The 115,343-nt window shown below is 67.6% G+C and carries 97 protein-coding genes, 1 tRNA gene and 1 pseudogene (2 of these 99 cut by a window edge); 39 read left to right on the forward strand and 60 right to left on the reverse strand.

Annotated features, from left to right (window positions below; all coding sequences use genetic code 11):
• The 5 genes in view from WS96_RS29660 to WS96_RS29680 are tightly spaced (at most 37 nt apart) and all read right to left on the reverse strand, a layout consistent with a single transcriptional unit that may run on beyond the window.
• Positions 1–127: the 5' portion of a response regulator gene (locus WS96_RS29660; protein ID WP_006486240.1), read on the reverse strand. 239 nt of this gene lie to the left of the window's left edge; the window shows 127 of its 366 coding nt (coding positions 1–127); the start codon lies at positions 125–127; the stop codon falls past the left edge of the window.
• A gap of 37 nt (positions 128–164) precedes the next feature.
• Positions 165–1,124 carry a chemotaxis protein CheX gene (locus WS96_RS29665; protein WP_059837420.1) on the reverse strand — a complete coding sequence of 320 codons (960 nt, stop codon included), beginning with the start codon at positions 1,122–1,124 and terminating at the stop codon, positions 165–167.
• Positions 1,125–1,146: 22 nt separating this feature from the next.
• On the reverse strand, positions 1,147–1,725 hold the full coding sequence (locus tag WS96_RS29670; protein ID WP_059837423.1) for a hypothetical protein: 579 nt from the start codon (positions 1,723–1,725) through the stop codon (positions 1,147–1,149).
• Positions 1,722–2,450, reverse strand: coding sequence for a methyl-accepting chemotaxis protein (locus tag WS96_RS29675; protein ID WP_059837838.1), 729 nt, complete (start codon positions 2,448–2,450; stop codon positions 1,722–1,724). Before WS96_RS29675 ends, WS96_RS29670 begins: the two co-directional genes overlap by 4 nt.
• 22 nt (positions 2,451–2,472) lie before the next feature.
• Complete coding sequence (locus WS96_RS29680; protein WP_059837425.1) at positions 2,473–4,860, reverse strand: MCP four helix bundle domain-containing protein; 2,388 nt, start codon at positions 4,858–4,860, stop codon at positions 2,473–2,475.
• A 96-nt stretch (positions 4,861–4,956) separates the two neighbouring features.
• Between WS96_RS29680 and WS96_RS33305 the strand changes: the two genes are divergently transcribed.
• Positions 4,957–5,145 carry a hypothetical protein gene (locus WS96_RS33305; protein ID WP_257128078.1) on the forward strand — a complete coding sequence of 63 codons (189 nt, stop codon included), beginning with the start codon at positions 4,957–4,959 and terminating at the stop codon, positions 5,143–5,145.
• Between the two features lie 116 nt (positions 5,146–5,261).
• On the opposite strand, the gene WS96_RS29685 is transcribed toward WS96_RS33305, so the two are convergent.
• Entirely contained in the window at positions 5,262–5,669 is a 408-nt protein-coding gene (locus WS96_RS29685; protein ID WP_059837427.1) for a type II toxin-antitoxin system VapC family toxin, read from the reverse strand.
• Positions 5,666–5,908, reverse strand: coding sequence for an antitoxin (locus WS96_RS29690; protein WP_027782744.1), 243 nt, complete (start codon positions 5,906–5,908; stop codon positions 5,666–5,668). The genes WS96_RS29685 and WS96_RS29690 overlap by 4 nt, the downstream gene beginning before the upstream one ends.
• Before the next feature lie 257 nt (positions 5,909–6,165).
• On the opposite strand from WS96_RS29690, the gene WS96_RS29695 reads away from it, so the two are divergent.
• Positions 6,166–6,855: an alpha/beta hydrolase gene (locus WS96_RS29695; protein WP_059837429.1), complete on the forward strand. Its 690-nt coding sequence runs from the start codon at positions 6,166–6,168 to the stop codon at positions 6,853–6,855.
• A gap of 57 nt (positions 6,856–6,912) precedes the next feature.
• Here the strand turns inward: WS96_RS29695 and WS96_RS29700 are convergent, their stop codons facing one another.
• Together WS96_RS29700 and WS96_RS29705 are read right to left on the reverse strand one after the other, a co-directional pair.
• Positions 6,913–8,418 (reverse strand): amino acid permease, encoded by a 1,506-nt coding sequence (locus WS96_RS29700; RefSeq protein ID WP_059837430.1) that lies wholly within the window; start codon positions 8,416–8,418, stop codon positions 6,913–6,915.
• Positions 8,419–8,521: 103 nt separating this feature from the next.
• Entirely contained in the window at positions 8,522–9,928 is a 1,407-nt protein-coding gene (locus WS96_RS29705; protein WP_059837432.1) for an aspartate ammonia-lyase, read from the reverse strand.
• Between the two features lie 141 nt (positions 9,929–10,069).
• Here WS96_RS29705 and WS96_RS29710 point away from each other — a divergent pair, with 141 nt between their 5' ends.
• Positions 10,070–11,044: a LysR family transcriptional regulator gene (locus WS96_RS29710; RefSeq protein WP_034205095.1), complete on the forward strand. Its 975-nt coding sequence runs from the start codon at positions 10,070–10,072 to the stop codon at positions 11,042–11,044.
• A gap of 57 nt (positions 11,045–11,101) precedes the next feature.
• Here the strand turns inward: WS96_RS29710 and WS96_RS29715 are convergent, their stop codons facing one another.
• The 6 genes from WS96_RS29715 to WS96_RS29740 form a co-directional block, all read right to left on the reverse strand.
• A complete protein-coding gene (locus WS96_RS29715; protein ID WP_034205096.1) occupies positions 11,102–12,163 on the reverse strand; it encodes an asparaginase in 1,062 nt (353 codons plus the stop codon).
• 309 nt (positions 12,164–12,472) lie between these two features.
• Positions 12,473–12,910 (reverse strand): DUF4279 domain-containing protein, encoded by a 438-nt coding sequence (locus WS96_RS29720; RefSeq protein ID WP_059837434.1) that lies wholly within the window; start codon positions 12,908–12,910, stop codon positions 12,473–12,475.
• A complete protein-coding gene (locus tag WS96_RS29725) occupies positions 12,900–13,646 on the reverse strand; it encodes a hypothetical protein (RefSeq protein ID WP_059837435.1) in 747 nt (248 codons plus the stop codon). Before WS96_RS29725 ends, WS96_RS29720 begins: the two co-directional genes overlap by 11 nt.
• 803 nt (positions 13,647–14,449) lie before the next feature.
• Positions 14,450–15,472 carry a DUF2891 domain-containing protein gene (locus WS96_RS29730; RefSeq protein WP_059837840.1) on the reverse strand — a complete coding sequence of 341 codons (1,023 nt, stop codon included), beginning with the start codon at positions 15,470–15,472 and terminating at the stop codon, positions 14,450–14,452.
• 19 nt (positions 15,473–15,491) lie between these two features.
• Complete coding sequence (locus tag WS96_RS29735) at positions 15,492–16,442, reverse strand: DUF979 domain-containing protein (protein WP_034205097.1); 951 nt, start codon at positions 16,440–16,442, stop codon at positions 15,492–15,494.
• Positions 16,439–17,128 (reverse strand): DUF969 domain-containing protein, encoded by a 690-nt coding sequence (locus tag WS96_RS29740; protein ID WP_059783884.1) that lies wholly within the window; start codon positions 17,126–17,128, stop codon positions 16,439–16,441. The genes WS96_RS29735 and WS96_RS29740 overlap by 4 nt, the downstream gene beginning before the upstream one ends.
• A gap of 271 nt (positions 17,129–17,399) precedes the next feature.
• Between WS96_RS29740 and WS96_RS29745 the strand changes: the two genes are divergently transcribed.
• The 3 genes from WS96_RS29745 (at position 17,400) to WS96_RS29755 (ending at position 20,469) form a co-directional block, all read left to right on the forward strand.
• Entirely contained in the window at positions 17,400–17,624 is a 225-nt protein-coding gene (locus WS96_RS29745; RefSeq protein WP_011548005.1) for a hypothetical protein, read from the forward strand.
• Between the two features lie 714 nt (positions 17,625–18,338).
• Positions 18,339–19,340, forward strand: a complete 1,002-nt coding sequence (locus WS96_RS29750) for a chemotaxis response regulator protein-glutamate methylesterase (RefSeq protein WP_059837436.1) — start codon at positions 18,339–18,341, stop codon at positions 19,338–19,340.
• Positions 19,341–19,416: 76 nt separating this feature from the next.
• Positions 19,417–20,469 (forward strand): response regulator, encoded by a 1,053-nt coding sequence (locus WS96_RS29755; protein ID WP_059837437.1) that lies wholly within the window; start codon positions 19,417–19,419, stop codon positions 20,467–20,469.
• A 23-nt stretch (positions 20,470–20,492) separates the two neighbouring features.
• Here WS96_RS29755 and WS96_RS29760 read toward each other — a convergent pair whose 3' ends face one another.
• Entirely contained in the window at positions 20,493–22,742 is a 2,250-nt protein-coding gene (locus tag WS96_RS29760) for a putative bifunctional diguanylate cyclase/phosphodiesterase (protein ID WP_059837438.1), read from the reverse strand.
• A gap of 480 nt (positions 22,743–23,222) precedes the next feature.
• Here WS96_RS29760 and WS96_RS29765 point away from each other — a divergent pair, with 480 nt between their 5' ends.
• A complete protein-coding gene (locus WS96_RS29765; protein ID WP_059837439.1) occupies positions 23,223–23,945 on the forward strand; it encodes a haloacid dehalogenase type II in 723 nt (240 codons plus the stop codon).
• A gap of 67 nt (positions 23,946–24,012) precedes the next feature.
• On the opposite strand, the gene WS96_RS29770 is transcribed toward WS96_RS29765, so the two are convergent.
• Both WS96_RS29770 and WS96_RS29775 read right to left on the reverse strand, forming a co-directional pair.
• The gene (locus tag WS96_RS29770; RefSeq protein WP_059837440.1) at positions 24,013–24,804 is read right to left on the reverse strand and encodes a hypothetical protein; all 792 of its coding nucleotides are present in this window, start codon (positions 24,802–24,804) and stop codon (positions 24,013–24,015) included.
• Between the two features lie 93 nt (positions 24,805–24,897).
• Positions 24,898–25,857: a LysR family transcriptional regulator gene (locus WS96_RS29775; protein WP_059783892.1), complete on the reverse strand. Its 960-nt coding sequence runs from the start codon at positions 25,855–25,857 to the stop codon at positions 24,898–24,900.
• Between the two features lie 154 nt (positions 25,858–26,011).
• Here WS96_RS29775 and WS96_RS29780 point away from each other — a divergent pair, with 154 nt between their 5' ends.
• The 3 genes from WS96_RS29780 to mmsB all read left to right on the forward strand — a co-directional run bounded on the left by WS96_RS29780 (position 26,012) and on the right by mmsB (position 29,884).
• Positions 26,012–27,331, forward strand: coding sequence for an MFS transporter (locus tag WS96_RS29780; protein WP_059837441.1), 1,320 nt, complete (start codon positions 26,012–26,014; stop codon positions 27,329–27,331).
• 112 nt (positions 27,332–27,443) lie between these two features.
• Entirely contained in the window at positions 27,444–28,970 is a 1,527-nt protein-coding gene (locus WS96_RS29785; RefSeq protein ID WP_059837442.1) for a CoA-acylating methylmalonate-semialdehyde dehydrogenase, read from the forward strand.
• 23 nt (positions 28,971–28,993) lie between these two features.
• Positions 28,994–29,884 (forward strand): 3-hydroxyisobutyrate dehydrogenase, encoded by an 891-nt coding sequence (mmsB, locus tag WS96_RS29790; protein WP_059837842.1) that lies wholly within the window; start codon positions 28,994–28,996, stop codon positions 29,882–29,884.
• A 133-nt stretch (positions 29,885–30,017) separates the two neighbouring features.
• On the opposite strand, the gene WS96_RS29795 is transcribed toward mmsB, so the two are convergent.
• From WS96_RS29795 to WS96_RS29810, 4 genes are all read right to left on the reverse strand, one after another.
• Entirely contained in the window at positions 30,018–30,350 is a 333-nt protein-coding gene (locus WS96_RS29795) for a hypothetical protein (RefSeq protein WP_059837443.1), read from the reverse strand.
• A gap of 224 nt (positions 30,351–30,574) precedes the next feature.
• Positions 30,575–32,977: a c-type cytochrome gene (locus tag WS96_RS29800; protein ID WP_059837444.1), complete on the reverse strand. Its 2,403-nt coding sequence runs from the start codon at positions 32,975–32,977 to the stop codon at positions 30,575–30,577.
• Positions 32,967–33,470, reverse strand: a complete 504-nt coding sequence (locus WS96_RS29805) for a (2Fe-2S)-binding protein (protein WP_059783902.1) — start codon at positions 33,468–33,470, stop codon at positions 32,967–32,969. Before WS96_RS29805 ends, WS96_RS29800 begins: the two co-directional genes overlap by 11 nt.
• A gap of 175 nt (positions 33,471–33,645) precedes the next feature.
• Positions 33,646–34,803, reverse strand: coding sequence for an FAD-dependent monooxygenase (locus WS96_RS29810; RefSeq protein WP_059837445.1), 1,158 nt, complete (start codon positions 34,801–34,803; stop codon positions 33,646–33,648).
• Between the two features lie 298 nt (positions 34,804–35,101).
• Here WS96_RS29810 and WS96_RS29815 point away from each other — a divergent pair, with 298 nt between their 5' ends.
• From WS96_RS29815 to WS96_RS29835, 5 genes are all read left to right on the forward strand, one after another.
• Positions 35,102–35,854 (forward strand): maleate cis-trans isomerase family protein, encoded by a 753-nt coding sequence (locus WS96_RS29815; RefSeq protein ID WP_059792080.1) that lies wholly within the window; start codon positions 35,102–35,104, stop codon positions 35,852–35,854.
• Positions 35,855–35,880: 26 nt separating this feature from the next.
• Positions 35,881–36,711, forward strand: coding sequence for an alpha/beta fold hydrolase (locus WS96_RS29820; RefSeq protein ID WP_059837446.1), 831 nt, complete (start codon positions 35,881–35,883; stop codon positions 36,709–36,711).
• A 47-nt stretch (positions 36,712–36,758) separates the two neighbouring features.
• On the forward strand, positions 36,759–37,799 hold the full coding sequence (locus tag WS96_RS29825) for a hypothetical protein (protein ID WP_059837447.1): 1,041 nt from the start codon (positions 36,759–36,761) through the stop codon (positions 37,797–37,799).
• Positions 37,800–37,818: 19 nt separating this feature from the next.
• Positions 37,819–38,472 carry an isochorismatase family protein gene (locus WS96_RS29830; protein WP_059837448.1) on the forward strand — a complete coding sequence of 218 codons (654 nt, stop codon included), beginning with the start codon at positions 37,819–37,821 and terminating at the stop codon, positions 38,470–38,472.
• A gap of 164 nt (positions 38,473–38,636) precedes the next feature.
• A complete protein-coding gene (locus WS96_RS29835) occupies positions 38,637–40,922 on the forward strand; it encodes a xanthine dehydrogenase family protein molybdopterin-binding subunit (RefSeq protein ID WP_059837449.1) in 2,286 nt (761 codons plus the stop codon).
• A gap of 18 nt (positions 40,923–40,940) precedes the next feature.
• On the opposite strand, the gene WS96_RS29840 is transcribed toward WS96_RS29835, so the two are convergent.
• A complete protein-coding gene (locus WS96_RS29840) occupies positions 40,941–41,387 on the reverse strand; it encodes a MarR family winged helix-turn-helix transcriptional regulator (protein ID WP_034205115.1) in 447 nt (148 codons plus the stop codon).
• Positions 41,388–41,923: 536 nt separating this feature from the next.
• Here WS96_RS29840 and WS96_RS29845 point away from each other — a divergent pair.
• Positions 41,924–43,231, forward strand: coding sequence for an MFS transporter (locus WS96_RS29845; protein WP_059837450.1), 1,308 nt, complete (start codon positions 41,924–41,926; stop codon positions 43,229–43,231).
• Between the two features lie 295 nt (positions 43,232–43,526).
• On the forward strand, positions 43,527–44,288 hold the full coding sequence (locus tag WS96_RS29850) for a DUF4397 domain-containing protein (protein ID WP_059837451.1): 762 nt from the start codon (positions 43,527–43,529) through the stop codon (positions 44,286–44,288).
• A gap of 67 nt (positions 44,289–44,355) precedes the next feature.
• On the opposite strand, the gene WS96_RS29855 is transcribed toward WS96_RS29850, so the two are convergent.
• On the reverse strand, positions 44,356–44,907 hold the full coding sequence (locus tag WS96_RS29855; RefSeq protein WP_059837452.1) for a DUF3005 domain-containing protein: 552 nt from the start codon (positions 44,905–44,907) through the stop codon (positions 44,356–44,358).
• Between the two features lie 181 nt (positions 44,908–45,088).
• Here WS96_RS29855 and WS96_RS29860 point away from each other — a divergent pair, with 181 nt between their 5' ends.
• The 6 genes from WS96_RS29860 (at position 45,089) to WS96_RS29885 (ending at position 50,846) form a co-directional block, all read left to right on the forward strand.
• Positions 45,089–45,340 (forward strand): hypothetical protein, encoded by a 252-nt coding sequence (locus tag WS96_RS29860; protein WP_230624801.1) that lies wholly within the window; start codon positions 45,089–45,091, stop codon positions 45,338–45,340.
• A 253-nt stretch (positions 45,341–45,593) separates the two neighbouring features.
• Positions 45,594–47,144: an NCS1 family nucleobase:cation symporter-1 gene (locus WS96_RS29865; RefSeq protein ID WP_059837453.1), complete on the forward strand. Its 1,551-nt coding sequence runs from the start codon at positions 45,594–45,596 to the stop codon at positions 47,142–47,144.
• 22 nt (positions 47,145–47,166) lie between these two features.
• The gene (locus WS96_RS29870) at positions 47,167–47,895 is read left to right on the forward strand and encodes an aspartate/glutamate racemase family protein (RefSeq protein ID WP_059837454.1); all 729 of its coding nucleotides are present in this window, start codon (positions 47,167–47,169) and stop codon (positions 47,893–47,895) included.
• A gap of 61 nt (positions 47,896–47,956) precedes the next feature.
• Entirely contained in the window at positions 47,957–49,132 is a 1,176-nt protein-coding gene (locus tag WS96_RS29875; RefSeq protein ID WP_059837845.1) for a LysR family transcriptional regulator, read from the forward strand.
• Between the two features lie 164 nt (positions 49,133–49,296).
• Positions 49,297–49,728: a DUF1090 family protein gene (locus tag WS96_RS29880; RefSeq protein WP_059837455.1), complete on the forward strand. Its 432-nt coding sequence runs from the start codon at positions 49,297–49,299 to the stop codon at positions 49,726–49,728.
• Positions 49,729–49,859: 131 nt separating this feature from the next.
• Positions 49,860–50,846, forward strand: a complete 987-nt coding sequence (locus WS96_RS29885; protein WP_059837456.1) for an ABC transporter substrate-binding protein — start codon at positions 49,860–49,862, stop codon at positions 50,844–50,846.
• A 118-nt stretch (positions 50,847–50,964) separates the two neighbouring features.
• On the opposite strand, the gene WS96_RS29890 is transcribed toward WS96_RS29885, so the two are convergent.
• Positions 50,965–52,626, reverse strand: coding sequence for an ABC transporter substrate-binding protein (locus tag WS96_RS29890; protein WP_059837457.1), 1,662 nt, complete (start codon positions 52,624–52,626; stop codon positions 50,965–50,967).
• Positions 52,627–52,998: 372 nt separating this feature from the next.
• Between WS96_RS29890 and WS96_RS29895 the strand changes: the two genes are divergently transcribed.
• Both WS96_RS29895 and WS96_RS29900 read left to right on the forward strand, forming a co-directional pair.
• Positions 52,999–53,406: a DUF427 domain-containing protein gene (locus tag WS96_RS29895; RefSeq protein ID WP_034205125.1), complete on the forward strand. Its 408-nt coding sequence runs from the start codon at positions 52,999–53,001 to the stop codon at positions 53,404–53,406.
• 207 nt (positions 53,407–53,613) lie between these two features.
• Positions 53,614–54,606, forward strand: coding sequence for a sulfonate ABC transporter substrate-binding protein (locus tag WS96_RS29900; RefSeq protein ID WP_059837458.1), 993 nt, complete (start codon positions 53,614–53,616; stop codon positions 54,604–54,606).
• Positions 54,607–54,645: 39 nt separating this feature from the next.
• Here WS96_RS29900 and WS96_RS29905 read toward each other — a convergent pair whose 3' ends face one another.
• Complete coding sequence (locus WS96_RS29905) at positions 54,646–55,230, reverse strand: putative glycolipid-binding domain-containing protein (RefSeq protein ID WP_059837459.1); 585 nt, start codon at positions 55,228–55,230, stop codon at positions 54,646–54,648.
• A 196-nt stretch (positions 55,231–55,426) separates the two neighbouring features.
• Between WS96_RS29905 and WS96_RS29910 the strand changes: the two genes are divergently transcribed.
• Positions 55,427–56,335 (forward strand): LysR family transcriptional regulator, encoded by a 909-nt coding sequence (locus tag WS96_RS29910; RefSeq protein WP_059837460.1) that lies wholly within the window; start codon positions 55,427–55,429, stop codon positions 56,333–56,335.
• A 3-nt stretch (positions 56,336–56,338) separates the two neighbouring features.
• Here the strand turns inward: WS96_RS29910 and potE are convergent, their stop codons facing one another.
• Positions 56,339–57,724 carry a putrescine-ornithine antiporter gene (gene potE / locus WS96_RS29915; RefSeq protein WP_059837461.1) on the reverse strand — a complete coding sequence of 462 codons (1,386 nt, stop codon included), beginning with the start codon at positions 57,722–57,724 and terminating at the stop codon, positions 56,339–56,341.
• A gap of 61 nt (positions 57,725–57,785) precedes the next feature.
• Complete coding sequence (locus tag WS96_RS29920) at positions 57,786–60,086, reverse strand: Orn/Lys/Arg decarboxylase N-terminal domain-containing protein (protein WP_059837462.1); 2,301 nt, start codon at positions 60,084–60,086, stop codon at positions 57,786–57,788.
• 507 nt (positions 60,087–60,593) lie between these two features.
• Between WS96_RS29920 and WS96_RS29925 the strand changes: the two genes are divergently transcribed.
• Positions 60,594–62,774 (forward strand): ornithine decarboxylase, encoded by a 2,181-nt coding sequence (locus WS96_RS29925; RefSeq protein WP_059837463.1) that lies wholly within the window; start codon positions 60,594–60,596, stop codon positions 62,772–62,774.
• A 121-nt stretch (positions 62,775–62,895) separates the two neighbouring features.
• On the opposite strand, the gene WS96_RS29930 is transcribed toward WS96_RS29925, so the two are convergent.
• From WS96_RS29930 to WS96_RS29940, 3 genes are all read right to left on the reverse strand, one after another.
• Positions 62,896–64,053 (reverse strand): iron-containing alcohol dehydrogenase, encoded by a 1,158-nt coding sequence (locus WS96_RS29930; protein WP_059837464.1) that lies wholly within the window; start codon positions 64,051–64,053, stop codon positions 62,896–62,898.
• Entirely contained in the window at positions 64,050–64,385 is a 336-nt protein-coding gene (locus tag WS96_RS29935) for a putative quinol monooxygenase (RefSeq protein ID WP_034205133.1), read from the reverse strand. Before WS96_RS29935 ends, WS96_RS29930 begins: the two co-directional genes overlap by 4 nt.
• A 242-nt stretch (positions 64,386–64,627) precedes the next feature.
• On the reverse strand, positions 64,628–65,347 hold the full coding sequence (locus WS96_RS29940; RefSeq protein ID WP_034205134.1) for an SDR family oxidoreductase: 720 nt from the start codon (positions 65,345–65,347) through the stop codon (positions 64,628–64,630).
• Between the two features lie 134 nt (positions 65,348–65,481).
• On the opposite strand from WS96_RS29940, the gene WS96_RS29945 reads away from it, so the two are divergent.
• The 3 genes from WS96_RS29945 to WS96_RS29955 all read left to right on the forward strand — a co-directional run bounded on the left by WS96_RS29945 (position 65,482) and on the right by WS96_RS29955 (position 68,738).
• Complete coding sequence (locus WS96_RS29945) at positions 65,482–66,459, forward strand: LysR family transcriptional regulator (RefSeq protein ID WP_059837465.1); 978 nt, start codon at positions 65,482–65,484, stop codon at positions 66,457–66,459.
• Positions 66,460–66,691: 232 nt separating this feature from the next.
• A complete protein-coding gene (locus WS96_RS29950; protein ID WP_059837466.1) occupies positions 66,692–68,080 on the forward strand; it encodes a nucleobase:cation symporter-2 family protein in 1,389 nt (462 codons plus the stop codon).
• Between the two features lie 232 nt (positions 68,081–68,312).
• Positions 68,313–68,738: an NUDIX hydrolase gene (locus WS96_RS29955; protein WP_059837467.1), complete on the forward strand. Its 426-nt coding sequence runs from the start codon at positions 68,313–68,315 to the stop codon at positions 68,736–68,738.
• 74 nt (positions 68,739–68,812) lie between these two features.
• On the opposite strand, the gene WS96_RS33330 is transcribed toward WS96_RS29955, so the two are convergent.
• The 9 genes from WS96_RS33330 to fdnG all read right to left on the reverse strand — a co-directional run bounded on the left by WS96_RS33330 (position 68,813) and on the right by fdnG (position 79,992).
• Positions 68,813–69,025, reverse strand: a complete 213-nt coding sequence (locus WS96_RS33330) for a hypothetical protein (RefSeq protein ID WP_082720393.1) — start codon at positions 69,023–69,025, stop codon at positions 68,813–68,815.
• 343 nt (positions 69,026–69,368) lie between these two features.
• Positions 69,369–70,490 (reverse strand): DUF2827 domain-containing protein, encoded by a 1,122-nt coding sequence (locus WS96_RS29960; RefSeq protein ID WP_059837468.1) that lies wholly within the window; start codon positions 70,488–70,490, stop codon positions 69,369–69,371.
• Positions 70,491–70,765: 275 nt separating this feature from the next.
• Positions 70,766–70,861, reverse strand: a tRNA-Sec gene (locus WS96_RS29965).
• Between the two features lie 32 nt (positions 70,862–70,893).
• On the reverse strand, positions 70,894–72,819 hold the full coding sequence (selB, locus tag WS96_RS29970) for a selenocysteine-specific translation elongation factor (protein WP_059837847.1): 1,926 nt from the start codon (positions 72,817–72,819) through the stop codon (positions 70,894–70,896).
• Positions 72,816–74,255, reverse strand: coding sequence for an L-seryl-tRNA(Sec) selenium transferase (gene selA, locus WS96_RS29975; RefSeq protein ID WP_059837469.1), 1,440 nt, complete (start codon positions 74,253–74,255; stop codon positions 72,816–72,818). Before selA ends, selB begins: the two co-directional genes overlap by 4 nt.
• 74 nt (positions 74,256–74,329) lie before the next feature.
• Positions 74,330–75,265 (reverse strand): formate dehydrogenase accessory protein FdhE, encoded by a 936-nt coding sequence (fdhE, locus tag WS96_RS29980; RefSeq protein ID WP_179949044.1) that lies wholly within the window; start codon positions 75,263–75,265, stop codon positions 74,330–74,332.
• Positions 75,266–75,373: 108 nt separating this feature from the next.
• On the reverse strand, positions 75,374–76,000 hold the full coding sequence (locus WS96_RS29985) for a formate dehydrogenase subunit gamma (RefSeq protein ID WP_034205142.1): 627 nt from the start codon (positions 75,998–76,000) through the stop codon (positions 75,374–75,376).
• The gene (gene fdxH, locus WS96_RS29990) at positions 75,997–76,911 is read right to left on the reverse strand and encodes a formate dehydrogenase subunit beta (protein WP_034205143.1); all 915 of its coding nucleotides are present in this window, start codon (positions 76,909–76,911) and stop codon (positions 75,997–75,999) included. The genes WS96_RS29985 and fdxH overlap by 4 nt, the downstream gene beginning before the upstream one ends.
• 9 nt (positions 76,912–76,920) lie before the next feature.
• Positions 76,921–79,992, reverse strand: coding sequence for a formate dehydrogenase-N subunit alpha (gene fdnG, locus WS96_RS29995; protein WP_082720394.1), 3,072 nt, complete (start codon positions 79,990–79,992; stop codon positions 76,921–76,923).
• 142 nt (positions 79,993–80,134) lie between these two features.
• On the opposite strand from fdnG, the gene WS96_RS30005 reads away from it, so the two are divergent.
• The 3 genes from WS96_RS30005 to WS96_RS30015 all read left to right on the forward strand — a co-directional run bounded on the left by WS96_RS30005 (position 80,135) and on the right by WS96_RS30015 (position 83,512).
• On the forward strand, positions 80,135–81,070 hold the full coding sequence (locus tag WS96_RS30005) for a YihY/virulence factor BrkB family protein (protein WP_059837471.1): 936 nt from the start codon (positions 80,135–80,137) through the stop codon (positions 81,068–81,070).
• A gap of 420 nt (positions 81,071–81,490) precedes the next feature.
• The gene (locus WS96_RS30010; protein ID WP_034205147.1) at positions 81,491–82,648 is read left to right on the forward strand and encodes a porin; all 1,158 of its coding nucleotides are present in this window, start codon (positions 81,491–81,493) and stop codon (positions 82,646–82,648) included.
• 390 nt (positions 82,649–83,038) lie between these two features.
• Positions 83,039–83,512, forward strand: coding sequence for a VOC family protein (locus WS96_RS30015; protein WP_059837472.1), 474 nt, complete (start codon positions 83,039–83,041; stop codon positions 83,510–83,512).
• A 115-nt stretch (positions 83,513–83,627) separates the two neighbouring features.
• Here WS96_RS30015 and WS96_RS30020 read toward each other — a convergent pair whose 3' ends face one another.
• The 3 genes and pseudogenes from WS96_RS30020 to WS96_RS30025 form a co-directional block, all read right to left on the reverse strand.
• On the reverse strand, positions 83,628–84,254 hold the full coding sequence (locus WS96_RS30020) for an aminoglycoside adenylyltransferase family protein (protein WP_257128080.1): 627 nt from the start codon (positions 84,252–84,254) through the stop codon (positions 83,628–83,630).
• Positions 84,255–84,322: 68 nt separating this feature from the next.
• Positions 84,323–84,373: pseudogene (locus WS96_RS34675) on the reverse strand (hypothetical protein); the annotation flags it as partial.
• Between the two features lie 512 nt (positions 84,374–84,885).
• Positions 84,886–85,335, reverse strand: coding sequence for an HU family DNA-binding protein (locus WS96_RS30025; RefSeq protein WP_011548077.1), 450 nt, complete (start codon positions 85,333–85,335; stop codon positions 84,886–84,888).
• Positions 85,336–85,636: 301 nt separating this feature from the next.
• Here WS96_RS30025 and WS96_RS30030 point away from each other — a divergent pair, with 301 nt between their 5' ends.
• Positions 85,637–86,755 carry an acyltransferase family protein gene (locus WS96_RS30030; RefSeq protein WP_059837473.1) on the forward strand — a complete coding sequence of 373 codons (1,119 nt, stop codon included), beginning with the start codon at positions 85,637–85,639 and terminating at the stop codon, positions 86,753–86,755.
• Positions 86,756–87,128: 373 nt separating this feature from the next.
• Here WS96_RS30030 and galU read toward each other — a convergent pair whose 3' ends face one another.
• Both galU and WS96_RS34185 read right to left on the reverse strand, forming a co-directional pair.
• Positions 87,129–88,016 carry a UTP--glucose-1-phosphate uridylyltransferase GalU gene (galU, locus tag WS96_RS30035; RefSeq protein ID WP_034205150.1) on the reverse strand — a complete coding sequence of 296 codons (888 nt, stop codon included), beginning with the start codon at positions 88,014–88,016 and terminating at the stop codon, positions 87,129–87,131.
• A 230-nt stretch (positions 88,017–88,246) separates the two neighbouring features.
• Positions 88,247–88,390 carry a hypothetical protein gene (locus tag WS96_RS34185; protein ID WP_006479318.1) on the reverse strand — a complete coding sequence of 48 codons (144 nt, stop codon included), beginning with the start codon at positions 88,388–88,390 and terminating at the stop codon, positions 88,247–88,249.
• A 217-nt stretch (positions 88,391–88,607) separates the two neighbouring features.
• Between WS96_RS34185 and WS96_RS30040 the strand changes: the two genes are divergently transcribed.
• A complete protein-coding gene (locus WS96_RS30040) occupies positions 88,608–89,783 on the forward strand; it encodes an acyltransferase family protein (protein ID WP_059837474.1) in 1,176 nt (391 codons plus the stop codon).
• A gap of 378 nt (positions 89,784–90,161) precedes the next feature.
• Here the strand turns inward: WS96_RS30040 and WS96_RS30045 are convergent, their stop codons facing one another.
• The 3 genes from WS96_RS30045 to WS96_RS30055 are packed head-to-tail and all read right to left on the reverse strand — an operon-like array spanning position 90,162 to position 96,335.
• A complete protein-coding gene (locus WS96_RS30045; RefSeq protein WP_059837475.1) occupies positions 90,162–92,630 on the reverse strand; it encodes a glycosyltransferase family 4 protein in 2,469 nt (822 codons plus the stop codon).
• On the reverse strand, positions 92,627–94,093 hold the full coding sequence (locus tag WS96_RS30050) for a flippase (protein WP_034205153.1): 1,467 nt from the start codon (positions 94,091–94,093) through the stop codon (positions 92,627–92,629). The genes WS96_RS30045 and WS96_RS30050 overlap by 4 nt, the downstream gene beginning before the upstream one ends.
• A gap of 49 nt (positions 94,094–94,142) precedes the next feature.
• Entirely contained in the window at positions 94,143–96,335 is a 2,193-nt protein-coding gene (locus WS96_RS30055) for a hypothetical protein (protein WP_059837476.1), read from the reverse strand.
• Between the two features lie 469 nt (positions 96,336–96,804).
• Between WS96_RS30055 and WS96_RS30060 the strand changes: the two genes are divergently transcribed.
• The 3 genes from WS96_RS30060 to WS96_RS30070 are packed head-to-tail and all read left to right on the forward strand — an operon-like array spanning position 96,805 to position 99,906.
• A complete protein-coding gene (locus tag WS96_RS30060; RefSeq protein WP_034205155.1) occupies positions 96,805–97,869 on the forward strand; it encodes an acyltransferase family protein in 1,065 nt (354 codons plus the stop codon).
• A 35-nt stretch (positions 97,870–97,904) separates the two neighbouring features.
• Positions 97,905–98,951: a GDP-mannose 4,6-dehydratase gene (gene gmd, locus WS96_RS30065; RefSeq protein WP_059837477.1), complete on the forward strand. Its 1,047-nt coding sequence runs from the start codon at positions 97,905–97,907 to the stop codon at positions 98,949–98,951.
• The gene (locus WS96_RS30070; protein ID WP_059837478.1) at positions 98,938–99,906 is read left to right on the forward strand and encodes an NAD-dependent epimerase/dehydratase family protein; all 969 of its coding nucleotides are present in this window, start codon (positions 98,938–98,940) and stop codon (positions 99,904–99,906) included. Before gmd ends, WS96_RS30070 begins: the two co-directional genes overlap by 14 nt.
• Before the next feature lie 100 nt (positions 99,907–100,006).
• Here the strand turns inward: WS96_RS30070 and WS96_RS30075 are convergent, their stop codons facing one another.
• The 12 genes from WS96_RS30075 to WS96_RS30130 all read right to left on the reverse strand — a co-directional run bounded on the left by WS96_RS30075 (position 100,007) and on the right by WS96_RS30130 (position 113,394).
• Complete coding sequence (locus WS96_RS30075) at positions 100,007–101,197, reverse strand: O-succinylhomoserine sulfhydrylase (protein ID WP_059783969.1); 1,191 nt, start codon at positions 101,195–101,197, stop codon at positions 100,007–100,009.
• Between the two features lie 259 nt (positions 101,198–101,456).
• Complete coding sequence (gene purF, locus WS96_RS30080) at positions 101,457–102,989, reverse strand: amidophosphoribosyltransferase (RefSeq protein WP_034205159.1); 1,533 nt, start codon at positions 102,987–102,989, stop codon at positions 101,457–101,459.
• 51 nt (positions 102,990–103,040) lie between these two features.
• Positions 103,041–103,535 carry a CvpA family protein gene (locus WS96_RS30085; RefSeq protein ID WP_034205160.1) on the reverse strand — a complete coding sequence of 165 codons (495 nt, stop codon included), beginning with the start codon at positions 103,533–103,535 and terminating at the stop codon, positions 103,041–103,043.
• Positions 103,536–103,542: 7 nt separating this feature from the next.
• A complete protein-coding gene (locus WS96_RS30090; protein ID WP_059837479.1) occupies positions 103,543–104,379 on the reverse strand; it encodes an SPOR domain-containing protein in 837 nt (278 codons plus the stop codon).
• Between the two features lie 29 nt (positions 104,380–104,408).
• Positions 104,409–105,719 (reverse strand): bifunctional tetrahydrofolate synthase/dihydrofolate synthase, encoded by a 1,311-nt coding sequence (folC, locus tag WS96_RS30095; RefSeq protein WP_059837480.1) that lies wholly within the window; start codon positions 105,717–105,719, stop codon positions 104,409–104,411.
• 99 nt (positions 105,720–105,818) lie between these two features.
• Positions 105,819–106,691: an acetyl-CoA carboxylase, carboxyltransferase subunit beta gene (accD, locus tag WS96_RS30100; protein WP_009691548.1), complete on the reverse strand. Its 873-nt coding sequence runs from the start codon at positions 106,689–106,691 to the stop codon at positions 105,819–105,821.
• 64 nt (positions 106,692–106,755) lie between these two features.
• Positions 106,756–107,571, reverse strand: coding sequence for a tryptophan synthase subunit alpha (trpA, locus tag WS96_RS30105; RefSeq protein WP_034205163.1), 816 nt, complete (start codon positions 107,569–107,571; stop codon positions 106,756–106,758).
• Positions 107,572–107,612: 41 nt separating this feature from the next.
• On the reverse strand, positions 107,613–108,464 hold the full coding sequence (locus tag WS96_RS30110) for a DNA-methyltransferase (RefSeq protein ID WP_059837481.1): 852 nt from the start codon (positions 108,462–108,464) through the stop codon (positions 107,613–107,615).
• 9 nt (positions 108,465–108,473) lie between these two features.
• Positions 108,474–109,667: a tryptophan synthase subunit beta gene (gene trpB / locus WS96_RS30115; protein ID WP_059837482.1), complete on the reverse strand. Its 1,194-nt coding sequence runs from the start codon at positions 109,665–109,667 to the stop codon at positions 108,474–108,476.
• Positions 109,668–109,721: 54 nt separating this feature from the next.
• Positions 109,722–110,423 (reverse strand): phosphoribosylanthranilate isomerase, encoded by a 702-nt coding sequence (locus tag WS96_RS30120; protein ID WP_059837483.1) that lies wholly within the window; start codon positions 110,421–110,423, stop codon positions 109,722–109,724.
• Positions 110,420–111,232, reverse strand: coding sequence for a tRNA pseudouridine(38-40) synthase TruA (gene truA / locus WS96_RS30125; RefSeq protein WP_059837484.1), 813 nt, complete (start codon positions 111,230–111,232; stop codon positions 110,420–110,422). The genes WS96_RS30120 and truA overlap by 4 nt, the downstream gene beginning before the upstream one ends.
• Positions 111,232–113,394: a FimV/HubP family polar landmark protein gene (locus tag WS96_RS30130; RefSeq protein WP_059837485.1), complete on the reverse strand. Its 2,163-nt coding sequence runs from the start codon at positions 113,392–113,394 to the stop codon at positions 111,232–111,234. The genes truA and WS96_RS30130 overlap by 1 nt, the downstream gene beginning before the upstream one ends.
• Positions 113,395–114,225: 831 nt before the next feature.
• On the opposite strand from WS96_RS30130, the gene flgE reads away from it, so the two are divergent.
• Positions 114,226–115,343: the 5' portion of a flagellar hook protein FlgE gene (flgE, locus tag WS96_RS30135; RefSeq protein WP_059837486.1), read on the forward strand. It continues 127 nt past the right edge of the window; the window shows 1,118 of its 1,245 coding nt (coding positions 1–1,118); its start codon is at positions 114,226–114,228; the stop codon falls past the right edge of the window.

Genomic DNA, 115,343 nt, shown 5'->3' on the forward strand with positions numbered 1-115,343 from the left:
CCTTGAGCTTCGCGAGCCCGTCCTTGCCGTCGACGGCCGTCGCGACGTCGAGCCCGTGATTGCGCAGAAAACCCGCCACTTCGTCGCGCACCGTGCCCGAATCGTCGACCACCAGAATCTTTGCCATGTAGTATTCCCCTTTTCGTCGTTGCCGACTTCAACATTCAAAACAGTTCGAGTTCGCCCGATTCGACCATCGGCCCGACGTCCTGCACCGATTCGCGGAAATCCTCCGGCGACCAGCTCAGGCTGAACACGAAACGCTGGTCGAGACGGACCGAGCGCCCCGATGCCGGATCGGTCATCCGGTACTTGAAACAAAGCTGCGGACAATCGCCGCCGAACGAGATGAACTTCTGCTTGTGATTGACGACGAGCGGCACCTGCACCGGATGGCGCGCCAGCGCCTCGGCGTCGCCGAGATAGCGGTTCTTGAACGCGCCCCACACGAGATTGGTCAGCTCGCCGAGCACGCTGTTCACGTCGCGGAAATCCGGCGCGCGGCCGCCGTCGCGCGTGCCGCCGAGCATGTCGAGCAGCGGCTGCTCGCTCGTCTGCAGGAGCATGTAGCCGCGGCACCACGCGCTTTCGAGCGCGATCAGGCTGAACACCTCGCCGAAGATGATCTGGTCGCGCACGATGCACGGCGTGTCGTGCTCGATCGTCATGCCCGGGAACAGGCTGTCGAGGCGCGCCTCGGTGATCTCCGAGATGCCGCGCACGAGCGCGTTCGGGTAGTCGCGGCCGAACAGGTATTCGTCGATCGCGCGCGCGAGCGGCGTCATGTCGTCGGCGACGTAGGCCGCGCACGCGACACGGGCGAGCGCATCGGGCAGCCCGTCGCGCGACGCGAGCGATTCGCGGCGCAGGATGATCGGCAGCTCGGGCCGCAGCGCGTCGATCTGCGTCGCGATGATCGCGCTCTCGGCCGGCGAGCCGCCGTAATCCTCGGCCAGCAGGATCGCGCCGAGATCGATGTTCGAGCGCAGCACCTTCAGCAGCCGGCTGCGCCGCACGGTCAGGCCGACCAGGTTGTGCTCGTCGCAGAAACGCTTGATCGCGTCGGCATGCACGCGGCTGTCGTCGAGCACGAGCACCTTGCTGACGGGTTGGTCTTCGGTCATCTGATGGATTCCTGATGGTCGGTCAGAACAGTTCGAGCTCGCCGCCGGTTTCCACCGTGGCCGATTCCGGCACATGGAAATCGACCGGCGCGTTCGCGCACACGCACAGCGTCGCGCCGACCCGCACGTCGTCGAGCGTCAGGTCGTACGCGGCCACGTAATCGGGAGATAGCGCGTGCATGTAGTCGATGCTCGCGCCGCTCAGCAGGTAAGGCGTCGACATCCCGAGATCGGGAAACGGCACGGTCAGCGCCTGGTTGATCGCGCCGCAACACAGGTTCGCCGCTTCCATGAACGCGTCGGTCAGCGGCCGCTGGTTGCCCGCGCCTGCCGCCGCGCCGACGAAATGGCGGCGCGTCGCGTCGTCGTCGCTGAAGCGCAGCGCGAGCAGCAGGCGAAAGTGCAGCGCCGAGATCGTCAGCACGACCACATACTCGGGCGCCTTCGGTTTCGATCGCGACGTCGCCTGCACGCGATCGGGCGCGTCATGTTCGTGGCCGGTGACCGGCCGGATGTCGCACGCGCCGCCGGATGCGAGCCGCGTGCGCGCGGCGTCGAAAAAGATCCGCTCGAAACCGGCTCTCGCCTGCGCGCTGATCACGCGGCCTCTCCTTCGATCCGCGCGTGCAGTTGCCCGGCCAGCGTCTCGACGGTCGCGAGCGCGGCCGTGATCATCTTGCCGCCGGCCTGGATGTCCTGGAACGTCGCGGCCGTCACGAGATCGTTGCGGTTCAGGCTGTCGCGATAGCTGTTCGACAATTGCTGCGAGCGCGCGGCCAGCCCGCGCACCTCGCTCGCGACGATCGAGAAGCCGCGCCCGGCCGTGCCCGCGCGCGCGGCCTCGATCGACGCATTCAGCGACACGATCGACACGTGCGCGACGATCGCCGACAGCTCCTGGTTCTTCGTCCGCATGTCCTGGTTCTGCGTGGTCAGCGAGATCATCTGCTCGTGCCAGCGCTCGAACGTGCCGGCAAGCCCGCGCAGGCGCGCGGCTTCGTCCGCGATCTTCGTCGCGTGCTGCGCGAGCGCCGCGCGATCGGCCGATAGCGCCTGCAACGCGTCGCGCTGCGCGCCGTGCGCGGATGCCTCGCGTGTCAGCGCCTCCTCGAGCTGCGCCTCACGCCGCGCCCATGCGTCGGCCGCTTCCGCATGCGCCGACGCCGCTTCCTCGGCGCGTGCGCGGGCGGCGTCGAGCGCGTCGCGCAACGCATCGGCCTCGCGCGCCAGCGCCGCGGCGTGCCGCCCGCGCATCACGCGAAACACGATCGCCGCCGCCGCGGCGACGACCGCGCCGCCCGCCAGCGCGGCGGCCATCTGAATCATCCACGCCTGCACGATCACGCCGTCACTCCGCTGCGCCGATATCCGCGATGCGCGCCCGCTGGGCCGGCCCCGCGCCCTGCGCGGCGCCGTCCGCCGCGAAGCGCGCCGGCAGCGACACGATCGTCTCGAACGCGCGATACGGCGCGCCGACGCGATCGTCGGTGAAGCGCAGCGCGATATTGCCGCCGTCGCGCTTCAGGAAATTGCGCACCGCGTCCATGCCGACGCCGCGTCCGGATACTTCGGTCACCGTCTGCGCGGTCGAAAAACCCGGCCGGAAGATCAGCTCGGCGACCTCCTCGTCGGACAGTGCCGCCGCGTCGTCGGCATCGATCCAGCCGCGCTCGCGCGCGATGCCGCGAATCCGCTCGAGCGCGAGGCCGCGGCCGTCGTCGGCGAGCACGAACCACAGCTCGCCGCCGCCCACGCCGACCGCGATGTCGATCGTGCCGGACGCCGCCTTGCCGGCCGCGCGCCGCACGTCGGACGATTCGATCCCGTGGTCGATCGAATTGCGCAGCAGGTGCATGAATACGTTCTTCAGCGTCGCGACGATCTCGCTGCGCACACGCTGGCCGTGGCTGTCGATATGCACGACGGGCGCCGGCTTGCCGAGCTCGGCCGCGAGCGACGGCAGCGACTCGATCACGCTGCCGAGCGCCTCGCCGATACCCTGGGTGCCGAGCTGGCTCAGCATGCGTCGCACGGCATCGCGCGCCGCGTGCCAGTCGGACGCATTCGCGGGATCGGCGCCGTCGAGCACGCGCAGGCTTTCGCTGATGCGCGCGCGCTCGACCATCAGGAAATCGGCGCCGCTTTGCGCCGGCTCGCTGCTACGGCCGAGCGTGACCGCGTTGATCGTCGCGTAGTGGTCGACGGCTTCGCGCACGCGCGCCAGGTCGTCCATCAGCGCGTCGCGGTTCCACTCGGGGCCGCTGTCCGCGCGCCGCAGCGATTCGTACGCCTGCTCCGCTTCGTGGACGATGTTCGTCAGATGCTGGAGGCTGTAGGTGCGCGCATTGCCCTTGATCGTGTGCATGTTGCGGAACAGCGCCGCGACGATCGAGTGATCGGCGCGCTCGTGCTGGCGGATCATCCGCTCGTTCTCGCTGAGGAAGCCCTTCGCGCTGTGCACGAAGTCGTGGAACTTGTCCTGGCTGATCGACAGGATCTCGCCGATCATCTCGAGGCGCCGCTGCTGCTCGCCGGCCTGCGCGGTCAGCTCGCGGATCTCGGTCACGTCGCGCACGCACAGCATCAGGCGCACCACCGTGTCGGTCTCGTCGGTGATCGCCGACCAGCTCAGATCGAGCCATTTCTCGCGGCCGTCCGGCATCCGCTTCGCGACTTCGTTGACGAGCAGGTGCTCGTTGAACCCGAAGTTCATGCTGTCTTCGCCCAGGCACGCGTGCACGGCCGCATCGACCTGCGAACGCGCGTCGGCGCCGATCGCCGAATCGTCGAACACGAGCGCCATCAGGTCGCGGCCGGCGATGTCGTTCGTTTCGAAGATGGTTTCGAGGTACGCCGAATACTCCGCATGCACGACGCCGCCTTCGACGACGGTCAGGATGCCCTGCTGCATGTTCTGCAGCATCGCCTGGATGTCGGCCGTCTTCTGCTTCAGTTGCGCGGCGTTCTCCTGGATCTTCTCGATCATCCCGTTGAACGCGACGATCGAATGGCCGATTTCGTCCATCCGGCCCACCGGCACGCGGCGCGTGAAATCCTGGCTCCTCGCGATCTCGCTCATCGCCGTCTGCATCCCGATCAACGGGCGCGTGATCTGGCGATACAGCACGAGGCCGAGCGCGGTCAGCAGCACGATCACCGTGCCGGCGACGGCCGCGATCGCGGTTGCCGTGGTCGCGAGCATGCCGTTCAGCGCGCCGATCGCGTCGTCCTTCTGGCGGTTCTTCTCGACGCGCAGCGTGTCGACGATGCTTTCGAGTTCGTCGCGATACTGCGCGACGTTCGCGAACAGGTAGGCCTGCGCCATCTCGGCCTTGCCGTCCGCCTTCATCTTCACGGTGTCGTCGATCGCCGCGAAATAGTTGGCGGCGCTGTCCTTCGCCTGCGCGACGAGCCCTTCCTGCGCGCGGCCGACCGCCGATTTTGCCTGCGCGTCGAGCGCGGCGCGCAGTGCGGCCTGCTTCGCCTTCAGTTCGTCGCGGGCCTGCGCGGCGGTGTTCGCGTCGGGCGCGTAGACGAGCGTCATCGTCGCGATCTGGATGTTCTTCACGTCGGCGACGAGATCCGCCGATGCGAGCGCGCTCGGCACGATTCCCTGGGTGACCTGACGCACCTCGGACGCGCTCTTGCGCGTCTGGTACACGGCATAGATGCCGATCGCGGACAGCGCGAAGAACGTCAGGACGACTAGCAGCGTAATGCGATGACGGATGGTCATGAGTACAGCTCCCCGCAGCGATCCGGCTTCGATCGCCCTTTGGTCTATTGAAAGAATGTGAGCGCCGAATTATCGGGGATGGTGTATGACCGTCCGATGACTGAAAATCAATCGGCCGTTGAGGAAATCGCAATGATTAATTGCGCGGGGGAAAGCCTAAAGTTTTTTGCGGATTTGCCGTTAACTGCTGGCCGCCATACACGGCGCGGCTTCGGCGCTCGATGCATCGCCGCAATAGCGGATATTCATTGTTTTATTCATGCCCCGCAAAATCCGTTTTATTGAATGCCGGCAAAACGTTTGCGCATTATCGGCGAGCCGATTTGTTTTGGTTTCTTTTTATGAGCGATGCGGCGTTCGCGTCGCAGGTTCGTTGATGTCGCCCTTGCACGATCCGCCGCTCAGCCTTCGTTCGGTTCGGCGAGCCAGTCCTCGAATTGCAACCGCGGAACCCGCCCGAATTCGCGGACGTTGTGCGTGACGAGCACGAGATGCCGGGCGCGCGCCTGCCCTGCGATCAACGCGTCGTAAGGACCGATCGGCGTGCCGGCCCCGATCAGATGCGCACGAATTTCGCCCGCATGCTGCGCATCCTCAGTGTCGAACGGTACGACCTCAAACTGAAGCGCGTCGACACGCGCAACGTTCGCTGCCGTTCGCCGGCTCTTGTACGCGCCGTAATAAAGCTCATGCGCGACGATCGCCGGGATCCCGAAATCGGCCGGCTGCCACGCATGCAGACGGGCCAGCATTGCCGGCTCGCCCTTGAGAATGGCGATCACCGCGTTGGTGTCCAGCAGGAACTTCATTCGAACACATCCAGACCCGAACGCTCCTGAGCGGACGGCTGCGTGGTCGCGGCAGCCTCGAAATCGGCGTCGACCGGGCCAATCAGCGGTGTCAGCCATGCCCAGTCTTGCGGCACCGGTTCAAGAATGACGGACGCCCCATGGCGGCGGATGCGCACCTCGGCCGTATCGAAGCGGAAATCCTTCGGCAGTCGGACGGCCTGCGAGCCGCCATGCTTGAAGATCTTTGCCGTATCCATCTTCGCGCCCTCACGTATCTACAAAATGTATCTATTTTATCAACCGCACGTGAGAATGGCGAGTCGTCCGATCGGACTATCGTCGAAGGGTTGCCGGGCCGTTGGTCCATACCTGGCGGCGTGACGTCGCGATTCGTCCCCGCAACGCACCGTGGCCCCATTCATTCCTGCCAGGAAACAATCAATCCCGCCCCAGCGATTCCCCTCCCGATCCGCCCGCTCTAGACTGTCGCATCGTTCCCTTTCGGACCCACGCAATGACCGACGTCCTGCCGCTGACCACCGATCCCGAATCCGGCCTCCACTATCGGCTACGCCCGGCCGCCGGCCGCCCCGCCGCCCGCCTGTTGCTGCTGCACGGCGTCGGCGGCAACGAAACCAACCTGCTGAACGTGGCCGACGCGATCGATCCGCGCATCGAAATCGCGTTCGTGCGCGGCCCGCTCACGTTCGGGCCGAATCAGCATGCATGGTTTCCGGTGCGTTTCGGCCCGAACGGCCCTGAAATCGATGCGGCGCGTGCCGACGAGAGCCGCGTGCAACTGATCGCGCTGCTGCACGCGCTCCGCGCGCGGGATGGCGCAGCCCCCGCGTCGTCGACCGTGATCGCCGGCTTCAGCCAGGGCGGCATCATGAGCGCGAGCGTCGGCCTCACGTCGCCGGGCGACGTGAGCGCGTTCGCCGTGCTGTGCGGGCGCATCCTGCCGGAAATCGATCCGCTGATCGCGCCGCGCGATGCGCTTCGCCCGCTGCACGCGTTGATCGTGCATGGCCGCTTCGACGACAAGCTGCCCGTCGCGTGGGCGGACAAGGCCGATGCGAAACTCGCCGCGCTCGGTGTCGCGCACGACACGCGGCTGTATGCGGCCGGACACGAGCTGACCGCGGAGATGGCCGGCGATTTCGGCCGATGGGTCGGCGAGCGCGCCGGCTTGAACCGGACTTGAACCGGACGCACCGCAGGCGCCGGCCCGCAACCGGACCGGCGTCTGCGGTACATGGCATTACGCGTTCTGCGCAGGCTCGGCAACGGCGTGCGGCGATGCGGGCATCGCCGCCGCCTGCTCGCGCACGGCGCCGCGCTTCGCCAGCTTCCAGCCGACCACCAGCGCGAGCACGACGACCGGAATCATCGCGACGGTCCACGTGCCGCCCGGATAATCGAACGCCATCAGCACCAGCACGCTGACCAGGAACCCGAGCGTGAGCCACGACGTGAAAGGCGCGCCGGGCATCCGGAACGACACCGGGCTCAGCTCGCCACGATTGACAGCACGACGGAACAGGATCTGGCACATCACGATGAAGCCCCAGGTCGTGATGATCCCGAGCGACGCCATGTTCAGCACGATCTCGAACGCCTGCGCCGGCACGATGTAGTTCAGCGGCACGCCGATCGCATTGACCGCGACCGTGACGAGGATGCCGCCATAGGGCACGCCGCGCGCGTTCATCCGCGACACGAAGCGCGGCGCGGAGCCGCCCATCGCGAGCGAGCGCAGCACGCGCCCGGTCGAATAGAGGCCGGAATTCAGGCTCGACAGCGCGGCGGTCAGCACCACGACGTTCATCACCGTGCCGACGTACGGCACGCCGAGCTTGCCGAAGAACGTCACGAACGGGCTTTCGTGCGCGCTGTACGCGGTCCACGGCAGCAGCATCGTCAGCAGCACGACCGAGCCGACGTAGAACAGCGCGATACGCCACATCACGCTGTTGATCGCCTTCGGCAACACCTTGCGCGCATCGGCGGTCTCGCCCGCCGCGACGCCGACGAGCTCGATGCTCGCGTAGGCGAACACCACGCCCTGCACGATCAGCACGGCCGGCAGGATGCCGTGCGGGAAGATCCCGCCGTGATCCGCGACGAGATGCAGCCCCGGCATCTGGCCGGCGACCGGGTGCCCGCTCGCGAGAAACACGGCGCCGACCGCGAGGAACAGCGCGAGCGTGCCCACCTTGACGATCGAGAACCAGAACTCCATCTCGCCGAACACCTTCACGCCGATCATGTTCATCACCGACACGATCCCGAGCGCGCCGAGCGCGAACACCCATTGCGGCACGTCGGTGAACACGGCCCAGTACTTCATGTAGATCGCGACCGCGGTGATGTCGACGATGCCGGTCGTCGCCCAGTTCAGGTAGTACATCCAGCCCGCGACGAACGACGCGCGCTCGCCCATGAACTCCCGTGCGTACGACACGAAGCTGCCGCTGGTCGGCCGGTGCATCACGAGCTCGCCGAGCGCGCGCATGATCAGGAACGCGAACACGCCGCACACGAGATACACGAGCGCCAACGCGGGTCCCGCACTCTGCAGGCGGCCGCCCGCGCCGAGGAACAGGCCGGTGCCGATCGCGCCGCCCATCGCGATCATCTGCACGTGGCGCGGCTTCAACTTCTGTTCGTAGCCGGCTTCGTGCGACGCGAACATCGCATCGCGGTCGGCATGACGGGGATCGGCGCCGCCGGCCGTGTCGGCCGGGCGCTCGCTGGCGTGCTTCATGGTATGTCTCCGTTTCTTGATGTATCGCGCCCGTCGACGGGCGCTGCGGGGAACGGCCACGCGCGGGCCGCCGGCGGCATCGGCCGGCGCCGCGCGGGCAAAATCAGTAGGCGCGCGGCCGGATCAGCGCTTCGGGCTGCAGCGCCTCGTCCAGTTGCGCGTGGGTCATCAACCCGTGAGCCAGCACGACTTCGCGGATCGACTTGCCGCTCTCGTGCGCTTCGGCGGCCACGGCGGTCGCGCGCTTGTAGCCGATGTACGGGTTCAGCGCGGTGGCGAGCGCGACCGAGCGCTCCATCGTCTCGCGCAGCCGCTCGGGATTCGCGGTGATGCCGCTCACGCATCGCTGCGCGAGCGTCGTGCACGCGGCCGTCAGGTGGCTGAAGCTGCGGAACAGCGCGCTGGCGATCACCGGTTCGAACGCGTTGAGCTGAAGCTGGCCGGCCTCGGCCGCGAAGGTGATGGTCACGTCGTTGCCGAATACCTCGAACGCGACCTGGTTGACGACTTCCGGGATCACCGGATTCACCTTGCCGGGCATGATCGACGAGCCGGCCTGCACCGGCGGCAGGTTGATCTCGCCGAAGCCCGCGCGCGGGCCGCTCGACAGCAGCCGCAGGTCGTTGCAGATCTTCGACAGCTTGACGGCGATCCGTTTGAGCACGCCCGACACCTGGACGAACGCGCCGCAATCCTGCGTCGCCTCGATCAGGTTCGGCGCGGTGCTCAGGTCGAGCCCGGTGATCCGGCGCAGCGCGGCCAGCGCCTTCTCCGCGTACTGCGGGTGCGCGGTGATGCCCGTGCCGATCGCGGTCGCGCCGAGGTTGATCTCGCGAATCAGCCAGCCGGCCTCCTGCAGCCGCGCGATGTCTTCCGTCAGCATGACCGCGTAGGTCGAGAATTCCTGGCCGAGCGTCATCGGCACCGCGTCCTGCAACTGGGTGCGGCCGAGCTTCAGCAAACCGGCGAACGCGTCGGCCCGCTCCGCGAACGCATCGCGCAGCCGCGCCATCGCTTCGAGCAGATGTTCGACCGCGAAGCACGTCGCGATCCGGATCGCGGTCGGATACACGTCGTTGGTGCTCTGCGCGAGATTGACGTGCTCGTTCGGGTGCAGGTATTCGTACTGCCCGCGCGCGTGCCCCATGATTTCGAGCGCGCGGTTGCAGATCACCTCGTTCGCGTTCATGTTGGTCGACGTGCCGGCGCCGCCCTGGATGACGTCGACGACGAACTGGTCGTGCAGCCGCCCTTCGCGGATCTCGACGCACGCGGCGGCGATCGCATCGCGGTACGGCCGCGGCAGCAGGCCCAGTTCGCAGTTGGCGTCGGCCGCCGCTTCCTTCACGGCCGCGAGCGCCATCACGAGGTACGGCAGCGACGCAATGGTGCGGCCCGAAATGTCGAAATTCTCTTTCGCGCGCAGCGTGTGGACGCCGTAATAGGCGGCATCCGGAATACTTCGTTTGCCTAAAAGATCCGCTTCGACGCGGAAGCCGTTTTCGGTCATCGTGCCCTCCAGGATGTCTCGTGCCGCTCGTCGTTCGCCGCTTGCCGACGCGACGGGTTCGCATTCTATGCCTTTGCAAAAACAAGCTCCCTTCTGTATTATCGAAAGCGGTTTTGCGTGTGACGCAACAGCGAGAATCGAATGAAAAAAGGCGCGAGAGAAACCGGCATCGATCACCTCGGCGCGATGCGCGCATTCGTGCGCGTGGTCGAAACGGGGAGTTTTTCGGCGGTCGCGAAGGAGATGCACGTGTCGACGTCGACGGTCGCGCGCAAGGTGACGGCGATCGAGGAGGCGCTCGGGGTCGCGCTGCTGCACCGCTCGACGCACAGCGTGACGCTCACCGAAGCCGGCCATATCTATCTGGAGCGCGCGGTCACGCTGATCGCCGATCTCGACGACACGCTGCGCGTCGTCGCCGAGCTGAACGCGCAGCCGAGCGGCCCGCTGAAGCTCACCGCGCCGGTCGCGTTCGGCCGCCGCCATCTCGCGCCACTGATCGCGCCGTTTCTGGCGCGCTATCCGACGATCCAGCTCGACGTTCGGCTCACCGACAACCACAACGATCTCGTGGCCGGCGGCTTCGATCTCGACATCCACGAAGGCGAGAACTACCTGGACAACCTGGTCGTCCACCGGCTGTCGCGCAACGACAGCATCCTCTGCGCGACGCCCGGCTACCTCGACCGCTGCGGGCGCCCGGCGACGCCGGACGACCTGAAGCACCACAACTGCCTGCGCTACGTGCATCCGGAAGGCGATCCGCGCTGGGCGCTCGTGCGCGGCGACACGCAGCACAGCGTGCTGCCGGCCGGCAATCTCGTCACCGACCATTCGGAGCTGTTGCTGGAAGCGACCTGCGCGGGGCTCGGCATCGCGGAATTCGAGATCTGGCTGGTGCGCGACCTGCTCGCGAGCGGCCAACTCGAAGCCGTGCTGCCGCGCTATCGGCTGCAGAACCGGCTGACCGGCGAATTCATCTACATCGCGTATCTGGCGAACCGGCGCAGCTCGGCGAAGCTGCGCGTGCTGAAGGATTTTCTCGCGGAACACCTCGCGCACATCGGCGAGCTGTCGGAGCGGGAGCTGGCGAAGATTCGCGACGCACGCGCGTAGCGCACGCCGATGCGCGGCCCGGATCGTGGGCCGGCGGCATCGGCGCGGCGGCCGCGTTCAGGCCGCCTGCAATTCGAACGGGAACGTCGCGTGCCCGAACTCGACGCCCTGCGTGTTGAGCATCGGCGGCCGGTGGAAACCGGCCAGTTGCGCGCGCTGCTCGGCCGTGCCGATCTGCAGCCGCTCGAGGATTTCGCTGACGACCATATAGAGCACGTCGAGATTGCCGTCCTCGATCTTCACCGAGATGCCGAGTGCGCCGTCCGCGCCGAGTTGCCGCGTGCGTTCGGACGCACGCACGCCGATCCCGTAGCACGCATCCGCGCCGAGCTTGCCGACCACCTGCCCGCCGAACGCGTTCATCAGCACCGTGCAATAGCGCCCGTCGCCTGCGACCAGTTCCGGATAGGCGGTCATCGCGCGGTGAATGCGCGCCAGTGCACGCACGCGATCGGTGAGCGCGCCGCCCGCTTCCACCGCGTCCGCGCCGTCGGCCAGCGATGCGTACAGGCGCGCCAGCCGATCCAGCGAGAACGCCGGCGTCGGCAGGTTGCAGCCGTCGATGCCCCAGTCGACTTCGTCGTCGCGCAGGCCGCACGCGTCGGCCACCGCGTGCTTCACGCGCACCTGCATCGGATGGTCGGGCAGATGGTAATCGGCGATCGCGGCGCCGATCGCGCGCGCACCCGCCAGCATCCCGACATGCTTGCCCGAACAGTTGCTGCAGACGCCGGTCGGCGTGTAATCGCGCTTGATCCACGACCGGTAGACCGCGTCGGACAACGGCGGATGGCCGCCGCAGCGCAAATCCGATTCGTGCGCGTCGACCTTCTCGAGCATCGCGCGCGTGCGTTCGATGTGACGGTCCTCGCTGCTGTGCGACGCGCACATCAGCGCGATGTCCGCGTCGTCGAAGCCGAAACGTTCCGGCGCGCCCGTCTCGATCACCGACAGCGCCTGGGCCGGCTTGGCAGCCGAGCGCGCGAGCGTCATCCGGAACGGATCGCCGAACCGGGCCAGCAGCCGGCCGCGTGCATCGACGATCGCCACGTGGGCGACGTGCGTGTTCTCGATCGCATTGCCGCGGTACGTGACGACCGCTGCGCGTGGGGTGTCCATCCTCTTCTGTCTCCTTGCTCGGGGGCCTGATGCCGGGGCCCGTCCAACCGGTACGGCAGTGTAGCGAGTCGTCGCCGCCGCGCGTCGGTCGTGTCGTGGAAAGCGGTGTTGCGCACGACGCAAAGGCAGCTACTCTCACGAAAAGCTGCCCGAATCAGCACAAAAACCATTCAATCGGTAACCTATTTGCCGCTCGGCGGCGCGCTCCAGCCGGAACTGCGCGCAAAGCGCGCGTCTGCGCTTCGGCTGAGGTGGATCGAGGTACACGCGTCGCATCAGGCGTCACGGAGACGCCTGCAGCGGTAGGCACTATCGATATTCATCGATCTCGATCACTGCCCCGACTGATTCAATGAGCTGGCGGGTAGCGTCCGACATGTGGGGCACGCGCCTACCATTTTCGTTGTCCCAATAGCAGAAGAACCGCATACGCGCCCCCGCCTGTTCGATACGCTCGAGGAGACCTTCACGCGGCAACGAGAGTCGTTCGATCAGGTAACGCAAGTGCGGCTCCAGTCGATCGCTTTGAACCGCGGCTTTGCTTTCCAGCGCCCACAGATTGAGCTTTCCGGGCCGGGAACTCAACCGCCCGGACGGCAACAGATAAGGCTTTCCTTTCGTGATCGTTCGACTCGGAAAGATGCCGAAGAAGGCGGTCCACGTGTCCGGGTGCGCGCCCTCCGATGAGATGATGAACGTCGCGTGCGCGAGTGCGCTATCGGTAGGCGGAGGGGACTCAGCGTGCATAGTCATGGATATTATCAATAATTACGCCTTTGAACTCGACGTCGCCGCTGTCGTGGAAGATAACGTTGTCCGCAGGCCCCAAGCCGTTGGCGGGCTTCAGGATATGCAGCATCTGCCCGAACGTCTTGCGATCGTAGCCGAGCATCTTTGCCGCAAAGTTCGGATTGTTGGTCGCGGCGGCAAGGGATTCGACGCTGTCGCCAATCGTGCCGGCGGCGTAATCGAACGGCTGCGCATCTTCAAGCAATGACGAGGCGACACCCGTAAAACCAGCTGTGCCGCCCGCGCCACACCCGCCGATAATGCTTTCCAAGTAGCCCAACAGCGCGTCGCCGGACACGTCGCTGGGCGTCGCCCAACTCGGTAGAGGTTTGTCGGTCGGCAGCGAAGTCATTCCCGGCACACTGGCAAGCCTGCTGGCTCGCGGGAAGGGTGGGATTGACGGCTGGCTACCACCGCCACCGCCGCATAGCCCGCGGTCGATCTCGACCGCCACGCGACCGATTTCTATGGCGGATTTGAGCGCGTCAAGCGGCGTGCCCTGGAGCACATCCAGGCCGAGTCGCCGTATGTACGTCAATGCATTCGCCGTGAGGCCCGCATATTTCGGCCAGTGCAGCATCAATTCCGAAACGGCGCTGCGTTGTCCCATCGACTGGCTTGCACCGATAGAGCTTGTGGCGCGAGTCAACGTCGCGCGTTTTCCCGAACCTAAATCGAGCATTACTGAGGTCATGCTGCGTGCTCCGCTTTTTTAGACTAATCTGCATTGCAAAGCGGGATAACACAATAGAACTGTTGACCGTCCTCCCCGACACCCGATGACTTCGCGGCATTCACCTGCGGCAATCCGTTGTGCGCCTGGACACATGGCCGACCAACGGGTGGCATGCCGCCGGCGAAGCAGCCGCGATCGGCGAGCGCGCGCCCACCCAGGCGCTTGCCGTTTCATCGAGCGCCATTACAACTTCACGAAACCGGAATACACCACGCAGCAGGCCTTTTTATTCATCGTTCCATTCTGGCAATTTATGTCGATGAATCCCGGCAAATTTATTGCCATAGGATCCCGAGTAAAATTCAAACAATTGTTAAATATAGGTAATATAGAAAATGTTTAGAACTTATCCGGTGGATTTCTCAAAAGCAATTTGATCCCCCTCCCCCGAGCTCAACCGGCATGACGCCCACGCACCACACGTCGTCGCCGTCCTGCATTCGGCGCACGGCAGGTCGGACGGTGCCCGGCCCCTGCCCGGCCGGGGCGGCGCACGATCGCGCCGTGGTCGACACGGTATTCGGTTTCGTCGTGCGCGATCGCGACGTCGTCGGTCCAGCCATCGCGCGATGTCGCGTGCGACGCGATCGACACGGAGCCGGCGAGCCCATGGCTCGCGGCGGCGCAGAAAACGAGTTCGTCCGTGGCGAAGCGGCGAACGGCAGATGGCGGGCTTCGCGCCGCGCATGCTGGACGGAGCGGCCCGCGCGGCGACTATCGGCCGCGCGCCGAGGCCCTTCCCGCCGGCGCGATTTCGCGCGCTACGCGTCCAGCGCGAGCAACGCGAACGTCGCGAGCCAGTGTTCGCCCATGTAGTCGCCGGCCACGTGCGCGAGTGCGCTCGCGAGATGCCGGTCGGCCGCGTCGAGCAGCTTCGCACGCCGTGCATCGTCTGCCGGCAGCGCGCCGGCCAGCGAACGCTGGCACCACGCGCGGCTCAGGTTCAGCCCGTCGAGGTGCGCGATCTTGCCGTCGCTGCGGTCGCTGACGGTCGCCGGTTCGAACAGCGTCGCGGGCTCGCCGCGCGCAAGGTCGGGCAGGAAGCGCGCGAACCAGCCGTCGAATTCGGCGGCCGGCAGCACGCGCCGCATCAGTTCGGCCTCCATCAGCGCGGGCGACAGGAATTCGTCCCCCGACGGCTCCCACGCCTGGCAGGCGACGTCGTTCAGGTGCCAGCGCTTCGCGGTATCGACGATCAGCGCGGCAAGCCCGTCGCGCTGCGTGTCGCGTGCGAAATCGAGCGCGAGCGCCAGCGCGAACGCGGTGTTGAAGTGCGTGCCGACACGCAGCGGATAGGTCGCCTTCGGCAGGAAAGTCTCGAAGCGCGACACGAACAGGTCGGCCAGCGGCGCCATCGTCTTCGCCCAGCGCGCGGCCTGCGGCAGCACGCCCTTCAGCGCGAGCCGCTCGAGCTGCGCGGCGAGCGCGAGCAGCCACGCCCAGCCGTACGGCCGCTCGAAGCCGGCGTTGTGCGGCCGCGCGAGATACGCGCGCTCGCCGGCGACGTTCGCGTCGGTGAAATGCGCGTCGACGGTCGCGACGATGCGTTCGGCTTCCGGCAATGCCGGGTAGCGTTCGAGCACGCGCAGCACGAGCCAGTAGCCGTGCACGCACGAGTGCCAGTCGTAGCTGCCGTAGAAGATCGGGTGCAATGCGCGCGGCCCCTGCACGTCGTGCGGACCTTCGAGCGCATGCGTGAGCTTGTTCGGATATTCGCGGGTCAGATGCGCGAGCGCGAGCGACGCGAATTTCGACGCGAGTTCGGGAGTGAGTCGGTCGGTCATGAGGATCTCGTCCATCGAGTCAGAAGCGGAATACGAACGCGTACATCAGCAGCGTGTTCACGGCCAGCAGCAGCACGGCCGTCGGCCACTGCACCTTGATCACGCCGTTCTTGTCCTTCAGTTCGAGCAGCGCCGCGGGCACGATGTTGAAGTTCGCGGCCATCGGCGTCATCAGCGTACCGCAGAAGCCGCTCAGCATCCCGATCGCGCCCATGATCGCCGGGTTGCCGTGGAACTGATGGACGATCAGCGGCAGGCCGATGCCCGCCGTCATCACCGGGAACGCGGCGAAGCCGTTGCCCATGATCATCGTGAACAGCGCCATGCCGACCGTGTAGGCCGCGACCACCGCGAACGGCGAATCGATCGGCACCCATTCCTTCACGAGCCCCGACACCACCCCGCCGACGCCCGCGATCGCGAACAGCGCGCCGAGCGCCGCGAGCATTTGCGGCAGGATCGCGGCCCAGCCGACCGCATCCATCGTATGGCGCGCTTCCTTCAGCGCATGCACGGGCGAATCGCGCAGCATCGCGAGCGCGACGACGAACGCGACGATCGTGCCCAGCACGAGCGAGATCAGCGTCACGCTCTTCGGGTCGACGAACGGCACGAGTTTCAGCGCGAACGTGCCGATCAGCGTGACGACCGGAATCAGCAGCGCCGGCAGGAACAACCGGTTGCCGAAACGCTGCGCGAGCGTCTCGCGCCGCACGGCCGCCGCTTCGCCGGCCTCGTCCGACCGGCCGCGGCCGAGCTTGCCCGAACCGGCGATCAGCGCGAGCGCGATCGCGAGGCAGCCCGTGACGAAATGCGGCAGCAGCGCGCCGAACAGGAACGTGACCGCGTAGATGGCCCAGAACGCGAAATTGACGACGCGCCGCGGGTTCGTGCGGTCCGTCAGGTTGAAGTACGCGAACGCGGCGAACATCAGCCCCGCGAGCGTGTACAGCGATTCGAGGCCGATCATCGCGCGCCCTCCTGCTTCACCAGGCCGAAGCCGCGCGCGAGCCGGCGGTCGAGCAGCGCGAGGCGCGTGCAGTGAATCAGCAGCGCGGCGATCGCGGTCGGGATCGCCCACACCGACAGGTGCAGCGGCTCGATGGCGATGCCGTTCTGTTCGAGAAAGCCCTTGATCAGCAGGATCGACTGGATCGCGATGAAGATGTCCTCGCCGAAGAACACGGCGACGTTGTCGGCGCCCGACGCATGCGCGCGGATCTGCTGGCGCACCGACTCGGGCAGCTCGCCGTGCCGGCTGACCGCGGCGGCCTCGGCCATCGGCGCGATCAGCGGCCGCACCATCTGCGCGTGGCCGCCGAGCGACGTGAGGCCGAGTGCGGCCGTCGCCTGGCGCAGCACGAAATACAGCATCAGCACGCGGCCCGTGGTGGCCGCCTGCACGCGCGAGATCATCCGCTTCGCCTGCTCCTTGAGCCCGTTGCGCTCGAGCAGCGCGATCACCGGCAGCGTGAGCCAGATCAGCCCCATGTAGCGGTTCTCGGCGAACGCCTTGCCGAACGCGCCGACGATGTCGACGAGATTCAGCCCGCCCGCCAGCCCCGTCGCGAGCCCCGCGATCGTGACCACCAGCAGCGCATTGAAGCGCAGCGCGAAGCCGATCACGACGATCGGCACCCCAATCAGCACCAGCATTTCTCCTCCGTGTGTCTGGACGCGCGGCACGTCGGCAACGCGTTTGCGGCCCGGTTTGCATCGGGCTCGGACGGCGAAATCTAACACGAGACTTTATCGATAAAAAGTCGACGATTTGCCGATTCGGGTAAACGTTGAAGCTGCCGGATACCGTGCGCGCGCCGTGTGTCGAGCGCATTTCATCGGACGAATAGGGTCGGCCCGCGCGCGTGGCGCGGCCCCGGGACGGCGACTACACTGAAAGGCATCGGCAACGTACGGGAGAGCCGCCATGATTGACGTATTCCAGACCATCGGCAGCCGCGCGTTCTCCGCTCATCTGGCGAAGGACGGGATGGTGACGCTGATGGAGCAACGCCATGAAGTCGACCGCGTGACGCTCGCGACCGCTTATGCGGCGCTCGTCGAGGAAGCCGAGCAGGAAGCCGACCTGCGCGACGCGACGGTCGAAGGGATGATGCGCGCGCTGATCCAGGGCTACGCGCGTAGCCATTGACGGTACGGCCGCGCGTGCGCGCCGCGGCCCGATGCCCTCGACGGCCCGGTACGGCTCGATACGGCCCGCTACGCGGCCGGCGCGACCGCGCCGGTGCCGAACCACCGGCCCTCGCGCGGTTGCCGGTCGTCAGCCTGCGCGAGGCGCCTCGGCAAGTTGGCCGCCGCACCTTGCCGGCGCGATCGGTTTCCGTCATGAAGGCTTCGGCCTCGTCGCGGGCGGCACACGGGATCGTGTTGACATGCCGCCCGCGCCGCGCATCGCGTTCGACCGGGCAAGCGCGGTCGATCGACGCATACGCGCTCTCGATGTAGATCCTCTACGGCAAACGGCCGTCGCGCCCGATCGCGACCGGCGCGAACGACGCGCGGCTGGCGAGCAGGGTTTCGGGCGCGCTCCTCGGGATCCCGTTTTCTTTTTTGTCGATGCCGGCACGGTAACATGCGGACTTTTGCGGCCTGTCCGGACAGGATCACTGGCCCGCTTGCAGGCAATGCGGCACAGTCATAGAGGAAACGCACTGAAACGGCATCATGCGTTCATTTTTCGATTGCCGCCGCCCGCGCTGCATGACAGCATTCGGGCGTCGTCAACCGAAAAGAATGCCGCGCCGTCCGGCCGCCGATGCCGCCCGGCAGCGAGCGCCGAACAGGCTGCCCCCTCCATGAACCCGGCCCACCTCCAACACTACGAACCGACCGGAGAATTCCGCTTGTGAACATCGGCATCGTCAACGACCTCCCGCTTGCCGTCGAGGCGATGCGCCGCGCGATCGCGCGACGGCCCGAGCACCGCGTGCTGTGGGTCGCGACCGACGGCGCGCAGGCCGTCGAACTGTGCGCCGCGCAGCCGCCCGACATCGTGCTGATGGATCTGATCATGCCGAAATTCGACGGGATCGAAGCGACGCGTCGGATCATGCGTTCCGAACGACCGTGCGCGATCCTGATCGTGACGAGCTGCATCGGCGCGAACGCATGGCGCGTGTTCGAGGCGATGGGCGCCGGGGCGCTCGACGCGGTCGACACGCCGCGGCTCGGCGACGGCGCCGCCGGCGACACGACGAAACTGCTGCTCGCGAAGATCGACCAGATCGGCCGCCTGCTCGACGCGCCGGGCGGCACGCGCGTCGCCGGCGCGACCGCGCGCGGCGGCGGCCCGCTGGTCGCGATCGGCGCATCGGCCGGCGGCCCCGGCGCGCTCGCGTCGATCCTCGGCAGCCTGCCGGCCGATTTCAATGCGCCGATCGTGATCGTGCAGCACGTCGATCGCGCGTTCGCCGAAGGCATGGCGCAATGGCTCGACGGTCAGACCCGGCTCGCCGTGCGCGTCGCGCGCGAAGGCGATCGCCCGCAGCCGGGCGTCGCGCTGCTCGCCGCGACCGACGACCACCTGCGCATCACGCGCGCCGGCACGCTCGAATACACGCGGGAACCGGCCGCCACGCCGTATCGGCCGTCGGTCGACGTGTTCTTCAACAGCCTGACCGAGCACTGGCCCGGCCGCGTGATCGGCGTACTGCTCACGGGGATGGGACGCGACGGCGCGATCGGCCTGAAGGCGCTGCGGATGAAGGGCTACCATACGATCGCGCAGGACGAGGCGACGAGCGCGGTGTACGGCATGCCGAAGGCGGCCGCGACGCTCGGCGCGGCGCGTGCGATCCTGCCGCTCGGGCGCATCGCGGGCGAGCTGGCGGCGCTCGCGCGGCTCTGAACCCGACGATGACCGTGCGCAACACCCATGCCTGCCCCTGCAACGACCGCGACAACCGCAACGACCCGCATCGATCATGACGATTGACCTGACTCGCCCGCCGGGCGGCCCGACCGCGTCGCCCGCCGACGCGCCGGCGATGGTGTTGCTGGTCGACGACCAGACGATCGTCGCGGAGGCCGTGCGGCGCGCGCTCGTCGACGAGGAAGGCATCGACTTCCACTACTGCCCGCGCTCGGACGACGCGATGGCCACCGCGATCGAGACGCGCCCGACCGTGATCCTGCAGGACCTCGTGATGCCGGGCATCGACGGGCTGAGCCTCGTGCGGGCGTACCGCGCAAATCCGGCGACGCGCGACGTGCCGATCATCGTGCTGTCGACGCAGGAAGAGCCGGTGATCAAGAGCGCCGCGTTCGCGGCCGGCGCGAACGACTATCTGGTCAAGCTGCCCGATCGCATCGAACTCGTCGCGCGCATCCGCTACCACTCGCGCTCGTACATCAACCTGCTGCAGCGCGACGAAGCCTATCGCGCGTTGCGGCAGTCGCAACAGCAACTGCTCGAGGCCAACCTCGAACTGCGGCGCCTCACGCACTCCGACGGCCTGACCGGGCTGTCGAACCGGCGCTATCTCGACGAATACCTGGCCGCCGAGTGGCGGCGCGGCGCGCGCGAACGCAGCGAGCTGTCGCTGCTGATGATCGACGTCGACAACTTCAAGCTGTACAACGACACGTACGGGCACGTGTCGGGCGACAACGTGCTCAAGCAGATCGCATCGACGATCGAGCGGTGCCTCGGGCAGTCGGGCGATCTCGCCGCACGCTTCGGCGGCGAGGAATTCGCGGTCGTGATGCCGGCCACGTCGCCGGGCGCCGCACGGCTGCTCGGCGAGAAGATCCGGCTCGCGGTCGAAGCGCTGCGCCTGCGGCATGCACACTCGTCGACGGGCAACCACACGGTGACGATCAGCATCGGCGGCGCGAGCATCGTGCCCACGCCCGGCCTGCCGACGACACTCCTGATCGAGGCGGCCGACCGCGCGCTCTATCGCGCGAAGCACGAAGGCAAGAACCGGGTCGAGATCGATCCGCCGCCGGGCGCCGGCGGGTTCGGCGCGCATTAGCGCTAGCAGGACACCCGGCGCGCTCAGGCGGCGCCGAGCCGGCGCGCGTAGTCGCTCGCGTCCAGCGGGCGGCTGAACAGATAGCCTTGCTGCATGTCGCAGCCGATCTGCTGCAGGAACCACGACTGCGCCTGCGTCTCGACGCCTTCGGCCGTGACCTTCATCCCGAGCGAATGGGCCATCGCGACCACCGCCTGCGTGATCGCGACCGAGTCGTGATGATCGGGCACGCCCGACACGAACGAGCGGTCGACCTTCAGGTTGTGCAGCGGAAAACGCTTCAGGTACGCGAGGGACGAATAACCGGTGCCGAAATCGTCGACCGAGATCCGCACGTTCATGTCCGTGAGCGCTTCGAGCATCGGCAGCACGGTGTCCGTGTCGTTCATCAGCACGCCTTCGGTGATCTCGAGTTCGAGCGCGGACGGGTCGAGCCGCGTATGCGCGAGACAGCGGGCGACCGACTCGACGAGCCCTTCGTGAAACTGCCGCGGCGACAGGTTGACGGCCAGCATCAGGTCCGGCGCGATCGTGCGACGCCACTCGGCCGCCTGCCGGCACGCGGTTTCGAGCACCCACTGGCCGATCGCGACGATCAGCCCCGTGTCTTCCGCGACCGGAATGAATTCCGCCGGCGACATCGGCCCGAGCTCGGGGCTCGTCCAGCGCAGCAGCGCCTCGGCGCCGACCGTGCGGCCGCTGCGCGCATCGACGACGGGCTGATACGCGAGCCGCAGCATGTCCGACGCGAGCGCGCGCCGCAGCGACTGCTCGATCGCGAAGCGGCGCTGCAGCCGCAGGTTGAGCTGGGCGGTGAAGAACGTGAAGTGGTTGCGGCCGCGTTGCTTCGCGTCGTACATCGCCGAATCGGCGTTGCGCATCAGCGTCACGGCGTCGTCGCCGTCGCGCGGCGCGACGCTGATCCCGATCGATACGCCGAGCCAGTATTCGTTGTTCGCGATCGCGAACGGCTTCGCGATCGCGTCGATGACCTCGCGCGCGAGCACCGCGAGATGCTCGGGATCGTCGCAGTCGTCGACGAGGATCACGAACTCGTCGCCGCCGACGCGCGTGAGCGCGTAGCGGCCGTCCGCGCAGGCCGCGAGCCGCGCCGCGACGCTGCGCAGCAGCGCGTCGCCCGCGTCGTGACCGGCCGTGTCGTTGACCTTCTTGAAGCCGACCAGATCGATGAACAGGATCGCGACGCGCGCGGGCCCGGCCGCCGCGTCGTGCACGCCGAACAGTTCGCGCATGCGGTCGCCGAGCCAGCGGCGGTTGTAGAGGCCCGTCAGCGCGTCGCGGGTCGCCATGTAGCGCAACTGCTGCTGCGCTTCGCGCACGGGGCCGATGTCGTTGAACGACACGAGCACCGAGTCGGCCTGCGTCTCGCCCGGCCTCACGATCGGCACCGCGTTGCCGCGCACCCAGATGATGTCGCCGTCCGCGAGGCCGAAGCCGACCGTGTAGCCGAGCTGAGGCGTGCCCGTTACGAGCGCGATCCGACTCGGCCAGTCGTCCGGCGCGATCGGCGTGCCGTCTTCGCGCAGCTTGCGCAGGATCACCGTCGACAGCCGGCGCCCGACGAGTTCGCCCTTCACGCGCATCATCCGGTTCGCGCTCGGGTTGCTCGCGACCACGACGCCGTCGCGCGACACGACGAGTATCCCTTCGTTCAGGCTGTTGACGACGAGCCGGTGATGTTCCTCGCTGCGCGCAAGCTGCCGCGCGATCCGGTCCTGGTGCACCGCGAGGCCGACGCTGTTGCCGATATCGCGCAACAGCGCGGTCTCCTCGTCGCTCGGCAGGCACGGCCGGTGGTGATAGATGGCAAACGCGCCGAGCACGACGCCGGCCTCGTCGAGGAACGGCACCGACCAGCACGCGCGCAAGCCCAGCGGCAATGCAATGGCGCGATAGTCGGCCCACCGCGGATCGGTTTCGATGTCCTCGACGGCGACCATCCGGCGCTCGTACATCGCGGTGCCGCACGAGCCGGCCGCCGGCCCGATCGCCGCGCCGTCGATCGCCGCACTGTACTGCGCGGGCAGCGACGGCGCCGCGCCGACGCGCACGTGCACGCCGTCCGTATCGAGCAGCAGGATCGTGCACGACGCGCCGTCGCCGAGCAAAACCTCGGCACGCCGGCAAACTTCGGACAGCAGTTCCGGCAGCGGCGTGTTGCGCGTGATCAGTCTCAGCACGCTCTGCTCGGACGCGAGCACTTCCGCGGCGAGCCCGAAGCTGTAGCGAGAACTTTGCGGTTCGGTATTCAAGATGAATCCTGCCGTCTGTCCGACCGGGTCTGATGCGCCCGATTCGTTATCGATATTTCGTGCCCTGTCCCGCCTCGGGTTTACGCCGATGCACGGTGCGCCCCGTTTGCGCGCCGTGCCAGGGCGCGCCGAAATGTATTTAACACCAATCCGTGACGATCGGCATACCCCGTTCCATCAGGGGATACGCGCGGTTGCCGCGCGGCTCGCGGGCGGCGGCCAGTGCGACGACAGGGTTGCTGCGCTGCACGAAGGCGCAGGCGCGCCGCCCGTCGATCCTTCCGGATGCGCTCGGCCAGACAATCGATCTGCAGGCGCGCCCGCGGCAGCGACCCGCGCCGCGACGGAAACACCGAGCCACGCATCGCGGCCTCCCGGGCCGCGTTTTCGTATCCGTGATTCAATGTCGATCGAACCGGCGCCACGCCATCCGGCGGCACGGCGACGTGAACCCGATCGAACGACCTCCACTGGATCACCATGACGAACCCTGCCGAAATCAAGGCGCTCGTTTTCGATGTCTTCGGAACGATCGTCGACTGGAGAAGCGGTGTCGCACGCGGTGCCGCCGCATTCCTGGACCGCCACGCGCCGACGCTCGACCCGTTCGCGTTCGCCGATGCGTGGCGCGCCGAGTATTCGCCGTCGATGGAAGAAATCCGCAGCGGGCGCCGCCGCTACGTGCGGCTCGACGTGCTGCATCGCGAGAACCTCGTGCGCACGCTCGACCGCTTCGGCATCGACGACGTGCCCGATGCCGACATCGACGCACTCAATCTCGCGTGGCATCGGCTCGATCCATGGCCCGATGCCGTCGCCGGCCTGCAGCGGCTGAAGCAGCGCTACATCGTCGCGCCGCTGTCGAACGGCAATATCCGGCTGATGGTCGACGTCGCGAAACACGGCGGGCTGCCGTGGGACGCGATTCTCGGCGCCGAGGTGGCGCGCGCGTACAAGCCGTCGCCGGCCGTCTATACCGAAGCGGTCGAGATTCTCGGTCTCGCGCCGGCCGAGCTGTGCCTGGTGGCCGCGCACAACGGCGATCTCGCGGCCGCGCGCCGGCTCGGGCTGTCGACCGCGTTCGTGCTGCGGCCGACCGAACACGGGCCCGGCCAGACGACCGACCTGCAAGCCGACGAGGCGTGGGATTTCGACGTCAAAGATCTGAACGAGCTCGCGGATCGGCTGGGCTGCACGGGTTGAGCGCCGGCGACGCGACCTGCCCCCGCGCCGCGCTCGCGAGGCGCGGTACAGGCATGCCGCGCCTCCGCTACTTCACCACCGCCCGCCACGCGGTTCGCGCGTAGATGAGCAGCAACGGCAGCAGCGCCAGCGCGAACAGCAGGCACAGCGCGAGCACCCACACCGGCCATTGCTGCGGATTCCCGTGCGCCCAGTAACGGTACGGCACGCTCAGCAAGGCGAGTTCCATCAGCAGCGCACCGAGCGGCACGAGCCCGTTCAGCACCGCCGCCACGCCACAGCGTGCCGCGCCGTCGATCTTCTTCCCGGCCCCGTACGCCGCGATCAGGTACACGAAATACCCGATGATCGCGACCATCACCGTGCCGCCGGCCAGCAGCCCGATACTCCGCACGCTGCGTTCGTGCCACTGATGAGCCCCTTGCGGCAACACGACATCGATCTTCTCGCCGATTTCGGGCACGGCCCCCGAACGGATGTTGCCCGGCAGCACGATGCGTTCGCCATCCGGCATCACGGCTTCCAGGATCGACGTGTACTTGATGCACCGGTACGACGAGGTTCGCCCCGAACTGTCGCGGCGCTCGCAGGTATCCCACTCGGACTGGTAGGACACGACGGTCGCTTCGTATTTCGGCGATACCGTCAGTGCGTAGAGCTCGTCGCCGATCCAGTACACGAACGGGAACAACAGCGACACCAGACAAAAACATACGAGCCACCAGAACGCGACCGCGCCGCCGGAGCCGCGCTTGCCGCCCGTCTGTCGGCGCACCATGCGCGACGCGAGCCAGTAGGCGGTCACGCCGAATACCACCACGCACACCACGAAAACCTTGCCCGCATGCGTCAAAGCCATTTGCCTTCTCCCCGCTAGCCGGTCGAATCGCCGCCGGCCGTGTTGTCATCCAGATCGATCGCCGCGTCGCCGTCGCGCCCCGCCCTTCGACCGCTATTCCGGCTCGCCGACGAAGCGCAGCATCCCCGACTCCCCCGACAGCAACGCGCGATTCGCGTCCGCCGCCGCGCGCAGGTAATCCCACAGCGCGGTCACGCGCCGCAGCTTGCGCAGATCCTCGCGGCACGTCAGCCAGAAACACCGCGTGACGACTACATCATTCGGCAGCACGGGCGCGAGCGCCGGCTGGGCGGCCGCCATGAAACACGGCAGGATCGCGAGGCCGCCGCCCTGCAGCGCAGCGAAATACTGCGCGATCACGCTGGTCGTGCGCAAGCCGGCCGTCGCGCCGGGCACCGCGCGGTCCAGGTACAGCAGCTCGTTGCTGAACGCGAGATCGTCGACGTAGCTGATGAACGCGTGCTGCGCGAGATCGTCCGTACACGTGATCGGCGCGTGGTTCGCCAGATAGTCGCGCGTCGCATAGAGCCGCAACTGGTAGTCGCACAGCTTCGTGACCACGTAAGGCCCGCGTTCGGGCCGCTCGAGCGTGATCGCGAGATCGGCCTCGCGCTTGGGCAGGTTGACGAAATGCGGCACCGGCAGCAGGTCGACCGTCACGTGCGGATGCGCGGCGCGGAACCGCGCGAGCTGCGGCGCGAGGAAAAAGCAGCCGAACCCTTCGGTCGACCCGATCCGCACGTGGCCCGACAGCGCCTCGCCGGTATTCGCGATCTGGTCGCACGCGGACTGCACGGTCGTCTCCATCGCATCCGCATACGCGACGAGCCGCTGCCCTTCGGCCGTCAGCGCGAAGCCGCCGGAGCGCGACTTGTCGAACAGCAGCGTGCCCATCGCGGCCTCGAGCGCGCGGATGCGCCGCGCGACGGTCGTGTAGTCGACGCCGAGCCGCTTCGCGGCCCCGCTCGCGCGCTGCGTGCGCGCGACCTCGAGGAAAAAGCGCAGGTCGTCCCAGTTCAGGTTGCCGGAAACCGGCTCGGTGGCATGTCGCATCGGCGAAGGAAAAGGCGGGGTCTCCGGGCCGGCCGTCGATATGCATAAATGCACATCCAACCGGTTTCTTTATCGGTACATCGTGAATCTGCGCATAACTATACTCGACCGTGACCTGCGGACCACGAGCCGCGGCAACTACCACGGAGACACCATGCAGACCCGATCCACCCTCGACGAGCATGCGGCAGTCGCGACGCCGGCCCCCGAGCGCACCGCGAAGCACTACCTGCTGGCCGGCTGGGCCAGCATGGCCGGCACGACGATCGAGTGGTACGACTTCTTCCTCTACGGCACGGCCGCCGCGCTCGTGTTCAACCGCATCTTCTTCCCGTCGCTGGACCCGGTCGTCGGCACGCTCGCCGCGTTCGGCACGTTCGCGGTCGGCTTCATCGGGCGGCCGATGGGCGGCATCGTGTTCGGCCACTTCGGCGACCGCATCGGCCGCAAGTCGATGCTGATGATCACGCTGCTGCTGATGGGCGTGCCGAGCATGATCATCGGACTGATCCCGTCGTACGACCGCATCGGCTACTGGGCCGCCGCGCTGCTGATCGCGATGCGCTTCCTGCAGGGGATGGCCGTCGGCGGCGAATGGGGCGGCGCGGTGCTGATGGCCGTCGAGCACGCGCCGAAGGGCCGCAAGGGGCTGTTCGGCAGCCTGCCGCAGACCGGCGTCGGGCTCGGCCTGATCCTGTCGTCGACGGCGATGGCCGCGGTGGCCGCGCTGCCGGAGGCCGACATGCTGTCGTGGGGCTGGCGCGTGCCGTTCCTCGCGAGCATCGCGCTCGTCGGCCTCGGCTGGTTCATCCGCGCGAAGGTGCCGGAGTCGCCCGACTTCGAGAAGATGCAGCGCCAGGGCAAGGCCGAGAAATCGCCGGTGACGGCCGCGCTGCGCCGCCATCCGCGCGAAGTGCTGACGATCGTCGGCGCGCGCGCCGCCGAGAACACCTGGTTCTACATGGTCGTCACGTTCGCGCTCGCTTACGCGACGCAGCAACTGCATTTGCCCAAAGCCGAGATGCTGCATGCGATCACGGCCGGCGCGGTGCTGTCGCTCGTCACGATGCCGCTGTGCGGGCATCTGAGCGACCGCATCGGCCAGCGCCGGATGTTCGCGCTCGGCCTCGTGCTGATGTGCGCGTTCGCCGCGCCGTTCTTCATGATGCTCGGCACGCAGCAGACGTCGTACGCATGGTGGGCGATCGTGCTCGGCCTCGGCGTCGTGTTCCCGATCCTCTATGCGCCGGAATCGCTGCTGTTCGCGCAGCAGTTTCCGGCGGAAATCCGCTATAGCGGCATTTCGCTGTCGGTGCAGCTGGCCGGTGTGATCGGCGGCGGCTTCGCGCCGATGATCGCGACGTCGCTGCTCAAGGCCGGCGGCGGCCAGCCGCACTACGTGATCGCGTACCTCGTCGGCTTCGGCGTGTTCGCGCTCGTCTGTACCTCGTTGATGCGACCGGCGCGCGCATAGCACCCCGCCCGCATTCAGTCGATTTCAGTTCAACCTGCCGTCCGCCGTGGCCGCACGCGCGGCGGACGCAGGCCCCCCTTTTTCTTCGCACCACCGATTCCCGGAGAGTTCCATGAACGCCGCAGTTCCCCAGACCACCCTCGCCCTGCCCACCGCCAAGCTGCTGATCGACGGCGCGTTCGTCGATTCGCAAAGCGCCGAATGGGGCGACATCGTCAACCCCGCGACGCAGGCAGTCATCGGCCGCGTGCCGTATGCGACGCTCGACGAGGTCGATGCCGCGATCGCGTCCGCGCAGCGCGCGTTCCAGACGTGGAAGACGACGCCGATCGGCGCGCGGCTGCGCATCATGCTGAAGTTCCAGGATCTGGTGCGCCGCAATCTCGAACGGATCGCGCATACGTTGACGGCCGAACAAGGCAAGACGCTGCCCGATGCGCAGGGCGACATCTTCCGCGGCCTCGAAGTGGTCGAGCACGCATGCTCGATCGGCACGCTGCAGCAAGGCGAATTCGCGGAGAACGTCGCGGGCGGCGTCGACACCTACACGCTGCGCCAGCCGATCGGCGTGTGCGCGGGCATCACGCCGTTCAATTTCCCCGGGATGATCCCGCTGTGGATGTTCCCGATGGCGATCGTATGCGGCAACACGTTCGTGCTGAAGCCGTCGGAGCAGGACCCGCTGTCGACCATGCAACTCGTCGAACTCGCGATCGAGGCCGGCGTGCCGCAAGGCGTGCTGAACGTCGTGCACGGCGGCAAGACGGTGGTCGACCGCCTGTGCACGCACCCGGACATCAAGGCGATCTCGTTCGTCGGCTCGACGCGCGTCGGCACGCACGTGTACAACCTCGGCAGCCAGCACGGCAAGCGCGTGCAGTCGATGATGGGCGCGAAGAATCACGCGGTCGTGCTGCCCGACGCGCACCGCGAACAGACGATCAACGCGCTCGTCGGCGCGGGCTTCGGCGCGGCCGGCCAGCGCTGCATGGCGACGTCGGTCGTCGTGCTGGTCGGCAAGGCCCGCGACTGGCTGCCCGATCTCGTCGACAAGGCGAAGGCGCTGAAGGTCAACGCGGGCGCCGAAGCCGGCACCGACGTCGGCCCGGTCGTGTCGAAGGCGGCGAAGGAACGCATCCTGTCGCTGATCGACGCGGGCGTGAAGGCAGGCGCGACGCTGCTGCTCGACGGCCGCGACGTGAAGGTGCCCGGCTACGAGCACGGCAACTTCGTCGGCCCGACGATCTTCTCGGGCGTGACGACCGACATGTCGATCTACACCGAAGAAATCTTCGGGCCGGTGGTGGTGGTGCTCGAGGCCGACACGCTCGACGACGCGATCGCGCTCGTCAACGCGAATCCGATGGGCAACGGCGTGGGCCTGTTCACGCAGAGCGGCGCGGCGGCGCGCAAGTTCCAGAGCGAGATCGACGTCGGCCAGGTCGGCATCAACATCCCGATTCCGGTGCCGGTGCCCTATTTCAGCTTCACCGGCTCGCGCGGCTCGAAGCTCGGCGATCTCGGCCCGTACGGCAAGCAGGTCGTGCAGTTCTACACGCAGACCAAGACGGTCACCGCGCGCTGGTTCGACGACGACGCGACGGCCGGCGGCGTGAACACGACGATCGCGCTGCGCTGATGCAACGCACGGGGAACCTCGACATGGACATTGCATTCATCGGACTCGGCAACATGGGCGGCCCCATGGCCGCCAACCTGCTCAAGGCCGGCCACGCGCTGACGGTGTTCGACCTCGACGCGCACGCGGTCGACGCCGCGGTGCGCGCCGGCGCGACGGCGGCCGGCTCGCCGCGCGACGCGGCCGCGCGCGGCGCCGTCGTGATCACGATGCTGCCGGCGGCGCAGCACGTGCGCGCCGTCTACCTCGGCGACGACGGCGTGCTCGCCGGCGCGCGCCCGGGCGCGACGTTCGTCGACTGCAGCACGATCGATCCCGGCACCGTGCGCGCGGTGGCCGAAGCCGCCGCGCAGCGCGACTTCCCGCTCGCCGACGCGCCCGTGTCGGGCGGCACCGGCGGCGCGCAGGCCGGCACGCTGACCTTCATGGTCGGCGCGGACGGTACGCTGTTCGAGCGCATCCGCCCGGTGCTGCTGGACATGGGCAAGAACGTCGTGCACTGCGGCGGCATCGGCACCGGGCAGATCGCGAAGATCTGCAACAACCTGCTGCTCGGGGTCTCGATGATGGGCGTCGCGGAAGCGATGGCGCTGGGCGCCGCGCTCGGCATCGAGCCGGCCGTGCTGGCCGGCATCATCAACACGTCGACCGGCCGCTGCTGGAGTTCGGACGCGTACAACCCGTATCCGGGCGTGAGCGACACGGCGCCGGCCGCGCGCGGCTATGCGGGCGGCTTCGCGGCGAACCTGATGCTGAAGGATCTCGGGCTCGCCGCCGAAGCCGCGCGCAGCGCGCATCAGCCGGTCTGGATGGGCGCGCTCGCGCAGCAGCTGTATCAGTCGATGAGCCAGCAGGGGCTCGGCACGCTCGACTTCTCCGCGTGCGTGAAGCTGTACGAGGCACAGCCGGCCTGACCCGCCCGGCCGCCGCCGGACGTGCGCCGACCCGCGATGCGCCCGAATGGCGTCGCGGGTCGGTTTGCATGCGGGGGAAGGAAAACGGGGGCGGCGTGTCCTGCGCGGGCGGCGCAACGGCGCCGCCGCTCGGTCAACCGCGCGGGTTCGACGCCGTCTCGAAGGTCGGATGGCACTCGAACGCGAGTTCGGAGCGTGCGTCGATGCGGCGGCCGCCGGTCAGCGATTCCTGCTTCATGCTCGCGCGCATCCCGCGCTGCGTGCAGTAGTTGGTGGCTTCGCTGACGGCCTTCTCGTGGGCGTCGGCCCACGTCGTCGACACGCCGACCGTGTGCGTCGTCACGGTGAACACGTTCGGGTTCGACGTCGCGGTCACGTCGGAAGCAGTCGAACACGCGGCGAGCAAGCATGCAGCAGCCGCAATGGTCAACCATCGCAAGGTTCGAAAAGAGACTGGAATGGACATGGAGGGCAAGCGCACATCGGGCGACGTGCATTGAGCAACATAGGCGACAGTATGCCTGCTCGATCGCCGGAGATCATGCCCCTTTCGGTGAACACATTGTTTCGAATGGTTAAACGATGGCCGAATCAGGCAAGATTTACAGCCGTCGTCGACTCTCGTTTTCGTCAGGCAGGTCATTTCGCCCGGCGCGTCCGCCGGCCGGGGCGCTCACGCCGGCGCGACGGTCAATGCGCCCCCGCCTGCCGGATTTTCGCGGACGCTTCAGCGAGGTTTCGCCACGCCGGCTGCCCCGGCGCGTAGCGGGCGCGAATGTAGGCGGCAAGCTCGGCCATCTGATGGTCGTCGAACGCATCGCCGAAGCCCGGCATGTAGCCGAGCCCGTCGGTGGCCGGCTGGTCGATCCCGTGGTGCAGCACGCGCAGCAGGTTGTCCGGCGTCGCCTGGCTGACGCTCGTGTTGAGCCCCATCAGCGGCCGCACGCCGAAATGCCCGACGCCGCCCGACTCCGCGTGACAGACCGCGCACGCCGCGTCGAACGCGCGACGGCCGTTCTCGAGGCCGAGCGTCGCGATCGTTTCCGCGCCGCGCGCGTGGCGGCTGGCCGCGTCCGCGGCGACTGCCGCATCGACGGGCGGCGACAGCGACGCCAGATAATGCGCGATCGCCCGCACGTCGGACTCGGGCAGCGCCGCGAGCCCCGCGACGACGGGCGCCATCGGCCCGGCCGCGACGCCGTGCTGCGCCGAGAACCCCGTGCGCAGATAGTCGAACAGCGCGCCTTCGGTCCACGGTACGGGCGAAGCCGGCGACGCGACGAGCGGCGGCGCGACCCATCCTTCCGCCTCGCCGCCCGCCAGGTAGGCAAGGCCGCCCTTCTCCGCACCGAGCGCGTTGCGCGGCGTGTGGCAGGCGCCGCAGTGCCCGGCGCCGTCGACCAGATACTTGCCGCGATTCCACGTCGCCGAGCGCGCCGGGTCCGGCGCAAATGGCCGCGCATCGTGAAACAGCCAGTTCCAGCCGGCCACGAGACGCCGCCGGTCGAGCGGGAACGGCAGCTTCGTCTTCGGCGGCTCGTGCTTCACCGCCGGCTGCGACATCAGGTACGCATAGAGCGCGAGCAGATCGGGCTCGCTCAGCTTCGCGAATGCGGTGTACGGGAACGCCGGATACAGGTGCGAGCCGTCGCGCGAGATGCCTTCGCGCATCGCGCGGGCGAACGCCGGATACGACCACGTGCCGATGCCGGTTTCCGGATCGGGCGTGAGATTCGTCGTGTAGATCGTGCCGAACGGCGTATCGAGCGCGAGCCCGCCCGCGTTGGTCGCGCCGCCCGGCGCCGTGTGGCACACCGCGCAGTCGCCGGCGAGCGCGATCTGGCGGCCGCGTTCGAGCGTCGCCGCGCTCCACATCGCGCCGTCCGCGCCGCCCGGCGCAACAGGCGCGATCGGCGCCGGGCCCGGCAGGATCGCGCACGCGAGCCCGATCAGCCCGCCGCCCACGCCGCCGCCTGCCAGCCAGCGGCGCCAGCGCGATGCGCGGCGCGCGGCTGGCCGCGGCCGGTCGCCGGCATCGGCATCCACATCGGCCGGCGCCGGTTGCGCGAGCGCGGCGCGAATGTGCGCGGCGTCGAACGGCGGCGCACGAAAACGCACGCCGGTCGCGTCGTACAGCGCGTTGGCGATCGCGGCCGCGGCCGGCGCGGCCGCCTGTTCGATTCGCCGCGCGTCGTATGCGGACAGGTCGCCGTGTGCGCGATGCGCGGCTGCATCGACTGCAACCAGCTCGTGCGCGAACGCGTCGGGCCGCGCGTCGGCATCGGTCTCGTCGTATGCGGGCCGCGCGGACAACCGTGCCCCCATCACGCGCGATATCGCGGCCTCGATCTGCCACGCCGGCAGGCCCGCCATCGACGCGTCGCCCGGCTCGCCGGCACCCTGCCCGGCCACGACGCGCCGCACCGAGACGTCGCCCGTCGCGCAATCGACCTCGAGATCGACGACCCACGCGGACCAGCGCGATTCGTGGCCGCCATCGTCGCCGGACGCGGCGGTGCGCGCGTCGGCACGCTCGCCGTCGAATGCGAAACCGCGGCCGCCGACGCGCGACGCCGCGTTCGCCCGCGCCGTAAGCGGCACGCCCCACGCGGCGCGTTCGCTGACCATCCGGATCGTTTCGCGCGGGCCCGCATCCCGCGCGGCGTCGAGATGCTGCAACCGCAACGCGACCGGATCGCGCCGCAATGCGCCCGCGAGTTCGTCGACGAAGGATTCGCGGGCAAAGACGTGCGCGTGACCGGGAATCGCGCCATCTGCATCGGCCAGCTCGATCGACGTCTGCGCGTGCCGGTACACGAATGGCGATGCGGAGCCGGGATCGGCGCGTTCCTCCGCCGCGCGAGGATCGCCCGCGCCTGTGTCGAGCGCCTGCGCGCGATAGCGCCAGGCCGTCATCCGGCCGTCGGGCGCGGTCCGGGTTTCGATCTCGAACGAGGCATGCGTGTGCGCATCGCCGAGCGGCCACGCGTAGCGCGCGCGGTGCGAGCGCGATGCGTCGGCGGCCGCTTCATCGTGCGGCGCCGGTTCCGTCACGCGCGCCGGCGCCGCGTGCAGATCCGCATCATGCTTCATCGCCGCCTCGCAAATAGCGTGCGGCGCGACGCACCGCGCGGATGATCTCCAGATGCGTGCCGCAGCGGCACAGGTTGAAGCGCAATGCATCCCGGATCGCCGCATCGTCGGGTGTCGGGTTGCGCTCGAGCAGCGCCTTCGTGCTCATGATCATTCCGTTCAGGCAATAACCGCATTGCGCGGCCTGCTCGTCGATGAACGCGCGCTGGATCGGATGCGGCGCGTCGCACGACCCGAGTCCTTCCAGCGTCGTGACGTCGCGTCCGTGCGCGGCGGCGGCCGGCACCACGCACGAACGCGTGGCCTGCCCGTCGACGAGCACCGTGCACGCGCCGCACTGGCCGAGCCCGCAGCCGTATTTCGGGCCGTTGAGCGCGCAATCGTTGCGCAGGACCAGCAGCAGCGGCGCGTCGGGCGCGGCGTCGGCGAAGGTATGCGGCGTGCCGTTCACGCGAAACGCCAGCGGCCGCGACGGAGAAGCGGGATGGGACATGAATGGATCCGGAATACGGCGTGCGGGCCGGAGTCGGCCGGCGGCGGACACGACCGCCGGCTGGCGCCCGCCGGCGCGCCTGACATATAACACGCCGAAATGCGCGCGTTGCGACGCATCGATGCCCGCGCCGGCGAAACGGCTGCCCAGTGCCGACCGGCACCGGCGCCGCGCGTCAGGCCGCGGCCGCCACGTTGCCGCGCGACGGCGCTTCGAGCGGCACGTCGAACACGTCGTACCCGAACACCCACGACGGATCCTCGTCGGTGCGCAGCCACGTGTTGTTGTGCGACACGAGCTGCACCTTCGACGCACGCGCCGCGCGGTTCGCCTCGTACAGCGCGAACGCGCCCGCATGGTCGCCGACGCCGACTTCGTCGAGACAGCGCGCGAGCATCGCGGCGTCCTCGATCGCCATCGCCGCGCCCTGCGCCATGTGCGGCTTCATCGGATGGCACGCGTCGCCGAGCAGCACGAGACGGCCGCGGCTCCACAGCGGCAGCGGATCGCGCTCGAGCAGCGGCCATTTGGTGATCGACGGCGATACGTCGATCAGGTGCTGGATGTCGGGATGGAAACCGGCGAACGCCTCGCGCATCTCGTCGCGGCTGCTGTCGACCATCGACACGCCTTCCGGCCACTCGGCCTGCGGCACCCCGGTCACGTAGTAGTACTCGTCGCGCTTCTCGGTCACGTAATAGACCATCATGTGGCGATCCTCCGACCACCACTTCACGCACATGTCGTACGGCTTGTTGCCGAGCAGCGACGCGGGGAACACCGCGCGGTGCGCGACATAACCGGTGTAGCGCGGCGGTTCCGCGCCGAGCAGATGCTCGCGGAGCCGCGAGTTCACGCCGTCCGCGCCGATCGCGATGTCGGCCGTCTCGACGCTGCCGTCGGCAAACGTGAGGCGCACCTCGCTGCCGGTGTCCTCCACCGCCGCGAGCCGCTTGCCGAAGCGGATCGTGCCGGGCGTCACCGCCTGCGTCATCAGCGCGTGGAAATCGCCGCGATGCACGGTCAGGTAGCTCGCGCCGTAGGTCTTGCGCGCGTAATCGCCGAGCGGAATCCGCGACAGCACGTCGGCCGTCCGCCAGTCGCGGCTGTACCAGCAATCCGGATGCGAACCCATCGCTTCCAGCGCGTCCTCGCAGCCGATGCGCCGCATGATCTTCATCACGTTCGGACCGAGATGGATGCCCGCGCCGAGACGCGAGAACGCGGGCGCCTGCTCGTACAGCGCGACGTCGTAACCGCCGCGCTGCAGCAGCGCCGCAGCGGCCGTGCCGCCGAGGCCGGCGCCGATGATTGCGATACGGGGTTTGCTCATGCGGATCTCCTGATCGTGGGCCCGTGGCCGAACGCGGCGCGAGGACGGGCGGATTGAATGGCGTTTATGTAGCGTACACACTCAATTTATTCAGGACAAGCGGATTATTGATCGACGCCACTCCATTCGGGAAAACACCAATAAATCGTCGAAAACACGCGCACCAGAACGATCAATCCATGCCGGACGGCATTTTGATCCATTGCCATTTTCAAATGTACACACTAGACTTTGCCCAACATCCGGCGATCCCGCGCCCGCGAGCCGCCCCACCCTTACCGACACGGAGCCTCCCGTCATGAGCAAGACCTACCGCATCGGCCAGATCGTGCCGAGTTCCAACACGACGATGGAAACCGAGATTCCCGCGATGCTGCGGCTGCGCGAAGCAATCCGTCCCGAGCGCTTCACGTATCACTCGAGCCGGATGCGGATGAAGAAGGTCGTCAAGGAAGAGCTCGCGGCGATGGATGCCGAATCCGACCGCTGCGCGGTGGAACTGAGCGATGCGCGCGTCGACGTGCTCGGCTACGCGTGCCTCGTCGCGATCATGGCGATGGGGCACGGCTACCACCGCGTGTCGCAGGCGCGCCTCACGAAGCACACGGCCGACAACGGCGCGCAGGCGCCGGTGCTGACGAGCGCGGGTGCGCTCGTCGACGCGCTGAAGGTGATCGGCGCGAAGCGGATCGTCGTCGTCGCGCCGTACATGCTGCCGCTCACCGAACTGGTGGTCGACTATATCCGCAACGAAGGCTTCGACGTGCTCGCCTACCGCGCGCTGGAAATCCCCGACAACCTCGACGTCGGTCGCCACGATCCGGCACGCCTGCCCGATATCGTGAAGACGCTGCCGTACCGGGATGCCGATGCGATCGTGCTGTCCGCGTGCGTGCAGATGCCGTCGCTGCCGGCCGTCGCGAAGGTCGAGGCGATGACGGGCAAGCCGGTGATCACCGCCGCGATCGCGACCACCTACGCGATGCTGCGCGAACTCGATCTCGAACCGGTCGTGCCCGGCGCCGGCGCGCTGCTGTCGGGCGCGTACTGAGTGCCGCCGCCACTTCGGAGACCCCCATGCCCTCGACTTTCCTGTACGGCGCGAACGTCCGCGCCAACGGCATCCGCCAGCACTACCTGCGCTACGGCGGCGCGACCGGCGCGCGCGCATCGCGCCCGGCGATCGTGCTGATTCCCGGCATCACGAGCCCCGCGATCACCTGGGGCTTCGTCGGCGAAACCTTCGGCGCGGCGTTCGACACCTACGTGCTCGACGTGCGCGGCCGCGGGCTGTCGGAAGCATCGCCGGCGCTCGACTACAGCCTCGATGCGCAGGCGGACGACGTTGCGGCGTTCGTCGCCGCGCTCGACTTGCCGCGCACGAGCCTCGTCGGCCATTCGATGGGCGCGCGGATCGCCGCGCGCGCGGCCCGGCGCGGCATCCGCGGGCTCGCGTCGGTCGTGCTCGTCGACCCACCCGTGTCGGGCCCGAACCGCCGCGACTATCCGGGCAAGCTGCCGTGGTACATCGACTCGATGGCGCTTGCGCGCGCCGGCACGGACGCCGAAGGCATGCGCGCGTTCTGCCCGACCTGGACCGATGCCGAACTGCGGTTGCGCGCCGAATGGCTGCATACCTGCGACGAGCGCGCGGTGCGCACGTCGTACGAAGGCTTCCACACCGACGATTTCCACGCGGATGCCGCACAACTGGCCGTGCCGTCGCTGCTGATCACGGCCGAGCGCGGCGACGTGGTGCGCGACGACGACGTCGCCGAACTGCAGCGCGCGACGCCGTCGATGCGGCACGTGCGCGTGCCCGATGCCGGCCACATGATCCCATGGGACAACGCGGCGGGCTTCTACGCGGCGTTCGGCGATTTCCTCGGCGCACCGCTCGCGGCCTGAGTGCGCGGCGCCCGCCCATTTCCTTCACGCCTTTACCGGAGCCGACGATGCCAGTCAGCGACACCCAACTGATCGACGCGTGGAAGCAGGTCCTCACGTTGTCGCGCCTCGAACCGGGCCAGACCGTCACGATCCTGACGAGCGCGGCCACCCACCCGCAGACGCTGTCGTGCGCGCTGATCGCGACGCAATCGCTGGGTGCGATCGTCAACCGGCTCGACCTGCCGCCCGTCAACGGCGACAAGGCGTTCAGCCGGGATCCGCTCGCCTACCTCGGCACGACGCCGCTGACCGGCAACAAGGCCGCGATCGCCGCGCTGCGCGAGAGCGATCTCGTGCTCGACCTGATGACGCTGCTGTTCTCGCCGGAGCAACACGACATCCTGAAATCGGGCACGAAGATCCTGCTCGCGGTCGAGCCGCCCGAAGTGCTCGTGCGGATGGTGCCGACCCTGGCCGACCGCACGCGCGTACTCGCCGCATCGAAGAAGATCGCGGCCGCGCGCGAGATGCGCGTGAGCTCGGCGGCCGGCACCGCGCTCGTATGCCCGCTCGGCGAGTTTCCGCCGACCGCCGAGTACGGCTTCGTCGACACGCCGGGCCGCTGGGACCACTGGCCGAGCGGCTTCGCGCTGACTTACCCGAACGATCGCACCGCACGCGGCACGATCGTGATCGATCGCGGCGACATCCTGCTGCCGCAGAAGCACTACGTGCGCGAGCCGATCGCGCTGACCGTCGAGGGCGGCTACGCGACGCGCATCGAAGGCGGCGTCGACGCCGACCTGCTGCGCGACTACATGGAAACGTTCGCCGACCCCGAAGGCTATGCGATCTCGCACATCGGCTGGGGGCTGCAGCCGCGCGCACGCTGGTCGACGCTCGGGCTGTACGACCGCGAGGCGACGATCGGGATGGATGCGCGCGCGTTCGAAGGCAACTTCCTGTTCTCGCTCGGCCCGAACAACGAAGGCGGCGGCAACCGCACGACCACCTGCCACATCGACATCCCGCTGCGCCGCTGCACGGTCGAGCTCGACGGCGAAACCGTCGTGCGCGACGGCCGCGTGACCGATCAACCCGCCTGACCGACGAGTGCCCGACACCATGAACGATCTTTCCCGTCACGCCGAAGCGAGCGTGTATCGCCAGCAGGGCTTCGGCACGCCGCTGCCGCCGCACGGCAACCTCGGCCTGCTGATCGTCGATTTCGTGGTCGGCTTCGCCGATCCCGCGACGTTCGGCGGCGGCAACATCGCGCCGGCGATCGCGCGCACGACGCATGCGCTCGCGCTCGCGCGCGAACGCGACTGGCCGGTCGCGCACAGCCGCATCGTCTACGCGGACGACGGCAGCGACGACAACGTGTTCTCGCTGAAAGTGCCCGGCATGGCGACGCTGACCGAGCATCATCCGAACAGCGCGATCGTGCCCGAACTCACGCCCGCGCCGGGCGAACTCGTCGTGCGCAAGACCGTGCCGTCCGCGTTCTTCGGCACGCAGCTCGCGCCGTGGCTCGCGCAGCGCGCGGTGCAGACGCTGCTCGTCGCGGGCGCCGTGACGAGCGGCTGCGTGCGCGCGAGCGTCGTCGATGCGATGTCGCACGGGTTCCGCCCGCTCGTGCTCGCCGATTGCGTCGGCGATCGCGCGATCGCGCCGCACGACGCGAACCTGTTCGACATGCAGCAGAAATATGCGGCCGTGATGCCGCTCGACGATGCGATCGCGGCGATCGACGCCGTCCAGGCCCGCGCGCGCTGAGTCGCGATGGATCGCGGGCGGCGCGAGTGCGAGTGCATCGTGTGTCGCCCGCAATTGACGCTGCGCTTTTGGCGACCTAAATTGACGCCACGCGCGCCGCCGCCCGAACGCTTCCCGACGCGATCGCCCACCGGCCGCGCCGCCCCTCGACAGGACCGCTCCCCGTGAACCGCTCCGAACTGCTCGCGCGCACCGGCTGCCTGACCGTGATCCGGCCGCCCGCGCCGCCCGTGAAGCCGGCGCCCGGTCAACCGGGCAGCCTGTCGTCCTACGTGCCGGCGCTGCCCGAAATCTTCGTCGCGATTCTCGACGACGGCCGCATCCTCGCGTTCAACGGGCACGTCGATCTCGGCACCGGCATCCGCACGTCGCTCGCGCAGATCGTCGCCGAGGAGCTCGACGTGCCGGCCGCGCGCGTGACGATGGTGCTCGGCGACACGGCCGCGACACCGAACCAGGGCCCGACCATCGCGAGCGCGACGATCCAGATTTCCGCGACGCCGCTGCGCTGCGCGGCCGCGCAGGCCCGTCACGCGCTGCTGGCGCTCGCGGCCGAGCGGCTCGGTGTCGACGCGGCGCAGTTGGACATCGACGATGGAACGATTTCAGCCGATGGACAGGCGATGACGTTCGCCGCGCTCGTCGCCGGGCAGCGGATCGCGCTGACGCTCGACCCGAACACCCGCACGAAGGACCCGACCCAATACCGGATCGTCGGCCGCTCGTCGCCGCGCGTCGACCTGCCCGCGAAAGCGACCGGCCAGCTCACGTTCGTGCACGACATGCGCGTGCCGGGCATGCTGCACGGCCGCGTCGTGCGGCCGCCGTACGCGGGCCACGACAGCGGTCCGTTCGTCGGCACGTCGCTCGTGGACGTCGATCGCGCGTCGGTGGCCGACGTGCCGGGGCTCGTGGCCGTCGTCGCGATCGGCGATTTCGTCGGCGTGGTGGCTGAGCGCGAGGAGCAGGCGATCCGCGCCGCGCGCCAGTTGCGCGTGACGTGGCGGCCGCTTCCCGCGCTGCCGTCGCTCGACGAGCCGGCCGCCGCGATCGCCGCCGCGCCGGCCAGACGCCGCGTGCTGCTCGACGAAGGCGACGTCGACGCCGCGCGAACGGAACCGGACACGCTCACGCTGTCGCGTACCTACACGTGGCCGTTCCAGATGCACGGCTCGATCGGCCCGTCGTGCGCGCTCGCCGACTACCGCGCACCGGGCGACGGGCGAATCACCGTGTGGTCCGGCACGCAGAACCCCGTGTCGCTGCGCTACGACCTCGCGACGCTCGTCGCGCGCGACGAAGCCGATGTCGACGTCGTGCGGATGGAAGCGGCCGGCTGCTACGGCCGCAACGGCGCGGACGACGTGTGCGGCGACGCGCTGCTGCTGTCGCGCGCGGTCGGCCGCCCGGTGCGCGTGCAGTTGTCGCGCGCGGACGAACATCTGTGGGAACCGAAAGGCGCGGGCCAGTCGATGCAGGTGACGGGCACCGTCACGCGCGACGGCCGCCTGCTCGGCTACGACTTCACGACGCGCTACCCGTCGAACGACGCACCGCTGCTCGCGGCGCTGCTGACCGGCGCGATCGCGCCCGAACCGCGCGTGTTCGAGATGGGCGACCGCACGGCCGTGTCGCCGTATGCGAGCCCGCATCGTCGCTTCGTCTGCGAGGATCTCGCACCGCTCGTGCGCGCAGCGTGGCTGCGCGGCGTGTCGGCGTTGCCGAACTCGTTCGCGCACGATGCGTTCGTCGACGAATGCGCGGCGCTGACCGGCGTCGATCCGCTCGTATTCCGGCTGCGCCACCTGCAGGACGCGCGCGCGACCGAGCTGCTGCAAGCGGTGGCCGATCGCGCGGGATGGACCACGCGCACGCCGCGCGCGTCGAACGAACGCGACGAATCGCGGCTCGTGCACGGCCGCGGGATCGCGTATGCGCGCTACGTGCACAGCCGCTTCCCGGGCTTCGGCGCGGCGTGGTCGGCCTGGATCGTCGACCTGAGCGTCGATCGCGTGTCGGGCGAGATTCGTATCGAACGTGTGACGGTCGGTCAGGACACCGGCACGATGATCAACCCGGACGGCGTGCGCCACCAGATCCACGGCAACGTGATCCAGGTATTGAGCCGCACGCTGAAGGAGCGCGTGCGGTTCGCCGACGGCAAGGTCGCGTCGCGCGAATGGGCGAGCTACCCGATCCTGACGTTCGCGGAAGTGCCGGACGTCGATGTCGTGCTGATGCCGAGGCAGGGCGAACCGCCGCTCGGCGCCGGCGAATCGGCATCGGTGCCGGGCCCGGCCGCGGTCGCGAACGCGCTGTTCGATGCCACCGGCGTACGCTTCTACGCGCCGCCGTTCACGCCCGAAACGGTGCGCGCCGCGCTGCGCGAGGCCGGCCGGCTGATGAACGCCGACGCGGCCCGCGCATCGGCCACGGCGGGCGCGACGTAGGGCAGCCTGCGCCGCGCGTCACGCGTCGCCGTCTTCTTCCATCATCTTGCGCAGCAGGAACTGCAGCGCGACCCGTTCGCCGGGATTGAGCGTGCCGTACGTGCGCTCCGTCACCTGCCGCGCGAACGGCACCGTGCGATCGATCAGCGCGAGGCCGGCCGCGGTCGTGCGCACGATCAGCTTGCGGCCGTCGTTCGGGTCGGGCAACACCTCGATCAGCGCGCGTGTCTTCAGGCGCTCGACGACGCCGCGAATCGTCGCCTGATCGATCGCGGTCGCCTTGACGATGTCGTTCAGCGAACACGCCTGCCGTTCCTTGACCGCGCACAGCGTCACGAACTGCGCGGCCGTGAGATCCGAATCGGGGATCGCTTCCTGAAAAATCGACACGTGCCGCTGATACGCGCGGCGCAGCAGATGCCCGACCTGATCGTGAAAATCGTACGAATCCTTGGAAGACGCCATGAGAGTGCGGGCCCGCGCCCGCATGCAAATGAAAGACAAGCAGTGTACACCCTCAAATCGGCGCGGCCGGCGACAGAACGATCGCGTCATTGCGGTGCATCACGATTCGCAGCGTCGCATGCAGGTTGCGCGTGACGGTCGCCGAGCGCAGCGGTCGCCCGCTCGTCGCGTCGGCGCGCCGGGCCGGCCGCGCACCGTCGCGGCGGCTGCCGCAGGCCCCTGCGCGCACCGCTGCCGGCTTTCGTGCACACACTTCAATTTTGAGTGCATACGCACGAATTTCGTGCATACCGGCACGCGTGCCCCGGCCTTTTCATCGCATGCTTCATATCGCCCATAACCCCTTTTAAAACACGGATTTTTCCGGGTCTGACGTTGACATTCCGATGGCCGGATTCATGCCTGTGCGATTCGGTATTTTCTAGTGTGTACGCTATGTATTTGACATGATATACAGACTCCAGTGCGCAGCGGAACGTCCGCTCGCGTCGATCGAGCCACCCATTCATCCGTCACATTCGAACAGGGGCAGTCCCATGTCTACCGCACACCCGAGCGCCGCCGTTTCCGCCGACGACGCGCTGCACGGCGCTCTCTATCGCAAGGTCACGCTGCGCCTCATCACCCTCTTCTGCCTGTGTTACTTCGCGGCCTATCTCGACCGCATCAACATCGGGCTCGCGAAGCTCCAGATGCTCGATGCACTGAAGTTCAGCGACACCGTGTATGGCCTCGGCGCCGGCCTGTTCTTCGCCGGTTACATCCTGTTCGAAGTCCCAAGCAATCTGGTGCTGCAGCGCGTCGGCGCGAAGCTGTGGATCGCGCGGATCATGATCACGTGGGGCCTGTTGTCCGGCGCGACGATGTTCGTGCACACGCCGATGCAGTTCTACGTCGTGCGCTTCCTGCTCGGCGCCGCCGAAGCCGGTTTCCTGCCGGGCGTGCTGCTGTACCTGACGCAGTGGTATCCCGATGCGCGTCGTGCACGGATCGTCGCGCTGTTCATGGTCGGCTTGCCGCTGTCGAGCATGATCGGCAGCCCGATCTCCGGCTGGATCATGCGTGCATTCGACGGCGTGCACGGGCTCGGCGGCTGGCAGTGGCTGTTCCTGCTCGAAGCGCTGCCGTCGGTGCTGCTCGGCTTCGCGGTGCTGCGCTGGCTGCCCAACGACATCGAATCCGCGCAATGGCTGAACGCCGACGAGAAGCGGGTGCTGCGCGCGAATCTCGACGCCGACCCGGCCGGCAACAAGAGCCACGCGCTCGGCAAGGCCTTCTCCGATCCGAAGGTGTGGGCGCTCGGCCTGATCGATCTGTGCGTGCTGCTCGGCCTGTATGCGGTGAGCTTCTGGCTACCGACGATCCTGCGCGACACCGGCGTGAAGGACGCGTATCACATCGGCTGGCTGATGGTGATCCCCAACGCCGCCGCCGTGCTCGCCACGCTGTACTGCGGCGCCAGCTCCGATCGCGCGCGCGAACGCCGCTGGCATATCGTCGTCCCGTTCATGGTGTCGGCCGTCGCGCTGGCGATCGCGGCTTCGTCGTCGCACGGAACGCTCGGCACGGTGCTGCTGTTCTCGCTGATCAACGCCGGCGCGGCCGCCGCGATGCCGGTCGTGTGGGCGCTGCCGTCGACGTTCCTGAAGGGCTCGGCCGCCGCCGGCGGCATCGCGTTCGCGTGCTCGATCGCGAACCTCGGCGGATTCGGCAGCACCTACTTCATCGGCTGGCTGCGCGACACGTTTCATTCGCAAAGCGCGGGGCTGGTCGGTTTCGCCGCATGCATGCTGGTCGGCTGCGCACTCGCGCTCGCCTATCCGGCGCGGCTCGTGAACCGCTGACGCCTCGCGCCGCACGCGCAACACTGCCTTTTTACAACCGCGCCGATCGCGCGGTCCGCCCCCAACGTCCCCCGCGTCATTCCGCGCACGCCGCCCTCCCGGCGCGTGCGCGCTTCCCGCCACCACGCCGCCGCCGTTCGCCGATTTTCGCGCCGCGCAGGCACGCCGATTGCGTCATCCCCGCGCCCGCCATCCGGCGGACAGCCATCTTCCTTCCAACCGGCGCTGCGACCCGCGCGGCTTTTTGCGCGGCGGTCCCGCATCGCAATGCAGGTTTCCTGAACGAGAGGACGACATGAAATCAATACGAACGATAGTGGCCCTGTGCTCGGTCATTTCCGTGCTCGCAGCATGCGGCGGCGGCGACGACGCCGGGACCGTACTCGGCATCTCGAAGCCGCAGGCGCGCTTCATCAACGCGGTGCCGGCCGGCCCGAACCTCGACTACTACCTGAATGCGAAGGTCGACCAGTCGGGCGTCGCATACAAGGGCGTGACGCGCTATCACGACATCGATTCGGGTACGCAGACCGCGAGCTACGACGTGTCGGGCACGACCTCGACCGTCGCGTCTCAATCGTTCAGCGCGGCGAACGGTCACCACTACACGACGATCGCGCTGCCGAGCACGACGTCGCTGATCTCCGTCATCGACGATCCATACGACAAGGGGCTGCTGTCGGACAAGGCGCGGGTGCGCAGCTTCAACGCATCGCCGAATGCGCAGAACGTCGACGTGTACGTCGTGCCGCCGGGCACCGACATCACCACGCAAAGCCCGACGATGGCGGGCGCGGCCTACCAGAACGCCGTGCCGGCGACGACGCAGGATTCGGTCTACCTGAACGGCGGCACCTACCAGGTGATCGTCACGACGGCCGGCAGCAAGTCGCCGATCCTGAAGACCGCGCCGGTCAGCATCGGCAACAACGCCGACTGGCTGCTCCTGACGATTCCGTCGGGCGGGGTCGGCGACGTGACGCCGAACGATATCCACGTGCTCGTCGCGCAGGGCAACGACGCCGATACGTCCGCGCAGGAGCTGGGGCCTCAGTAAGGGCCGGAAACGGTCGCGGCGGCCGGTGCGACATGCAACGGCCGCCGCTGGGTATCGAATACAGGGATCAGTCGTCGGACCGTTCGAGGCTGATCACGTGCTCGGCGCGCGTCCCGTCGCCGTGCTCGATATCGACGTCGCCGACATGGCGCACGCGCCAGCCCGGCCGCGTCGCGATCTGCGGCATGTTGCCGGACGGCCGGCTCTCGATCCCGCCGAGCCCTTCGTCGGGCGTATCGATCGCTTCGTCGAGCGACGCGTTCGAATAGATCACGTTGTCCTGCAGTTCCGACGCGCCGGTGCGTGCCTCCATGCCCTTGCCGTCGACGTCGACCGTGTTGTCGGTCATCGCCATGTTCGCGTTGTCGAGCGTGACGATCCGGCCCGCGGCACGGCGTACCGGATCGCCGCTGTCCACCGCATGCGCGTCGACGTCGATCGCCGGCAGGCCGGTCGGCATTTTCCCGGCAACCGCCTCCGGCGTCAGCGGACGCCGCGCTACCTGCGCGGCCTGGGTCGCCGCGTCGGGCATGTCGCCGGCCGCCGGCGTCTTCACCGGGCTTTTCTCGATCTGTTCCCGCTGCTTTTCCGGGGTTGGGTTCGATTCCGCGTTCTGCATCGCACCTCCTTGGCCGGCCTGCGGGCGCCGGCGTCACGCCAGCGCCGCCGGGCCGGAAATCGCTACAACGGTCCTTGCAAATCTTTCATGCGCACGGCCACGCACGCGCGCCATCCGGCGCGCGTGCTGCCGGCACGGCACCCGCAGGCGGACTGCACGCTCGCGCGCCGCCCGCCCGACCGTGCGTCAGCCGCCGCCGCTCGCGCCGGCCGGCCCGGAAGCCGCGCCCGGCATGCTTGCACCGGTATCGCCGCTGCTGCCGGCCGCCCCGCTGCTCGGCATGCCCGAGGGCGCGGTCGAAGGCGCGGCCGACATGCCGCTCGCTGCGCCCGAGTCGGAACTGGCTGCGCCGTTGTCTCCCTTCTTCTGGCAACCCGCGCCTGCCGCCAGGCCCGCGATCAGGATGCCGGCGAAGACGGCTCGCGATACGTGACGAAATGAATATCGCTGCATGACACCTCCGCTGATGTCGATGTGGATGGAACCCATCGACCCGCAATTTGCGTGCCTTCCCGCGCCGCCGCGGCCGCGCGCGTCGCATTCATTTTTCGAATGACGCCCAGCCGAATATTTAATTTCCCATCGTCGGGGCGGCCGCCCATACTCGCGAACAAATCCGAGACATAACGTCCACGGCGGCCCGGCCCGCGCTGCGCACATCCGCGGCACGGTTTCGCGCCCCGCACATGGAAGGAGACAACGGCGTGCAACTGGAAGCCATTCACCGCACGGGCCTCGGGCTCGGCGCGGACGACGCATCGCATCGAACCGACACGGCCGCGCGCGATCCCGCGCTGAGCCCGCGGCTGCACAATCCCGATCTCGCGCCGACCAAGGCCGAAGGCCGCACATGGGGCCGCTACAGCATCTTCGCGCTATGGACCAACGACGTGCACAACATCGCGAACTACTCGTTCGCGATCGGATTGTTCGCGCTCGGCCTGTCGGGCTGGCAGATGCTCGCGTCGCTCGCGATCGGCGCGGTGCTCGTGTACTGCTTCATGAACCTCACCGGCTACATGGGCCAGAAAACCGGCGTGCCGTTCCCGGTGATCAGCCGGATGAGCTTCGGCATCTACGGCGCGCTGCTGCCCGCGATGATTCGCGCGGTGATCGCGATCGCATGGTTCGGCATCCAGACCTATCTCGCGTCGGTCGTGCTGCGCGTGCTGCTCACCGCGATCTGGCCGGGCCTCGCCGCGTTCGACCAGAATGCGATCTTCGGGCTGTCGACGCTCGGCTGGATCACGTTCGTCGCGATCTGGCTGGTGCAGATCGGCATCCTCACGTACGGGATGGAAACGGTCCGCAAGTACGAAGGGCTCGCGGGCCCGGTGATCCTCGTCACGACGCTGTCGCTCGCCGCATGGATGATCAGCCGCACCGGCGGCCATCTCGCGATGTCGATCGGCAAGCCGATGACCGGCCTGAAGATGTGGACGGAAATCTTCGCGGGCGGCTCGCTGTGGCTCGCGATCTACGGCACGCTGGTGCTCAACTTCTGCGATTTCGCGCGTTCGTCGCCGAGCGCGAAGACCGTGCGCGTCGGCAATTTCTGGGGGCTGCCGGTCAACATCCTCGTGTTCGCGACGATCAGTTTCGTGCTCGCCGGCGCGCAGTTCGAGCTGAACGGCCACATCATCCACAGCCCGACCGAAATCATCGCGACGGTGCCGAACAAGCTGTTCCTCGTGCTCGGCTGCCTGGCGTTCCTGATCGTGACGGTGGCCGTGAACATCATGGCGAACTTCGTCGCACCGGCCTTCGTGCTGACGAGCCTCGCGCCGCACCGCCTGTCGTTCCGCCGCGCGGGCCTGATCAGCGCGACGATCGCCGTGCTGATCCTGCCGTGGAACCTGTACAACAGCCCGATCGTGATCGTCTATTTCCTGTCCGGCCTCGGTGCGCTGCTCGGCCCGCTGTACGGGATCATCACGGTCGACTACTGGCTCGTGCGCAAGCAGCGCGTGAACGTGCCCGAGCTCTATACCGAAGCGCCGACCGGCGCCTACTTCTACACGCGCGGCGTGAACCGCAAGGCGCTCGCGGCGCTCGTGCCGTCCGCGCTGATCTCGATCGCGCTCGCCGTCGTGCCGGCCTTCAGCGCGATGACGCCGTTCTCGTGGCTGCTCGGCGCCGCGATCGCGGGCGGCGTGTACTGGCTGCTGGCCGATCGCAAACGGCACTACGAAGCGCGCTCGGGCGAACACATCGCGGTCGCCTGCGCGCAACACTGACACACACGCATACGGAGTCACGATGAGGATCCTGGTAGTCAACGTCAACACGACCGAGTCGATCACCGACGCGATCGCCGCGCAGGCGCAGGCCGCCGCGTCGCCCGGCACGGAGATCGTCGGGCTGACGCCGCGCTTCGGCGCGGAGTCGATCGAAGGCAACTTCGAGAGCTACCTCGCGGCGATCGCCGTGATGGATCGCGTGTTGAACTACGACGAACCGTACGATGCGGTGATCCAGGCCGGCTACGGCGAACACGGCCGCGAAGGGCTGCAGGAACTGCTGACGGTGCCGGTCGTCGACATCACCGAAGCGGCCGCCAGCGTCGCGATGCTGCTCGGCCATCGCTACTCGGTCGTCACGACACTCGACCGCACGGTGCCGCTGATCGAGGATCGCCTGAAGCTCGCCGGGCTCGATGCGCGCTGCGCGTCGGTGCGCGCGAGCGGCCTCGCGGTGCTCGAGCTGGAAGCGGATCCGGCCCGCGCGATCGAATCGATCGTCGGCGAGGCGCAGCGCGCGGTGCAGGACGATCGCGCGGAAGTGATCTGCCTCGGCTGCGGCGGAATGGCCGGCCTCGATCGGCAGATCGAGGAATGCACGGGCGTGCCGGTGGTCGACGGCGTGTCGGCGGCGGTCGCGCTCGCCGAGTCGCTGGTGCGCCTGAAGCTGAAGACGTCGAAGGTCCGCACGTACGCGCCGCCGCGCCCGAAGCGGATCGTCGGCTGGCCGGGAACCTTCGCGAAATGACGGGCTGCCGGCCGGTTGCCGTGTGGCGCGCACGCCCCGTCTCGCCGGGACGCGTATCGGCATGCGCAACCCGCTAGACCGGCCCACCCTGCCCCGCGACGCGTCCGACGCCGCGGGCGCGCTCGACGTGCTCGATGCACGGCTGATGCGCATCCTGCTCGTGCTGCTGACCGAGCGCACCGTGTCGCGTGCGGCCGTGCGCCTGAACATGTCGCAGCCGGCGACGAGCGCCGCGCTCAAGCGCCTGCGCACGCTGCTCGGCGATCCGCTGCTGGTGCGCAGCCGCTACGGGATGGTGCCGACCGAATTCGGCGCGCGCCTGATCGAGCCGCTGCGCAACGCGCTGCGCGTGATCGACTTCATCCGCATCCAGCAGCCGACGTTCGACGCGCGCACGTCGGTGCGCACCTACCGGATCGGCTGCCCCGACTACCTGAACGTGCTGTTCGTGCCGAAGCTCGTCGCGCTGTTTCGCGAGCGGGCGCCGAACGCGCAGCTGGTGTTTCATCCGCTCGGCGACGGATTCGACGACGAACGCGCGCTGGCCGACGGCGAACTCGACGTCGTGATCGACAACCGGCCCGCACGCCGGTCGCGCTTCCGGCAGGACGACCTGTTCGACGATCGCGTCGTGTGCCTGATGCGCGCGACGCATCCGCTCGCGCGGCGCGGCGCGATGACGGCCGCCGGGTTCGCGGCGGCGCCGCAACTGTGCCCGACGCCGTCGTGGCTCGAAGCGTCCGGCGCGATCGACCGGCAACTCGAGCGCGTGGGCCTGCAGCGGCGCATCGCCGTCACGCTGCCGCACTTCGAGCTCGCCGCGCATGCGCTCGTGCGCACCGACCTGATCCTCACCACCACGTACCGGCTCGCACGGCACTACGCGAAGCTGCTGCCGCTCGCCGCGGTCGCGCTGCCGGCCGAGCCGCCGGACATCGTGTACCGGATGACGTGGAACGAAGCGGGATCGTGCGCGGAAGGCGGTCGGTGGCTGCGCGGACTGATCGCCGAAGCGACGCGCGCGTGGCTCGACGCCGAGGCGGCGCTGCCGGCAGTCGCCGCGGTCGCCGCTTCCGGCCCCGATGCGGACATCCCGACAACCGCGCCGGCCGCCGCCGATCCGCCCGAGCCCGCCCGGCGCACGCGCCGCGGACCGGCCACGCATTGCCATGCGTCGCATCCGGCACGCGTCGCGCAGGCGGCACGCATCCATCGCATCGCGACGAAGTCGCACTGACCGGCGCCGCCGCTGGGCGGAAAGCGTGCGCTCGAACGCCGCATGTCAGACCGGTCCTATTTACCCGCGCCGCACCGACTCTTCAGAATGACGCGTTGAACACGTGCCGACGGACGTCGCGTCGCGAGCACCCATAGCCGCTTTATCGAATCGAGGAAATCCGCATGAAGAACGCACTCGTCGCGCTGGCCGTCCCGGTCGCGCTATTCGCGAGCGCCGGCGCATTCGCCGGTACTCAGGACTGCTCGACACGCATCCGCGCGCTGCACACGCAGATCGACAACGCGAAACGGTTCGGCAACACGCAACAGGCGATGCGCCAGCAGGCCGCGCTCGACCGGATCATGGCCAACTGCACGGATGCCGGCCAGCTCGCACGCGCCGAACGCAAGCTGACCGACAAGGCGCGCGACCGGCGCCACGCGGAAGACGAGGTACGCGACGCACAGGCGCGCGTCCGCGAAGCCGAAGCGCTCGGCGATGCAAGGAAGCTGAACAACGCGCAACGCAAGCTCGCCGACAAGCAAACGAAGCTGCGCAACGCCACGCGCGACCTGCACGACGCGCAGGTCGATCGCGACGCGCTGAAAGGCTGACAGATCGAAACGACGTGCCGCGCGAATATGCATTTCACGATTCGATGTTTGTCGGCCGGAAACCGATTCCGTAATCTGCCCGGCAGCCGCGCCGCCCGCGCGCGGATCACCGAACCGAGGACACGCCGCCGATGACCCACTCTTTCGCCACGGCACGCCGCCGCACGCTGCAGCGCCTTGCCGCCCTCGCCGCCGCGCCGCTCGCGAGCGGCCTCGCGCTGCCCGCGAGCGCGGCCGGCGCCGACCTGTCGGGCGTCACGCTCGTGCTCGGCGACCAGGCCGGCGGCCTGCGGGCGCTGGCCGAAGCGGCGCGCGTGCTCGACGGCACGCCGTACCGGTTCCGCTGGGCCAACTTCCAGGGCGCCGCGCCGCTGTTCGAAGCGCAGCGCGCGGGCGCGATCGATCTCGCGCCCGCCGGCGACCTTCCCGTCCTGACGGCCGCGCTCGGCGATCCGTCGTTGCGGATCGTCGCGACGCGCGTCGGCTCGCCGACGTCGCTCGGCATCGTCGTGCAGCCCGACTCGCCGGTGCGCACGGTGGCCGACCTGAAAGGGCAAACCGTCGTCGTGTCGTCGGCGCGGGGCAGCATCTCGCAATACCAGTTGTACGGCGCGCTGCGCGAACACGGGCTCGCGCCGCGCGACGTCGACGTGCGCTTCGTGCTGCCGGTCGACGCGTTCGCCGCGTTCGAGGCGAAGCGGATCGGCATCTGGGCCACGTTCGATCCGTACTACGGGCACGCGGTGCGACGCGGCGCGCGCATCGTCCGCGACGGCAGCGGCATCAATTCGGGGCTCGCGTTCCTCACGTCGCCGGTCGAAACCCTCGACGATCGCGGCAAGCGCGCGGCGCTCGCGGACGTGCTCGCGCGGCTCGCCCGTGCGGGCCAATGGGCGCTCGCACATCCCGCCGACTATGCGAGCGTCTATGCATCGCTCACGCGCCTGCCGCCCGACGCGGCCACCGATATCGCGCGCCGGGCCGCGCTCGCGCAGCGCAGCCTCAGCGGCGCCGACATCGACGTGCTGCAGCGCGTCGCCGATCGCGCGGCGGCGGACGCGATCCTGCCGCGCCGCGTCGACGTCGCGTCGATCGCCATCCGGAACGTGGCCGCCTGAGAGGCGCCCCGCGGGGCGCGGGCGCGCGTTCAGCGCGGCCGCGCCGTGTCGAGATCCGGTACGTCGTCGCCGAACGTCGACCGTGCGACCGCGCATCTCGCGTCCGTCGACATCTCCCTCAATCGAGCCACACGCCGTCGAACCGGTGTCCGCCGAGCGGCGAGAACGTCAGCCCGTGTACGCGCCTGGAAATCGGCAGCGACACGATCGACGTCGCGATCGGCGTGAACGGCACCTGGTCCTTGAACACCACCTGCGCCTGCTCGTACAGCGCCGTGCGCTTCGCGACATCCGCGTTCGAACGCGCCGCCGTCACGAGTTGCTCGAAGTCCTTGTTGCACCATTTCGCGAGATTGCTGCCGTGCACCGCATCGCAGCCGAGCAACGTACCGAGCCAGTTGTCGGGGTCGCCGTTGTCGCCCGACCAGCCGTACAGGATCGCGTCGTGCTGCCCGTCGTGTTTCGCGCGGCGGTTGTATTCGCCCCATTCGTAGCTGACGATCTTCGCGCGCACGCCGATCTTCGCCCAGTCCTGCTGGATCAGTTGCGCCATCAGCTGGGCATTCGGGTTGTACGGGCGCTGCACGGGCATCGCCCACAGCGTCAGGTCGAAGCCGTTCGGAAAACCGGCCTGCGCGAGCAACGCCTTCGCGGCCGCCGGATCGCGCGGCGCGTCCTTCAGGCGCGGGTTGTACGACCATTGCGCGGGCGGCATCGGGTTCGTCGCGATCGTCGCGTCGCCGTTGAATACGGTCTTGATGATCGCCGTCTTGTCGATCGCGATGTCGAGCGCGCGCCGCACGTCGACGCGATCGAGCGGCGAATGCTGCGTGTTGTACGCGACGAAGCCGACGTTGAAGCCCGTCCCCGAGAACAGCGTCAGCTTCGGGTCGCGCCGCACCGTCTCGAGATCGGCCGGCCGCGGAAACACCGACACCTGGCATTCGCCGGCCACGAGCTTCTGCAACCGCGCAGCCGGATCGGGCGTGATCGCGAACACGAGGCGCGCGAGCTTCACGTCGTCCGGCTTCCAGTAGTCGGGATTCGCGTCGTAGCGGATCAGCGCGTCCTTCTGGTACGTGCGCAGCAGGAACGGCCCCGTGCCGACCGGGAACTGATTGATGTCCGACTCGCGATGGCGTGCGGCGAGCTGCGACGCATATTCGGCCGACAGCACCGACGCGAACGCCATCGCGAGATTGCGCACGAAGACGACGTCGGGCGACTTCAGCACGAAGCGCACCGTATAGTCGTCGACCTTCTCGATGCGCTCGATGTTGCGGTCGAAGCCGAGATCGCTGAAATACGGGAAGCTGACCGGATAGGCCTGGCGAAACGGATCGTTCGGGTCGAGCATCCGGCGGAACGTGAACACGACGTCGTCGGCCTGGAACGGCCGGGTCGGTTTGAACCACGCGGTCGTCTGGAATTTCACGCCGCGCCGCAGGTGGAACGTGATCGTGCGCTGATCGGGCGACACGTCCCAGCTCGTCGCCAGCGACGGGACGAGATCGAGCGTGCCGCGCTTGAATTGCACGAGCCCGTTGTAGATCGTGTACGTGCTCGCATCGAAATCGGTGCTCGTCGTATGCTGGCCGGGATCGAAGCCGGCCGGGCTGCCTTCGGAGCAGTACACGAGTGTCTTGCCCGCGGGTGCCGCGAGCGCGTGCGGCACGGCGCCGGCCAGCAGCAGCGACGCAGCCATGCAGCGCAGCGCGGCGCCGGCATGCGATACGCCGCGCGTACGGCGCGCGGCTGACGAAACGAAAGGATTCTTCATGGTGAGAGAGGCAAGCAAGAAGTGCCATGCGAATGACGACCGTCGATCTTCGCGCGCATCCCGCCGATCGCTTACCAATTAATTCCGCGTTGCTTATCGTCGCGGATGCATCCCGCTGCCCCTGCATGGGAATGTCCATGCGAGCGCCGTGGACATGCTCGCGGAACACCGCCGCGACGCCCGGCCCGGCGTCATGACGCAGCACCGTTCGCTCACGGTTGCGGACATCCTTCCGGCCCCCTGCAGGTTCCGCCGAATTGGCGCATCGTATCGGTTGGCCAACGCCGGCACCGGTGCGCGGGAATCCGCCGGCGCACGCATGCCGGCACGGCGCGCCCGCCGGTGCGCCGCCCATTCCTGGAGGACCCACGCATGTCGCTCAACCCCGATACGCCGTCTCGTCCCGTGAAGTCGCCGGGCCCCGATCACCCGATCCTGATCGAACCGCACTCGTCGCGCGTGGTCGTGAAGGTCGCCGGCAAGGTCGTCGCCGATACGCGCCATGCACTGGTGCTGCGCGAGGCCAGCTATCCGGCGGTGCTGTACATTCCGCGCGAGGATGCCGACATGTCGCTGCTCGAGCGTACCGATCACGCGACCTACTGCCCGTACAAGGGCGATTGCGCGTACTACTCGATTCCGGCCGGCGGCGAACGCGCGACCAATGCGGTGTGGACGTACGAGCATCCGAATCCGGCGGTCGAATCGATTCGCGGGCACCTCGCGTTCTATCCGGACCGCGTCGATTCGATCGAGGAAAGCCTGCTCGTCACCGCCTGAGCGCGCGGCGCCCTGCCGCGTCGCCGTTCACGTATCGTCCGGCGGCTGATTTGCATATGCGGATTCATTGGTTGGCCGCCGTCCCGCCTGGTCGTATCGTCTCGAGTCCGGCGCGGGCCGGCCGCGCGCATCGCTCGCGACCGTCCACGTCCCGTGCCGATCGCGCCATGCCCGCGCGCCCCGTGAACCCGCCAGCAGGACGCCTCGATGAACGACACACCGCACGCAGACCTTGAAACGACCCCGGCGAACCCGCACCGCCGCCGATGGCTGCACGGCGCGGCCGCCGGGCTGGCCGGACTCGCGCTCGGGCCGCTCGCGGCCGCGCCCGCACGCGCCGACGCCGGCGGCACGCGGTTGCGCATCGGCTTCCAGAAATACGGCAACTTCGTCGTGCTCAAGGCGCGCGGCACGCTCGAGAAGCGTCTCGCGAGCCAGGGCGTCACCGTGCAATGGCTCGAATTCCCGGCGGGCCCGCAACTGCTCGAAGGGCTGAACGCCGGCGCGATCGACGTCGGCACGGTCGGCGAAACCCCGCCGATCTTCGCGCAGGCCGGCGGCGTCGATTTCGTCTACATCGGCAACGAGCCGCCCGCACCGCAGGGCGAGGCGATCGTCGTGCTGCCCGATTCGCCGATCCGCACCGTCGCGCAACTGCGCGGCAAGAAGGTCGCGTTCAACAAGGGCTCGAACGTCCACTATCTGCTCGTGAAGGCGCTCGAACACGCGGGCCTCGCGTATGCCGACATCCAGCCGATCTACCTGACGCCGGCCGACGCGCGCGCCGCGTTCGTGCAGCGCAGCGTCGATGCGTGGGTGATCTGGGATCCGTATCTGGCCGCCGCCGAACGGCAGCTCGGCGCCCGCGCGATCGCGAACGGCGACGGGCTCGTGCGCAACACGCAGTACTACCTTGCGGCGCGCAAGTACGCGACCGCGCACCCGCAGGTGGTGCGCGCGCTGCTCGACGAAGTCGACGCGGTCGATCGCTGGGCGCGCGATCACGTGCCGGAGGTGGCCGCACAACTGTCGCCGCTCGTCGGCCTCGACGCGCCGACGCTCGAAGTCGCGCTCAAGCGCGCCGGCTACGGCGTGCAGCCGATCACCGATGCGACGGTCGCGTACCAGCAGAGCATCGCCGACGCGTTCAGCACGCTGAAGCTGATCCCGGGCAAGCTGTCGGTGGCGAGCGCGCGTTGACGCGTCACGGCACAAGCGCGCTATTCGCGATGCGGCGCGTCACGACGCAGGCACCGCGCCGATGCGTCGCCATTCGTCGTAGTCGGTGACGAGGCCTGCGTCGTCGATCGCGATATCGGCCGCGTATGTGCCGCTCTCGTAGCGATACACGTGCGGCGCGGTGCGCGTATAGCGCTGCTCGCCGCGCACGATGCCGAAATCCGGAAACCGCAGCCACGCGGTGCGAATCGCGGCCGACTCGCCGACGGCAAGCGCCAGTCGCCGGATCGGCAGCGTATTGGTCGACGGACTGAAGCCGAGATCGATATCGGTTGCGCCCGCAAGCATCGGCGCAGCGACACCGTCGATCGTCCACTGCCCGGCATCGCAGGCAATGTCCCATTGCCGTGGCGGCGCCGTACCGGTCCATCGCGTCACGCGCGCCGAGCGCGTGAGCCAGTCGGTCCCGCATGCGATCGCGTAATCGATGCGAAACGGCGCACCGTCGATCGCGCCCGCCACCGCGCCCGACAGCGCGATGCCCGTTTGCGACTCGTCGAGCCGGCACCATTCGGCCGCTTGCCACGTCTGCACGATCTGCCATGCGACGCAGTGCGTCCGCGGGGCGTCGCTCCGTTGCGTCATGTCGGGTCTCCTGTCGGTCGCGCGAAAGAAAACCGATTTTCGCTCACGGCGTGGACGAACGCACGCGGCTTCGACGGCGCCGGTCGCCCTCCGGCCGATAGTCGGTATCGGCACGACGCACACGCCGCCCTTCCGCCGCTTTGATACCATCCGTCGATCGGTAAAAATCGGACCGGAAGACAAAAGGCGCGACTTCATGGATTTGTTGGCGACGATGCGCATCTACGTCAGGGTCGTGGAGCGCGGCACGATGTCCGGCGCGGCGCGGGATCTCGACATGGGCCAACCGGCCGTCAGCGAGCGCATCGAGAAACTCGAAAGGCATCTCGGCACGCGGCTGCTGATGCGCAGTGCGCGCACCCTCGCGTGCACGGAGGAAGGCCGCATCTTCTACGAACGCAGCAAGGCGCTGCTCGAAGCGGCCGAACTGGCCGTTGCATCGGTGTCGAAGACGGAGAATGCGCTCGACGGCACGATCCGGCTCGCGGCGCCGCAATGTTTCGGCGAGGTCGTGATGCCGGGCGTGCTGATGCAGATCCGCACCGCGTATCCGAAGCTGCACATCGACCTGGTGCTGAACGACGATATCGTCGATCCGGTCACCGAAGGCGTCGACATTTCGATCCGGGTCGGCCAGCTCGGCGACGGTGGGTTCGTCGCCTACGCGCTCGGCGCGGTCGGCCGCGTGCTCGTCGCCGCGCCGTCGTATCTCGACCGGCATGGCCCGCTCGACACGAAGGCCGATCTCGCGAACCATCCGTTCATCCGCGTGAAAGGCGTATTCGCGAACGAACAGGTGCCGCTGCAGCGTGACGGCAGCGCGGTCGAATACGCGCGCATCCGGACGGTCATCACCACCAGCCACTGGCGCCCGATGTTCGACACGATCGCGGCGGGCGGCGGCATCGGCGTGGTTCAGTACCCGGCGTGCGCCGATGCGCTCGCGCAGGGCCGGCTCGTCCGCCTGCTGCCGCACTACGACATCCCCGAATTCGCGCTCAACGTGCTGGTGCACGCGCAGCGGCCGCTGCCGCCGCGCGTGCGCGCCGTCGTCGATCTGCTGAAAAAGGCGCTCCCGCCGTTACTGGTGAAGCACGACCGGTAGCCATCACGCCTGCAGCGACTTCCCCGGCTCCTTCACGTGCGCATCGACTTCCATCTGGTAGAAGCGCGCGCTGACGAAGCCGAACAGCGTCCAGCCGAGGAACACGCACAGGCCGCCGAGCATCAGCGCCTGCTCGCCCGAGCTGAACAGCGCATAGAAACTGTACGCGGTCGCGATCATCGCGATCGCGTTCGTCACCAGCGCCTTGCCCGGCGGCACCTTCGCGACCTTCTGGATCGTGATCAGCGCGGCCATCGACATCACGTAAGGCACGAGGTTCGTGACGACCGCGAGATCGACGATCTTCTGGAACTGGCTGCTCAGCTCCGGGCTGATCGTCATCAGCGCCAGCGCGACCTGGGCGACCAGCAGGATCACCATGCCGACGATCGGCGTGCCGGTGCGCGTCGCGCGTGCGAACACCGGCAGGAAATAGCCGACGTCCGCCGAGCTCTTGAACACCTGCGCCACCGTGAACTGCCAGCCGAGCAGCGAGCCGATGCACGCGATCACCATCAGCGCGGTGACGATCGTGCCGACGGTCGGCGTGAACATCGTCGCGAACGCGATGCCGAACGGCGCATTCGACTTCGCGAGGATCGCGTTGGGCACGATGCCCGCGATCACGTTGGTCGACACGATGTAGAAGATCGCCGACGCGATCGTGCCGCCGAGCACGGCGATCGGCACGTTGCGCTCCGGATTCTCCACGGCGTCCGAGTTCGCGCACGCCGATTCGAGCCCGAGGAACGCCCACAGCGTCACCGCGATCGAGCTGCCGACCGCCGGCCCGAACGGCATGCCGTGCGGATTCCACGCCGCGCCCCAGGTCGCGCCGCTGAACCAGAACCAGCCGATCAGCGACACGACGACGACCGGAATGATCACGCCCCACACCGTCACCGAGCCGATCCGGCCGGTGATGCGCGAGCCGCCGAAGTTCGCGACCGTCGTCAGCACGAGCAGGAAGATCGTCCACAGGCCGGTCTGCAGCGGCGACAACGTCGCATCGAACAGCACGGTGCCGTAGCCGACCGCCGTGACGCCGATCGCGACGTTGGCGATCACGAGCGACAGCCCGTACGTGTAGTTCGCCATGTAGTTGCCGGCCTTGCCGAACGCGTACTCCGCGTAGCCGCCCATTCCGCCCGGCTTGCGGCTCAGCATCCCGCAGCGCGCGAACGCGTAGGCCAGCGCGAGCGAGCCGCCGGCCGTGACGATCCACGACAGCAGCGAGATCGTGCCGACCTGCGCGAGCTTCGACGGCAGCAGGATGATGCCGGAGCCCATCATGTTGACCGCCGTGAGGATGGTGAGCTGCCAGACGTTCATCCGGTTTTTCGGCGCGGCCGCCGGGGCCGCGTCGGACATGCGCGCTGCGTTTTCCATGGTGTCGATCCTTCGATGTGAGGCCGCCGCGCGGCCGGTCGCTCGTATGCCCGGCCGGGCTTCAGGTCGTCAGGCAATACACGCGGTAGGTGCCGTCCTCGACCTCCACGCCGTGCGTGTCGTGCGCGAACCCCGGGAACCGCCGGTCGTACGCTTCGAGCGCCTTCAGGTAGCCGAGCACCGGGCCGCCGGCCGGCCCCGCGTTCTCGCCCGGCATCAGGAGCGGGATACCCGGCGGATACGGCACGACGCCGGTGGCCACCGTCCGCCCGGCCAGCTCGTCGAGCGTCACCTGCTCGATGCGGCCCTGCACGAGATGCTCGTACGCGCGCACCGGGCTCATCTCCGGCTTCGGCAGGATCGAGAACGCCTCCGACATCAGGCGCGTCGTGCCGAGCTGCTCCATCGCCGCGAACATCGTGTCGGCCAGGTCCTTCAGCCCCATGCCCGCATAGCGCGAGCCATGCGCCTTCGCGAGCGACGGAATCGCCAGGTCGAGCGGCAGGTTCGCGTCGTAGTCGCGCTTGAAATCGCACAGCGCGCTGACGAGCGAACCCCACTTGCCCTTCGTGATGCCGATCGAGAACAGGAACAGGATCGTGAAATCGGTCGTCTTCTCGACGACGATGCCGCGCGCATCGAGATACGCGGTGACGACGCTCGCCGGAATGCCGACCGGCATCAGCCCGCCGGCCGGCGCGACGCCCGGCGTGACGATCGACACCTTGATCGGATCGAGCATGCAGTAGCCGTCCTCGACGTTGCCGAAGCCGTGCCATTGCGCGCCGGGGCGCAGCACCCAGCACGCCGGGTCGCTCGCGAGCAACTCGGGCGGCGCATCGTGGAACGGCAGCGTGCGGCCCGTGCGCGCCTCCAGCACGGTGTCGGGCTGCCAGCACTCGAAGAACCAGTCGCCCTTCGCGCCGAATTCGCCGTTCATCCGCGCGATCATCTGCCGGAACGCGACGGCCTCCTCGATCGACTCGCGCGTCAGCGCGGCGCCGCCGGGGCCGTCCATCATCGCGGCCGCGACGTCGTTCGACGCGATGATCGCGTAGTTCGGCGACGTCGACGCATGCATCATGAACGTTTCGTTGAACTGACCGTGCGGGATCGGGCTGCGGCCGTCGCGCACGTGGATGTACGACGCCTGCGACAGCGCGGTCAGCAGCTTGTGCGTCGACTGCGTCGCGAACACCGTGGGCCGGTCCGCATGATGGTCGCGCGGGTCGCCGTGCATTGCATGACGGTCGCGGTAGATCGGGTTGAAACGCGCGTAGCCGTACCACGCCTCGTCGAAGTGCAGCCGATCGACGCTCGCGCCGAGCAGCTCCTCGACACGCGTCACGTTGTAGCAGAGGCCGTCGTACGTCGAGTTCGTGACGATCGCGTGCTTCGGCTGGCGATCCGCCAGCCCGGCCGCGAGCGGGTTCGACGCGATCGCCTCGCGGATGGCCGTCTGCGTGAGGCGCTCCGCGGCGATCGGCCCGATGATCCCGTAGCGGTTACGCGTCGGCACGAGGTACGTCGGGATCGCGCCCGACATCGTCATCGCGTGCTCGGCCGACTTGTGGCAATTGCGGTCGCACAGCGCGATCTGGTCGCGGCTCACGCTCGCCATCAGGATGATGCGGTTCGACGTCGACGAGCCGTTCGTCACGTGATACGTGCGATGCGCGCCGAACACGCGCGCCGCGTAGCGCTCGCTTTCGCCGATCGGGCCCGAGTGGTCGAGCAGCGAGCCGAGTTCGCCCACCGAGATCGACAGGTCCGAGCGGAACAGCGATTCGCCGAAGTATTCGAAGAACGCGCGGCCGACCGGCGATTTCAGGAATCCGGTGCCGCCGGTGTGGCCGGGCGTATGCCACGAGTATTCGTAGACGCGCGAGAACTTCGCGAGCGCGCCGAACATCGGCGGCAGGACGGTCGAGCGATAGCGTTCGATCGACGCGTGAATGCGCCCGCCGATGAAGTCGGCCGTATCCTCGAGCAGCCACACGAAATCGTCGACCTTGCCCATCACCGCGGCCGGTACCGACGACGCGACGCTGCGGTCGGCCAGCAGGAAGATCGGCACGCTGCCGTTGCGATGCCGGATCGCGTCGACCACGGCCTCGGACGGCCCGTGGCCGTCCACGCCGAGATCCCAGTCGAGCAGCACGCACTGGATCGACGGATCGGAGCGGATCAGCACGATGGCATCGTCGGCGGACGTGGCCGTCAACACGTCGATACCGCGTTGCGCGAGCTCCGCGCTCAGCGTGCGGACCGCGCGCCCGGTTGCGGTTTCCTGCGCGATTTCGTCGTCGACCAGTAGCGCACGCATGCCCAGACGACGAATGCCGCCGGCGGAAGTATTCATGATGTTGACCCTCGCTGTTGCGTTGCTTCGATTGGTATCGTTCGTCTCACGAGCACGCGGACAGCAGGCCACGGGCAGCGGCATGAGACGCTCGCAATTCCGGCTTGATTCGCCATCCAATTCGGAGCCGACTATGCCATAGATGCTTTTCTCTGAAAAGCTGACGATTCGGTAAAACCATCGGCGCCTTTCAAATCGGATTTCATCATTGGATCATTTTTATGTGCGCCGCAGCATGCCAATTCCGGATTGTTTGATCATGCTCATGCCGCAATGACATTGCCGATTCGGTTCGATTGAATTCGCGGGATTTTGTTGCTACGATCGGCTGCGCCGGACCCGGCTAGATCGCGGCGGTGCCGCGCCGCGCAAGGCTTCTGGTGCAGTGCGCATTCGGCATTCAGCATTCGCGGGACCGTTTCGATCGGCTGCAGCGCGTGTCGGGCCCGGATTGCGCGCCGATATGAATGCGGCTCCCGTTTTCAGGTCATTTACCGGAGAGTTCGCGTGAGCCTGTTGAAAATCGCAGTCGAGCCGGCGCTGATCGGCGCCTTCCTCACCACGCACGAACAGGTCGACGTATTTCAGACCGATTTCACGAATATCGCGGCAATCGTCGTTGGAATCGATTCCGCGGAAAAGGTGCTGAAAACCGTCGAAAGAACCGGTTTCGCGATTCCGTTCTTCGTCGCGGTCGAGCCCGACCAGGAAGTGCCGCCGTCGGTCCTGCCGCGCGCGAGCGGCGTGATCCAGCTTCGGCACGGCGGCCGCCATTACTACGGCCGGCAGATTTCCGCCGCCGCCGACATCTACAGCGAGAACCTGCTGCCGCCGTTCTTCAAGGTCATGCGCGAATACGTGCAGCGTGGCTACGTCGAATTCGACTGCCCGGGCCACCAGGGCGGCCAGTTCTTTTCGAATCATCCGCTCGGCCGGATGTTCTTCGACTTCTTCGGCGAAACCCTCTTTCGCGCGGACCTCTGCAACGCGGACGTCCGGCTCGGCGACCTGTTGATCCACGAAGGGCCCGCGCTGGAAGCGCAGCGCAACGCCGCACGCATCTACAACGCGGACAAGACCTACTTCGTGCTGAACGGCACGTCGACGTCGAACAAGGTCGTCACGAGCGCGCTGCTCGCGCCCGACGATCTCGTGCTGTTCGACCGCAACAACCACAAGTCGGTGCACCTCGGCGCGCTCGTGCTGTCCGGCGCGCGGCCGGTCTATCTCGAGACCGCACGCAACGCGTGGGGCCTCATCGGCGGCGTCGACAGCGCGGCGCTCGGCGAGGCGCGCATTCGCGACGCAATCCGCGACGTCGCGCCCGAGCGCGCCGACCTGCCGCGCCCGTTCCGGCTCGCGGTGATCCAGCTCGGCACCTACGACGGCACGATCTACAACGCGCGCGAAATCGTCGACCGGATCGGCCATCTGTGCGACTACATCCTGTTCGATTCGGCGTGGGTCGGCTACGAGCAGTTCATCCCCATGATGCAGGACTGCTCGCCGCTGATGCTGACGCTCGGCCCCGACGATCCCGGCATCTTCGTCACGCAGTCGGTGCACAAGCAGCAGGCCGGCTTCTCGCAGACGTCGCAGATCCACAAGAAGGACAGCCACATCGAAGGCCAGAAGCGCTTCTGCGATCATCGGCGCTTCAACAACGCGTACATGATCCACGCGTCGACGAGCCCGTTCTACCCGATGTTCGCGGCGCTCGACGTCAACGCGCAGATGCACGCGGGCCCGGCCGGCAAGCGCCTGTGGCGCGACTGCGTCGCACATGGCGTCGATGCGCGCAAGCTGCTGCTGAAAACCTGCCGTCAGATCCGCCCGTTCGTCCCGCAGCAGATCGACGGCCGCCCGTGGGCCGATTACCCGACCGAGCAGATCGTCGACGACCTGCGCTTCTTCCGCTTCCATCCGGCCGACACGTGGCACGGCTTCGAAGGCTATGCGGACGACCAGTATTTCGTCGATCCGTGCAAGCTGCTGCTGACCACGCCCGGCATCGATCGCGATACGCACGAATACGCGCCGTTCGGCGCACCGGCGCCGATTCTCGCGCGCTATCTGCGCGAGCACGGCGTCGTGCCCGAGAAAGCCGACCTGTACACGATCCTGTTCCTGCTCACGCCGTCGGAGAGTTTCGGCAAGCTGCAGCATCTGGTCGCGCACCTCGCGCAGTTCGAGCGCCATCTCGACCAGGACACGCCGCTGAGCGAAGCGATTCCATCGCTGTGCGAAGCATATCCGGAGCTGTACGGCACCATGCGCCTGCGGCAGCTGTGCCAGCGCATGCACGATTTCTACCGCAGCCACGACATGAAGCATCTGCAGAAGCAGATGTTCCGGCGCGCGCAGTTCCCGAAGCAGGCGATGCTGCCGCAGGCTGCGAATGCCGAGCTGATCCGCAACAACGTCGAACTCGTCACGCTCGACCGCATCGCAGGCCGGATCGCGACCGAAGGCGCGCTGCCCTATCCGCCCGGTATCTTCTGCGTGGTGCCGGGTGAAGTGTGGGGCGGCCCGGCGCTCGACTACTTCCGCGCGCTCGAAGCCGGGATCAACGCGCTGCCGGGCTTCGAACCGGAAATCCAGGGCGTGTACCTGCAGACGAAGCCGGACGGCACCAGGCAGGCCTCGGCGTACGTGGTCGCGGCCGGCGCGGACGCGTCGCGCCTGTAAGGACGAAGGGCTGCGGACGCGCGGCCGGCGCGCCGGCATGCGCATGCGGCAGCACGGCCCGCGCGGCAGGCCGCGTGTGCCTCGTGCCCCGTGACGGCCAACGCCGTGCCCGCGCCGCCCGTCACCACGCCTGCCGGTAGATCTCCAGCGCGTCGGCCTCGGTCACTTCGCGCGGATTGTTCACGAGCAGGCGCGTCTGCAGCATCGCGTCCGACGCCATCCTCGGCAGATCGGCCTCGCCGATGCCGACCTCGTGCAGCGTGCGCGGAATGCCCGTCGCGACGATCAGCCGGTCGATCTCGGCGATCAGCGCATGCGTTTTCGCTTCGTCGCTGCCCGTGGCCGACGGCGCGACGATGGCCGCCAGTTCCGCATACAGCGGCGCGGCGGCCGGCGCGTTGAAGCGCAGCACGTGCGGCAGCACGAGCGCATTCGACAGCCCGTGCGGCACGTGGAAGATGCCGCCGACCGGATAGGCCAGCGCGTGCACGGCCGCGACCGGCGCATTCGCGAACGCCTGCCCCGCGAACATCGCGCCGACCAGCATCGCTTCGCGCGCGCGCCGGTTCTGCCCGTCGTCGCATGCGGCTAGCAGGTTGCGCGACAGCAGCGTCAGCGCGTGCGTGGCCAGCATGTCGGATACCGGATTCTTCAGCCGCGCGGACGTGTACGCCTCGATCGCATGCACCATCGCGTCGATGCCGGTGGCGGCCGTCGCCGCGCGCGGCAGGCCGAGCGTGAGTTCCGCGTCGAGGATCGCGACGTCCGCGAACAGATGCGGCGACACGACGCCCATCTTGCGCGCCTCGCCGACCGTGACGATCGACACGGCCGTGACCTCGGAGCCGGTGCCGGCCGTGGTCGGCATCTGCACGAGCGGCAGCCGCGCGCACGAGACCTTGTCGACGCCGTACATGTCGGCCAGCGCCTGCTGCCCCGGCGCGAGCACCGCGATCAGCTTCGCGACGTCCATCGACGAGCCGCCGCCCAGGCCGAGCACGATCTCGGCATCGGCCGCGACGGCCCGCTCGGTCGCCTCGAGCACCACGTGCTCGGGCGGATCGGCGATCACGTCGTCGATCACGGCGACCTGCCAGCCGTGCGCGGCGAGGCTCTCCAGCGCGGGCGCGAGCACGCCGCTGCGATGCAGGAACGCGTCGGTGACCACGCACAACCGCGCGAGCGCCGGAAAGCGTTCGCGCAACAGCGCGCCGAGCCGGCGCGCGGCGCCGAATTCGACGATCTGCGTCGGAACGGTACGGAATTGAAACGGGTTCATCGGGTGCCTCCCGGTGGCGTCGCCGTGCCGGCGTCCGGCTGCACCATGTAGCGGATCACGTCGCGACGATCGAGCAACGGAATGATCGCGCCGACGCCGATCCGCTGGAAATGCGGCGTTTCCCGATGCGCATCGAGGCCGTCCGCATCGCGGTAGCGCTCGAGGATCACGATGTGGTCGGGGTTCTCCGGCGACCGGAAGTACGCGTAGTCGAGGTTCTTCGGCTCGGCCCGCGTGGCCGGCGCGAGTTCCGCGAGCAGTTCGACCACGCGGTCGCCGTTGCCGGGTTTCGCGAAGTAATGCGCGATCACCTGCAGATAGGGTTCGTTCATGCTGCGCTCCAGGTTCGACACCAGGCCGTCACGACGGGAGCGCACACCATCCGCCATGAACCGGACGGATTCAAACGCGATGAGGCGGCACCGTATCGCTGACGCGTCGTCGCATTGTATTGAATCGGCCCGGCCTTCGCAGCGCCGCGGCCGGGCCGCGAACATCGGGCCCGATCCCGCACGGCACGCTCACGGCAAGCCGGAACCCGGCCGGCCGCCGCGAGCTTGCGCGACCATCCTGCTTACCAGGGCACCGTCCGCCCCAGATAGTCGAGGTACTCGAGCCCGGGCCGCGCGCGCTTCGCCAGCAGCACGTCGACGAGGCTCGGCACGCTTTCGTCGATGGTCAGGCGCGCGTCGGGGCCGCCCAGTTCGGTGCGGACCCAGCCGGGCGCCATCAGCGCGAGCGCGCGGCGCGTATCGGCCTGACGCACCGCGAAGCTGCGCATGAACTGGTTCAGCGCCGCCTTGCTGCCGCGGTACACCTCGCGCATGCCGGTCACGTTGTTCGCGACGCTGCCCTGTCCCGACGACATCGCGCCGATCAGCCCGTCGTCGGTCACCAGATCCTGCAGCGTCTCGATCACGCGCATCGGCGCCAGCGCATTCGTGATCATCACGCGCACGAATTCGTCGGTCGTCACTTCGCCGATCGTTTCATTCGGATCGTTGGTCGTGCCGGCATTCACGAACAGCATGTCGAAGCGCCGGCCCGACAGGCGCTCGCGCAGCGCGGCGAGTTGCGCGGGCTCGCAGATGTCGAGCGTGCCGATCTCGACCCGGCCGTCGAACCGGTCGGCCAGGTCGTGCAGCTTCGTGCGCCCCGATCCTTCGCGCACCGTGCCCGTCACGTGCCAGCCCTTGTTCAGGAATGCCTCCGCCATCGCCAGCCCGAGGCCGCGCGATGCCGCGACGAGCAGGATCGCGGGGGCGTTTCGTCGATTCGATTCGGTCGATTGCATGGTGTTTCGCCTTTGCCCTGTTTCGTGACGCACCCACTATAGGCGCACACCTCGACAGGCGCCAGACGCATCGAATGCAATCCATCGTTGCATCGAACGCCATGCCAAACCCCGCAGTGGCGTATCCTGTCCGCATGGAAGACATCGACCTGAACCTCGTCACCGCGCTCGACGCGCTGCTGTCGGAGAGCAGCGTGACCGGCGCCGCGCGGCGGCTGGGCCTGAGCACGTCCGCGATGAGCCGCACGCTCATGCGGCTGCGCGTCGCCACCGGCGATCAACTGCTGGTGCGCGCGGGGCGCAAGCTCGTGCCGACGCCGCACGCCGCCGCGTTGCGCGAGCGCGTGCATGCCGTCGCAAGCGACGCGCGCGCGGTGCTCCGGCCGGCGACCGCCGACGTCGACTTCGCCACGCTCACGGCCACGTTCACGATCCGCGCAGCCGCGTCGTTCATGGAAATGCTGTCCGGCCCGGTGGTGGCCGCACTCGGCGATGTCGCGCCGCACGTGCGTATTCGCTTCGTCCCGAAACTCGACCGCGATCCGCAAGCGTTGCGCGACGGCACCGTCGACCTCGAAATCGGCAAGCGCGGCGACGACGCGCCCGAACTGCACACGCGCATGCTCTTTCACGACTGGCACGTCGCGGTGGCGCGCGCCGGCCATCCGCTGTTCGCGTCGGCCCGGATCACGCCCGCGCGCTATGCAGCCTGCCGTCACGTGATGGCGGCCCAGCTCGGCGATTTCGGCGGGCCGGCCGACGATTCGACCGTCGACGCAGGCGCCGGCCCCGCCGTGCACGTCGTCGTGCCGGGCTACCCCGACGCAATGCGTGTCGCGGCCAGCACCGACCTGATCGCGCTGGTGCCGCGCTCGAGCCTCGGCAACGCGTGCTCGCCGGGGCTCATCGAAGCCCTCGGGCTGCGCAGTTTCGAGATCCCGGTCCGGCTGCCGGCGATCCTCGTGTCCGCGCTGTGGCATCCGCGCATGCACGGCGACCCCGTGCATCGCCGCCTGCGCGATACGGTCATTGCCGTCTGCCAGCGCGCGTATCCGGATTCCCGCCCGCCACGCACAACGGCGCGCGGCAACGAAGCACGCGCCGCGGGCTGACGTTCCGCGGCTCGGGCCAGCCGGCCGCCGCCGTCGAGGGCAGGATTTCGCCATTCGCGAAGCGGTTGCTCAACGGACCGCGATCGCCTGGCAGCGATGCGTCGATCGCCGGGTGCCGAACCGGCCCTTTTCCACGTTCCGCCGAATCCCGACTATTGCGGCACGCCCGGGCGGCGCCGGCGAGCCCTTCGGCTAAAATGCCGCACTTTCCACCTTGTCCGGCCCGCTCGCCATGCAACCCGCCTCCTCCGCCCCATCCGCCTCCCACGGCGCCGACGCCGCAGAAGCGGCCCGCGACCTCGTCTACGGCCCGAACGACCGGCCGGCGCCGATGGTCGCCTTCGTTGCCGCGCTGCAGCACCTGCTGGCGATCATCGTGCCGATCGTCACGCCGGGCCTGCTGATCTGCCAGGCGCTCGGCGTGTCCAGCCGCGATACGACCCTGATCGTGTCGATGTCGCTGGTGATTTCCGGCATCGCCACCTTCGTTCAGTGCAAGCGCTTCGGCCCGCTCGGCGCCGGCCTGCTGATCGTCCAGGGCACCAGCTTCAACTTCGTCGGCCCGCTGATCGCGGGCGGCAGCCTGATGGTCAAGCAGGGCACGCCGGTCGAGACCGTGATGGCCGCGATCTTCGGCGTCGTGATCGCCGGGTCGTTCGTCGAGATGGGCGTGTCGCGCATCCTGCCGTTCGTGAAGCGCCTGATCACCCCGCTCGTCACCGGCATCGTCGTGCTGCTGATCGGCCTCACGCTGATCAAGGTCGGCCTCATCAGCATGGGCGGCGGCTACGGCGCGATGGCCAAGGGCACGTTCGCGAGCGCGGAGAACCTCACGCTGTCGGGCCTCGTGCTCGGCACGATCATCCTGCTGAACCGCGTGCCGATCGTCTGGGTGCGCAGCACCGCGCTCGTCATCGCGCTCGCGATCGGTTACTGCGCGGCCGCGTTCCTCGGCCGCCTCGACTTCACCGGCATGCACCAGGCCGCGCTGTTCCAGGTGCCGACGCCGCTGCACTTCGGCATCGGCTTCTCGTGGGCGCTGTTCGTCCCGATGCTGATCATCTACCTCGTCACGTCGCTCGAAGCGATCGGCGACGTCACGGCCACCAGCAAGATCTCGAACGAGCCGGTCGAAGGATCGGTGTGGATGCAGCGCATCAAGGGCGGCGTGCTCGTCAACGGTGCGAACTCGCTGCTGGCCGGCGTGTTCAATACGTTCCCGAGCTCGGTATTCGCGCAGAACAACGGCGTGATCCAGATCACCGGCGTCGCGAGCCGTCACGTCGGTATCTGGATCGCGGGCATGCTGGTGGTGCTCGGCCTGTTCCCGGTCGTCGCCGGCGTGCTGCAGGCCGTGCCTGAGCCCGTGCTCGGCGGTGCGGCGATGGTGATGTTCGGTGCGGTGGCCGCGTCCGGCATCAACATCCTCGCGGGCGTCCACCTCGATCGCCGCGCGCTGCTGATCATCGCGGTATCGCTCGCGCTGGGCCTCGGCGTGTCGCAAGTGCCGGACATCCTGAACAGCCTGCCGCATGCACTGAAGAACGTGCTGGAATCGGGCGTGGCGACGGGCGGCATCTGCGCGCTCGTGATGAACTGGTTCCTGCCGGAAAAGAAGTAAAGGCAATCGCGGTGCGAACCGCATGACGACGTGCCGGGCGCGATGGGGCGTGATGGGCCGCGCCGGTCGTCGCGCCAGAGCCGAACGGCATCGGGGGCCGGCGTACGGCCCTGCCGCCGGCCTTGCGCTTTCGGCGTGTCACGCGATGGCCGACCACGCGTCGGCGAGCGTCAATCGTCAAACCCGGTCAGGCTGCCTTGGCCGATCGAGTCGCGCTGGTTAGAATCACGACATGCCCCAGATCCTCGCGCCCGACACCGCCCCCGAAACGACTGCCGCCCCGATCAAGGAACGCGCGACCGTCGTCTGCTATCGCGACGAGCGCGTGTTGCTCGTCACGCGTGCGGCGTCGCGCTGGGCGCTGCCGGGCGGCACGATCAAGCGCGGGGAGACGCCGCTCGAAGCCGCGCATCGTGAGTTATGCGAAGAAACCGGCATGACCGGCCAGGATCTGATGTACTCGATGCAGTTCACCGGGCTCGCGAAGATCCATCACGTGTTCTTCGCGGAAGTCGGGCCGGAGCAGACGCCGCAAGCGAACAACGAGATCGAGAAATGCAAGTGGTTTCCGATCGACGGTATCGAGCGTCTGCGCGCGAGTATTCCGACGAAGCGCATCGTCGAACTCGTCTACAACCACGAAATCCGCAAGACGTAGCGCGCTCCGAGCCGTCGGCCGGCTCGAGTCGAGTCGAGTCGAGTCGATTGTCGTGATCGGAGGTGAGCGAACGTTCAGTACGAGCGCTTTCTTCGCAGTTCGTGCGTGGAATAGACGACGAGGAAAATGCCCAGCATCGCGACGCCGGACGCCAGAAAGTCGTTTGCGCTTCCCGCACCGTGCAGCGCCGCCGGGAAAATTCCGAGACTCAATCCCGTGCCAGCAAGAAGCAATCCTGCTGCCACGCCCCAGATCGGTCCGGCGGTCTTGTCGGTTTTATTTTTCATACAGCAACCCGTCTATACAGTCATGGCCTGACCGGTATCGGCAAGAACTCGCCACGTCTACCGTCAGTCATTCCACTATAGCCGGGAAATAAATCTCGTACTTCTAGTGCTTTTCCCCATCAAGTTTGTGCGGTCGAGACCGTTGTGCGGCGTCGTGCGCGGTGCAAGCGTGTGCAGACTGTCGGGGGGACAACGGAATGGCAGAGGGCGGCAGACTACAACTTGCGCCCGGAAGGCCGTGCCAGGTTTTCCGGGAAGAGTCGCACCAGCCGCCCCGCGACAAGATCGTCGTGTGCCGTGACGCCACACGCGAGCGTGACGCCATGCTGTCGGACGATCGATTTCACTCGAAAAGCCCGAGAAGCAACCTGTCATACGCTTCCACCTGTTTCGGATTGGTGGACAAAAACCGCCCGATCCGCTCTCGTTGCTGAATTCGATAACCCTGCCAATCTTCATCGTGAAATTCGACGGCTCGCTCGAGTTGACGGCACCCTTCATCCACGTCGTTTTTATTGTAGAAGTAGCCCAGTTCTCGGCATAGGTCTGCGTTGTGAACCATCGCGTAACCGTTCCAGCAAACATCGAAATAGAAATAATTCAACGCGAGGCCGGATTGATGAGAAACGACGATGTCGGTGTATTCCGAAAGAAATTGGGGCGTATTGTAATAACCGACAAAGCTTATTTTCGAATCTCGCACAAGATCCAGATGACTTGCGATACCGATGAATTCCGGGCTGCCTTTCGCCAGGTGCTCCGTGTTCGTCGCGTGCACATAGGATATTTTCTCGCCCAGCTTCCGATAACCCAATTCCGCAATCAAGATCGGATAGAGGCAGAACTTGGTCACATCGATGTTCGGCTCCATCACGGACAACCGCTTCGGTTGTCCGGTCGGGCGATATTCCCCGCGATGCGGTAGTGCGGCCGATCGCTCTTCCACGCAGATCGGATCCCAGACAAACGGCACCTCGCGAACAGGCTGGCGTCGCAATACGCTGAAGAAGCCGGCGCTGGTATCGACGACTTGCGGGATGATCCACACTTGGTCGTAACGCTGGTTGATGAATACCGTTTCGGCGTGCCGTCTGCCAAAAATCATCGCCTGCATCATGTGCACGTATTCCGGACCACAACAATAGCTTACGACTTTTGCGCCCCGGGCCTGGAGATACGAGGTTTGCTGTTGATCGATTTGCCCGCCGAGCTCGATCAGGACATCCAGCGAATCTTTCGCGTCGTCGAAGGAACATACCGGAAACTGCTTGATATCCCAGGGAAGAGCGGACGTGATCTCGACGCTCGTTGTGTTGACGAGCTTGACTTGATGACCGAGCGGCGAGTGTTGAAAGAGCTTCATCAGATACAAGGCGTTCTGCTTGATGCCGTTGACCCAAAGACTCTCGGTCGCGTGGTGAAGGCCGATCGTGATGCCGATGTTGAGTGATCGTGCGGAACTCATTGGGGGTCCGATGTGCTCGTCAAATAGATGCAAATCATAGCGCCCCCCGCATTTTCAGAGCGGTTAAGAACTGTCAAAATTTGGAACGTTTTCCCGCGGGACACACCGGAATTCGGCAATTGCCAGCGTCGACGGCGGCCGGCGCCAACACCGCACATCGCGTCATTGCCGACGACGGGCTACGTCACGCGATCGATGGAATTCACGTCATGCATCTCGATGTGCCGAAATCAATCGCGCCCCGCTTGATAGCGCGAGATCCGCTTTAAGCCTGATGGCGGAAGGCAGCCAGAGTCGAACTGACCCGGGAGTGTCCGACACCCCCAACCGGGTTTGAAGCCCGGCCGTACCACCGGATACGAATGCCTTCCGCAGGGAAAAAACCGAAAAGAACGACGAGCGCCTACGCCTGAATACCCACCCAACCGCTGTCAGGCCGCAGGTAGTGAAGATCGCGGCGGAAGCGAGTATACCCAACCCGATCGAAGAACTCGAGAATCTGGATCGCGCGCTTGCGACCGAGCCCCGTCGCATCGCGGAACGTCGCGGCATCGAGCCCGCCGCCGCGCGACGGCGCGAGATGCGCGACCAGTTCCGCCAGTTCGCGCGCGACGTCCGCATGATAGAACAGGTCGCGCACGACCTGATGCACGTCGCCGCGACGTGCGAGCTTGCGCAGCAGCACGCGCACCGCGTCCTCGGCCGCGCCGGTGTCACGCGCCAGATCGCGCACCCACGGCGGATCGAAGCGCCCCGCGTGGATCAGCGGCAGCAGTTGCTGCGCCAGCGCTTCCTCGCGCGGCTCGAGGCTCACCGAATGCGACGGCAGATGCAGCCACGGCCCGCTGCGCGCGACTTCGCCGCCCGCCACCAGCGCCTCGACGAGCGCGCGCCACAGCGCATCGCCGACGAGCGGCGCAGCCATCCGCCGCAAGCGTGCGGCATCGAGCCCCTGCTCGTCCGGCATGCGCTCGTGGTACGCGCGCAGCGTATCGACCGCCCGCGTCTGCAACGCACGCCAGTGCGCATGCGAAATCACCGCGCCTTCGTTCGACGCGGCATCGCGTTGCCCGATCGCCAGCGCATCGCCGGGCAACGCCAGCGCATCGGGCGCGAATCCCGTCAGATGCGTGAGCGTCGCGCGCGCAATGCCGAGCGGCGCCTGCGCGAGCAGCGCATCGAGGCGCCCTTCGTCGAGCCACGCCGCGAGCGCATCGAGCCACGCGCGGCGCGCAGGCGTGCGGCGCTTGCGTGCCGGCCCGAACGGATCGAGCACCCGGCCGCCGCCGACGGTGCGCGTCGCCTGCGGATTGCGGACGATGAAACGATCGCCCGGCAGCGCGAACACCGGCTCGTCGAACACCAGTTGCACGCGCATCCGCTGGCCGGCCGCGAGCGTGTCGCCGTCGAGCAACGCGACATGGGCCACGCGATGCAGCGTGCCGAGATGCACATGCAGCGGCGCCCAGTGGGTCAGCGTCAGCCCCGCGTCCGCGAGCAGCGTCAGGTCGACGTCCAGACGCGGCGACGTCGCGACGAGCCGCGCATCGGCGACGGTGTCGCCGCGCTCGATGTCGGCCTTGTCGACGCCGGCCAGGTTCAGCGCGCAACGCTCGCCCGCGCGACCGGCCTGGACCGGCCGGTTCTGCGCATGGATGCTGCGCACGCGGGCGGCGTCGCCCGTGCGCACGATCGCGAGCGTGTCGCCCGTCGCGACGCGGCCCGCGAATGCGGTACCCGTCACGACGGTACCCTGCCCGGCGAGCGTAAACACGCGATCGACCGCGAGCCGGAACAGCCCGTCGTCGCGACGCGCACGCCACGCGATCGCCGCGTCGGCCAGGTGCTGCTTCAACGCGGCGACGCCCGGATCGTCGGCCACCGTGGCACGCGTTTCGAAGATCGGCACGCCGGCCAGCGTCGAATCGTGCAACCACGCGGCGATCTCGTCGCGCGCCTCGGCAACGCGTGCAGCATCGACGCGATCGCATTTCGTCAACGCGACGGCGCCGTGCGTGACGCCGAGCAGTTGCAGGATCGCGAGATGCTCGCGCGTCTGCGGCATCACGCCGTCGTCCGCGGCAATCACGATGAGCGCGAAATCGATGCCGCACGCACCGGCCGCCATCGTATGAATCAGTTTCTCGTGGCCCGGCACGTCGATCAGGCCGAGCACGTCGCCGTTGTCGAGCGGCGTATACGCGTAGCCGAGCTCGATCGAGATGCCGCGTGCCTTCTCTTCCTTCAGCCGATCGGTGTCGACGCCCGTGAGCGCGCGCACGAGCGTGGTCTTGCCGTGGTCGATATGTCCAGCGGTCCCGACGATCATGCGGCCGGCCCCGCGAGCGGCACGCATTGCGCGACGAATGCCGCTTCGTCGGCCGCTTCGAGGCAGCGCAGATCGAGCCGCAGCGCGTTGTCGGCCACGCGGCCGATCACCGGGCGCGGCCATTCGCGCAGGCGTTTTTCGAGCTGCACGAGCGCGCGGCCGCTGCGCTTGCCGTCCGCGGCGCGCACGACGAGCCCGGCGCTCGGCAACTGGTCGACCGGCAGCGCACCGCTGCCGATCTGGCTGAACATCGGCTCGACCGTCACGTCGAAACCGCTGCCGAGCGCCGCCTGCAGCACCGGGCGCATGCGTTCGGCGGCCTCGGCGATGTCGCGCTGCGGGCGCGTCAGCAAACGCAGCGTCGTGAGCCGGTCGCGCAGGAATTCGGGCGACTGGTACAGGCGCAGCACGGGTTCGAGCGCCGCGAGCGTCAGCTTGCCGACGCGCAGCGCACGTTTGAGCGGATGCTTCTTGATCTTCGCGATGAGCGCCCGATCGCCGACGATCAGGCCGGCTTGCGGGCCGCCGAGCAGCTTGTCGCCGCTGAACGTGACGACGTTCGCGCCGGCGGCGACGGTTTCCTGCACGGTCGTCTCGTGCGGCAAGCCCCATTGCGACAGGTCGGCCAGCGTGCCGCTGCCGAGATCGACGGCGACCGGCACCCCGTGCTCGCGCGCGAGCGGCGCGAGTTCGGCGAGCGTCGTCTCCTTCGTGAAGCCGCTGATCGCGTAGTTGCTGCAATGCACCTTCATCAGCAGCGCCGTGCGCGGACCGATCGCGTCCGCGTAGTCGCGCGGATGCGTGCGGTTGGTCGTGCCGACCTCGCGCAGCTTCGCGCCGGCACGGCTCATGATGTCGGGAATGCGAAACGCGCCGCCGATCTCGACCAGCTCGCCGCGCGACACGACCACTTCCCGCTTCGTCGCAAGCGCCGACAGCGTCAGCAGCACGGCCGCCGCATTGTTGTTGACGACGGTCGCGGCTTCCGCGCCCGTCAGTTCGCACAGCAGAGCGTCGATCAGGTCGTCGCGGTCGCCGCGGCGGCCGGTGGCGAGATCGAACTCGAGGTTGACGGGCCGCGTGAGCGCATCGACCACGGCGCGCACCGCGTCGTCGGGCAGCAATGCTCGCCCGAGATTCGTGTGCAGCACGGTGCCGGTCAGGTTGAACACGGGGCGCACGGCGCCCGCGCTCTGGGCGGCCAACGCGTGCGCGACGGCCGCGGCGATGCGCGGCTCGTCGAGCGGTTCGGCGGCCGCGGGATCGCGCTGCGCCGCCGTGCGCCAGCGCTCCAGTTCGGCGCGCACGGCATTGAGCACGCGCGTGCGGCCATAGTCCGCGACGAGTGGCTGCAGCGGCGCCGACGACAGCACGCGCTCGACCGACGGCACGCGCGCCAGCACGGCATTCAATTCATTCACACCCGGTTCGGTCACGTCGTTGTAGCTCCAGTCTCATGCTCCGCAGTCGGCCGGGGCCGGCGCTCGCGCGCCGTCACGGCCCCGTGCCTTCAGTCCGCTTCGCGCGGCACGTCGGGCCACAGCAGCGGGTTCGGCGAACTGCGCTGGTAGCCGGCCTCGTTCATCAGCAGGTCGAGCGTGAGGCTCGCGAGGTCGTCCGCCAGCGGCTCGAACTCGTAGTCCTTCTCCTGATAGCCGATCTTGCGATAGGTCTTGCACTCGTCGCACGATTCGGCCTTGACGGCTTCGCTGCCGCCTTCGATCCCGTGATACGCGATGCCCTTCGTCGAATCGCAGTGCGAGCACTTGGTGCGCACCATGTGCCACTCGGTCGTGCACAGCCCGCACTGCAGGAAACGGTAGCCCTGGTACTGGCCGCCGACCCGCACGACGCTCGCGACCGGATGCGTGCCGCACACCGGGCACAGACCCGGCTGGTCGAGATACGGGACATCGGCCGGCGTTACGCGGCTTGCGAGGTCCGTCCACGCGACCTGCAGCGCGGCCATCAGGAACGGCGCGGTGGCCGGGTCGACCTCCGCGAAGCGCAGCGCAAGGATCGCATCGGCCTGCGCGTCGAGTTCGGCGGGCGCGGTCAGGCGCAGCCGGTCGAGCAGCTTCGCGAGCTGCGGATTGACGAGCCCGGCGCTTTCGACGCGATCGAGCAGTTCATACAGCACGGCGCGCCACCGCGAATCGCGCTGGCCGTCGAGCGCCGGCACGAGCGGCATCGAATGTTCCTGCGCGCGTGCGATCGCTTCCTTCGACGGCAGCGGCAGCTCCAGCGTCTGCAGCGTCGCGTGCTGCGCGTCGGCGACGGTGGCCATCAGCCGCAGATAGCCGCTGATCGGGTTCAGGTCGGCAAGCTTGCGCAACCGCGCGGCGCGCGCCGCGAACGCGGTCGCACGCTCCGGCAGGCGAAAGCGCGGAATGGCCGAATGATCGAGTGCCGAGATCTCGGTCGGCTCCAGAATGCGTTGTGTCACGAAAATGTCTTCCAAAAAACGAAGCGCCGACGAATCGGCGCTTTCGGGCGATTCCGGCGGTGGGCGGAACGATACGCCGCAATCGGCGTGCCGCCCCGCTCCGCTGCGTTACTTCACGCTTTCACGGAACCACTTCGGGTGATGCTTGCGGGCCCAGCCCAGCGTGACGGTGCCCCGCACCATCGCGCCGATCGAACCCTTCACCCACAACGCCGCGTAAATGTGCACGATGATGCTCGCGATCAGCACGAAGGCCGCCACGGCATGCACGACAGCGGCCGCGCGGATGACCCCGATCGGGAAGTAGAACGAGAAATAGCGCCGCCAGATCACGACTCCCGACAGCAGGAGCAGCAGCAGGCACGCCACCAGCGTGAAGAATAGCAGCTTCTGCCCGGCGTTATAGCGCCCGACCGGCGGCAGCTTGTCTTCCTGGTTGGTCAGCACGTCGCCGATCTGCTTCAGCCACTGCCGGTCGTCCGCGTCGAGCGCATTGTGGTGCCAGAAGCGCACGACGAGGATCGCGAACGACACGAACATCACGAGGCCGACGAACGGATGCAGGATCCGCGTCCACTGACCGCCGCCGAACAGCGCGGTGAGCCAGAACATCGACGGATGGAACAGCGCGAGCCCGGACAACGCGAGCAGCACGAACGTGATCGCGGTGATCCAGTGGTTCGTGCGCTCGTTCGGCGTGTAGCGGACGATCAGGTTGGGGTCGTCGTGGCTCATTTCGCGTCCTCCTTGATGCGTCGCGCTTCGTCGCGCGCGGCGGCTTCCTCGTCGTCGGTGACCTCGTTCGGACCGACCCGCGTGTAGTGGAAGAATCCGGCCAGCGCGGTCAGCGCGAGGCCCGCGACCGCGAGCGGTTTCGCGATGCCCTTCCACAGCCTCACCATCGGGCTGATCGACGGATTGTCGGGGAGCCCGTGGTACAGCGACGGTTTGTCCGCGTGGTGCAGCACGTACATCACGTGCGTGCCGCCGACGCCCTGCGGGTCGTACAGCCCCGCGTGCTCGAAGCCGCGCTCCTTCAGGTCCTCGATCCGCTCGGCCGCGTGCTGCTTCATGTCCTCCTTGGTGCCGAACACGATCGCGCCCGTCGGGCAGGTCTTCACGCAGGCCGGTTCCTGGCCGACCGCGACGCGGTCGGAACAGAGCGTGCACTTGTACGCGCGATGGTCCTTCTTCGAGATCCGCGGCACGTTGAACGGGCAGCCGGTCACGCAATAGCCGCAACCGATGCAGTTCTCCTCGTGGAAATCGACGATCCCGTTGTTGTACTGCACGATCGCGCCCGGCGACGGACACGCCTTCAGACAGCCCGGATCCTCGCAATGCATGCAGCCGTCCTTGCGGATCAGCCACTCGAGGTCGCCCGCCGGGTTCTCGTATTCGGAGAACCGCATGACCGTCCACGAATGCTCGGTCAGGTCGGCCGGGTTGTCGTACACGCCAACGTTGGTGCCGACTTCGTCGCGCAGGTCGTTCCACTCCATGCACGCCGTCTGGCATGCCTTGCAGCCGATGCACTTCGATACGTCGATCAGCTTCGCGACGCTCCCGGTCACCGGTTCGCGCACCGTGGGCGGTGGCGTCGTGGTGGCCGAGACCCGCTTGATATCCAGCGATTGCAATGCCATCTCTCCCCCTTACGCCTTTTCGACCTTCACCAGGAATGACTTGAATTCCGGTGTATAGGAGTTGCCGTCGCCCACGGACGGAGTCAGGGTATTGGCGAGATAGCCGGGCTTCGTCAGGCCCTTGAAGCCCCAGTGCAACGGGACGCCGACCGTCTGGACCTTCTTGCCGTCGATCGTCAGCGGCTTGATCCGCTTCGTGACGAGCGCGACCGCGACGATGTAGCCGCGCTTGGACGACACCTTCACGCGCTCGCCATGCGCGACGCCGACTTCCTTCGCGAGGTCTTCGCCGATCTCGACGAATTGCTCGGGCTGGATGATCGAGTTCAGCCGCGCATGCTTGGTCCAGTAGTGGAAATGCTCGGTCAGCCGGTACGTCGTCGCGACGTGCGGGAACTCGGACACCTTGCCGAACGACGCGCGGTCGTCCGGGAACACGCGGGCGGCCGGGTTGTTCAGCGCCTGCGGGTTGTTCGGGTGCAGCGGGTTCGCGCCGAGCGGCGTCTCGAACGGCTCGTAGTGCTCGGGGAACGGACCTTCGTTCATCCCCGCGCGGGCGAAGAAGCGTGCGACGCCTTCCGGGTTCATGATGAACGGCCCCATCCCGTTTTCGGGCGGTTCGTCCGCCTTGAAGTCCGGCACGTCGACGCCCTTCCACGCGCTGCCGTTCCAGCCGATCAGCTTGCGGGTCGGGTCGAACGGCTTGCCGGCGACGTCGCACGATGCGCGGTTGTACAGGATCCGCCGGTTCGCCGGCCACGCCCACGCCCAGTTCAGCGTCTGGCCGATGCCCGTCGGGTCGGCGTTGTCGCGCCGCGCCATCTGGTTGCCGGCCTGCGTCCACGCGCCGCAGAAGATCCAGCAGCCGCTCGCGGTCGTGCCGTCGTCCTTCAGTTGCGCGAACGCGGCGAGCTGCTCGCCCTTCTTCACGAGCGTCTTCGCCGGATCCTTCGGATCGGGCAGATCGGCGAGCGCTTTGCCGTTGAACTCCATCGCCAGTTCCTCGGGCGTCGGGCTTTCCGGGTTCGCGTACGGCCAGGTCAGGTTCACGATCGGGTCCGGGTACTTGCCGCCGTCCTTCTGGTACATCTTGCGCATGCGCAGGAACAGCCCCGACATGATCTCGAGGTCGCTCTTCGCTTCGCCCGGCGGCTCGGCGCCCTTCCAGTGCCACTGCAGCACGCGGCTCGAACTCACGAGCGAGCCGTTTTCCTCCGCGAAGCAGGTGGTCGGCAGGCGGAACACCTCGGTCTGGATCTTCGACGCATCGACGTCGTTGTAGTCGCCGTGATGCTTCCAGAACTCGGACGTCTCGGTCGCGAGCGGATCCATGATCACGAGCCACTTCAGCTTCGCAAGACCTGCCGCCGTCTTCACCTTCGACGGCGCCGCCGCGAGCGGATTGAAGCCCTGGCAGATGTAGCCGTTCATCTTGCCGGCATTCATCAGCTCGATCGCCTGCAGCAGGTCGTACTGCTTGTCCAGCTTCGGCAGGTAGTCGTAGGCCCAGTTGTTCTCGGCGGTGGCCGCATCACCCCACCACGACTTCATGAAGCTGACGTGGAATGCCTTGTAGTTCTTCCAGTAGCTCAACTGGTTCGGCCGCAGCGGCAACTGCACGCGCTTCTTGATGTACGCGTCGAAGTCCTGCTCGGCCTGCATCGGCAGCGTCATGTAACCCGGCAGCAGGTTCGACATCAGCCCGAGGTCGGTCAGCCCCTGGATGTTCGAGTGGCCGCGCAGCGCGTTCATCCCGCCGCCGGCGATGCCGATGTTGCCGAGCAGCAGCTGCACCATCGCGCCGGTGCGGATGATCTGCGCGCCGATCGAGTGGTGAGTCCAGCCGAGCGCGTACAGCACCGTGCCGGCGCGGCCGGGAACGGCCGTGGTCGCGAGCATCTCGCACACCTTCAGGAACTTGTCCTTCGGCGTGCCGCACGTCTGCTGGACCATGTCCGGCGTATAGCGCGCGTAGTGCTGCTTCAGCAGGTTGTAGACGCAGCGCGGATGCTGCAGCGTCGGGTCGACCTTCACGAAACCGTCGTCGCCGCGCTCGTAGTCCCAGCTCGATTTGTCCGGGTACGCGTGCTTCTCCGCGTCGTAGCCGGAATAGATGCCGTCGTTGAACGCGAAATCCTCGCGCACGATGAACGAGAAGTCCGTGTAGTTCTTCACGTACTCATGCTGGATCTTGTCGTTCGTCAGCAGATAATTGATGACGCCGCCCAGGAAGACGATGTCGGTGCCGGTGCGGATCGGCGCGTAGTAATCGGCCACCGAGGCCGTACGCGTGAAACGCGGGTCGACGACGATCAGCCGCGCCTTGCGGTGCGCCTTCGCCTCCGTTACCCACTTGAAACCGCACGGATGGGCCTCGGCTGCATTGCCGCCCATCACGAGAATCACGTCCGCGTTCTTGATGTCGACCCAATGGTTCGTCATCGCTCCACGGCCAAACGTCGGGGCAAGACCTGCCACCGTCGGGCCATGTCAGACACGCGCCTGATTGTCGAATGCGAGCATCCCGAGACTGCGGATGGTCTTGTGCGTCAGGTAGCCGACCTCGTTGCTGCCCGCCGACGCGGCCAGCATGCCGGTCGTGAGCCAGCGGTTGACCTTGGCGCCGTCTTCGGCCGTCTCGACGAAGTTCGCGTCGCGGTCGGCCTTCATCAGCTTCGCGATGCGGTCGAGCGCATCGTTCCACGAGATGGGTTCCCACTTGTCCGAGCCGGGCGCACGATACTCGGGATGCGTGAGGCGGTTCGGGCTGTGGATGAAGTCGATCAGGCTCGCGCCCTTCGGGCACAGCGTGCCGCGATTGACGGGGTGGTCGGGATCGCCTTCGATGTGGATGATGCTCGGCTGTGCATTCTTCGCCCCGTCGCCGAGGCTGTACATCAGGATGCCGCAACCCACCGAGCAGTAAGGACAGGTGTTGCGCGTTTCGACTGTGCGCGCCAGTTTGTACTGTCGGACCTCGGCCAGCGCGTCGGACGGAGAAAAGCCCATCAGGGCAAGACTCGATCCGGCAAGCGACGTGGCCGTCACCTTCAGGAACTGGCGCCGGGACATTTGTAGCATGGCGGTCTCGGCGTTATTGTGGGGTGGGGTGAAACTGAAAGGAATTATAGACAGTTCAGGCAACTATGATCGAATCCTCGGATCAATACCGATTTGTCCGACCAACTGCGATGATCCACGTTCCGCGCGCAACCGAACCGTCATGAAACGACAGATCACTTCCGAAGCCACCCGTCTCGCCCAGCAGCAGGCCAACTGGGCCCTCACCGCGTTCAAGCGCTTCTCGTCCGACCGCTGTTCCGCGATGGCCGCAGGCATCGCGTTTTTCTCCGCGTTCTCGCTCGCGCCGACCCTCGTGATGGTGATCGCGGTGGCCGGCTGGTTCTACGGCGACGACGCCGCGCGCGGCCAGGTGTTCGAACAGGCGCACCAGTTGATCGGCGACGACGCGGCAGCCAGTATCCAGACGATCGTGCAGAACGCGCACCGCGCGGGCGAGCGCGGCGGCCTCGCCACGCTGATCTCGTTCGCCGCGCTCGCGATCGGCGCATCGGCCACGTTCGCGTCGCTCAGCGCGGCGCTCAGCGTGATCTGGCCGGCCACCGAAAGCCGCTGGTCGAGCATGCTCGGGCTGGTGCGAGTGAGGCTGATCTCGTTCGGGCTCGTGCTCGGCGTCGCGTTCCTGCTGATCGTGTCGCTCGTGCTCGACACCGCGATCACCTTCATCGGCACCTGGCTGCTGGGCAATTCGCCGTACGTGGTCGTCACGAACTTCGTGCAGTTCTTCGTCGGCATCGCGGTGCTCGCGGCCGCGTTCGCGTCGTTGATGAAATTCCTGCCCGACGCGCGCGTCGCGTGGCGCGACGCCGCGATCGGCGGCATCGTGTCGGCGATCCTGTTCTCCGGCGGCAAGAAGCTGTTCGCGCTGTATCTCGCGCATGCGGGCACCGCGAGTGCGTTCGGCGCGGCCGGATCGTTCGCGGTCCTGCTGATGTGGCTGTACTTCTCCGCGATCGTGCTGCTGCTCGGCGCGGAGTTCGCGGCCGCCCGCGGCGACGCGCATCGGGCGGCCGAGCCTGCGGCGCCGGCCGCGTCCGCTCAAGCCGGTCAAGCCGAGCATCGCCCGCGCGACAACTGATTTGCCCGCCCGCTGAAAAACGCCGCGCATCGATCTCGCGGCGGCCCCGGCACACCCGCTCGCGGCTTTGCAGTCCCGACGTCCGCCGCGCATACGTGCGGCGCCGGCGCGTTCTCGACACGTCGACGCGCACGCACCTGCAATCGCAAACGTTTGCACACCCTCGTTTTCCCGCCGCAACGGGCCGAAACAGGGGGTCTGCCGGCATGCGCATCAACTATTGAAACAATCGCGGCGCAGCAATTGTCAACTATTTCATAAACAGGAACAGTCGTTGATGTGCTTGATATATATGGACTTTTTCCCGCTGTTACCTTTTCGAGACACTTTATTTTTTAAGCTTTCTTGCGTGTATGGCACTGAGCTATTCTCCAATCCGCAACAAATAACGATGAATCACTTGCGTGGAGAAACTCAACGATGAAGAAACTTGCTCTCTCGACCCTCTCGCTCGCCCTGCTGGGCGCGGCCGGCGCTGCTCAAGCTCAGTCGAGCGTGACGCTGTACGGCGTGATCGACACGTCGATCACCTATGTTCACGGCAACGATGGTCAAGGTAACAATTCGTGGTCGATGGGTAGCGGCAACCTGCAAGGCAGCCGCTTCGGCCTGAAGGGTTCGGAAGACCTCGGTGGCGGCCTGAAGGCGATCTTCCAGTTGGAAAACGGCTTCAACTCGGCATCGGGTGCACTGGGCCAAGGCCAGCGCATGTTCGGTCGCCAGGCTTTCGTCGGTCTGCAAAGCGACCAGTACGGTACGCTGACGCTGGGTCGCCAGTACGACCCGCTCGTCGACCTGGTTCAGGCAGTCACGGCTGACAACTACTTCGGCAGCGTGTTCGCCACGCCGGGCGACGTCGACAACAACGACAACAGCCTGCGCGTCAGCAACGCGATCAAGTACACGTCGCCGGTCTGGGCAGGCCTGCAGGTCGAAGCGATGTACGCGCTCGGCGGCGTCGCCGGCGCAACCGGCAAGGGTCAGACGTGGGCGGCAGCTGCAGCGTACAACAACGGCCCGCTCGGCCTGGCTGCAGGTTACTTCCACGCGAACAACTCGGCTCCGCTGAGCGCAACCGGCCAGCGCACCGGCTGGGCAGGCACGTCGGACGCGATCTTCGACGGCTCGGGCGCGTTCATCAACAACGCGTACACGTCGGCATCGTCGATCGGCATCGCGCAAGTCGCTGGCCAGTATGCATTCGGCCCGGTGACGTTCGGCCTCGGCTACAGCAACGCGCAGTACAAGGCGGATGCGAACTCGGGCTTCGGCACGAACCAGAAGTACAACACGGGCCGCGCGTTCGTCACGTACCAGGCATCGGCACCGCTGCTGCTGGGCGTCGGCTACATCTACACGAAGGGTAGCGGCCAGACGGACGCCAAGTACCACCAGGTTTCGCTCGGCGCGGACTACTCGCTGTCGAAGCGTACGGACATCTACCTGGTTGGCGCGTACCAGCACGCAAGCGGCCACAACGCCGACGGCAGCGATGCGCAAGCGTCGGTCGGCTCGTACGGCATCGCCGGCAAGAGCTCGCAGGAAATCGTCGCACTCGGCCTGCGTCACAAGTTCTAAAAACGAAGTATCCGGCGGCATGGCGTCTCCGACGCGTTGCCGCCGACCTGGAAAGCCAGCCCCGGTTTCGGCCGCGGCTGGCTTTTTTTCGTCCGGCGCCGGCCGGCGGAGCCGACATCGCATGCCGCCACCGCGGCAAAGCCGGGCCCCGACATAGGTCGGTGGCTCGGCAGAGGCACCTGGCGGCTGCAATGCCCCCGCAACGCCGTTTTCCCTGTCGGGAGAGGTCGCCGTTTCTCCGTAGGACGACTACCATCCGCACAGCCGGCGTCGCCCGGCTCGACCGATGCGGAATTTGTTCGCGCCGCGCGTCGATTCCGGCAGGCGTCGTCCGTCGTATCGATGGCGGCACACGGTTTGCCCCGGACCCATACAGACAGGAGACTCGTCATGACGATTCAGAAGATCACGCCTTTTCTCTGGTATTCGACGCAAGCCGAAGAAGCAGCGGCCTTCTATGCCGGCATCTTTCCGGATTCGCGCATCGTGCGCGTCACGGCGGTGCCCGGCACCGACGGCACGCGGATGGTCGAATTCGAGCTGTTCGGGCAGCCGTTCCTTGCGATGAGTCATCCGCGCACGGAGACGTTCAACCACGCGATCTCGCTGCTCGTCAGTTGCGCGGACCAGGCGGAACTCGACCGCTACTGGAGCGCCCTGCTCGACAACGGCGGCACGGCCGACGGCTGCGGCTGGCTGAGGGATCGTTACGGCGTGTCGTGGCAGATCGTTCCGGAAGCGCTCATCCCGATGATGGCCGATCGCGACGCGGTCAAGGCGGGGCGCGTGGCCGCCGCGATGATGCAGATGACCAAGTTCGACGACGCCGCGCTGAAGGCCGCCTTTGCGGGCACGGGGGGCTGACGACGGGCGGCGGCCAGCGCTCGCGCGACGCCGCGCCGGGTCGCCGGCATGCAGCCCGGCTCGACGGTCCGCGCATGGAGCCGGCTCGCGCGCGTTCGCTGCCCGCGGCCGGCCGCTAAACCGTTAGCGTGCATCGTCGGCGCCGGTGCCATCGCGACGGCATCGACTCGACCGTCCGCCGCGCGTAGTCGATGAATTCGGCCAGCGGCTCGCCCGCAGGATCGCCGCGCGCGCTTCGCCATCGAGACAGGCAGCACGCGCAGCCGCTACAACCGGCCGGTGCGCGTCCGGCAAGCGCTCCTGCACCCGACGTCGCGGCGACGTCCTTCGGCGCGATCCCGCCGGTCGCGGCGCTGTACCAGATGCGTGCGAGCGCGTGCACGACGCTGCACGCGTCGCCGCGCCAGCCGGGTTCCGCCTGCCACTGCGCAACGATGGCGAGCAGCGCGGCGACGAAGTCGCGCGCGGGCACCGGCTCGAACAGTACGTTCGCGGGCCGAGCGACCAGCGCGACACCGTGCTGTCGCGTCTTCGTCAGCAGGATCGCCAGATCGCGATCGACCCGTGGCGGCTCGACGATGCCGGCTTCCGTAACGCGGCGCAGCCATTCGCCGAATTGCAGTTCGCGTCGCGCCGGATGACGCCACGGCACCACGTCGCCGTGCGCGATGACGGTGACCTCCAGCGCACGCATGCCGCTGCCGCGACCAGGTGACGCCGACGCGCCAACCAGGTCAGCCATCGGCGCCGCCGCACCGCCCCGTCCGGGCGCGCTGCGATCGTCACCAGCAAATCGATGTCGCTGCGCGGTTTCAGACCGCCGTCGATTGTCGATCCGAACAGGTGGATCGCCTGCAGCATCGCACCGAGCTGCCGTTCGATCGCGGCGCGCACGGTGGCGACCTGGCCGGCGATGTCGTGCGAGGCGATGTCGGTCACGACGGCAAACCTGCGGCGCACTCGCTACGGAGCGCAACGAAACGACGCATCGCGCGCATGAAAACAGGTGGATTGCCGCAGCATCGCACCGAGCTGCCGTTCGATCGCGGCGCGCTCAGTGGCGACCTGGCCGGCGATGTCGTGCGGAACGACGTCAGTCGCGACGGCAAACCCGCGATGCGCTCGCTACGGAACGCGACAAAACAACGCGTCGCACGCATGAAGGTTGCCGCTCGGCGATGCGGATGCAGATGCGAATGCGCGGCATGCGATCCGCTGCCCGTCGTGCGTCGGGCAACCCCTCGTCGCCACGCCGGCGGTTTGCTGCCGCGCGATTTGCGCAGCGCAATAAAAATCCCCGCACGCTGTCGCGTACGGGGATCGCAGGACATCGCAACGGCTGCCGACTTGCATTCGGCAGTCGTTGCGCGGCATTACGCTGCCGCGTCCTTCAGCTTCTTCAGCGCACGTGCCTTCACGCGCACGCTGGCCGGCTTCGCCGGGAACCAACGCTCTTCGCCCGTGAACGGATCCTTGCCGAAGCGCTTCTTCTTCGCCGGCACGACTTGTGCCGTGATCTTCAGCAGACCCGGCAGCGTGAACTCGCCTGCGCCCTTCTTGTGAACCGAGCCCAGCACGACGTTCTCGAGTGCGACGAGCACTGCCTTGACCGCCTTCACTTCGACAGCTGCGCGCTCAGCGATGTGCGTTGCGAGCGATGCCTTCGTGAACTTGTCCTTCAGCGGCGTCGGAGCAGCCGGTGCTGCCTTCGCGACAGCCTTCTTGGCCACTACTTTCTTCGCGGGCGCAGCCTTTTTGGCAGCCACTTTCTTGGTGGCCGGTGCGGCAGCCTTCTTGGCCACCTTTTTTGCGGAAGTCGCCATGTTTCTCCTACCAGGTGTGGTCGTTGGATACACGAAGCGTGCAACGCGCGCGCTTCAACGCCGGATTCTACAAGCGCCTTGACGCTTCGTGCAGTACTTTTATGCGTTTTCACGGGGTTTCCCGCAGGTTTTGTTGCGCGCGACCGACTTCATCGACGCTCGAGGGTCCGTTTTACGCAGGGAGCGCACATGCGCAAACCGCCCCTCACGTCGAAAAACGCCTTCACGTATACGTCCGAACGCGAATTACGTTCGATATTTGCGCACCTATACTGGGCTCGCTCAATGCCCGGATGCCTCCATGCGCGAAGTCAGATACGTCAAAGGACTCGACGGCCTGCGAGCCCTCGCCGTCATCCTCGTTTTCCTGTCCCACAAGGGCCATGTCCTTGCCGTCGACGTCGGCAAGCTCGGCGTGTGGACGTTTTTCCTCATCAGCGGATTCCTGATCGTCGGCGAGCTGCATCGCAACCGCCAGGCGGTCGAGCGCGGCACCATGACGCGCCGCCACGCGCTGGCGCTGTTCCTCGCGAAGCGCGCGCTGCGGATCTTTCCCGTGTATTACCTGTTGCTCGCGGCGCTCGCGATCGCGCACGCGCTGTTCTACCAGCGCGGCGTCAACCTCGGGCTCGCGTGGCACGCGGCGTTCCTGTCGAATTACTGGATCGGCGTCGTCAAGGACGGCTGGCCGGGCTCCACGTCGCACTTCTGGAGCCTCGCCGTTGAACAGCAGTTCTATCTGATCGCCCCGCTCGCGCTGCTCGCGGTGCCCGCCGCGCGACACGTCGCGCTCGGCGTCGCGGCCGTCGCGCTGTGCGCGCTCGCGCATCTCGCGCTCTACCTGTCGGACGCGTCGCCGGTGCTGATCTACGCGTTTTCCCCGTGGAATTTCGCGTTGATCGCGCTCGGCGGCGTCGGCGCGATGGCGCTCGCCGATCGCGGCGCGGCCGCCGCGCGCCGCGTGCCGCCCGGCTGGCTCGGCGCGGCCGGCGTCGCCTTCTTCCTCGTGCTGCCCGCCTGCACGGCGTTGCCCGATGCGGTCGCGGGGCTCGCGGATCTCGGCCTGTCCGCGTCGCTCGGCGCGCTGATGCTGTGGATCGTCAGCGAGCCCGAGCATCCGGTCGTCGCGCTGCTCGACTGGGCGCCGCTCGTCTATCTCGGCACGATCAGCTACGGCTTCTACCTGTTCCACAACCTGATTCCGGCGCGCTTCGGCGTGCTGCCCGCGTCGTTCGCGCACGTGCCGATACCGGACATCGTCCGCGATGCGTTGCCGGAAATGCTGCAATTCGCGCTCGCCGTGCTGCTCGCACACCTGTCCTGGCGTTATCTCGAAAAGCGGCTGCTCGACTTCAAGAAGCCGATCGCCGCGATGCTGGCCCGGCACTTCGCCGCGCAGCCGAGCGCGTCGCCGCGCTGAGCGGCACACGGACGCGGCACGCGGCGGACGCCGAATCGCAACGCCGCGATACCGGCGACGAAGTCGGCGGCCGATGGCATCGCAGCCCACGGTGCATCATCGGGCAACGCCCACGCGCGCGTCATGCATGCCGCGCAACCCGTCCACCGATCCGGTCACGCGATGCATGCTTCGGCACCGGTTTCACGCGCGACGTCCCGCGTCATCGGCACATTTCGCGCGCCGCGCGGCGCCGCCCTCCGCACATTGCCGGCACCACATGCAGGCGTCGCGCACCAGGCTCGTGCACGCGCAAACACAAAAAAGCCCCGGCGCGCGAGCGGCCGGGGCCAACGGAACAACCACCACCTGAAACGACGGAGCGCGCGGCCGCTTAAGCGACGGCAGCCAGCGCGGGCAAGCAGGTACGCAGGTACGCCTCGAATTCGCGGCTCACTTCCGGATGCTGGAGCGCGAGCTCGACGGTAGCCTTCAGATAGCCGATCTTGCTGCCGCAGTCGAAACGCGTGCCGTAGTAGCGGTACGCGAGCACCTGCTCGTTCGCGAGCAGCGACTGGACGGCGTCGGTGAGCTGCAGTTCGCCGCCCGCGCCCGGCTTGAGCTTGCGAAGGTGATCGAAGATCGTCGGCATGAACACGTAGCGGCCGACCACACCGAGATTCGACGGCGCGTCCTCGGGCGCCGGCTTCTCGATGATGCCCGACAGCTTGATGATGTCCTCTTCCCACTCCCGGCCTTCGACGACGCCGTACGAGCGGCTGTCCTCGCGCGGGATCGTCTCGACCCCGATCACCGAGCTGTGATAGTGGTCGAACACGTCGACGAGCTGCTTGAGCACCGGCTGTTCGCCGTGCAGCAGGTCGTCGGCGAGGACCACCGCGAACGGCTCGCCGTGCACGAGCTTCTCCGCGCACAACACCGCGTGGCCGAGACCGAGCGCTTCCGGCTGGCGCACGTAGAAGCAGTTGACGTGGCTCGGCTTGATGCTGCGCACGAGTTCGAGCAGCTTTTCCTTGCCGCGCGCCTCGAGCTCGGCCTCGATCTCGTACGACTTGTCGAAATGATCCTCGATCGCGCGCTTGCTGCGCCCGGTCACGAAGATCATCTCGGTGATACCGGCGTTGATCGCTTCCTCGACCGCGTACTGAATCAGCGGCTTGTCGACGACGGGCAACATTTCCTTCGGGCTCGCCTTCGTTGCCGGGAGGAACCGCGTGCCGAGACCGGCAACGGGGAACACGGCCTTGGTGACTTTCAACATGTTCGCATCCTGATAGCGTTGACTGCGCCGCGTCGACCCGCGACCCGGCGCGATTGTGTTCCGAACGGCATATCGAGAATCGACGGTACTGCCAATTCCACTCCGCTCATTTTCGATATGGACTGATTGCCCAATTATTTCGGAAAAAATATAATCGCTTCAATCCGGTCGATATTGCCGAACCGATTGCCGAAGCAGAAACAAATTACCGATTTCCCGGATACAAATTCTTACGATTCGAATTCCTCGATATAGGGCACGCCGCCCCGCTCGAGGCCCGGGCGGATCGGTTCGTTCTTCAGCGCCTCGCGGTACGCCGACAGCACGGCCATGACCAACAGTACTGCAGCGCTCGCGATCCAATGCATGTCCATCTTGCCGCTCCTTGCATCAATCAACTGGAGCTTCAAACTATCAGAAAAAAATCGACAAATAATTGGCGCCCCTCGCGGCCCCGCTTTCATCCCTGAATAAACCCATGATGTGGAATACCGGAATTTCCGGGCGGGATTTTTTTATTCATTGACCGAATTCTTGCGCATTACGATTGGATGAAACTTCCCGTCCATCCGTCGCAAGGAACCGAATCGCATGCAAGCTTTCAGCGGATCGTCTCTGGCCGCGCCGCCCGTCGCCGATCACAAGGAACACGTGATCGACGCGATGCGCGGGTTCGCGGCGCTGCTCGTCGCCTATTTCCACTGCCGCCAGGTCGTCTGGGTCGGCATGCAGAGCTTCCATCATGCTTACGGTCATGCCCTGAGCGCGGGCGCGATCGCCGGTTACCTGACCTTCCCGTTCGCGTGGGGCTCCGCCGGCGTCCCGATCTTCTTCGTGATCAGCGGCTACTGCATCCACCGCAACGCGGCACTCAAGCTCGCGGCCAACCCCGCGTACCGGCTCGACGCGCCGAACTTCTGGGTGCGCCGCTTCGCGCGCATCTATCCGGTGCTGCTCGCCGCGCTGCTGTTTACGCTCGCGCTCGACGCGGTCAGCCTGCAGATCGAGCCCGTCAGCCACAAGATCCGCGACGTCGGCCTCGTCGCGTTCCTCGTGAACCTGTTCTCGCTGCAGGGCGTCGCCGGCTACACGTACGGGTCGAACGGCGCATTGTGGACGCTGTCGCTCGAAGTGCAGTTCTACGCGATCTACCCGCTGCTGTTCGCGCTGCGCCGGCGCATCGGCATGCCGGCCGTCGTGGCTGCGGTCGCGCTCGTCAACGTCGCGTCGGCGTGGCTGCTCGAACGGCACGACCTGCAGTTCTTCACGTCGTACTGGCTGTCCTGGACGATCGGCGCATGGATCGCGGACGTGCGCGCGCAGCAGTCCCGCGGCACGGCCGTCGTGCCGTCGCGCGCGTGGTACGTCGCGGCCGCCGTGCTGCTGGCCGCCGGCTGCGGCGCATTCCATTTCGGCCAGTACGGCGCGTTCCAGCTCTGGTCGGCCGGCTTCGCGTGCTTCCTGTACCGCGCGCTCGCCCGGCCGCCCCGCCCGACGCCGCCGCTGCGCGTGCTGAGCTGGTTCGGCGACTTCAGCTACTCGCTGTACCTCGTCCACCTGCCGCTGTTCGTCTGCCTCGGCTCGGTGCTGTTCCACTCCGAACTGCAACTGTCGATCTGGCCGTCGTTCGCATTCATGGCCGTCGCGATTCCGGTGGCGTACCTGTTCTACCGGATGTTCGAACGGCCGGCGATGATGTGGTCGGCCAGCTTCAAGCCGACCCGCGCCGCCCGCGTCGTCGCGTCGTCGCCCGAACAGGCCGTCTGAAGCGGGCCGGCCGGCGCGGTCGGCCCGTCCGGAGCCCTCGCGCGGCGTCTCGCCGCGCGGGGGTTTTTCATGGCCGTCACGCGGTTGCGGCCGGGTCGCCAGAGGAACGGCAGCCTGCTGCGGTCCGACCGCGCTACGGCCCGCGTGGGCGGCTCGTGGCGATATCCGCAGCTGCGGCGGCAGCGCCCGATCGCTCCATGCTCCCGACGGCCCGATTCCGTTCCGGATGACGACCGGCCACGCTTCGCGACCGACGCCGACGCCGGGGCACAAACCCGTCTCTCCGTCAAAACCACACGCGTCGCCCGCCGAACGGCAAAGCCCCCGCGCAGCGCGACGCCGCATGGGGGCCCGTTTCCCGCCGGCTCGCGCCGGCCGTTACTTCTTCGCGTTCGCGGCCTTGGCCGCCTTGGCGGTATCCGCGAGAATCTTCTCGACCCGCTCCACGTAGGTTTCGGTGCCGAACCGGCGCACCGCGGTCGCACGCCCGCTCGCGACGAGCCGCTCGCGCAGCGCGCCGTCGCGCTTGAGCGCCGCCAGCGCATCGGCCAGCGCGGCCGCGTTGCCCGGCTCGCAGAGCAGCCCGTTGTCGCCGTCCTCGATGATCTCGACGACGCCGCCCGCGCGGGCCGCGACGACCGGCCGCCGCGCGAGCATCCCTTCGACGATCACGCGCCCGAACGGCTCCGGCGTGATCGACGTGTGCGCGACGACGTCGACCGCCGTCATGCAGGCAGCCACGTCGCGCTGGAACCCGAGGAAATGCACGCGTTCGCCCATCCCGTGCTGCGCGACGTATTCGTGCAGTTGCGCCGCATACTCGTCCTCGCCGAACAGCGGCGCGCCGACCAGCACCACGTGCATGTCGGGATGCCGCTCGGCGGCCTCCAGCAGCACGTGCTGCCCCTTCCAGCGCGCGAGACGGCTGAACGAGCCGACCAGCCAGGCGTCCGTGGGCAACCCGAGGCGCGCGCGCAGCGCGGCCTGGCTCACGCCTTCCAGCGCATCGAACGGTTCGGCCGAAATGCCGTTGAACACGACGTCGACGTGCTGCGGCGTAAAGCCCGTCAGCGCGCGAAACGCCTGCGCGGAGGCGTCGGAGTTCGCGATCACGCGCGTGACGCCGAGCCGCGCGCAGTACTTGATCGCCTGTAGCTGCTTGCCGCCGAAATGGTCGGTGCTGACGATGTCGCGCAGGTGCCAGACGACCGGCTTGCGCGCGAGCCGCCCGGCGAGCGCGGCGACCACCATCGCGCGTTGCGTGTTCGCGTAGATCACCTCGGCGCGGCGCGCGCGCCGGGCGACGTCGCGCACCAGCCGCACGAGCTGCTTCACCGCGCCGAATGACACGCCGCCCTGCTTGCGCACGCCCGCGAGCGCGCCCTGTTCGACCACGTCGACGCGCGCGCCGATCTCGTCGAGCGCCGCGCGGAACGGGCCGTCGTCGAACAGCAGCACGTCGGCGTTCGCGCGCATGTGCTTCATGATCTCGAGCAGCGACAGCTCGGCGCCGCCGAGCACGCCGCTCTGATCGAGCACGAGCGTCGCCGGGCCGCGCGCGGCCGGCATCGGTGCGGCCGTGCCGCGCTGCGCGGTCGAGCCGGGCAGCGCCTGCTCCACGTAGTCGAGGAAGCGCCGCCGGAACGTATCGGCGGAAAACCGCTCCGCGTTCGCGCGGCAGGCGTCCGGCGTGAAGCGCTGCGGTGCACGCTCGAAGTCGTCGACGGCCGCGACGATCGCGTGCGGCGTCTGTTCGTCGAAGAAGAGACCGGTCGGGTTCAGGTTCGACTGCGGATCGAGCACCGTTTCGAGCGCGCCGCCCTTGCCGTATGCGATGACCGGCGTGCCGCACGCCTGCGCCTCGACGACCGAGATCCCGAAATCCTCCTCGGCCGCGAACACGAACGCCTTCGCGCGCCGCATCCGGTCGTGCAGCACCGCGAACGGCTGGTAGCCCATGATCTCGACGTTCGGGCCGGCCTTCGCCCGAATCTTCTGCATCTCGGGGCCGTCGCCGATGACGACGAGCTTGCGCTCGGGCGTGCGCGAAAACGCCTCGACGATCAGGTCGATCTTCTTGTACGGCACCATCCGCGACGCGGTCAGGTAGAAATCCTCCTTCACCGCGTTCAGCGAGAACGCGTCGACGTCGACCGGCGGGAAGATCACCGCCGCGTCGCGGTGATAGACCTTCTTGATGCGCCGCGCGATGAACGCGGAGTTCGCGACGAAGCCGTCCACCGCGTTCGCGGTGCGCGTATCCCAGTTGCGGATGTAGTGCAGGATCATCCGCGCGAGCAGCGATTTCGGCCCGTGCGTGAGGTTCGACTGTTCCAGATACTGATGCTGCAGGTCCCACGCATAGCGGATCGGCGAATGCACGTAGCTGATGTGCACCTGGTCCGGCCCGGTCAGCACGCCCTTCGCGACCGCGTGGCTGCTCGAGATCACGAGGTCGTACTCGGACACGTCGAGCTGCTCGATCGCGAGCGGCATCAGCGGCAGGTAGCTGCGGTACTTGGTGCGTGCGAACGGCAGTTTCTGGATGAACGACGTCGTCACCCGCTTGCCGCGCACGAACGCGCGGTCGTCGAGGAAATCGACGAGGCTGAACAGGTCCGCGTCGGGAAAGCACGCGACGATCTGTTCGAGCACGCGCTCGGCGCCCGCATAGGTGACGAGCCAGTCGTGGACGATCGCCACGCGCAGCGCGCGCGCCGGCTGCCGCGCGCCGGCGCGCTCGGCCGGCACCGCGCGGTGCAGCGCGGCGGCATCGCCCGCGTGGGCCACGGCGGCATCGGCCGTGGCGAGATTCAGGACGGCGTGTTCCGCCAGATCGCGATTCATGTCGTTTTCCTCGCATTGAGACGGACGAACAGGTCGCGCACGAGCGCGCGCAGCCCCGGGGTCATCGTGAGCGACCACGCGACGTTCAGCACCAGCACGACCGCGCACATGCCGATCGACTCGCCGAGCCCCGACCACGCCTGCGCCAGAAACAGGCTGGCGAGCAGGAAGGCGAGATGGGCGAGCATGTCGAGCACGATCGCGCGCATCCGGATCGCCGACAGGTACAGCAGCACGCCGTAGTCGACGAGCGCGCGCGCCGCGACGACCACCGCCGCGCCGATCAGCCCGAAGTGATGAATGCCGAGCCACAGGCCGCCGACGAAGAACGGCATCTCGACGAGCCCGGCGAATGCCGCGCGGGCCGGGTTGACCTGCGACTGGATCAGGATGCGCGTGACGCTTGCCTGACCGACGAGCCACACGCTGATCACCAGCACGCGGCCCACCGGCGCCGAATGCGCGGCGAGATCGGCGCCGACCCACAGCGTCAGGAACGGCGCGAGCGCGAAGATCGCGACGATGCCGACCGGCGTGAACACGCCGTTCAGGAATTCGAGCGACTGGCGCGCGAGCGTGTCGGCATGGTCGCGGCCGACCGCCGACAGGCGCGGAAACAGCGTGCGCACCAGTGCGTTCGGCAGCATGTTCAGGCGCGTGACGAGGTTCTGCGGCACCGTGTAGTAGGTGACGAACTTCGCGCCCATGCCGGCGCCGAGCATCACGCGGTCGAGCGTGTCGGCGATCATGCTCGTCATGCTCGCGATCAGCATCCAGCCGCCGAAGTTGAACAGCCCTTTCGCGGTGCCCCACTGCGGCGGGTCGATGCGCCGGATCCCGAGCACCTTGATGCTCGCGTGACCGAGCATCGCCGCGGCGATCAGCCGCGCGACGACGGCCGCGGCGAGCACCGTCTGCAGGTTCGGCGCGATCCACCACGCAGCGCCGAGCGGCAGCAGCTGGAACAGGAACGTGCCGATCGTCTGGTTCGTGTTGAACACGCCGAACCGTTCGGCGCCGTTGATCGCGCCGGCGAACACCCACGACACGTTCGCAAGCGGAATCGCGAGCGCGAGCCACGGCAGCGCCAGATACACCTCGTGCTGCATCGCGGCCGACACTTTCGTGAAATACGCGGTGTAGACGAACGCGCCGAAGTAGATCAGCAGCCCGCCCGCGATGCCGGTGCCGAGATTCAGCCAGAACGCGCTCCAGAACACCCGCGCGCTTTCGTCGGCGTTGCCGCTCGCGAGCGCCTTCGAGATGTGGTTCTGCGCGGCCATGCTCATCCCGAGATCGAGGATCCCGAAATAGCCGATCAGCGTCCACACGAGGCTGACGACGCCGTAGCGTTCGACGCCGAGCGCATGGATATAGGCGGGCACCGTCACCAGCGACACGAAGGTCGGCAGGATCAGCCCGATGAAGTTGATCGAAACGTTCTTGAGTATGCCTTTGTCCATGCTCATGCCTTGTGTGACGGCGACGACGTCGCGAGCGGCGCGCCGCCCGTCACGGTTTCCAGCGATACATCAGCACCTTGCCGCGCGCGTCTTCCTCGACGAACACCAGGTATTCGCCGTTCTCGCGCCGGAACGCGCTGATGCCGAACGGCACGTCGACCCAGCCGGACGCCTTGCCGACCTCCGCGCCCGGGCTCATCACGCCCACTTCCTTGCCGGTGTCCTTGTCGTACACGTGGATCTTGCCGACCGGCTCCACGGTGAAAATGTAGCGGCCCTCGACCGTGATCCCGATCAGATCGAAGATCGGCTTCGCATCGAGCTTCCACGGCAGCGCCACCTGGTAGCGCAGGACCGGCGAGCCCGTCGACCACTTGTCGAAGCGGATCAGCACGCGCCCCACTTCCTTGTTGATGCCCGGCTGCGGCGGCGCGTCGGCCGTGTAGCCGGTCACGTACAGCGTGTCGGTCTGCGGCTCGTAGATCGCACGGCGCAGCTGCGTGAACGGCTGCGGCATCGGGTAGGTCGTGACCTTGTCGTACGAATAGATCGGGTTGCCGGCCTTGTCGACGCCGCCGTACTGGAAGCGGTGGATGCCGCGCACATCGCTCGTGCGCCAGATGTCGCCCTTCGTGTCGACCCACCAGCCCCAGCCGCCCGCCTTCGCCTTGCCGGTCGTGTTCATCTCGAACTCGTCGGCGTCGATCCGGCCGTTGCCGTTCGCGTCGCGCCACAGCCAGTCGCCGCCCGGCGGCTTGTTCGGCACCTTGTCGACCGGCCGCGCGCGGCCCGCGATCAGGCCGGACGGGATCGCGACCTCGCCGTCGCGCTTTGCGTCGAAGCGGTAGATCTTCAGGTGATCGGCGTACATGTCGGTCAGGTACAGGAACGTGCGGCCGTCGACGCGCCGCGCGATCGGCATGCCCGGATACTGGTCCGTGTGGAACACCGGATCGTCCGGATACTTGAAGCGGTTCGACAGGAAGCCGACGTATTTCCAGTCCTGGCCCGGCGGCTTTGACAGGTCGAGCTCGAAGCGCTTGTTGCCCGTGTACACGCTGTTCGGCCGCGCGGGATCGAGCCATGCGCCGTCGACGAACAGCAGCCCCTGCACCTGCCAGCGCAGCTTGCCGTCCGGCGTATAGCTTTCCAGTACCGCGCCGAGCCCCGCGCCGATCGTGTCGTGGCGCGGCCCGATCCCGTTCATCGACACATAGATGTTGCCGGCACGGTCGACGCCGACGCCCGTCAGCCCGTTGAAGCGCTGCGGCCCGGGCCGGCCCGGCACCGGGCCCGCGAAGATGCCGCCGCGCTCGCCGAGCGTGCCCGACTGCGCATAGCCCTTGCCGCCTTTCGAGAAGATCAGGATCTGCTGGCGCGGCCCGTTGTCCGCGACCAGCACGCGCCCTTTCGCATCGACCGCGACGTCCACCGCGTCGGTGCCTTCCGGCAACGCCGGCGCGTCGTCGAGCTTGCTGCCGTCGGCCCGCACGTGCACCAGATGCGCGGGCCCGCCCAGCGTATCGGTCAGCAGCCACAGCGTGCCGTCGCCCGCGAGCGCGATGCGGCCCGGCTCGTGCGCGCTCCACGTGCCCTTCCGCTGCATCGTCTCCGCGTCGTACACCTCGACCGCGTCGCGCGACGGATTGGTCGCGAACAATGTCTTGTCGTCGGCCGCGAGGCCGCCCACCTCCGCCTTCGCGTCGCCCACTTCCGAGCGCGCGGGCGCCGGCACCTCGTTCATCACCATGAAGCTCGCGGCCATCCGCGCGCGGCCGGCGTCGGCACGTCCGCCCGGCGCGACTTGCGGCGACGCGCGAAACGGCGCCGGTTGCTTCATGTCGCCGATCGTGCGCCGCGAGATGCCGAACCATTGCTTGCCCTTGTCCGGCCAGATGCCGGGCGACTGCAGGTGGCCGCGCTCGTTGCCCACGCCGATCGCGACGTACGCATATTTGCTGTTGACCGCGATCGCGTTGCCGCCGAGATTGCCCCAGCCGTGCGTGCCGCCGGCGAAGCCGAGCATCTTCCCGTCCTGGTAGACGCTCGCCTCGGCGCCGCTCTCGTCCCACGGCGCATTCGTATACACCTTGCCCTCGGGCGTCACCGCGATCGCGCGGATGTCGATCTGCGTCCATGCGCCGTCGCCATAGCCGAACGTGTTGCCGATCCACGACGTCGTCGCGGGCAACACCGTTTCGGCCGGCACGGCGCTCGTCAGCAGTGCCGCGCATACCGCCATGCCAACCAGAATCAGACGTCGCAATGCGCTTCTCCAGACTCGATACAACAGCGACCGGCGCCGCCACGGATCGCCCGCGGCCGCGCCCTGTCGCTAAATGGGTTTCAAACGTCGCGATGCAGGTTACAAGCAAAAATAATCACAAGAAATTTGGAAATATTTGGGGATGTTTCTGCCTGAAATATCGAACCGGAACAGCCTGTCAATGACGCCAGGAAACGGCAATAACGACCGCCCTTCGGCCGCCGCCGTGTAGAAAATTCCGCTCCGCGCCGCCTGTCGCGCCCGCCCGGCCGCCAACCTTTCATCTCGCGATCGTAATAACCGGCATTTGGATGTTGATCGGCAGATAAATGTCGCGCGTTTTTTTACCGATTTCTTTTCCCTAGAATCGATTTCGATTTCATATTCCATTTAAAGGCATGCAATACGTACACGCACCGGATGCGGGTCGTGAAGGAGCCGCGCGATGACGGCCCTGTCGCGCCCCGCAGACCTCGCCCCGCCGCAACACGGCCGCATCGTCCAGCTCGACGGGCTGCGCGCGATCGCGGTCGGCGCCGTGTTCCTGCAGCACGCGCTGAAGGCGCCGCTGTGGATGGGCGTCGATCTGTTCTTCGTGCTGAGCGGCCTGCTGATCACCGGCATCCTGCTCGATCGCAAGGCGCGCGGGCAGTCGTACTTCAGCCACTTCTATGCGCGCCGCGTGCGCCGCATCCTGCCGCCGTACGTACTGCTGCTGGCGGTGTCGACGCTGCTGTTCGGCGCGAGCTGGCTGCCGCACTGGCCGTGGTTCGCGTTCTTCTCGACCAATATCGGGCTGTCGCTCGGCAGCATCGGCCACGACAGCCTGAACGTGCTGTGGTCGCTCGCGGTCGAGGAGCAGTTCTACATCTTCTGGCCGTTCGTCGTGCTCTGGTGCTCGGAGCGCGCGCTGCTGTGGGTCGCCGCCGCGCTGATCGTCGCGGCGCCGGTGCTGCGCGCGATCGCGACGCCGTGGTTCGATTCGTTCTGGCCGATCTACTACCTGACGCCGTTCCGGATGGACCTGCTCGCGGCCGGCGCGTTGCTCGCGATCGTGCTGCGCCGCGACCGGCGCGCGCTGGAGCCGTTCTATCCGCTCGCGATCGTCGGCGCGCTCGTGTCGCTGGCGATCCTCGGCTGGCTGCACCTGTCGTTCCCGCGCTTTCGCGCCGCGAACACGCCGCTGTCGAATGCGGCGCTCTACAGCATCTCGCTGCTGCTGTGCACGTCGATCGTCGTGATCGCGCTGCGCGGCCGCGGCCTCGTGCAGCGCGTGCTGACGAACCCGTTGCTCGTCTACGTCGGCACCGTCAGCTACACCGTCTACCTGATTCACCTAAGCGTGCTGTACGCGCTGTGGCCGCTGCACCTGAACCGCTTCGTCACGGCCGCGCTCGCGCTCGCGATCACGCTCGCCTACGCCACGCTGAGCTGGTACGGCTTCGAACGGCGCCTGACGCGCGGGCCTGCGCGCCGTGCGTTGCCCGCTGCCGCCGGCACGACCGCCTGAATTTCATCATCCATCGCTTCTACCAGGACAACGCCATGAGCCAAACGCGTAAGAAGGCCATCATCACCGGAATTTCGGGGCAAGACGGTGCGTACCTGACCAAACTGCTGCTCGACAAGGGCTACGAAGTCACCGGCACCTACCGCCGCACCAGCTCGGTGAATTTCTGGCGCATCGCCGAGCTTGGCGTCGACACGCATCCGAATCTGACGCTCGTCGAACACGACCTGACCGACGCCGGTTCGAGCCTGCGCCTGCTCGAACGCACGCAGCCGGACGAGCTCTACAACCTCGCCGCGCAAAGCTTCGTCGGCGTGTCGTTCGACCAGCCGGCGACGACCGCCGAAGTGACCGGCATCGGCCCGCTGAACCTGCTCGAGGCTATTCGTGTCGTGAGCCCGAAGACGCGCTTCTACCAGGCGTCGACGTCCGAGATGTTCGGCAAGGTGCAGGCCATTCCGCAAACGGAAACGACGGCGTTCTATCCGCGCAGCCCGTACGGCGTCGCGAAACTGTACGCGCACTGGATGACCGTGAACTACCGCGAATCGTACGGCCTGTTCGGCAGCAGCGGGATCCTGTTCAACCACGAATCGCCGCTGCGTGGCCGGGAATTCGTCACGCGCAAGATCACCGACACGGTCGCGAAGATCAAGCTGGGCAAGGCGACCCGCCTCGAACTGGGCAATCTCGACGCGAAGCGCGACTGGGGCTTCGCGCTCGAATACGTCGAAGGCATGTGGCGGATGCTGCAGGCCGACGAGCCCGACACCTACGTGCTGGCCACCAACCGGACCGAAACCGTGCGCGACTTCGTGCGGATGGCGTTCGCGGCGGCCGGCTACCAGATCGAATGGAGCGGCAAGGGCGAGCAGGAGCGCGGCCTCGACGCATCGACCGGCAACGTGCTCGTCGAAGTGAACCCGAAGTTCTACCGCCCGGCCGAAGTCGATCTGCTGATCGGCTGCGCGGACAAGGCGAAAAGCAAACTTGGCTGGGCACCCAGGACGACGCTCGAACAACTTTGCCAGATGATGGTCGAAGCGGATTTGACGCGGAACCAACACCATGACACGTTCTGAAACCGGGCGTCCGTCGCGCCGTGCGTTCGTCACGGGCCTGACGGGCTTCACCGGTCGCTACATGGCCGAACGCCTGCAGGCGGCCGGCTATGACGTCTGGGGCACGATCGCGCCCGGCGCGCCCCGCCCCGCCGATCCGGCGTTCGCACACTGCACGCTGGTGCCCGTCGATCTGCTCGACGCGGATGCAATGCGCGCGGCCGCGGCCGACGCGCGACCCGACGCGGTCGTGCATCTCGCCGCGCGCGCGCATGTCGCCCAGGACGAGCCGTCGCAGACCTACGCGGTCAACATCGTCGGCACGCGCAATCTGCTGGCGGCGCTCGCCGGCCTCGACCGCCGCCCGTCGGCCGTGCTGCTGGCAAGCAGCGCGAACGTCTACGGCAACTCGACGGCCGGCGTGCTCGACGAAACCGTCGCGCCTGCCCCGGCGAACGACTACGCGGTCAGCAAGCTCGCGATGGAATATGCGGCCAAGCTATGGGCCGACCGGCTGCCGATCGTGATCGCGCGGCCGTTCAACTACACGGGCGTCGGCCAGAGCGATGCGTATCTGCTGCCGAAGCTCGTCGCGCACTATGCGGCCAACGCACCGCGGATCTCGCTCGGCAACCTCGACGTGAGCCGCGATTTCTCCGACGTGCGCGACGTGACGGCCGCCTATCTGAAGCTGGTCGAAGCCGCGCCGGCCGGCGAGACGTTCAACGTCTGCTCGGAGCGCGCGTATTCGCTGAAGGAAGTGCTGGCGATGCTGTCGCGCATCGCCGGCTACGTGATCGACGTGACGATCGATCCGCGCTTCGTGCGACACAATGAAGTGAAAAGCCTGAGCGGGTCGCGCGACAAGCTGCGGCGCGCGGTAGGCGAATTGCCTGTCACGCCGCTCGACGAAACGCTGCGATGGATGGTGGACGCAATGCGTGCTGCGCCGCACGGGCAGCACGCCCCCGGCTGAACGAGAAAACACGCGCGCGACGGCATGCGCCGAAACGACAACGGGCCGCTCTTTCGAGCGGCCCGCTTCATTGATGCCGAACGAACCTCGGCCGTATCGCTCAGCCGTCCAGACCGCGCGCCAGATCGTTGCGAATGTCGCCCGCGTGCTCGAGACCGACCGCGAGGCGGATCAGCCCTTCGGTGATCCCCGCCGCCGCGCGCGCTTCCGGCGTGATGCGGCCGTGCGTCGTGGTGGCCGGATGCGTGATCGTCGTGCGCGTGTCGCCGAGGTTGCCGGTGATCGACACCAGCCTGGTGCCGTCGATCACGCGCCATGCGTTCGCGCGCTGCTGCTCGGGCGTGTCGCCCTTCAGCTCGAACGACACGATCGCGCCGCCCGCCTTCTGCTGGCGCTTCGCGAGTTCATGCTGCGGATGCGATTCGAGCCCCGGATAGAACACGCGTGCGACGGCCGGATGCGCGTCGAGCCAGCGCGCGATCTCCAGTGCGTTCGCCGATTGCTTTTCGACGCGCAGCGACAGCGTCTCCATCCCCTTCAGCAGCACCCACGCGTTGAAGGCCGACAGCGTCGGCCCCGCGCTGCGCACGAACGGGAACACCTTGCCCATGATGAATTCCTTCGAGCCGACCAGCGCGCCGCCGAGCACGCGGCCCTGCCCGTCGAGGAATTTCGTCGCCGAGTGCATCACGACGTCCGCGCCGAGCTTCAGCGGCTGCTGCAGCACCGGGCTGCAGAAACAGTTGTCGACGACGAACAATGCGTTCGCGGCCTTCGCGATCCTGCCGATCGCCTCGATGTCGGCGAGCTCGGTCAGCGGGTTCGACGGCGTCTCGAGGAAGAACATCTTCGTTTCCGGCCGCACGGCTTCCTGCCACGCGTTCAGGTCGGTCGGGTCGACGAAGGTCGTCGTAATCCCGAACTTGCTGAAGATCTGCGAGAACATCCCGAGCGTCGAGCCGAACAGGCTGCGCGAGCTGACGAGGTGGTCGCCCGCCTGCAGCGCGGACATCACGACCGACATGATCGCGGCCATGCCCGACGCCGTCGCGATGCACGCCTCGCCGCCCTCGAGCGCGGCGAGACGCTCCTGGAACATGGTGACGGTCGGATTCGTGAAGCGCGAGTACGTGAAATAGTCTTCCGAATTCGCGAAGCGCTCGGCCGCGTCGGCCGCGCTCGAGAAGCAGAAGCTCGATGTGAGGAACAGCGCTTCCGAATGTTCGTTGAAGTCGCTGCGCAGCGTGCCCGCGCGCACGGCAAGCGTGTCGAAGTTGAGGGAGTCGTCCATGTTCCGTTTTCCGTATTCGATGGCCGCGCCGACGGTCGTGCATGCGGCGCGGACCCGGTCAAAACCCAGGCCAAAAACAAAAAGCCCGCTATGCGTCGGCATCAGCGGGCTTCGGTGCGGTACGACAGCGATCGACTCGGGCCGGCTGCCGCCGGCCTTCGCTTTAGCTGTTTTGGGAAGTGGCCCCGCGTCCGCAAGCTGATATCAAATCGACGCAAGGCCACATCCTATCACGCCTCGATAAAAGCGTGCGCCGGCGTTACTCGACCGACAGTTGCAGGTTCATCTGCGAACGCTCGGTGTCGCCGGCCGTGTCGCGATCGGCCTGCGACGCCGGCGTGAGGCGCGCGCGCTCGATCGCATCGAGATACTCGGGCGTCACGTCGCCGGTGATGTAGTTGCCGTCGAAGCACGACGCCTCGAAGCGTTCGAGCTTCGGGTTGATGTCGCGCACCGCGCGGCGCAGGTCGTCGACGTCCTGGTAGATCAGGTGGTCGGCGCCGATGATCTTCGCGACTTCTTCGTCGGTGCGGCCGTGCGCGACGAGCTCGCCGCGCGTCGGCATGTCGATGCCGTACACGTTCGGGAACTTCACGGGCGGCGCCGCCGACGCGAAGATCACCGACTTCGCGCCCGCATCGCGCGCCATCTGCACGATTTCGTGCGAGGTCGTGCCGCGCACGATCGAATCGTCGACGATCAGCACGTGCTTGTCCTTGAACTCGATGCTCATCGCGTTGAGCTTCTGGCGCACCGACTTCTTGCGCACGGCCTGGCCCGGCATGATGAAGGTGCGGCCGACGTAGCGGTTCTTGAAGAAGCCTTCGCGATACTCGACGCCGAGCTTCGCGGCGACCTGCATCGCAGCCGGGCGCGACGAATCGGGAATCGGCATCACGACGTCGATCGGCACGTTCGGCAGCTCGCGCTTGATTTTCTCGGCGAGATAGTCGCCCATGCGCAGGCGCACGTTGTAGACCGGCACGCCGTCGAGGCACGAGTCCGGACGCGCGAGATACACGTATTCGAACATGCACGGATTCAGCGTCGGGTTCTCCGCGCACTGCTGGCTGTGGAAGTTGCCGGCCTTGTCGATGAAGATCGCTTCGCCCGGCTCCAGGTCGCGCACGAATTCGAAACCGATGCCTTCGACCGCCACCGACTCCGACGCGACCATCCATTCGGTGCCGTGTTCGGTCTCGAGCTTGCCGATGCACAGCGGACGGATGCCGTACGGGTCGCGGAACGCGAGCAGGCCGTAGCCGGCGATCAGCGACACGATCGCGTACGAGCCCTGCAGGCGGCGATGCACGCCCGACACCGCCTTGAACACCGACGCCGGATCGAGCTCGAGGCCCGTGGTCGACAGTTGCAGCTCGTGCGCGAACACGTTGAGCAGCACTTCGCTGTCGGAATTGGTGTTGATGTGCCGGCGGTCGATCCGGAACATCTCGTCCTTCAGTTGCTGCCAGTTCGTCAGGTTGCCGTTGTGCGCGAGGATGATCCCGAACGGCGCGTTCACGTAGAACGGCTGCGCCTCGGCCTCGCTCGACGCCGAGCCGGCCGTCGGGTAGCGCACCTGGCCGATGCCGTAGGTGCCGGGCAGGCTGCGCATGTTGCGCGTGCGGAACACGTCGCGCACCATGCCGTTCGCCTTGTACATGTGGAAATTGCTGCCGTCCGCCGTCGCAATGCCCGCCGCGTCCTGACCGCGATGCTGCAGCAGCAGCAGGCTGTCATAGATCAGCTGATTGACCGGGGATTGGGAGATAACACCTACGATGCCGCACATGGCATGTCCTTCAAGATGACAAAATCGGTTCCGTCCTGCCCGGCCGCGTCGTCACACGCGTACGTACTGGGCCATGCCGTCGGGCAGGAGCTGCTTCAGCTCGTGCACGCCCTGTTCGGCAAAAGGACGCAATAGCGCATTGCGCCAGAAATCCTGTTTGGGCAGTTCGGTCAGCCCGGCCGCCGCGACCAGCAGCACCACCAGCACGCAGCCGCGCACCAGCCCGAACATCATGCCCAGCGAGCGGTCGACGCCGCCCAGGCCGCTCGCCTGCGCGATCCGCGACAGCAGCGCGTTCGCCACGCCGGCGACCAGCACGACGCCGATCACGAGCAACGCGAAGGCGATCACCCACTGCGTCAGCGCGCCGCCCGGCCAGTTCGCCGGGATATACGGCACGACCAGCCCGACGTAGCGGCTCGCGATCACGATCGCCGCGATCCAGCCGATCAGCCCGAAAATCTCGGACACGAAGCCGCGCCACGCGCCGCGCAGCGCCGACAACGCGATCACCGCCAATACAGCGTAGTCGAAAGCCGTCAGCATCGTGGCATTACTGCGTCAGACCGGCTTCGCGCACCTTCGCGATCGCGGCGGAGGCCGCCGAGCGATCCGCGAACGGGCCGGCACGCAACAGTGTAGCCGTGCTGCCGTCCGCCTGCTTGCGATGCTCGACATATGCGGGCACCCCCGCTGTTTTCAACTTGGCCGCCCACGAACGGGCCGTCGCGTCGTCCTTGAACGAACCGAGCTGCACCGCGAAGCGCGCACCGGCCGGCGATGCCGGCGACGATGCGTCGCCGCTGTCCGGGCTCGCCGCGTCGGCATTCGCGACGGTTGCGGGCGCAGGCTTCGGCGCGGCCGGTTTCGCCGCGGGAGCAGCCGGCTTCGGCGCGGGCTTCGGCGGCGTCACGCTCGCGGTGGTCGTCGTATCGGGTTTCGCGGCCGGCTTGGCGGCCTCCTTCGGCGCGGGCGCCGGTGCGGCCGCAACGGCCGTGTCGGAGGCCGGCGGTTCGTCGTGCGCGACGCCCGCCTGCACGTCGGACACGTCGTCGTCGCGCGGCGCGACCGCCTGGTGCGCGGGTCGGTTCGGGATGTCGATCGCGATGTCGTCGGTGACCGGCTTCGGGTGCGAATCGAGCACCATCGGCAGTACGATCACCGCGGCCACGACAAGCGCGATCGCGCCGACGAGGCGACGGCGCGCGCGTTGCTTTTCTGGAAGGGTCGGATCGAGGAGCAGTGCGTCCGATTCCGGACGCTCGGTGCGGCGCGAGCGTCGCTCGACGCGTTCAGTGCGCTCCGTGCGCACGTTCCGGGAGGCCCCGGTACGACCGCCGCGCCGCGGGGGCGCGTCGTCGTCTTTTTTGCCGAACGAGAAAATTCCCATGAATGGCTGAGTCCGAAACTGCCCGTCAGTCAGTGTTGCTGCGATTTACGGTAGGCCAGCACGCCGGCAACCGTATGGAAACTGCCGAAAACCACGATTCTATCATTCTCGGATGCTCTTTTTAGTGCATCGCGAAACGCTTCCGCGGGCGACGCGTAACGCGTCACGCTCGAATCGGGCCCCTCCGTCACGCCGGCCTTGCGCAGCGCGGCTTCGAGCTGCTCCGCGGAGGCCGCGCGCGGCAGCGGCAGATCGGTCACGCACCAGTGGTCGATCTCGCCCTTCAGATGCTGCAGCACGCCGTCGATGTCCTTGTCGTGCATCGCGCCGAACACCGCGTACGTGTACGGGAAGAAGCCCATGTTGCCGAGGTTCTGCTCGAGCACGGCCGACGCGTGCGGATTGTGCGCGACATCGAGCACGATCGCCGGCTTGCCGGGCAGCACCTGGAAGCGCCCCGGCAGCTCGACGTTCGCCAGCCCGAGCCGGATGTCCTGCGCGGACACCGGCAGCACCGGGCGCAGCGCCTCGAGCGCGGCGAGCGCGGCCGACGCGTTGATCAGTTGATTCGCGCCGCGCAGCGCCGGATACGCGAGCGCCGGATAGCGCTTCTCGCGGCCGAGGTAGCTCCATTGCTGACGCTCGGCGCCCGCCTGCGCCTCGTAGCGGAAATCGCGGCCGACCAGCCACAGATCGGCGCCGATCGCTTCGGCGTGGTCGATCAATGTCTGCGGCGCGGCCGGATCGCCGCAGATCGCCGGCTTGCCCGCGCGGAAGATCCCGGCCTTCTCGAATGCGATCTTCTCGCGCGTGTCGCCGAGGTATTCGGTGTGGTCGATGTCGATGCTCGTGACGATTGCGCAATCGGTATCGATGATGTTGACCGCATCGAGCCGGCCGCCGAGGCCGACTTCGAGAATCACCGCGTCGAGCCCGCGCGACGCGAACAGATGGAGAATCGCGAGCGTCGTGAATTCGAAATACGTGAGCGACACGGGCTCGGCCAGCGACGTGCGCGCGGCTTCGACGGCCTCGAAATGCGGCAGCAGTTCGTCGTCGGTCACGTTGTGCCCGTTCACGCGGGCGCGCTCGTTGAATTCGAGCAGGTGCGGCGACGTGTGGCAACCGACCTTGTAGCCCGCGCGCACGAGAATCGTCTCGAGGAATGCGCAGGTCGAGCCCTTGCCGTTCGTGCCGCCGACGGTGATCACCGGGCACGCGAATTCGAGCTGCAGCGCCGCCTTGACCTGCCCGATGCGGGTGAGGCCCATGTCGATGCCGACCGGGTGCGCGCGCTCGAGATGCGAAAGCCACGCGTCGAGAGTGGGAAAAGTGCTCATCGGATCAAATCTGGATCGGTACCGCCACTACGCCAAAAAACGAAGCGCGCCGCCTGACGCTCGAGCCAGGCGACGCGCAGAGTCACAACCTTGCGCCGGTCAAGCCAGCGCGTCGGCCGGCTGTCGCTGCAGCAGCGCGAGCAACTGCGCGATTTCGTCGCGCATCTTGCGACGGTCGACGATCATGTCGATCGCGCCGGTCTTCAACAGGAATTCGGCGCGCTGGAAGCCTTCCGGCAGCTTCTCGCGGACCGTCTGCTCGATCACGCGCGGGCCGGCGAAGCCGATCAGCGCCTTCGGCTCGGCGATCACGACGTCGCCGAGGAACGCGAAGCTCGCCGACACGCCGCCCATCGTCGGGTCGGTCAGCACCGAGATGAACGGCAGCTTGGCTTCGGCCAGCTTGGTCAGCATCGCGGTGGTCTTGGCCATCTGCATCAGCGACAGCAGGCTTTCCTGCATCCGTGCGCCGCCCGATGCGGTGAAGCAGATGAACGGCACGTGCTGTTCCAGCGCATTCTGCGCGCCGCGCGCGAAGCGCTCGCCGACGACCGAACCCATCGAGCCGCCCATGAACGAGAACTCGAAGCAGGCAGCCACGACCGGCAGCGTGTGGATCGCGCCGCCCATCACGACCATCGCGTCGGTCTCGCCGGTTTCGTCCATCGCTTCCTTCAGACGATCGGGGTACTTGCGGCTGTCCTTGAACTTCAGCGAGTCGACGGGCACGATTTCCTGGCCGATCTCGTAGCGGCCTTCCGGATCGAGCAGCCCGTCGAGACGCTCGCGCGCGCCGATGCGCATGTGGTGATCGCACTTCGGGCACACGTGCAGGTTCGCGTCCACGTCGTTGCGATAGAGAACGGCCTCGCAGGACGGGCACTTGACCCACAGGCCTTCCGGAATGCCCTTGCGGCTTTTCGGGTCGGTCTGCTTGATCTTCGGCGGCAACAGTTTGTCGAGCCAGCTCATCGTATGGTTTCCTGTTCCGTGGCGGGGCGGGCCGATCGGCTCGTTCCCGCTTCCTGTGTTGTGTTTATCGCGCTGCCTTGGCGGCGCCGTCCAGCGCGGCGCGCAGCTCGGCGATGAACGCCTTCAGCGCGGCGGCGGCGCCTTCCGGCGCGGCGCTTTCGAGCAACTGCACCAGGCGGCTGCCGATCACGACGGCGTCCGACACTTCGGCCACCGCGCGCGCCGTTTCGGCGTCGCGGATCCCGAAGCCGACGCCCACCGGAACCGGCACGCGCGACTTGATGGCCGGGATTTTACCTGCAATGCTCGAAACATCCAGATTTCCGGCGCCGGTCACGCCCTTGAGCGACACGTAATACACGTAGCCGCTCGCGATCTTGCCGACGTCGGCGATGCGTTCGTCGGTCGACGTCGGCGCGAGCAGGAAGATCGGATCGATCTGCGCGCCGCGCATTTTCTCGGCGAACACGCCCGCCTCTTCCGGCGGATAGTCGACCACCAGCACGCCGTCGACACCGGCCGCGTGCGCTTCGGCCGCGAACGCGTCGACGCCCATCCGCTCGATCGGGTTCGCATAGCCCATCAGCACGACGGGGGTTTTCTGGTCGGTTTCGCGAAAACGCTTCACGTCGGCGAGCACGCTCTTCAGCGTGACGCCGCGCGCGAGCGCGCGTTCCGACGAGCGCTGGATCACCGGGCCGTCGGCCATCGGGTCCGAGAACGGCACGCCGAGCTCGATCACGTCCGCGCCGCCCGCGGCGAGTGCGTGCATGAATTCGACGGTTTTCGCCGGATCGGGGTCGCCGGCGGTGATGAACGGGATCAGGCCCTTACGGCCTTGTTCGGCGAGTGCGGCGAAGGTCTGCTGAATACGGGACATGGCAATTTTCCTGGATGCGTTCGGCGACGCGGCGGCGCGATTCACGCGCACGCCGGCGCGGCGAGCGCGCTCACGCGCTCGTGCGCGATCGCACAATAGCTTTCGTTGATCTCGTAGCCGACGAAGTCGCGCCCCTGCCGTGCGCAGGCCACCGCGGTCGTGCCGCTGCCCATGAACGGATCGAGCACGCGGCCGCCCGGCGGGCAGCTCGCGAGCACCATCCGCTCGATGATTTCCAGCGGCTTCTGGGTCGGATGATCGACGCGCTCGGCGTGCTGCCGGTGCAGGCGCGAGACCGACCAGACGTCCTTCGGGTTGTAGCCCATCTCCAGCCACTTGCTGCCTTCGAACAGCTTGCGCGAGCGGGCCTTCTTCGTGTCGGCGTCGTACGGGATGCGGACCGGATCGAGATCGAAGTAATACGCTTTGGAAACCGCGAAAAAGCCGATGTTGTCGTGCACCGACGTGAAACGGCGCGTCGTGCCGCCCATGCTCGGCACGCGCCGGTCCCAGATGATCTCGTTAACCATCGTGAGCTGTGTCTTCAGGAAGCTGAAGATTTCCGGCGCGTACTGCCACGTGCAGAAGATGTACATCGACCCGCTCGGCTTCAGCTTCGGAATCGCGAGCTCGAGCCACTCGCGCGTCCACGCGAGGAAATCGTCGCCCGAACGCTTGTCCGAGTCGTTGCCGTAGTCCTTGCCGAGCCCGTACGGCGGATCGGCGACGATCAGGTCGATCGACGCATCCGGCAAGTGCGCGGCATCGGTCAGGAAATCGCGGTTGTGCAGTTCGATACCGTGCGGCAGCACGCGCGGCACGGCAGCGGCGGGCTGAACCGCCTCCGCCTCGCTCGCGGCGCCGCCGCCCGGCTCTTCGATCAGGTCACGCATCGGTCGGGGTCAGAGCTCGATGCCCGATCGCTCGGCGACCGTGTGCATGTCCTTGTCGCCGCGGCCCGACAGGTTGACGAGCAGGATCTTGTCCTTCGGCAACGTCGGCGCGAGCTTCACGCCATACGCGATCGCGTGGCTCGACTCGAGCGCGGGGATGATCCCCTCGATCCGGCAGCAGTCGTGGAATGCCTTCAGCGCCTCGTCGTCGGTGATCGGCACGTACTGCGCGCGGCCGCTGTCCTTCAGCCATGCGTGTTCGGGGCCGACGCCCGGATAGTCGAGGCCCGCCGACACCGAATGCGTCTCGATGATCTGGCCGTCGTCGTCCTGCAGCAGATACGTGCGGTTGCCGTGCAGCACGCCCGGGCTGCCGGCGATCAGCGATGCCGCGTGATGCCCCGTGTCGATGCCGTCGCCGGCCGCTTCGACGCCGATCAGCTGCACCGATCGATCGTCGATGTACGGATAGAAGATGCCCATCGCGTTCGACCCGCCGCCGACGCAGGCAATCACCGCGTCCGGCTGCCGGCCCGCGAGCTCGGGCATCTGCACCTTGCACTCGTCGCCGATCACGCGCTGGAAGTCGCGCACCATCATCGGGTACGGGTGCGGGCCCGCGACCGTGCCGATGATGTAGAACGTGCTTTCGATGTTCGTGACCCAGTCGCGCATCGCTTCGTTCAGCGCGTCCTTCAGCGTGCGCGAACCCGATTCGACCGGCACGACCGTCGCGCCGAGCAGCTTCATCCGGTAGACGTTCGCGGCCTGCCGGCGCACGTCCTCCGCGCCCATGTAGACCACGCACTCCATCCCGAAGCGCGCGCAGATCGTCGCGGTCGCGACGCCGTGCTGGCCCGCGCCGGTTTCCGCGATCACGCGCTTCTTGCCCATGCGCTTCGCGAGCAGCGCCTGGCCGATCACGTTGTTGATCTTGTGCGCACCGGTGTGGTTCAGGTCTTCGCGCTTCAGGTAGATCTGCGCGCCGCCGAGCATCTCGCTCCAGCGCTGCGCGTGATAGATCGGCGACGGGCGGCCGACGAAATACTTCAGCTCGCGCTCGAATTCGGCGACGAAGTCGGGATCGTTCTGGAACTTTTCATACGCCGCGCGCAGTTCGTCCAGCGCGTGAATCAGCGTCTCGGCGACGAACACGCCGCCATACGGGCCGAAATGGCCGCGATCATCGGGAAGGTTGTACATGGTGTCTCTCTCGATCGGTCGGTGCGCCCGCTTGTCAGGCCACACCGGCTTGCGTCATCCGGCGTCCGCTTCGCGCACCGCGCGCACGAACGCCGCCATCCGGGCGTGATCCTTCACGCCCTTCGCGCCCGCCACTTCGATGCCACTCGAGACATCGACAGCGAACGGACGCAACTGGCGGATCGCATCACCGACGTTTTGCGCGTTCAAGCCACCACTCAAAACGGCCCGACGCGCGAGCTCTGCGGGAATAAGAGACCAATCGAAGACCTTGCCGCTACCGCCGTAATCCGGCACCAGGGTGTCGAACAGGAGGCCGCGCGCTTTCGAATAATGAAGAGCCGATTCTACCAAATCGGACGGCTGCGTCGAGGGGCCGACACGCACCGCGCGCAACCACGGCAGGCGCGCCGCGCGGCCGAGCGCATCGCACTGCTCCGGCGTCTCGTCGCCGTGGAACTGCAGCACCGTGAGCGGCACGTCGCGCACGACGGCCTCGATCTCGGCTTCGGTCGCATTCACGAACAGCCCGACCACCGACACGAACGGCGGCGCGAGACTCGCCAGCTCGGCCGCCTGCGCGACCGTCACGGCGCGCGGGCTCTTCGGGTAGAACACGAGACCGATCGCATCGGCGCCGAGCGCCGCCGCGTGCAGCACGTCCTCGCGGCGCGACAGCCCGCACAGCTTGATGCGCGTGCGCGGCGGCAGGGCCGCCGCGACGGAATTCGAAGAAGGCACGTCGTGATCCGTCATGATAGTGGGTCCAGATCGGCCCAGACGCTGCTCCACGGCACGCTGCCGAGCTGCGCGGGCGGGACGGCGAATTCCGCCGGGTAGCCGACGTGGGCGAGGTACAGCCCGTCGGCCATGAACGTGGGCGCCGCGAGGTTGCGGTCGCGCCCGGCCAGCACGTCGGCGAGCCAGTCGGCCGGGTAGCGGCCGCGACCGACCGCGACGAGGCAGCCCATCAGGTTGCGCACCATGTGATGCAGGAACGCGTTCGCGCGGAAGCGGAAATGGATGAAATGCCCCGCGCGCCGTACGTCGATCTGATACAGGTGTTTGACCGGCGTCTTCGACTGGCATTCCGACGACCGGAACGACGAAAAGTCGTGCTCGCCGATCAGGTGCGCGGCGGCGGCGCGCATCGCGTCGTCGTCGAGCGGCGTGTGGATCCAGCCCGCACGGCCGGCCAGCATCGGCGAGCGCACGGGGTGCACGTACAGCGCGTAGTAGTAAGTGCGCTCGAACGCCGAGAAACGGGCATGGAACGTGTCCGGCATCGGCTTCGCCCACTGCACCGACACGGTCGGCGGCAGAAACGCGTTGGTGCCGCGCACCCACGAGAACACTTCGCGCTCGAGATCGGTGTCGAAATGCACGACTTGCCCGAGCCCGTGCACGCCGGTGTCGGTCCGCCCCGCAACCGTCGTGTGCAGCGGCACCCGCGCGAACTCGGCCAGCGCATGTTCGAGCCGGTCCTGCACGGTCTTGCCGTGCGGCTGCGCCTGCCAGCCGCAGAACGCCGCGCCGTCGTACTGAATGCCCAGCGCGATCCGCATCACGCCTCGTCCGCCAGTTTCGCGAGCAGCGCACGTGCGTCGTCGCGCGTCGCGGCGTCGTTCGCGTCGACCACTTCCTGCAGCAGCGTCCGCGCGCCGGACAGGTCGCCCAGTTCGACGTATTCGGCCGCGAGGTCCAGCTTGTTGCGGGCGATGCGCGCGAGCTCGTCCGGGGTCAGCGCTGGCAGCGCCGCGCCCGGCGTGGACGGCAGGTCGAGATCGAAGTCGAGCTTCAGCGCGCCGAACTGCGCGCCGCCGAGCGGCGGCAGCGACGACGTCGCGGGCGGGCTGCCCGAGTGGCCGGCAGGCGTCGCCGCATCCGGATCCCAGTCGAAGTCATCTTCCTGGTCGGCCGGATGTTCCGGTGCCGTCTCGCTCGAACCCATCGACGGGCGCTCGGCGGCTTGACCGTTAGTTGCGATTTTATCGGCTTCGATCTGCGCTGCCCGCGCAGACGCCTCCTCCGCCGTCGACGATGGTTCGCCTGCTGCCCGAGGCGGCAACGGCATGTCGAGACTGTTGAGCGCGCTGATCGCGTTCTCCATCAGCGTCGCGTGCTGCGCTTCCGCCGTCGAAGGCGCGACGGATGTGGAGGTCGGCTCGGCGGGCTCGCTCGATTGGGCCGGCTCGCTCAGCTTGGCCGGCTCGTCGGCGGCAGCAGCTTTTTCGGCCGGCTCCTTATCTTGCGAAGCCTCGGCCGGCACCGCGGTCGCCGCGCTCACGGGCGGCTCCGCAGCGTTAGCAAACGACGATTCAGGCGACTCGTCGCGCGGCGCCGTCATGTCGGGCGCGGACGATGCGTCCGCGGCGGGCGGCTCGACCGTCTCCGCCGCAGCGGCAGTCGCCGCGACGAGATTCATGTCGGACGCCGCATCGCGTGCGACCGGCATCTCGGGCGTGATCGGCAGTTCGCGTTCGACGGACGGCGCGGCTTCCGCTTCTGCAACCGCGGCACCGCCTGCTGCGGCCGCTGCCGTCCCCGCATCGTCCGGGCGGCGACCCTTGCGGCGCTTGCGCCATGCGAAGCCGGCCGCGAGCACGATCACGGCAGCGCCGGCCACCGCGGCCGGGCGCCAGTCCATCTGCTCGGTACGACGTGCAGGCGTCGCGACGGGAGCGGCCGGTCGTACCGGAGCCGATGCCGGTTGCGGCGCACTGGCTGCCGCATCCGACGCGGCTTCGCCTGCCGTCGATGCAGCGGCCGACGCACCGGCGTCATTCGCGGCCGGACGCGACGCGGCGGGCGCCGAAGCGGGCGCAGGCGCAACGCCGGTCGTCGTTGCCGGTTTGCCGATGCCGTGCTTCTGCAATTCCATCAGCACGCGATTCTTCAATGCCAGCAATTGCTGCAGGCTCGACGGCCGCGGCTGCGACGCACCCACGGCGGGCGCGGCCGGTTCATGCGCGCCGAAGACCGGGCTGCCCGGCACCGACGGCGCCGCGGCCTCGCTCGCGGACGACGGCGCCGACTGGATCGCACCGCTCCATACGTGCGGACCGCTTGCACCGGCCGTGGGCGCCGCCGGCTGAATGCCGTCGACGGCCGACGCGCCATGGGCGGACGACACCCCGCTCGAAGCCGAAGCACCGCTCGAAGCCGACGCCCCCGCCGCCGTCGCCGCGGCACTCGCCCCGCTCACCGGAGCTGCATGCACGGCCGGCGCCATCGGCGCGGGCTGCACGACCGAGCCGGGAGGCGGTGCGGATGCGCCGTGCTGCGCGCTCGCCGCCCCGCCCGATGCGGCGGCGGGTGCGGAAGCGGCCGCCGTACCGGACGCGGCGGACGCAGCGGACGCGCCGGCCGGCACCAGCGCCGCGCCGGTGGCGTCGAGCGGGGGCAAGGTCAACGTCGCGCCGACTTTCAGGCGGCTCGCGTCGCGCTTCATGAACGCCTGCGGATTGGCGTCGAACAGCGCGCGGCCCGCACGCGCGAGCACGGCCGGATCGTGCGATTGCGTGGCCGCTTTCGCGATGTCGTTCAGCGACTGGCCCGGCTGGACCGTCACGGTAAGCGGAGCGGCGGCGCCGGCGGCGGACGCCGGCAGTTCGCCGTTGCCGACTGCCCACGCCGATGCGGCTGCGCCGAGCGCCAGGATCGCCAGCGCGCCACGCACGGCGCGCGACAGACGGGACTGACGCGGAAACAAGGAAATTCGGGACATCGTTGGCTCTATCGCCGCGCGCAGGCGCGGCTCGGATTCGCGGTTGGAAGCGTCAATAAAGTGGCTGCAGAAATGCAAAAGCGTCGCGCGGAACGCGACGCTTTCGGCGGGTCTGTGCGTCGTAACCGCGTAGTTTACTTCACACGATCGGGTTCCGGCCGAATTCGTCGCCCGTCGATGCAACGGCTGCGGGCGGGCGCGCGTGTCGCGCGGGTCCGCCTGCCTCGGCCCGTGCATCCGATCGATCGAAGCCAACCTGCGCGCGCAGTCGAAAACCGTCTCGCAGCGGCATCGCCCCACCGTTCGGATGGCTGCTTTCCGGCGTTCACCGCGTGTTCGCCTCGTGTACGCCTCGTGTACGCCGCAGGATCGCGGCGACCGAAACGCCAACGTCCCCTCGACAATCCGCCCCGGCTGCCGTCAATGAATTGACAGCCGAAAATCAGAACAAATCGCGACCGCGATCAATCTCGCTCCAATCACGTCCAATTCTTCGATAAAAAGGCAATTTCCCATTCTTATCGAAGAAATGAAAATCCACACTACCGAAACACCGCCCCACAAGGCTTTCAGCGCCTTCCGCATGCTCCACCGTGCATATGAAAGCGGTGACTTTCACATGAATTCAATTTCATTACACAAAATTACACAGATCGATTAATTACCGTCGATACGATCGCCCCTAAACAGGAATCGGCGCATTCCGGCCTCGCGCTCGCCCATGCCGGAAAGGCGGGAGCCGCGCGGCCAGACTGCTGCCGTGAAGTGCCGGAGGGCCATCGCGCAGTCGCACGACTGCATTCACTCACCAGCTCGTTACGGGGACCGAACATGGGCTATCAGCAGGGTTTGAGCGGGTTGGCCGGCGCGTCGAGCCATCTCGACGTGATCGGCAACAACATCGCGAACGCGAACACGGTCGGCTTCAAACAGGGGCGCGCGAATTTCGCCGACCTGTACGCGAATTCGGTCGCGACGTCGGTCAACACGCAGATCGGCATCGGCACGCGGCTCGCGTCGGTGCAGCAGAATTTCGGCCAGGGGACGATCGATTCGACGAAGTCGTCGCTCGACGTCGCGATCAACGGCAACGGCTTCTTCCAGATGTCGAGGAACGGCGTGACCACGTATTCGCGCGACGGCACGTTCCACCGCGACAAGAACGGCGCAATCGTCGACGCGCACGGCCGCAACCTGATGGGCTATGCGGCAGGCGCCGGCGGCGCGATCAACACCGCGCAAACCGTGCCGCTGCAGGCGCCGACCGGCAACCTCGCGCCGAGCGCGACGACCAGGATCACCGGCCAGTTCAACCTGAACGCGCAGGACAAGGTGCCGACGAAGACGCCGTTCAACGCAACCGACAACACGACGTACAACTACAACTCGTCGATCCAGGTCTACGACACGCTCGGCGGCTCGCAACAGGTCACGATGTACTTCGCGAAGAACGCGGCCGGCACGTGGCAGGCCTACGCGGGCGTGCAGGGCCAGACGCCGACGCATCTCGGCACCGTCACGTTCGACGCATCGGGCCGGATCAGCGCGACGACGTCGGCCGCGACCGGCCAGCCGACGCCGAGCCTCGGCCAGTTCGCGCTCTCGATCCCGAACACGACGGGCGGCGCCAATCCGCAGAACCTGACGCTCGATCTGGGCGGCACGACGCAGTACGGCGGCAAGGACGGCGTGACCCATCTTGCGCAGGACGGCTTCGCGAGCGGCACGCTGACGACGTTCTCGATCGGCACCGACGGCAAGCTGACCGGCAACTACTCGAACGGCCAGAGCGCGGTGCTCGGCCTGATCGCGCTCGCGAACTTCAACAACCCGAACGGGCTCGTAAACATCGGCGGCAACCAGTATGCGGAAACCGCCGCGTCGGGCGTGCCGCAGATCTCCGCGCCGGGCAGCACGAACCACGGCACGCTGCAGGGCAGCGCGCTGGA

Origin of the sequence: Burkholderia sp. MSMB1835, from assembly GCF_001526365.1 — a bacterium.
GTDB lineage: Bacteria > Pseudomonadota > Gammaproteobacteria > Burkholderiales > Burkholderiaceae > Burkholderia.

Bases quoted from the DNA above. Each gene is read 5' to 3' on its own strand.
- WS96_RS29665 (WP_059837420.1), bottom strand. From the start codon at position 1,124: ATGACCGAAGACCAACCCGTCAGCAAGGTGCTCGTGCTCGACGACAGC.
- WS96_RS29675 (WP_059837838.1), bottom strand. From the start codon at position 2,450: ATGATTCAGATGGCCGCCGCGCTGGCGGGCGGCGCGGTCGTCGCCGCG.
- WS96_RS29680 (WP_059837425.1), bottom strand. From the start codon at position 4,860: ATGACCATCCGTCATCGCATTACGCTGCTAGTCGTCCTGACGTTCTTC.
- WS96_RS33305 (WP_257128078.1), top strand. From the start codon at position 4,957: ATGACTGAAAATCAATCGGCCGTTGAGGAAATCGCAATGATTAATTGC.
- WS96_RS29685 (WP_059837427.1), bottom strand. From the start codon at position 5,669: ATGAAGTTCCTGCTGGACACCAACGCGGTGATCGCCATTCTCAAGGGC.
- WS96_RS29690 (WP_027782744.1), bottom strand. From the start codon at position 5,908: ATGGATACGGCAAAGATCTTCAAGCATGGCGGCTCGCAGGCCGTCCGA.
- WS96_RS29695 (WP_059837429.1), top strand. From the start codon at position 6,166: ATGACCGACGTCCTGCCGCTGACCACCGATCCCGAATCCGGCCTCCAC.
- WS96_RS29700 (WP_059837430.1), bottom strand. From the start codon at position 8,418: ATGAAGCACGCCAGCGAGCGCCCGGCCGACACGGCCGGCGGCGCCGAT.
- WS96_RS29705 (WP_059837432.1), bottom strand. From the start codon at position 9,928: ATGACCGAAAACGGCTTCCGCGTCGAAGCGGATCTTTTAGGCAAACGA.
- WS96_RS29710 (WP_034205095.1), top strand. From the start codon at position 10,070: ATGAAAAAAGGCGCGAGAGAAACCGGCATCGATCACCTCGGCGCGATG.
- WS96_RS29715 (WP_034205096.1), bottom strand. From the start codon at position 12,163: ATGGACACCCCACGCGCAGCGGTCGTCACGTACCGCGGCAATGCGATC.
- WS96_RS29720 (WP_059837434.1), bottom strand. From the start codon at position 12,910: ATGCACGCTGAGTCCCCTCCGCCTACCGATAGCGCACTCGCGCACGCG.
- WS96_RS29725 (WP_059837435.1), bottom strand. From the start codon at position 13,646: ATGACCTCAGTAATGCTCGATTTAGGTTCGGGAAAACGCGCGACGTTG.
- WS96_RS29730 (WP_059837840.1), bottom strand. From the start codon at position 15,472: ATGACCGACCGACTCACTCCCGAACTCGCGTCGAAATTCGCGTCGCTC.
- WS96_RS29735 (WP_034205097.1), bottom strand. From the start codon at position 16,442: ATGATCGGCCTCGAATCGCTGTACACGCTCGCGGGGCTGATGTTCGCC.
- WS96_RS29740 (WP_059783884.1), bottom strand. From the start codon at position 17,128: ATGCTGGTGCTGATTGGGGTGCCGATCGTCGTGATCGGCTTCGCGCTG.
- WS96_RS29745 (WP_011548005.1), top strand. From the start codon at position 17,400: ATGATTGACGTATTCCAGACCATCGGCAGCCGCGCGTTCTCCGCTCAT.
- WS96_RS29755 (WP_059837437.1), top strand. From the start codon at position 19,417: ATGACGATTGACCTGACTCGCCCGCCGGGCGGCCCGACCGCGTCGCCC.
- WS96_RS29765 (WP_059837439.1), top strand. From the start codon at position 23,223: ATGACGAACCCTGCCGAAATCAAGGCGCTCGTTTTCGATGTCTTCGGA.
- WS96_RS29770 (WP_059837440.1), bottom strand. From the start codon at position 24,804: ATGGCTTTGACGCATGCGGGCAAGGTTTTCGTGGTGTGCGTGGTGGTA.
- WS96_RS29775 (WP_059783892.1), bottom strand. From the start codon at position 25,857: ATGCGACATGCCACCGAGCCGGTTTCCGGCAACCTGAACTGGGACGAC.
- WS96_RS29780 (WP_059837441.1), top strand. From the start codon at position 26,012: ATGCAGACCCGATCCACCCTCGACGAGCATGCGGCAGTCGCGACGCCG.
- WS96_RS29785 (WP_059837442.1), top strand. From the start codon at position 27,444: ATGAACGCCGCAGTTCCCCAGACCACCCTCGCCCTGCCCACCGCCAAG.
- mmsB (WP_059837842.1), top strand. From the start codon at position 28,994: ATGGACATTGCATTCATCGGACTCGGCAACATGGGCGGCCCCATGGCC.
- WS96_RS29795 (WP_059837443.1), bottom strand. From the start codon at position 30,350: ATGTCCATTCCAGTCTCTTTTCGAACCTTGCGATGGTTGACCATTGCG.
- WS96_RS29800 (WP_059837444.1), bottom strand. From the start codon at position 32,977: ATGAAGCATGATGCGGATCTGCACGCGGCGCCGGCGCGCGTGACGGAA.
- WS96_RS29805 (WP_059783902.1), bottom strand. From the start codon at position 33,470: ATGTCCCATCCCGCTTCTCCGTCGCGGCCGCTGGCGTTTCGCGTGAAC.
- WS96_RS29810 (WP_059837445.1), bottom strand. From the start codon at position 34,803: ATGAGCAAACCCCGTATCGCAATCATCGGCGCCGGCCTCGGCGGCACG.
- WS96_RS29815 (WP_059792080.1), top strand. From the start codon at position 35,102: ATGAGCAAGACCTACCGCATCGGCCAGATCGTGCCGAGTTCCAACACG.
- WS96_RS29820 (WP_059837446.1), top strand. From the start codon at position 35,881: ATGCCCTCGACTTTCCTGTACGGCGCGAACGTCCGCGCCAACGGCATC.
- WS96_RS29825 (WP_059837447.1), top strand. From the start codon at position 36,759: ATGCCAGTCAGCGACACCCAACTGATCGACGCGTGGAAGCAGGTCCTC.
- WS96_RS29830 (WP_059837448.1), top strand. From the start codon at position 37,819: ATGAACGATCTTTCCCGTCACGCCGAAGCGAGCGTGTATCGCCAGCAG.
- WS96_RS29840 (WP_034205115.1), bottom strand. From the start codon at position 41,387: ATGGCGTCTTCCAAGGATTCGTACGATTTTCACGATCAGGTCGGGCAT.
- WS96_RS29845 (WP_059837450.1), top strand. From the start codon at position 41,924: ATGTCTACCGCACACCCGAGCGCCGCCGTTTCCGCCGACGACGCGCTG.
- WS96_RS29850 (WP_059837451.1), top strand. From the start codon at position 43,527: ATGAAATCAATACGAACGATAGTGGCCCTGTGCTCGGTCATTTCCGTG.
- WS96_RS29855 (WP_059837452.1), bottom strand. From the start codon at position 44,907: ATGCAGAACGCGGAATCGAACCCAACCCCGGAAAAGCAGCGGGAACAG.
- WS96_RS29865 (WP_059837453.1), top strand. From the start codon at position 45,594: ATGGAAGGAGACAACGGCGTGCAACTGGAAGCCATTCACCGCACGGGC.
- WS96_RS29870 (WP_059837454.1), top strand. From the start codon at position 47,167: ATGAGGATCCTGGTAGTCAACGTCAACACGACCGAGTCGATCACCGAC.
- WS96_RS29875 (WP_059837845.1), top strand. From the start codon at position 47,957: ATGCGCAACCCGCTAGACCGGCCCACCCTGCCCCGCGACGCGTCCGAC.
- WS96_RS29880 (WP_059837455.1), top strand. From the start codon at position 49,297: ATGAAGAACGCACTCGTCGCGCTGGCCGTCCCGGTCGCGCTATTCGCG.
- WS96_RS29885 (WP_059837456.1), top strand. From the start codon at position 49,860: ATGACCCACTCTTTCGCCACGGCACGCCGCCGCACGCTGCAGCGCCTT.
- WS96_RS29890 (WP_059837457.1), bottom strand. From the start codon at position 52,626: ATGAAGAATCCTTTCGTTTCGTCAGCCGCGCGCCGTACGCGCGGCGTA.
- WS96_RS29895 (WP_034205125.1), top strand. From the start codon at position 52,999: ATGTCGCTCAACCCCGATACGCCGTCTCGTCCCGTGAAGTCGCCGGGC.
- WS96_RS29900 (WP_059837458.1), top strand. From the start codon at position 53,614: ATGAACGACACACCGCACGCAGACCTTGAAACGACCCCGGCGAACCCG.
- WS96_RS29905 (WP_059837459.1), bottom strand. From the start codon at position 55,230: ATGACGCAACGGAGCGACGCCCCGCGGACGCACTGCGTCGCATGGCAG.
- WS96_RS29910 (WP_059837460.1), top strand. From the start codon at position 55,427: ATGGATTTGTTGGCGACGATGCGCATCTACGTCAGGGTCGTGGAGCGC.
- potE (WP_059837461.1), bottom strand. From the start codon at position 57,724: ATGGAAAACGCAGCGCGCATGTCCGACGCGGCCCCGGCGGCCGCGCCG.
- WS96_RS29920 (WP_059837462.1), bottom strand. From the start codon at position 60,086: ATGAATACTTCCGCCGGCGGCATTCGTCGTCTGGGCATGCGTGCGCTA.
- WS96_RS29930 (WP_059837464.1), bottom strand. From the start codon at position 64,053: ATGAACCCGTTTCAATTCCGTACCGTTCCGACGCAGATCGTCGAATTC.
- WS96_RS29935 (WP_034205133.1), bottom strand. From the start codon at position 64,385: ATGAACGAACCCTATCTGCAGGTGATCGCGCATTACTTCGCGAAACCC.
- WS96_RS29940 (WP_034205134.1), bottom strand. From the start codon at position 65,347: ATGCAATCGACCGAATCGAATCGACGAAACGCCCCCGCGATCCTGCTC.
- WS96_RS29945 (WP_059837465.1), top strand. From the start codon at position 65,482: ATGGAAGACATCGACCTGAACCTCGTCACCGCGCTCGACGCGCTGCTG.
- WS96_RS29950 (WP_059837466.1), top strand. From the start codon at position 66,692: ATGCAACCCGCCTCCTCCGCCCCATCCGCCTCCCACGGCGCCGACGCC.
- WS96_RS29955 (WP_059837467.1), top strand. From the start codon at position 68,313: ATGCCCCAGATCCTCGCGCCCGACACCGCCCCCGAAACGACTGCCGCC.
- WS96_RS33330 (WP_082720393.1), bottom strand. From the start codon at position 69,025: ATGAAAAATAAAACCGACAAGACCGCCGGACCGATCTGGGGCGTGGCA.
- WS96_RS29960 (WP_059837468.1), bottom strand. From the start codon at position 70,490: ATGAGTTCCGCACGATCACTCAACATCGGCATCACGATCGGCCTTCAC.
- selB (WP_059837847.1), bottom strand. From the start codon at position 72,819: ATGATCGTCGGGACCGCTGGACATATCGACCACGGCAAGACCACGCTC.
- WS96_RS29985 (WP_034205142.1), bottom strand. From the start codon at position 76,000: ATGAGCCACGACGACCCCAACCTGATCGTCCGCTACACGCCGAACGAG.
- fdxH (WP_034205143.1), bottom strand. From the start codon at position 76,911: ATGGCATTGCAATCGCTGGATATCAAGCGGGTCTCGGCCACCACGACG.
- WS96_RS30005 (WP_059837471.1), top strand. From the start codon at position 80,135: ATGAAACGACAGATCACTTCCGAAGCCACCCGTCTCGCCCAGCAGCAG.
- WS96_RS30010 (WP_034205147.1), top strand. From the start codon at position 81,491: ATGAAGAAACTTGCTCTCTCGACCCTCTCGCTCGCCCTGCTGGGCGCG.
- WS96_RS30015 (WP_059837472.1), top strand. From the start codon at position 83,039: ATGACGATTCAGAAGATCACGCCTTTTCTCTGGTATTCGACGCAAGCC.
- WS96_RS30020 (WP_257128080.1), bottom strand. From the start codon at position 84,254: ATGGCTGACCTGGTTGGCGCGTCGGCGTCACCTGGTCGCGGCAGCGGC.
- WS96_RS30025 (WP_011548077.1), bottom strand. From the start codon at position 85,335: ATGGCGACTTCCGCAAAAAAGGTGGCCAAGAAGGCTGCCGCACCGGCC.
- WS96_RS30030 (WP_059837473.1), top strand. From the start codon at position 85,637: ATGCGCGAAGTCAGATACGTCAAAGGACTCGACGGCCTGCGAGCCCTC.
- galU (WP_034205150.1), bottom strand. From the start codon at position 88,016: ATGTTGAAAGTCACCAAGGCCGTGTTCCCCGTTGCCGGTCTCGGCACG.
- WS96_RS34185 (WP_006479318.1), bottom strand. From the start codon at position 88,390: ATGGACATGCATTGGATCGCGAGCGCTGCAGTACTGTTGGTCATGGCC.
- WS96_RS30040 (WP_059837474.1), top strand. From the start codon at position 88,608: ATGCAAGCTTTCAGCGGATCGTCTCTGGCCGCGCCGCCCGTCGCCGAT.
- WS96_RS30045 (WP_059837475.1), bottom strand. From the start codon at position 92,630: ATGAATCGCGATCTGGCGGAACACGCCGTCCTGAATCTCGCCACGGCC.
- WS96_RS30050 (WP_034205153.1), bottom strand. From the start codon at position 94,093: ATGGACAAAGGCATACTCAAGAACGTTTCGATCAACTTCATCGGGCTG.
- WS96_RS30055 (WP_059837476.1), bottom strand. From the start codon at position 96,335: ATGGCGGTATGCGCGGCACTGCTGACGAGCGCCGTGCCGGCCGAAACG.
- WS96_RS30060 (WP_034205155.1), top strand. From the start codon at position 96,805: ATGACGGCCCTGTCGCGCCCCGCAGACCTCGCCCCGCCGCAACACGGC.
- gmd (WP_059837477.1), top strand. From the start codon at position 97,905: ATGAGCCAAACGCGTAAGAAGGCCATCATCACCGGAATTTCGGGGCAA.
- WS96_RS30070 (WP_059837478.1), top strand. From the start codon at position 98,938: ATGACACGTTCTGAAACCGGGCGTCCGTCGCGCCGTGCGTTCGTCACG.
- WS96_RS30075 (WP_059783969.1), bottom strand. From the start codon at position 101,197: ATGGACGACTCCCTCAACTTCGACACGCTTGCCGTGCGCGCGGGCACG.
- purF (WP_034205159.1), bottom strand. From the start codon at position 102,989: ATGTGCGGCATCGTAGGTGTTATCTCCCAATCCCCGGTCAATCAGCTG.
- WS96_RS30085 (WP_034205160.1), bottom strand. From the start codon at position 103,535: ATGCTGACGGCTTTCGACTACGCTGTATTGGCGGTGATCGCGTTGTCG.
- WS96_RS30090 (WP_059837479.1), bottom strand. From the start codon at position 104,379: ATGGGAATTTTCTCGTTCGGCAAAAAAGACGACGACGCGCCCCCGCGG.
- folC (WP_059837480.1), bottom strand. From the start codon at position 105,719: ATGAGCACTTTTCCCACTCTCGACGCGTGGCTTTCGCATCTCGAGCGC.
- accD (WP_009691548.1), bottom strand. From the start codon at position 106,691: ATGAGCTGGCTCGACAAACTGTTGCCGCCGAAGATCAAGCAGACCGAC.
- trpA (WP_034205163.1), bottom strand. From the start codon at position 107,571: ATGTCCCGTATTCAGCAGACCTTCGCCGCACTCGCCGAACAAGGCCGT.
- WS96_RS30110 (WP_059837481.1), bottom strand. From the start codon at position 108,464: ATGCGTGACCTGATCGAAGAGCCGGGCGGCGGCGCCGCGAGCGAGGCG.
- trpB (WP_059837482.1), bottom strand. From the start codon at position 109,667: ATGTACAACCTTCCCGATGATCGCGGCCATTTCGGCCCGTATGGCGGC.
- WS96_RS30120 (WP_059837483.1), bottom strand. From the start codon at position 110,423: ATGACGGATCACGACGTGCCTTCTTCGAATTCCGTCGCGGCGGCCCTG.
- truA (WP_059837484.1), bottom strand. From the start codon at position 111,232: ATGCGGATCGCGCTGGGCATTCAGTACGACGGCGCGGCGTTCTGCGGC.
- WS96_RS30130 (WP_059837485.1), bottom strand. From the start codon at position 113,394: ATGTCCCGAATTTCCTTGTTTCCGCGTCAGTCCCGTCTGTCGCGCGCC.